The sequence below is a fragment of the Mesoflavibacter zeaxanthinifaciens DSM 18436 genome, from assembly GCF_000422365.1.
GTDB lineage: Bacteria > Bacteroidota > Bacteroidia > Flavobacteriales > Flavobacteriaceae > Mesoflavibacter > Mesoflavibacter zeaxanthinifaciens.
The window spans coordinates 1-115,343 of sequence record NZ_AULQ01000008.1 but is presented as its reverse complement, the minus strand read 5'-3'; the positions used below and the strand labels follow the sequence as shown (position 1 = coordinate 115,343).

General features: G+C 32.1%; 115 protein-coding genes (1 of these 115 running past the window's edge). 68 read left to right on the top strand and 47 right to left on the bottom strand.

Annotation, left to right across the window (positions count from 1 at the left end):
• From gap to H574_RS0108965, 9 genes are all read right to left on the bottom strand, one after another.
• Positions 1-342: the 5' end (the start) of a type I glyceraldehyde-3-phosphate dehydrogenase gene (gene gap / locus H574_RS0109005; protein WP_027880263.1), read on the bottom strand. The gene continues 654 nt to the left of window position 1, outside the view; the window shows 342 of its 996 coding nt (coding positions 1-342); its start codon is at positions 340-342; the stop codon falls past the left edge of the window.
• The gene (gene lipA, locus H574_RS0109000; protein WP_027880262.1) at positions 342-1,220 is read right to left on the bottom strand and encodes a lipoyl synthase; all 879 of its coding nucleotides are present in this window, start codon (positions 1,218-1,220) and stop codon (positions 342-344) included. Before lipA ends, gap begins: the two co-directional genes overlap by 1 nt.
• Positions 1,221-1,323: 103 nt before the next feature.
• Positions 1,324-1,869, bottom strand: coding sequence for an RNA polymerase sigma factor (locus tag H574_RS0108995; RefSeq protein ID WP_027880261.1), 546 nt, complete (start codon positions 1,867-1,869; stop codon positions 1,324-1,326).
• Positions 1,860-2,975 (bottom strand): glycosyltransferase, encoded by a 1,116-nt coding sequence (locus H574_RS0108990; RefSeq protein WP_027880260.1) that lies wholly within the window; start codon positions 2,973-2,975, stop codon positions 1,860-1,862. The genes H574_RS0108995 and H574_RS0108990 overlap by 10 nt, the downstream gene beginning before the upstream one ends.
• Before the next feature lie 6 nt (positions 2,976-2,981).
• Positions 2,982-3,185: a hypothetical protein gene (locus tag H574_RS0108985; RefSeq protein WP_027880259.1), complete on the bottom strand. Its 204-nt coding sequence runs from the start codon at positions 3,183-3,185 to the stop codon at positions 2,982-2,984.
• A gap of 109 nt (positions 3,186-3,294) precedes the next feature.
• Positions 3,295-4,101, bottom strand: a complete 807-nt coding sequence (locus tag H574_RS0108980; RefSeq protein WP_027880258.1) for an anti-sigma factor — start codon at positions 4,099-4,101, stop codon at positions 3,295-3,297.
• A gap of 12 nt (positions 4,102-4,113) precedes the next feature.
• Entirely contained in the window at positions 4,114-4,644 is a 531-nt protein-coding gene (locus tag H574_RS0108975) for an RNA polymerase sigma factor (protein ID WP_027880257.1), read from the bottom strand.
• Positions 4,645-4,690: 46 nt separating this feature from the next.
• Positions 4,691-5,704, bottom strand: a complete 1,014-nt coding sequence (gene murB / locus H574_RS0108970) for a UDP-N-acetylmuramate dehydrogenase (RefSeq protein ID WP_027880256.1) — start codon at positions 5,702-5,704, stop codon at positions 4,691-4,693.
• The gene (locus tag H574_RS0108965; RefSeq protein ID WP_027880255.1) at positions 5,704-6,894 is read right to left on the bottom strand and encodes a pyridoxal phosphate-dependent aminotransferase; all 1,191 of its coding nucleotides are present in this window, start codon (positions 6,892-6,894) and stop codon (positions 5,704-5,706) included. Before H574_RS0108965 ends, murB begins: the two co-directional genes overlap by 1 nt.
• A 127-nt stretch (positions 6,895-7,021) precedes the next feature.
• On the opposite strand from H574_RS0108965, the gene H574_RS0108960 reads away from it, so the two are divergent.
• Complete coding sequence (locus H574_RS0108960) at positions 7,022-8,359, top strand: aspartyl protease family protein (protein WP_036227443.1); 1,338 nt, start codon at positions 7,022-7,024, stop codon at positions 8,357-8,359.
• 49 nt (positions 8,360-8,408) lie between these two features.
• Here the strand turns inward: H574_RS0108960 and H574_RS0108955 are convergent, their stop codons facing one another.
• Entirely contained in the window at positions 8,409-8,834 is a 426-nt protein-coding gene (locus H574_RS0108955; RefSeq protein ID WP_027880253.1) for a DUF1573 domain-containing protein, read from the bottom strand.
• 184 nt (positions 8,835-9,018) lie between these two features.
• On the opposite strand from H574_RS0108955, the gene H574_RS0108950 reads away from it, so the two are divergent.
• The 3 genes from H574_RS0108950 to H574_RS0108940 all read left to right on the top strand — a co-directional run bounded on the left by H574_RS0108950 (position 9,019) and on the right by H574_RS0108940 (position 13,504).
• Positions 9,019-11,655, top strand: coding sequence for a valine--tRNA ligase (locus tag H574_RS0108950; RefSeq protein WP_027880252.1), 2,637 nt, complete (start codon positions 9,019-9,021; stop codon positions 11,653-11,655).
• Between the two features lie 236 nt (positions 11,656-11,891).
• Positions 11,892-12,596, top strand: a complete 705-nt coding sequence (locus H574_RS0108945; RefSeq protein ID WP_027880251.1) for a hypothetical protein — start codon at positions 11,892-11,894, stop codon at positions 12,594-12,596.
• A 95-nt stretch (positions 12,597-12,691) separates the two neighbouring features.
• A complete protein-coding gene (locus H574_RS0108940; protein ID WP_027880250.1) occupies positions 12,692-13,504 on the top strand; it encodes a DNA/RNA non-specific endonuclease in 813 nt (270 codons plus the stop codon).
• On the opposite strand, the gene H574_RS0108935 is transcribed toward H574_RS0108940, so the two are convergent.
• The 4 genes from H574_RS0108935 to gcvP all read right to left on the bottom strand — a co-directional run bounded on the left by H574_RS0108935 (position 13,501) and on the right by gcvP (position 18,918).
• Positions 13,501-14,349 carry a glycosyltransferase family 2 protein gene (locus tag H574_RS0108935; RefSeq protein ID WP_027880249.1) on the bottom strand — a complete coding sequence of 283 codons (849 nt, stop codon included), beginning with the start codon at positions 14,347-14,349 and terminating at the stop codon, positions 13,501-13,503. The two genes, H574_RS0108940 and H574_RS0108935, sit on opposite strands and share 4 nt — an antisense overlap.
• Positions 14,350-14,356: 7 nt before the next feature.
• Positions 14,357-14,884 (bottom strand): class I SAM-dependent methyltransferase, encoded by a 528-nt coding sequence (locus tag H574_RS0108930; protein WP_027880248.1) that lies wholly within the window; start codon positions 14,882-14,884, stop codon positions 14,357-14,359.
• Positions 14,885-14,907: 23 nt separating this feature from the next.
• Complete coding sequence (locus tag H574_RS0108925) at positions 14,908-15,966, bottom strand: 3-oxoacyl-ACP synthase III family protein (protein WP_027880247.1); 1,059 nt, start codon at positions 15,964-15,966, stop codon at positions 14,908-14,910.
• 102 nt (positions 15,967-16,068) lie between these two features.
• Positions 16,069-18,918: an aminomethyl-transferring glycine dehydrogenase gene (gcvP, locus tag H574_RS0108920; RefSeq protein WP_027880246.1), complete on the bottom strand. Its 2,850-nt coding sequence runs from the start codon at positions 18,916-18,918 to the stop codon at positions 16,069-16,071.
• A gap of 174 nt (positions 18,919-19,092) precedes the next feature.
• On the opposite strand from gcvP, the gene H574_RS0108915 reads away from it, so the two are divergent.
• Complete coding sequence (locus tag H574_RS0108915; protein ID WP_027880245.1) at positions 19,093-19,920, top strand: UbiA prenyltransferase family protein; 828 nt, start codon at positions 19,093-19,095, stop codon at positions 19,918-19,920.
• Here H574_RS0108915 and H574_RS0108910 read toward each other — a convergent pair.
• The 8 genes from H574_RS0108910 to H574_RS0108870 form a co-directional block, all read right to left on the bottom strand.
• Positions 19,900-20,154, bottom strand: coding sequence for a hypothetical protein (locus H574_RS0108910; protein WP_027880244.1), 255 nt, complete (start codon positions 20,152-20,154; stop codon positions 19,900-19,902). The two genes, H574_RS0108915 and H574_RS0108910, sit on opposite strands and share 21 nt — an antisense overlap.
• A 3-nt stretch (positions 20,155-20,157) precedes the next feature.
• Positions 20,158-20,709, bottom strand: coding sequence for a sigma-70 family RNA polymerase sigma factor (locus H574_RS0108905; protein WP_027880243.1), 552 nt, complete (start codon positions 20,707-20,709; stop codon positions 20,158-20,160).
• A 124-nt stretch (positions 20,710-20,833) separates the two neighbouring features.
• The gene (locus H574_RS0108900) at positions 20,834-21,232 is read right to left on the bottom strand and encodes a hypothetical protein (protein WP_036227442.1); all 399 of its coding nucleotides are present in this window, start codon (positions 21,230-21,232) and stop codon (positions 20,834-20,836) included.
• A 3-nt stretch (positions 21,233-21,235) separates the two neighbouring features.
• Positions 21,236-21,586, bottom strand: coding sequence for a hypothetical protein (locus H574_RS0108895; RefSeq protein ID WP_027880241.1), 351 nt, complete (start codon positions 21,584-21,586; stop codon positions 21,236-21,238).
• Positions 21,587-21,990: 404 nt separating this feature from the next.
• A complete protein-coding gene (locus tag H574_RS0108885) occupies positions 21,991-22,494 on the bottom strand; it encodes a GbsR/MarR family transcriptional regulator (protein WP_027880239.1) in 504 nt (167 codons plus the stop codon).
• Positions 22,495-22,622: 128 nt separating this feature from the next.
• The gene (locus H574_RS0108880; protein ID WP_027880238.1) at positions 22,623-24,653 is read right to left on the bottom strand and encodes a M3 family metallopeptidase; all 2,031 of its coding nucleotides are present in this window, start codon (positions 24,651-24,653) and stop codon (positions 22,623-22,625) included.
• Positions 24,654-25,018: 365 nt separating this feature from the next.
• Complete coding sequence (purE, locus tag H574_RS0108875) at positions 25,019-25,504, bottom strand: 5-(carboxyamino)imidazole ribonucleotide mutase (RefSeq protein WP_027880237.1); 486 nt, start codon at positions 25,502-25,504, stop codon at positions 25,019-25,021.
• A 1-nt stretch (position 25,505) separates the two neighbouring features.
• A complete protein-coding gene (locus H574_RS0108870) occupies positions 25,506-26,660 on the bottom strand; it encodes a 5-(carboxyamino)imidazole ribonucleotide synthase (RefSeq protein WP_027880236.1) in 1,155 nt (384 codons plus the stop codon).
• A 119-nt stretch (positions 26,661-26,779) separates the two neighbouring features.
• Here H574_RS0108870 and H574_RS14575 point away from each other — a divergent pair, with 119 nt between their 5' ends.
• The 3 genes from H574_RS14575 to H574_RS0108855 all read left to right on the top strand — a co-directional run bounded on the left by H574_RS14575 (position 26,780) and on the right by H574_RS0108855 (position 29,924).
• Positions 26,780-27,895: an adenylate kinase gene (locus tag H574_RS14575; RefSeq protein ID WP_081653198.1), complete on the top strand. Its 1,116-nt coding sequence runs from the start codon at positions 26,780-26,782 to the stop codon at positions 27,893-27,895.
• Positions 27,896-27,980: 85 nt separating this feature from the next.
• A complete protein-coding gene (gene obgE / locus H574_RS0108860) occupies positions 27,981-28,976 on the top strand; it encodes a GTPase ObgE (protein ID WP_027880234.1) in 996 nt (331 codons plus the stop codon).
• Between the two features lie 225 nt (positions 28,977-29,201).
• Positions 29,202-29,924: an SDR family oxidoreductase gene (locus H574_RS0108855; RefSeq protein ID WP_027880233.1), complete on the top strand. Its 723-nt coding sequence runs from the start codon at positions 29,202-29,204 to the stop codon at positions 29,922-29,924.
• Positions 29,925-29,985: 61 nt separating this feature from the next.
• On the opposite strand, the gene H574_RS0108850 is transcribed toward H574_RS0108855, so the two are convergent.
• A complete protein-coding gene (locus H574_RS0108850; RefSeq protein ID WP_027880232.1) occupies positions 29,986-36,105 on the bottom strand; it encodes an alpha-2-macroglobulin family protein in 6,120 nt (2,039 codons plus the stop codon).
• Positions 36,106-36,282: 177 nt separating this feature from the next.
• Here H574_RS0108850 and H574_RS0108845 point away from each other — a divergent pair, with 177 nt between their 5' ends.
• A complete protein-coding gene (locus H574_RS0108845) occupies positions 36,283-37,230 on the top strand; it encodes a tetratricopeptide repeat protein (RefSeq protein ID WP_027880231.1) in 948 nt (315 codons plus the stop codon).
• 301 nt (positions 37,231-37,531) lie between these two features.
• Positions 37,532-38,887: a UDP-N-acetylmuramate--L-alanine ligase gene (locus H574_RS0108840; RefSeq protein WP_027880230.1), complete on the top strand. Its 1,356-nt coding sequence runs from the start codon at positions 37,532-37,534 to the stop codon at positions 38,885-38,887.
• Between the two features lie 18 nt (positions 38,888-38,905).
• On the opposite strand, the gene H574_RS0108835 is transcribed toward H574_RS0108840, so the two are convergent.
• The 4 genes from H574_RS0108835 to H574_RS0108820 form a co-directional block, all read right to left on the bottom strand.
• Positions 38,906-40,258 (bottom strand): TrkH family potassium uptake protein, encoded by a 1,353-nt coding sequence (locus H574_RS0108835; protein WP_027880229.1) that lies wholly within the window; start codon positions 40,256-40,258, stop codon positions 38,906-38,908.
• 47 nt (positions 40,259-40,305) lie between these two features.
• Positions 40,306-40,665 carry a DUF1304 domain-containing protein gene (locus tag H574_RS0108830; protein ID WP_027880228.1) on the bottom strand — a complete coding sequence of 120 codons (360 nt, stop codon included), beginning with the start codon at positions 40,663-40,665 and terminating at the stop codon, positions 40,306-40,308.
• A gap of 4 nt (positions 40,666-40,669) precedes the next feature.
• Positions 40,670-41,269, bottom strand: coding sequence for an FMN-binding negative transcriptional regulator (locus tag H574_RS0108825; protein WP_027880227.1), 600 nt, complete (start codon positions 41,267-41,269; stop codon positions 40,670-40,672).
• A gap of 107 nt (positions 41,270-41,376) precedes the next feature.
• Entirely contained in the window at positions 41,377-41,829 is a 453-nt protein-coding gene (locus H574_RS0108820) for a DUF1569 domain-containing protein (protein ID WP_027880226.1), read from the bottom strand.
• A gap of 63 nt (positions 41,830-41,892) precedes the next feature.
• On the opposite strand from H574_RS0108820, the gene radC reads away from it, so the two are divergent.
• From radC to H574_RS14425, 4 genes are all read left to right on the top strand, one after another.
• Positions 41,893-42,591, top strand: coding sequence for a RadC family protein (gene radC / locus H574_RS0108815; protein WP_027880225.1), 699 nt, complete (start codon positions 41,893-41,895; stop codon positions 42,589-42,591).
• Positions 42,592-42,681: 90 nt separating this feature from the next.
• On the top strand, positions 42,682-43,983 hold the full coding sequence (locus H574_RS0108805) for a polysaccharide deacetylase family protein (RefSeq protein WP_027880224.1): 1,302 nt from the start codon (positions 42,682-42,684) through the stop codon (positions 43,981-43,983).
• The gene (locus H574_RS0108800) at positions 43,973-44,659 is read left to right on the top strand and encodes a YjjG family noncanonical pyrimidine nucleotidase (RefSeq protein WP_027880223.1); all 687 of its coding nucleotides are present in this window, start codon (positions 43,973-43,975) and stop codon (positions 44,657-44,659) included. The genes H574_RS0108805 and H574_RS0108800 overlap by 11 nt, the downstream gene beginning before the upstream one ends.
• Before the next feature lie 2 nt (positions 44,660-44,661).
• Positions 44,662-45,456 carry a hypothetical protein gene (locus H574_RS14425; RefSeq protein ID WP_051169866.1) on the top strand — a complete coding sequence of 265 codons (795 nt, stop codon included), beginning with the start codon at positions 44,662-44,664 and terminating at the stop codon, positions 45,454-45,456.
• A 144-nt stretch (positions 45,457-45,600) separates the two neighbouring features.
• On the opposite strand, the gene H574_RS0108790 is transcribed toward H574_RS14425, so the two are convergent.
• Positions 45,601-46,878, bottom strand: a complete 1,278-nt coding sequence (locus H574_RS0108790; RefSeq protein WP_027880222.1) for a replication-associated recombination protein A — start codon at positions 46,876-46,878, stop codon at positions 45,601-45,603.
• 224 nt (positions 46,879-47,102) lie between these two features.
• On the opposite strand from H574_RS0108790, the gene H574_RS0108785 reads away from it, so the two are divergent.
• Positions 47,103-47,852, top strand: coding sequence for a rhomboid family intramembrane serine protease (locus tag H574_RS0108785; RefSeq protein ID WP_027880221.1), 750 nt, complete (start codon positions 47,103-47,105; stop codon positions 47,850-47,852).
• Here the strand turns inward: H574_RS0108785 and rlmB are convergent.
• The 5 genes from rlmB to H574_RS0108760 form a co-directional block, all read right to left on the bottom strand.
• Positions 47,849-48,583, bottom strand: coding sequence for a 23S rRNA (guanosine(2251)-2'-O)-methyltransferase RlmB (gene rlmB, locus H574_RS0108780; protein WP_027880220.1), 735 nt, complete (start codon positions 48,581-48,583; stop codon positions 47,849-47,851). The genes H574_RS0108785 and rlmB overlap by 4 nt on opposite strands.
• Before the next feature lie 65 nt (positions 48,584-48,648).
• Entirely contained in the window at positions 48,649-49,392 is a 744-nt protein-coding gene (locus tag H574_RS0108775) for a DUF1735 domain-containing protein (RefSeq protein WP_027880219.1), read from the bottom strand.
• A 57-nt stretch (positions 49,393-49,449) separates the two neighbouring features.
• Positions 49,450-50,985, bottom strand: a complete 1,536-nt coding sequence (locus tag H574_RS0108770) for a RagB/SusD family nutrient uptake outer membrane protein (protein WP_027880218.1) — start codon at positions 50,983-50,985, stop codon at positions 49,450-49,452.
• Between the two features lie 17 nt (positions 50,986-51,002).
• Entirely contained in the window at positions 51,003-54,305 is a 3,303-nt protein-coding gene (locus H574_RS0108765; RefSeq protein WP_027880217.1) for a SusC/RagA family TonB-linked outer membrane protein, read from the bottom strand.
• Positions 54,306-54,423: 118 nt separating this feature from the next.
• Entirely contained in the window at positions 54,424-56,073 is a 1,650-nt protein-coding gene (locus H574_RS0108760; protein ID WP_051169865.1) for a BamA/TamA family outer membrane protein, read from the bottom strand.
• A 220-nt stretch (positions 56,074-56,293) separates the two neighbouring features.
• Between H574_RS0108760 and rpsL the strand changes: the two genes are divergently transcribed.
• The 37 genes from rpsL to H574_RS0108580 all read left to right on the top strand — a co-directional run bounded on the left by rpsL (position 56,294) and on the right by H574_RS0108580 (position 80,017).
• On the top strand, positions 56,294-56,668 hold the full coding sequence (gene rpsL / locus H574_RS0108755) for a 30S ribosomal protein S12 (RefSeq protein ID WP_008269190.1): 375 nt from the start codon (positions 56,294-56,296) through the stop codon (positions 56,666-56,668).
• A gap of 22 nt (positions 56,669-56,690) precedes the next feature.
• A complete protein-coding gene (rpsG, locus tag H574_RS0108750) occupies positions 56,691-57,167 on the top strand; it encodes a 30S ribosomal protein S7 (RefSeq protein WP_027880215.1) in 477 nt (158 codons plus the stop codon).
• A gap of 6 nt (positions 57,168-57,173) precedes the next feature.
• Positions 57,174-59,300, top strand: a complete 2,127-nt coding sequence (gene fusA, locus H574_RS0108745; RefSeq protein WP_027880214.1) for an elongation factor G — start codon at positions 57,174-57,176, stop codon at positions 59,298-59,300.
• An 11-nt stretch (positions 59,301-59,311) separates the two neighbouring features.
• Entirely contained in the window at positions 59,312-59,617 is a 306-nt protein-coding gene (gene rpsJ / locus H574_RS0108740; protein ID WP_010181931.1) for a 30S ribosomal protein S10, read from the top strand.
• A gap of 147 nt (positions 59,618-59,764) precedes the next feature.
• On the top strand, positions 59,765-60,382 hold the full coding sequence (gene rplC / locus H574_RS0108735) for a 50S ribosomal protein L3 (RefSeq protein ID WP_027880213.1): 618 nt from the start codon (positions 59,765-59,767) through the stop codon (positions 60,380-60,382).
• Positions 60,382-61,011: a 50S ribosomal protein L4 gene (gene rplD / locus H574_RS0108730; protein WP_027880212.1), complete on the top strand. Its 630-nt coding sequence runs from the start codon at positions 60,382-60,384 to the stop codon at positions 61,009-61,011. Before rplC ends, rplD begins: the two co-directional genes overlap by 1 nt.
• A gap of 8 nt (positions 61,012-61,019) precedes the next feature.
• On the top strand, positions 61,020-61,310 hold the full coding sequence (gene rplW / locus H574_RS0108725; RefSeq protein WP_027880211.1) for a 50S ribosomal protein L23: 291 nt from the start codon (positions 61,020-61,022) through the stop codon (positions 61,308-61,310).
• A gap of 10 nt (positions 61,311-61,320) precedes the next feature.
• Entirely contained in the window at positions 61,321-62,145 is an 825-nt protein-coding gene (rplB, locus tag H574_RS0108720; protein ID WP_027880210.1) for a 50S ribosomal protein L2, read from the top strand.
• A 6-nt stretch (positions 62,146-62,151) separates the two neighbouring features.
• Positions 62,152-62,430: a 30S ribosomal protein S19 gene (gene rpsS / locus H574_RS0108715; protein ID WP_027880209.1), complete on the top strand. Its 279-nt coding sequence runs from the start codon at positions 62,152-62,154 to the stop codon at positions 62,428-62,430.
• A 3-nt stretch (positions 62,431-62,433) separates the two neighbouring features.
• Positions 62,434-62,841 (top strand): 50S ribosomal protein L22, encoded by a 408-nt coding sequence (gene rplV / locus H574_RS0108710; protein ID WP_027880208.1) that lies wholly within the window; start codon positions 62,434-62,436, stop codon positions 62,839-62,841.
• Positions 62,842-62,848: 7 nt separating this feature from the next.
• Complete coding sequence (rpsC, locus tag H574_RS0108705; protein ID WP_027880207.1) at positions 62,849-63,568, top strand: 30S ribosomal protein S3; 720 nt, start codon at positions 62,849-62,851, stop codon at positions 63,566-63,568.
• 20 nt (positions 63,569-63,588) lie between these two features.
• Positions 63,589-64,008 carry a 50S ribosomal protein L16 gene (gene rplP, locus H574_RS0108700; protein WP_027880206.1) on the top strand — a complete coding sequence of 140 codons (420 nt, stop codon included), beginning with the start codon at positions 63,589-63,591 and terminating at the stop codon, positions 64,006-64,008.
• 12 nt (positions 64,009-64,020) lie between these two features.
• Complete coding sequence (rpmC, locus tag H574_RS0108695; protein WP_027880205.1) at positions 64,021-64,212, top strand: 50S ribosomal protein L29; 192 nt, start codon at positions 64,021-64,023, stop codon at positions 64,210-64,212.
• A 12-nt stretch (positions 64,213-64,224) separates the two neighbouring features.
• On the top strand, positions 64,225-64,482 hold the full coding sequence (rpsQ, locus tag H574_RS0108690; RefSeq protein WP_027880204.1) for a 30S ribosomal protein S17: 258 nt from the start codon (positions 64,225-64,227) through the stop codon (positions 64,480-64,482).
• 2 nt (positions 64,483-64,484) lie between these two features.
• Positions 64,485-64,853, top strand: coding sequence for a 50S ribosomal protein L14 (gene rplN / locus H574_RS0108685; protein WP_027880203.1), 369 nt, complete (start codon positions 64,485-64,487; stop codon positions 64,851-64,853).
• A gap of 12 nt (positions 64,854-64,865) precedes the next feature.
• Positions 64,866-65,177, top strand: coding sequence for a 50S ribosomal protein L24 (gene rplX / locus H574_RS0108680; protein WP_027880202.1), 312 nt, complete (start codon positions 64,866-64,868; stop codon positions 65,175-65,177).
• Between the two features lie 2 nt (positions 65,178-65,179).
• Positions 65,180-65,731 carry a 50S ribosomal protein L5 gene (gene rplE, locus H574_RS0108675; protein WP_027880201.1) on the top strand — a complete coding sequence of 184 codons (552 nt, stop codon included), beginning with the start codon at positions 65,180-65,182 and terminating at the stop codon, positions 65,729-65,731.
• 3 nt (positions 65,732-65,734) lie between these two features.
• The gene (gene rpsN, locus H574_RS0108670; RefSeq protein ID WP_027880200.1) at positions 65,735-66,004 is read left to right on the top strand and encodes a 30S ribosomal protein S14; all 270 of its coding nucleotides are present in this window, start codon (positions 65,735-65,737) and stop codon (positions 66,002-66,004) included.
• A 63-nt stretch (positions 66,005-66,067) separates the two neighbouring features.
• On the top strand, positions 66,068-66,466 hold the full coding sequence (rpsH, locus tag H574_RS0108665) for a 30S ribosomal protein S8 (RefSeq protein ID WP_027880199.1): 399 nt from the start codon (positions 66,068-66,070) through the stop codon (positions 66,464-66,466).
• Positions 66,467-66,485: 19 nt separating this feature from the next.
• Positions 66,486-67,028, top strand: a complete 543-nt coding sequence (gene rplF / locus H574_RS0108660) for a 50S ribosomal protein L6 (RefSeq protein ID WP_027880198.1) — start codon at positions 66,486-66,488, stop codon at positions 67,026-67,028.
• A gap of 10 nt (positions 67,029-67,038) precedes the next feature.
• Entirely contained in the window at positions 67,039-67,395 is a 357-nt protein-coding gene (gene rplR, locus H574_RS0108655) for a 50S ribosomal protein L18 (protein WP_027880197.1), read from the top strand.
• Positions 67,396-67,401: 6 nt separating this feature from the next.
• Positions 67,402-67,926, top strand: a complete 525-nt coding sequence (gene rpsE, locus H574_RS0108650; RefSeq protein WP_027880196.1) for a 30S ribosomal protein S5 — start codon at positions 67,402-67,404, stop codon at positions 67,924-67,926.
• 11 nt (positions 67,927-67,937) lie between these two features.
• Positions 67,938-68,120 carry a 50S ribosomal protein L30 gene (gene rpmD / locus H574_RS0108645; protein WP_027880195.1) on the top strand — a complete coding sequence of 61 codons (183 nt, stop codon included), beginning with the start codon at positions 67,938-67,940 and terminating at the stop codon, positions 68,118-68,120.
• Between the two features lie 12 nt (positions 68,121-68,132).
• The gene (gene rplO, locus H574_RS0108640) at positions 68,133-68,585 is read left to right on the top strand and encodes a 50S ribosomal protein L15 (RefSeq protein WP_027880194.1); all 453 of its coding nucleotides are present in this window, start codon (positions 68,133-68,135) and stop codon (positions 68,583-68,585) included.
• Positions 68,586-68,598: 13 nt separating this feature from the next.
• A complete protein-coding gene (gene secY / locus H574_RS0108635) occupies positions 68,599-69,948 on the top strand; it encodes a preprotein translocase subunit SecY (protein ID WP_027880193.1) in 1,350 nt (449 codons plus the stop codon).
• Positions 69,949-69,958: 10 nt separating this feature from the next.
• Positions 69,959-70,174, top strand: a complete 216-nt coding sequence (gene infA, locus H574_RS0108630; RefSeq protein ID WP_007094967.1) for a translation initiation factor IF-1 — start codon at positions 69,959-69,961, stop codon at positions 70,172-70,174.
• Positions 70,175-70,178: 4 nt separating this feature from the next.
• The gene (ykgO, locus tag H574_RS14570) at positions 70,179-70,295 is read left to right on the top strand and encodes a type B 50S ribosomal protein L36 (RefSeq protein WP_010519235.1); all 117 of its coding nucleotides are present in this window, start codon (positions 70,179-70,181) and stop codon (positions 70,293-70,295) included.
• A 2-nt stretch (positions 70,296-70,297) separates the two neighbouring features.
• Positions 70,298-70,669, top strand: a complete 372-nt coding sequence (gene rpsM, locus H574_RS0108625; RefSeq protein ID WP_027880192.1) for a 30S ribosomal protein S13 — start codon at positions 70,298-70,300, stop codon at positions 70,667-70,669.
• Positions 70,670-70,776: 107 nt separating this feature from the next.
• Positions 70,777-71,169 (top strand): 30S ribosomal protein S11, encoded by a 393-nt coding sequence (rpsK, locus tag H574_RS0108620; protein WP_027880191.1) that lies wholly within the window; start codon positions 70,777-70,779, stop codon positions 71,167-71,169.
• Between the two features lie 189 nt (positions 71,170-71,358).
• Positions 71,359-71,964 (top strand): 30S ribosomal protein S4, encoded by a 606-nt coding sequence (gene rpsD / locus H574_RS0108615; RefSeq protein WP_027880190.1) that lies wholly within the window; start codon positions 71,359-71,361, stop codon positions 71,962-71,964.
• A 93-nt stretch (positions 71,965-72,057) separates the two neighbouring features.
• Entirely contained in the window at positions 72,058-73,050 is a 993-nt protein-coding gene (locus tag H574_RS0108610; protein ID WP_027880189.1) for a DNA-directed RNA polymerase subunit alpha, read from the top strand.
• A 60-nt stretch (positions 73,051-73,110) separates the two neighbouring features.
• Positions 73,111-73,581 carry a 50S ribosomal protein L17 gene (gene rplQ / locus H574_RS0108605; protein ID WP_027880188.1) on the top strand — a complete coding sequence of 157 codons (471 nt, stop codon included), beginning with the start codon at positions 73,111-73,113 and terminating at the stop codon, positions 73,579-73,581.
• 87 nt (positions 73,582-73,668) lie between these two features.
• The gene (carA, locus tag H574_RS0108600) at positions 73,669-74,775 is read left to right on the top strand and encodes a glutamine-hydrolyzing carbamoyl-phosphate synthase small subunit (protein ID WP_027880187.1); all 1,107 of its coding nucleotides are present in this window, start codon (positions 73,669-73,671) and stop codon (positions 74,773-74,775) included.
• Between the two features lie 146 nt (positions 74,776-74,921).
• Complete coding sequence (gene eno / locus H574_RS0108595; protein WP_027880186.1) at positions 74,922-76,214, top strand: phosphopyruvate hydratase; 1,293 nt, start codon at positions 74,922-74,924, stop codon at positions 76,212-76,214.
• A gap of 174 nt (positions 76,215-76,388) precedes the next feature.
• On the top strand, positions 76,389-77,675 hold the full coding sequence (locus H574_RS0108590) for a citrate synthase (RefSeq protein ID WP_027880185.1): 1,287 nt from the start codon (positions 76,389-76,391) through the stop codon (positions 77,673-77,675).
• Between the two features lie 64 nt (positions 77,676-77,739).
• Positions 77,740-78,654 carry a dimethylarginine dimethylaminohydrolase family protein gene (locus tag H574_RS0108585; protein ID WP_027880184.1) on the top strand — a complete coding sequence of 305 codons (915 nt, stop codon included), beginning with the start codon at positions 77,740-77,742 and terminating at the stop codon, positions 78,652-78,654.
• 61 nt (positions 78,655-78,715) lie between these two features.
• Positions 78,716-80,017: a hypothetical protein gene (locus H574_RS0108580; protein ID WP_027880183.1), complete on the top strand. Its 1,302-nt coding sequence runs from the start codon at positions 78,716-78,718 to the stop codon at positions 80,015-80,017.
• A gap of 63 nt (positions 80,018-80,080) precedes the next feature.
• Here the strand turns inward: H574_RS0108580 and H574_RS0108575 are convergent, their stop codons facing one another.
• The 3 genes from H574_RS0108575 to H574_RS0108565 form a co-directional block, all read right to left on the bottom strand.
• Positions 80,081-82,366 (bottom strand): TonB-dependent receptor plug domain-containing protein, encoded by a 2,286-nt coding sequence (locus H574_RS0108575; protein ID WP_027880182.1) that lies wholly within the window; start codon positions 82,364-82,366, stop codon positions 80,081-80,083.
• Positions 82,359-83,252: a FecR family protein gene (locus tag H574_RS0108570; RefSeq protein ID WP_027880181.1), complete on the bottom strand. Its 894-nt coding sequence runs from the start codon at positions 83,250-83,252 to the stop codon at positions 82,359-82,361. The genes H574_RS0108575 and H574_RS0108570 overlap by 8 nt, the downstream gene beginning before the upstream one ends.
• A 75-nt stretch (positions 83,253-83,327) precedes the next feature.
• Positions 83,328-83,843: an RNA polymerase sigma factor gene (locus tag H574_RS0108565; RefSeq protein ID WP_027880180.1), complete on the bottom strand. Its 516-nt coding sequence runs from the start codon at positions 83,841-83,843 to the stop codon at positions 83,328-83,330.
• 143 nt (positions 83,844-83,986) lie between these two features.
• On the opposite strand from H574_RS0108565, the gene H574_RS14420 reads away from it, so the two are divergent.
• The 4 genes from H574_RS14420 (at position 83,987) to H574_RS0108545 (ending at position 89,547) form a co-directional block, all read left to right on the top strand.
• Positions 83,987-86,386, top strand: coding sequence for a hypothetical protein (locus H574_RS14420; protein ID WP_051169864.1), 2,400 nt, complete (start codon positions 83,987-83,989; stop codon positions 86,384-86,386).
• Between the two features lie 132 nt (positions 86,387-86,518).
• Complete coding sequence (gene ffh / locus H574_RS0108555) at positions 86,519-87,847, top strand: signal recognition particle protein (RefSeq protein WP_027880179.1); 1,329 nt, start codon at positions 86,519-86,521, stop codon at positions 87,845-87,847.
• Between the two features lie 72 nt (positions 87,848-87,919).
• Positions 87,920-88,810 (top strand): bifunctional 5,10-methylenetetrahydrofolate dehydrogenase/5,10-methenyltetrahydrofolate cyclohydrolase, encoded by an 891-nt coding sequence (locus H574_RS0108550; protein WP_027880178.1) that lies wholly within the window; start codon positions 87,920-87,922, stop codon positions 88,808-88,810.
• A 41-nt stretch (positions 88,811-88,851) separates the two neighbouring features.
• Positions 88,852-89,547: a YwaF family protein gene (locus H574_RS0108545; protein WP_027880177.1), complete on the top strand. Its 696-nt coding sequence runs from the start codon at positions 88,852-88,854 to the stop codon at positions 89,545-89,547.
• Between the two features lies 1 nt (position 89,548).
• Here the strand turns inward: H574_RS0108545 and rluF are convergent, their stop codons facing one another.
• The 8 genes from rluF to H574_RS14410 all read right to left on the bottom strand — a co-directional run bounded on the left by rluF (position 89,549) and on the right by H574_RS14410 (position 96,008).
• Complete coding sequence (gene rluF, locus H574_RS0108540) at positions 89,549-90,316, bottom strand: 23S rRNA pseudouridine(2604) synthase RluF (RefSeq protein WP_027880176.1); 768 nt, start codon at positions 90,314-90,316, stop codon at positions 89,549-89,551.
• A gap of 2 nt (positions 90,317-90,318) precedes the next feature.
• Positions 90,319-91,158, bottom strand: coding sequence for an alpha/beta hydrolase (locus H574_RS0108535; RefSeq protein WP_027880175.1), 840 nt, complete (start codon positions 91,156-91,158; stop codon positions 90,319-90,321).
• Between the two features lie 3 nt (positions 91,159-91,161).
• Entirely contained in the window at positions 91,162-91,536 is a 375-nt protein-coding gene (locus tag H574_RS0108530) for a cupin domain-containing protein (RefSeq protein ID WP_027880174.1), read from the bottom strand.
• Between the two features lie 55 nt (positions 91,537-91,591).
• Complete coding sequence (locus H574_RS0108525; protein WP_027880173.1) at positions 91,592-92,143, bottom strand: hypothetical protein; 552 nt, start codon at positions 92,141-92,143, stop codon at positions 91,592-91,594.
• A gap of 15 nt (positions 92,144-92,158) precedes the next feature.
• A complete protein-coding gene (locus tag H574_RS0108520; RefSeq protein WP_027880172.1) occupies positions 92,159-93,676 on the bottom strand; it encodes a helicase HerA-like domain-containing protein in 1,518 nt (505 codons plus the stop codon).
• A gap of 86 nt (positions 93,677-93,762) precedes the next feature.
• On the bottom strand, positions 93,763-94,455 hold the full coding sequence (locus H574_RS0108515) for a hypothetical protein (RefSeq protein ID WP_027880171.1): 693 nt from the start codon (positions 94,453-94,455) through the stop codon (positions 93,763-93,765).
• Positions 94,456-94,483: 28 nt separating this feature from the next.
• A complete protein-coding gene (locus tag H574_RS14415) occupies positions 94,484-95,224 on the bottom strand; it encodes a hypothetical protein (protein WP_051169863.1) in 741 nt (246 codons plus the stop codon).
• A 7-nt stretch (positions 95,225-95,231) separates the two neighbouring features.
• Positions 95,232-96,008 (bottom strand): hypothetical protein, encoded by a 777-nt coding sequence (locus H574_RS14410; RefSeq protein WP_051169862.1) that lies wholly within the window; start codon positions 96,006-96,008, stop codon positions 95,232-95,234.
• A gap of 166 nt (positions 96,009-96,174) precedes the next feature.
• On the opposite strand from H574_RS14410, the gene H574_RS0108500 reads away from it, so the two are divergent.
• The 10 genes from H574_RS0108500 to H574_RS0108450 all read left to right on the top strand — a co-directional run bounded on the left by H574_RS0108500 (position 96,175) and on the right by H574_RS0108450 (position 109,059).
• Positions 96,175-96,804: a 7-carboxy-7-deazaguanine synthase QueE gene (locus H574_RS0108500; protein WP_027880170.1), complete on the top strand. Its 630-nt coding sequence runs from the start codon at positions 96,175-96,177 to the stop codon at positions 96,802-96,804.
• Between the two features lie 67 nt (positions 96,805-96,871).
• Positions 96,872-97,420, top strand: a complete 549-nt coding sequence (locus tag H574_RS0108495) for an HNH endonuclease (protein WP_027880169.1) — start codon at positions 96,872-96,874, stop codon at positions 97,418-97,420.
• A gap of 186 nt (positions 97,421-97,606) precedes the next feature.
• A complete protein-coding gene (gene asnB / locus H574_RS0108490; protein WP_027880168.1) occupies positions 97,607-99,271 on the top strand; it encodes an asparagine synthase B in 1,665 nt (554 codons plus the stop codon).
• A 316-nt stretch (positions 99,272-99,587) separates the two neighbouring features.
• The gene (gene gyrB, locus H574_RS0108485) at positions 99,588-101,525 is read left to right on the top strand and encodes a DNA topoisomerase (ATP-hydrolyzing) subunit B (protein ID WP_027880167.1); all 1,938 of its coding nucleotides are present in this window, start codon (positions 99,588-99,590) and stop codon (positions 101,523-101,525) included.
• A 206-nt stretch (positions 101,526-101,731) separates the two neighbouring features.
• Positions 101,732-102,658, top strand: a complete 927-nt coding sequence (gene mdh, locus H574_RS0108480; RefSeq protein ID WP_027880166.1) for a malate dehydrogenase — start codon at positions 101,732-101,734, stop codon at positions 102,656-102,658.
• A gap of 129 nt (positions 102,659-102,787) precedes the next feature.
• The gene (locus H574_RS0108475; RefSeq protein ID WP_027880165.1) at positions 102,788-103,441 is read left to right on the top strand and encodes a DUF4412 domain-containing protein; all 654 of its coding nucleotides are present in this window, start codon (positions 102,788-102,790) and stop codon (positions 103,439-103,441) included.
• A gap of 115 nt (positions 103,442-103,556) precedes the next feature.
• Complete coding sequence (locus tag H574_RS0108470; RefSeq protein WP_027880164.1) at positions 103,557-104,183, top strand: hypothetical protein; 627 nt, start codon at positions 103,557-103,559, stop codon at positions 104,181-104,183.
• Positions 104,184-104,312: 129 nt separating this feature from the next.
• Positions 104,313-107,321, top strand: a complete 3,009-nt coding sequence (gene secDF / locus H574_RS0108465) for a protein translocase subunit SecDF (protein ID WP_027880163.1) — start codon at positions 104,313-104,315, stop codon at positions 107,319-107,321.
• Between the two features lie 296 nt (positions 107,322-107,617).
• Positions 107,618-108,544 carry a prolipoprotein diacylglyceryl transferase gene (lgt, locus tag H574_RS0108455; RefSeq protein ID WP_027880162.1) on the top strand — a complete coding sequence of 309 codons (927 nt, stop codon included), beginning with the start codon at positions 107,618-107,620 and terminating at the stop codon, positions 108,542-108,544.
• On the top strand, positions 108,544-109,059 hold the full coding sequence (locus H574_RS0108450) for a DUF192 domain-containing protein (protein ID WP_027880161.1): 516 nt from the start codon (positions 108,544-108,546) through the stop codon (positions 109,057-109,059). The genes lgt and H574_RS0108450 overlap by 1 nt, the downstream gene beginning before the upstream one ends.
• 23 nt (positions 109,060-109,082) lie before the next feature.
• On the opposite strand, the gene yidD is transcribed toward H574_RS0108450, so the two are convergent.
• The 3 genes from yidD to folE are packed head-to-tail and all read right to left on the bottom strand — an operon-like array spanning position 109,083 to position 111,544.
• Positions 109,083-109,322, bottom strand: coding sequence for a membrane protein insertion efficiency factor YidD (gene yidD, locus H574_RS0108445; protein WP_027880160.1), 240 nt, complete (start codon positions 109,320-109,322; stop codon positions 109,083-109,085).
• A 42-nt stretch (positions 109,323-109,364) separates the two neighbouring features.
• Positions 109,365-110,849, bottom strand: a complete 1,485-nt coding sequence (cysS, locus tag H574_RS0108440) for a cysteine--tRNA ligase (RefSeq protein ID WP_027880159.1) — start codon at positions 110,847-110,849, stop codon at positions 109,365-109,367.
• Positions 110,850-110,857: 8 nt separating this feature from the next.
• The gene (gene folE, locus H574_RS0108435) at positions 110,858-111,544 is read right to left on the bottom strand and encodes a GTP cyclohydrolase I FolE (protein ID WP_027880158.1); all 687 of its coding nucleotides are present in this window, start codon (positions 111,542-111,544) and stop codon (positions 110,858-110,860) included.
• A gap of 195 nt (positions 111,545-111,739) precedes the next feature.
• Here folE and H574_RS0108430 point away from each other — a divergent pair, with 195 nt between their 5' ends.
• Positions 111,740-112,213, top strand: coding sequence for a hypothetical protein (locus H574_RS0108430; RefSeq protein ID WP_027880157.1), 474 nt, complete (start codon positions 111,740-111,742; stop codon positions 112,211-112,213).
• Between the two features lie 35 nt (positions 112,214-112,248).
• A partial coding sequence (locus H574_RS14095; RefSeq protein ID WP_155912627.1) for a PKD domain-containing protein occupies positions 112,249-115,343 on the top strand: 3,095 nt, incomplete at its 3' end.

Sequence of the window (115,343 nt, the reverse complement as noted above, 5' to 3'; positions counted from 1 at the left end):
TTTAGCTCCGTTCTTTAAATGAAATTCTAAATCTTCAGACGTTTTAAATTTTCCTGTAGACTCAATTACAAAATCAGGATTAACTAAAGACCAATCGGTTTCTTTAGGGTGCTTTTTGTTAAATAATGGGATTGATTTATTATTAACTATTATTGTATTTTCTGTTGAAGAAATTTCAGCAGGAAAAACACCATGTATACTATCATATTTTAATAAATGAGCTAATGTTTTAGCATCTGCCAAATCGTTTATAGCAACAACCTTTATGGATGGATGATTATGTAATAATCTAAAAACACGTCTACCAATACGACCAAAACCGTTAATAGCAACCGTTATCATTAATTAATATGTTTTTGAGCTTTGTAAGATGAACGAACTAAAGCGCTACTTTCTACATGTCTAAAACCTAATTTAAGTCCTATTTCTTCGTATTCTTTAAACTCATCAGGCATAATAAAACGCTTTACCGGTAAGTGTTTTTTACTTGGTTGTAGGTATTGTCCAATAGTTACAACATCTACGTCGTTTTCTTTAAGATCGTGAAGTGTTTCAATAACTTCTTCTCTAGTTTCGCCTAAACCTAACATTATACCAGATTTTGTACGGCGTTGTCCTTGCTGTTTTAAATATTTTAAAACTTGCATACTACGGTCGTATTTTGCTTGTATACGTACTTCTCTAGTTAAGCGTCTTACGGTTTCTATGTTGTGCGAAATAACTTCTGGAGCAACATTAATAAGTCTATCAATATGCATTTCGATACCTTGAAAGTCTGGAATTAAAGTCTCCATTGTTGTTTCAGGATTCATGCGTCGTACAGCTTTAACAGTTTCTGCCCACATGATACTTCCCATGTCTTTTAAATCGTCTCTATCAACACTAGTTAAAACGGCATGTTTAATTTTCATTATTTTGATAGAACGAGCAACTTTTTCAGGTTCGTCCCAATCTACATCTTCTGGTCTACCTGTTTTTACACCACAAAAACCACAAGATCTTGTGCAAACGTTACCTAAAATCATAAAAGTAGCAGTTCCTTCTCCCCAACATTCGCCCATATTTGGACAACTTCCAGAAGTACAAATGGTATTTAAATTGTACTTGTCTACTAAGCCTCTTAATTCGGTATACTTTTTACCAGTTGGTAATTTAACTCGTAACCATTTTGGTTTAGGTTTTCTTTCTGGTAATATATTTGAAACGTTCTCTGTATTCATAGTTTATTTTTCTACTTGCAAAGATACGAGTTATAAGTGTGATTTAAAACTTTAGCTTGGTTAACTAATTTTAGCAAATTGTATGAGAATTTAATTGTGAAATTTATTTTTTCTGAATAATCTCTGCAAGCAATTTTTTTGCTCGTAATAATTTAACTTTTACGTTGTTTATAGGTTCGTTAAGCTCTTCAGAAATTTCTTTATAACTGTATTCTTGAAAATATCTTAAGTTAATTACTTCTTGGTAATGAGGCTTTAACTTTTTTATATCTCTAAGTAGTTTAGCTAGGTTTTGTTCTGTAATTAGTTTGTCTTCAACAGAAGGTGTTTCGTCTAAAACATTATATACTTCTTCATCTGTCCTAGATAGTGCATGTTTGATCGAGTTTTTTTCTTTTCTTACAATGTCAATATGTATATTTTTAGAAATGGTAATTAACCAAGTGCTAAATGTATATTTTTCGTCAAAAGTCTCAATCTTATCAAATGCTTTAGAGAAGGTTTGTATGGTTATATCTTCTGCGTCATTTTCGTTTTCAACACGTTTTAATTGAAAACCATATACTTGGTCCCAATAAGTGTTTAGTAACTGTTTAAACGCTTTTTGGTCGTTGTTTTTAGCTTTTTTTATAGCGTCTTTTATTTCCAATAATTAGGTTTTGAAATTTTATTATTTATAAAGATACAGAATTGTATGACAAGTAAAGAAGTCTCTAAAAAAGGAAGTAAAAAAACTATGTCAAATTCTTTTAATTTTTTTGCTGAAAATCCGATACTTAAAAATTGTAGGATAAACCTTAAAATAATAATTCCTAACACAAATGGCCATAAATAAAGTGTTGAAATAAGTACTATTCCTAAAAGCCAAAACAAAACCTGACTAATATAAAATAGCGCTAACAAAAATTTGTGTTTAAATTTATAAAGATTTGCAGTAGACACATGTCTGCGTTTTTGTCTATACCAATCTTTAAAATTAGTTTTAGGTAGAGATATGGTAAAACTTTGAGGATTTACACAAATAGTTGTGTTTTTTTCGGTGGCGACTTCATTAATAAATAAATCATCATCACCAGATCTTATTTTTATATGGTTTATAAAACCGTTAGCGTTAAAAAACTCATCACTATGATAAGCGAGGTTTCTACCTACGCCCATATATGGTATGCCTATTTTAGCAAAAGAAAAATATTGTGTTGCAGTAAGTAAGGTTTCGTATCTAATAAGTTTGTTTAAAAATGAGTTTTTAATTTTTTGATAAGCGCCATAACCTAAAACAATAGTTTTTTGTTCTGTAAAATGTGAAATGATTTCAAAAATCCATTGATTAGAAACAGGTTTACAATCTGCATCTGTAAATAGTAAATGTTTGTGTTTTGCTGCTTTAATACCTAATGTAAGGGCATATTTTTTATTGCCCCAAAACGCTTCGTTATTTTCTACGTTTACAATTTTTATGTTATTATGTTTTTCAGCGAAAGCTTCAAAAACATCTAAAGTATCATCAATAGAAGCATCGTTAATTAAAACAACTTCAAAGTTTGGATAATCTTGATTTAAAATTGAAGGTAAAAAACGTTTGATGTTTTCGGCTTCATTTTTAGCACAAATAATGACCGAAATAGGTAAGTTACTTTTAGTAGCTTTTGATTCTGTTTTTGAAAAAGAAAAACTACCAAAAAGTACAGCATAGTATAATACTTGAATGATAACTACAATTATAAAACTGTAGAACAGTATATCAAGTATTATCATGTTTTATTAAGAGTGTTGAGGCTCGTTACACGAATCGAATTGATCTGGAGTTTTTCCGCAAAAACCACAAGCATCACCATCTTTGTTAAGCATTGGGTTTTGGCTAGCGCAAGTGCCTGCAAATTTACCATCTTTTTTTGCCCAAATTTTTATAGCAATACCAGCAATACCTAATCCTAGAAGTAATAATGTTATTAATAAAAGTTTCAAAATAAAGTATCTTTTTGTTACTGCAAAGATATTAATTTTAATACAAATTAAACCAAAAAGAAAGCCATACTTTTTGGTATGGCTTTTTACTTTTATTAATTGAAATGTTTTAGTCGTTAAGCTTTAAAGAGATTTCTGCAACAGGTGTATCGCTAGATCGTTCTAAGCTTCCGCCTTTTGGTTCTACAGATATGCTTAAACCTAAAGCATCTTCTGTATAAGGTATTTCTTGAAGTTTTCTATCGGCTTCTGTTAAAATACCTAAACTAACCATTTTTCCTTGGATATCTGCCCAGATTTGATAGACTTGATCATCCGGTAATTGAGGTAAAGACACTACATCTATCATAGATTTTTTTTCTTTTGGATTGATGTAAGCTACGGTTTTTAAGTCTTTTGCACTTCGGTTACCTTTTAATACGTACTTTTCTGTTTCTGGGTTGTTAAGTTGTTTAAATTGCTCTAATACATCAGTTAAACGACTGTTGTTTTTTGCAATATCACTTCTAAGGTCAAAAATCTCGTCTACGATAACTTGATTTTCGTTAGATAGATTTGAGTTTTGTACGAATAAATATGCAGAACTACCAGCAAAAAGTAAAGCTGCTACACTTGCAGCAATTGCTAGACTAAACCATTTTCTTTTTGGTTTATTAGGCTGCATTGGTACAACAGGTGTGTCTTCTTCTAATGTATTTAAAATGTTATCTAATGCATTTTTAGGGGCGTTTACAGCATTTATTTGAGCTGAAAGTTCTAGCTTGTCCTGTAGTTTTTCGTAAACTTTTTTAACTTCTGGATAGGTGTTTATATAATGTTCTACCTCTTCAGTTTCTGAAGCTGTAGTTTGACCTATCAAGTATTTATCTAATAAATTAGATTTTAAAAAAGTAGTTATTTGTTCATTTACATTCATCACTTTTTACAATTAAGGGTTGTAAATTTTTTTCAATTCACGTAACGCAATTTTCAATCTAGATTTGATGGTTCCTAAAGGTATATTTAACTCTTCACTAGCTTCTTGTTGTGTCATACCTTCAAAAAACAATGCGTTAATGACTTCTTGATATTTAAATTCTAAGGTGTGAATGTGTTTTTTTATATCCATCACATCTTCGTTTAAACTTTTGGTAGTCAGTTTATATACGTTTGAATTTTCAATTTGGATTTCCTTTGTTGCTTTATTATTTACAGATCTAACTTTATCTATTGCAGAGTTGTATGCAATACGGTATAACCAAGTAAATAATTTGGCTTTTTCTGGGTCATAGCTTTTGCCTTTTTTCCAGACTTTAATTAAGGTTATTTGTAATACATCTTGTGCTAAATCGTCGTCACTAATTACTTTTTTTATAACACCAAAAAGCGCATCTGCATAGTTTTCATACAGAAGAGTAATGGCTTTTTTGTTGCCATTTTTTAGGTGCTCTATTATACTATCTTCAATCGAAAAGTCCAAATATGCAGTTTTAAGAGTTAGTTAGTTTTATCTTTTGAAGTGATTATTAAAAAATATTTACTTCGGCTTCAATAGAAATATTAAATATACGATAAATTGTTTTTTGTATCAATTTTGAAAGTTGAAGAATGTCTTCGCCTTTGGCGCCACCATAATTAACCAACACTAGTGCTTGTTTTTTATGTACGCCGTAATTGTCAAAAGTTTTTCCTTTAAATCCAGCAGTTTCTATTAGCCAACCAGCAGGTACTTTTACCTCAGTTTCTGAAATTACATAATGAGGTGCATTAGGAAAATTACGTTGTAGCTCTTTAAATTGTTCAGTTGAAATAATTGGATTTTTAAAAAAACTACCAGAATTACCAATCTCTTTTGGATCTGGTAATTTACTTTGTCTTATAGCAATTACAGCTTTAGAAACATCTTGAATGCTTGGATTTGTAACATTCATTGTTTCTAATTGAGAAAGTATTGCACCATAATTAGTGTGTAAATTATGGTTGTTTTTGGTTAGCTTAAAAGTTACGTTTAAAATAATGTATTTGCCTTTAGCTTCGTTTTTAAAAATCGAGTTACGGTACCCAAATTGACAGTCTTTTTTTGATAAGGTTTCAATGGTTAAAGTGTCTAAATTTAAGACTTCGCAAGACTCAAAAACATCCTTAAGTTCTACACCGTAAGCACCAATATTTTGTATGGGCGATGTACCAACATTACCAGGTATTAAAGACATATTTTCTAAACCGCCATAATTTTGTTTTAAAGTCCAAAGTACAAAATCGTGCCAGTTTTCTCCAGCTTCAGCTTTTATAAAAACATGGTTGTCGTTTGTAGAAACTGTTTTCTTTCCTTTTAAATTTAAATGAATGACAAGTGCATCAACATCTTTTGTTAATAGCATATTGCTGCCGCCACCAATAATAAATTTATTAGGAAATTTTTCAGTAGAAAATATAGTTTTTAAATCGTCTATATTTTCTACTGAAATAAAATGCTTTGCCTTAACATCAATACCAAAAGTATTGTAGGGTTTTAATGATATGTTATGCTGTACTTGCACTAATCTTTGTAAACTTTAAGCGCTTCTTTTAAAATGTTAACGGCTTTTACCAGACTTTCTTTATTTAATACGTAAGCAATTCTTATTTGGTTTAAACCTACATTTGGTGTGCTGTAAAAGCCAGCTGCAGGAGCAACCATAATGGTTTCTTTGTCAACATCAAAAGACTCTAATAACCACTGTGCAAATTTATCTGCATTTTTAATTGGTAACTCAGCAATACAATAAAAAGCACCTTTAGGTTTTGCTACTTTTACACCTTCAATTTTGCTTAATTCTTCTATTAAAACGTTACGACGCTCTACATATTCTTTATTTACTTCATCAAAGTAACTTTGTGGTGTTTGTAAGGCGGCTTCACTTGCAATTTGCGCTAATGTTGGCGGACTTAATCGCGCTTGAGCAAATTTTAATGCTGTAGCTATAACATCTTTACTTTTAGAAACTAAGCATCCAATACGTGCGCCACACATGCTATATCTTTTAGATACAGAATCTATAACTATAGCGTAGTCTTCTAAGCCTTCTTCTTGTAAGATTGAGTAATGTTTTGCACCGTCGTAAGCAAACTCGCGATATACTTCATCAGCTATTAAAAATAGATCGTGTTTTTTAACGATTTCTGCTAGCTTTTTAATTTCTTCTTTAGAATATAAATAACCTGTTGGATTACCTGGGTTACAAATTAATATTGCTTTTGTTTTTGGCGTGATTAATTTTTCAAATTCTTCTATAGCAGGTAAAGCAAAGTTGTCTTCAATTTTTGAAATTACAGGTACAACTTTAACACCAGAAGCGGTAGAAAATCCGTTGTAATTAGCATAAAAAGGTTCTGGTATAATTACCTCGTCATCAACATCCATAATACTACCAAAAGCAAACAATAAAGCTTCACTACCACCAGTAGTTACAATTATGTCATCATGCTTTACATGGATATCATTTTTAGCATAGTAATCTGCTATTTTTTTACGGTAACCTTCAGAGCCTTCAGACCTTGTGTAAGCTAAAATGTCTAAAGAGTGAACTTTAACAGCGTCTAAAGCAACTTGAGGAGTTTTTATATCTGGTTGTCCTATGTTTAAATGGTAAACCGTTTTACCTTCTTTATAGGCTTGTTCTGCGTAAGGAACTAACTTTCTTATAGGTGATTGAGGCATTGATTGCCCCTTTTTTGAAATTACTGGCATACTAATTAATATTTGTCCTGCAAATTTGCAAAAATTATTAGAGAATAATTCAAATAATACCAACTAAAAAGTATCAAGTAATTAAAGATTTGTAAATTTAAGAGGACATATTTTTTATTATTTACTAATGCAAAGTGCTAAAATCACATTATTATTAATATTTGCGTTATTTCAAAGTCTTTATTCACAGAGTATATATAAGCTTCCAGAAGGTAAAACGTCTGATAAAATTAGATTTGAATTAATAAATAACGTCATATTAATTCCTGTTGAAGTTAATGGCTTAGAATTAACTTTTTTATTGGATACAGGTGTTAGTAAGCCTATAGTTTTTAATTTTTTAAAAGCTGCAGATTCTTTACAAATTTTAAATGCAGAAAAAATAAAAGTAAGAGGATTAGGTAACGGAAATGATTTAGAAGCTTTACGCTCTAGTCATAATACTTTTAAAATTGGTGAAGCAGTAAATAGCGACCAAGCTTTTTATGCCGTTTTTGATCCAGAACTAAATTTTGCGCCAAAAATAGGAATACCTATAGATGGCATTATTGGTTATGATTTTTTTAAAGATTTTATTATAGAAATTAATTATAATCGAAAGTTTATTAAAATTAAAAGACCATCAGAATACAAATTAAGAATGTGTAGAAGGTGCCAAGTATTAGATTTAAACTTAGAAAATAATAGACCCTATGTTTTGTCTTATGTAGATATTGGTGCAAATAAAAATATACCAGTTAATTTACTATTAGATTCAGGTAATAGTGATGCACTTTGGTTATTTGAAGACAAGGTTAATAATATACAACTAAAACAAAAGTCATTTATAGATTATCTTGGTACGGGACTTAATGGTAGTGTTTATGGTAGGCGCTCTAAAATTAAAAAAATAACATTAGGAGTGTTTGATATAGAACAACCAACAGTTGCATTTCCTGATACTTTATCTGTTAATTTTATGAGATCTTATGAGGGTAGAAATGGCTCTTTAGGAGGAGAGATATTAAAACGGTTTAATTCTGTGTTTGATTACTCAAATTCACGGTTAATGTTAAAACCTAATAGCTATTATAAGGATAAGTTTAGTTATAATAAAAGCGGGATTTTAGTTGAAAATAGTGGCGTTAGAATGGTTATGGAACTTAATGCAAAACAAAACTCAGCGGTAAGTTTTAGAGATGAAAAATCTATAAACATTAACAGCATTATAAAACCTAATTATAAATATAATCTTAAGCCAGTTTATACTATTTATGAAGTTTTACCTAATTCTCCAGCAGAAAAAGCAGGATTATTAAGAGGTGATGAGATTGTTTACATAAATAATAGAAGTACTCAAGATATGACTTTAGAAAAACTAACAGGATATTTCTATAAAGATTCAGGAGAAGAGTTAAAGTTTGTTGTGATCAGAAACGGAATAGAGCGTAAGTTTGCTATTACATTAAAATCTCCTTTAGAATAAAAAAAGCCGAAAACATTAGTTTTCGGCTTTAATAAAATTTTTTTAAATGTTATTTTTCCATAACACTCTTTTCTTTTTTAGCTAACACACTTGTCTTTGAAGGGTCAATAACGTTTCCTTTAATTTTTAAAGAAACTGTTGGCGTATCCGCATTAGATAAAACAGTAATTGTTTTTCTAATTGGCATTACTCTATTTGTGTCATATTTTACCTCTATTTCACCTTTTTCACCAGGCATAATTGGTTTTTCAGGTTTTTTTGGGACTGTACATCCGCAACTAGAACTTACTTTAGATATAATTAAAGGAGCATCACCTGTATTAGTAAATTCAAAAGTTCTTAAACCATTAGCTCCTTTTTCTATTGTACCGTAGTCAATTGTAGTTTCTTTAAATTCAATTTTTGCTACTTTTTCTTGAGCATTAACTGTTAAACTAATCAAGCCAACAAATAATAATGTCATTAATTTTTTCATTGTATATAAATTTTAATGATTTGTAAATTTAATCACTTTTTACTCCTCTAGCAAAAATATTAGATGTAATACACTCAAACAAATACTTTTGAATAATTTAACGGTGCATTAATCTGCTATATAATTTCACAAAAACAGAATAATAAGTATTTTTGTCAACTATAATTCAAAAACTATTCCAAAGATGAGTATCCCATCAAAATATGATGCAAAATCCGTAGAAAATAAGTGGTATGACTATTGGATGAAACATAATTATTTTCATTCAGAACCTGACGAAAGAGAACCATACACCATAGTTATTCCGCCTCCAAACGTAACAGGAGTATTACATATGGGACATATGTTAAATAATACCATTCAAGATGTATTAATACGTCGTGCGCGCTTACAAGGTAAAAACGCCTGTTGGGTACCAGGTACAGATCATGCATCTATTGCTACAGAAGCAAAAGTTGTAGCAAAATTAAAAGCACAAGGAATAGATAAAAATGATTTAACTAGAGACGAGTTTTTAAAACATGCTTGGGATTGGACGCACGAATATGGTGGCGTAATCCTTGAGCAATTAAAAAAGCTAGGTTGCTCTTGCGATTGGGATCGTACTAAGTTTACTATGGATGACGATATGAGCGAAGCCGTAATTAAAGTCTTTGTAGATTTATACAATAAAGGCTTAATTTATCGCGGTTATCGTATGGTAAATTGGGATCCAGAAGCAAAAACAACACTTTCGGATGAAGAAGTTATCTACGAAGAAAAGCAAGGAAATCTATACTATTTAAAGTATAAAATTGAAGGTAGCGACGATACGCTAACTATTGCTACAACACGTCCTGAAACCATTTTTGGTGATACAGCAATTTGTATTAATCCTAATGACGAGCGTTTTGTTCACTTACGTGGAAAAAAAGCAATTGTACCAATCTGCAACCGTGTAATCCCTATTATTGAAGATGACTATGTAGATTTAGAATTTGGTACAGGTTGTTTAAAAGTAACACCAGCGCATGACGAAAACGACAAGATGCTAGGAGATAAGCATAATCTTGAAGTAGTAGATATTTTTAATGAAGATGCAACTTTAAACAGCTACGGTTTACACTATGAAGGTCAAGATCGTTTTGCTGTACGTAAAGCTATAGCTAAAGAGTTAGAAGAAAATGGTGTTTTAGTTAAAACTGAAACACATATTAACAAGGTAGGTACGTCAGAACGTACCAAAGCAGTTATAGAGCCAAGGTTAAGCGACCAATGGTTCTTAAAAATGGAAGACTTGGTAAAACCAGCAATAGAAGCAGTTTTAGGTGAAGATGCCGATATAAAACTATTCCCAAAAAAGTTCGAAAACACCTATCGTCACTGGATGGAAAACATCCGCGATTGGAATATTTCGCGTCAATTACTTTGGGGACAACAAATTCCTGCGTTTTATTATGGTGACGGAAAAGAAGATTTTGTAGTTGCTGAAACTATTGAAGATGCAGTAAAACTTGCTCAAGATAAAACAGGAAATTCTTCACTTAAAGCTGAAGATTTACGTCAAGAAACCGATGCATTAGATACTTGGTTCTCATCATGGTTGTGGCCAATGTCGGTTTTTGATGGTATTCGCAATCCAGAAAACAAAGACATTAAATACTATTACCCAACAAACGACTTAGTAACTGGTCCAGATATTTTATTCTTTTGGGTAGCACGTATGATAATTGCTGGTTACGAGTATAAAGATGAAAAACCTTTTCAGAATGTATACTTAACAGGATTGGTACGTGATAAGCAACGTCGTAAAATGAGTAAATCTTTAGGAAACTCACCAGACGCATTAAAACTTATTGAAGAATACAGCGCCGATGGTGTTCGTGTTGGTTTACTATTAAGCAGCGCAGCAGGAAACGATTTATTGTTTGACGAATCATTGTGCCAACAAGGAAAAGGTTTTGGTAACAAAATCTGGAATGCCTATCGTTTAGTTGATGGTTGGGAAGTTTCAGAAAGCATTGAGCAACCAGAAGCAAGTAAGATTGCAATAGAATGGTACGAATCTAAATTCCAAAAAGCATTAATCGAGATTGAAGATCACTTTAGTAAATACCGTTTAAGCGATGCGTTAATGGCTATTTACAAGTTAATTTACGACGATTTTTGCGGTTGGTTACTAGAAATGGTAAAACCAGCATACCAACAACCAATAGATGCTAAAACGTATAATGCAATTATCTCGATTTTTGAAGATAACTTAAAAATTGTACATCCGTTTATGCCATTTTTAACTGAAGATTTATGGCATTACATAAAAGATCGTACGCCAGAAGAAGCTCTAATTGTAGCGAGTTGGCCAACAACAAAAGCAATAAACGAAACCTTGATTTCAGAATTTGATTTTGCTTCAGAAGTGATTTCGGGTATTCGTACTATTAGAAAAGAAAAGAACATTGCGTTTAAGGATGCGATTGGATTTTCGGTAATAAATAACGAAAAAGCATCTACTACGTTTGATGCGATTATCCAAAAAATGGGTAATCTTGAAGCGATTGAGTATGTAGATGAAGCTGTTGAAGGTGCTTTAACCTTTAGAGTAAAATCTAACGAATATTTTGTACCAATGGTTGGTGCTATAGACGTTGAAGCCGAAATTAAAAAGTTAACCGAAGAGTTAAATTATACTGAAGGTTTCTTAAAATCGGTACAGAAAAAACTATCCAACGACCGTTTTGTAAATAATGCACCAGAACAAGTTGTAGCTAGTGAGAAAAAGAAAGAAGCAGATGCGTTAGCTAAGATTGAAACAATTAAAGCAAGTTTAGCTAGCATGCAATAGACTTAATAAATATACTTTACTAAAAGCTCTAAAAAGTTAATTTTTAGAGCTTTTTTATTTGACTGACATTTGAATATAATTTATGTATTAACATAATATTTTCAGAAAAAGTTAAAGGTTAGTTTGTTTCTGTTAATTTTCAATAAATTTTTAGGATTAGTTTATGTTTTAAAATTTCTACTACATAAAAGTTACCATTAGTTTTGGAGGTATATAAACCAAAAAAACTAAAAACTATGAAATCAATTAAGTTAGTAACAACAACATTAGTAGTATCTGGTTTAGCATTTATGTCTTGTAAAAATGATTATAAGACAAAAGATACAGAAGTAGATACTGTAGAAGAACAAGTAGAAGATTTAGAAAACGAAATGGACAACGCTTCAGATAGTAAATCAGAAAATGATTATATCATGCAATCAGATCAAGTCATGTCTAAAGAGTATGCTATGAATGATGGTAGAAATATTAACTACCAAACTACCGAAGCTGGAATTGTAGGTTTTGACGGATGGCAACAATTTAATATTCTAACATATGAGTTAGAAGAAATGAAAAAAGCCAATATTTACACTAAAGAACGTGTAGGAAATTTAAGAGGAGTCATAGCAACTTTAGATAATAGTATTCCCGACTGGTTAAAAACAGAAGAGGTTATGGAAGATGTTGCAGATATTCAAAAAGAATATAATGAGTTAATGACAGAGACCAATGTTTCAGAAAAAGAATATAAAGAAAACATAGAGGAAGTTTCTGAAAAGTATGCCGATTTACAAGAAGAGTTAACCGAAACAGTTGAAGAATACATGAAAGTTAATGAAAGAGCAATAAAAAAATACAATAAACAAATAGAAAAAGGAAACTTCGAAAAGGCTAATAGAAAATATAAAAGAGAGATAGAAAAACTGAATAAAATTGCAGATTACGAAGAAGAGAAATAGTATTGTCTATTTGTGTTAGTTAGAAGACCTTTTCAAAACGAAAAGGTCTTTTTTTTATTTATTACTATTTTTGATTTTTTTAAATGTAGATTTAAATGACTTATAAAACCAAAGTTTCTTTACTAACAGCAATTGCTTTAATAGCAATATATTCTTATAATTTTTATTTAGACAATCAAGAAAAGAATACTAAAGTTGAAATTGGTAAGAAAGTCAAAAATAATACAAATGAATATTTTTTACCAAGCAGTACGACAGGTCAAATAATCCACCATAATGGTTACAGTTTAAGTTATAGTGAATTACATGAACAAGCAGAATGGGTTGCCTACGAGCTTAAAAAATCTCATCTTAGTAGCAAGCAACACAAAAGACCATATTTTGAAATTGATAAAGCGGTAAAAACAGGCGCAGCACATTGGCGCAACTATAAGCAATCCGGTTACGATCGTGGTCACTTATGTCCTGCAGGAGATAGAAGGTATAGTAAACAAGTACACGATGAAACATTTTTAACCAGTAATATTTCACCACAAAATCACGATTTTAATGCAGGAATCTGGAATCGTTTAGAACAAAAAACACGTTATTGGGCAAAAAAATATGATGGTGTATTTGTAGTAACAGGAGGAATTTTAAAAGATAATCTTAAGACTATTGGTGAAGAAGATGTTGCTGTGCCTGACCAGTTTTATAAAATAATATTAGATAATAATACAGGAAAAACGAAAGTAATTGCATTTTTATTACCACATCAAGAATCTAATCAACCTCTATACAAATTTGTAACTTCAGTAGATAAAATAGAGTCTTTGACTGGCATAGATTTCTTTCATGAATTAGACGATGAAGTTGAAAATAAAATAGAAGCTTTAAGTGATTATAAAATTTGGAGCTTAAGAGATTAAAAAAGTTTTTCTTTAATGCCTTTCCAGCGTAAGTTTCTAATAAATTTACCTTGATCTTTAGTAATTAAACGCTCAGGTTTATTAAAAGTAGCTTTTAAATAACCAACTAAATAATTATAAAAGTAAGGCCAACTTTTTTTCTTTAAACTCATTTTTACAGCTGTCAAAAGAGTAAGTGTAATACCATATCGCATTTTGTACATAGCTTCACCTTGTAGGTGTTTTGCAGCTTTATTGTAGCTTGCGCCAGTCGGTTTTAAGTGTTTAACATGAAGATTATCATCTAAAACTAATTTGTAACCAAAATACTTTGCTAATAACTCATCGATAGTATCCCAACCCATAGATGTTTTAAGTTGCCCAATAGCTTCAAAACATGATTTTGTGTACGTTTTTAAAGCACCTCTTATATGATCTTTACCAGTAATAGACTCTAAAATCCATTGATTATTTTTTTCGATATAACAATATCCGGCAACCATTCCTATAGTTACATCTTTATTAAAATGAAATGCTAACTGTTCTAAATAATTAAGCGGAAAAATTAAATCGGCATCAAACTTACAAATCACATCATAATCTTTGTTTGCAATATCATAACCTTTATAAAAAGCATTAATGATTTTTGTACCAGGTAAATGTTGATTTGATGAGGTATTATTAACTAGTTTTATAAAGTTGAATTGTTGCTGAAAACCTTCAACAATCTTTTTAGTTTTATCTGTAGAATTATCATTTACCACAATAATTTCCTGCGGAAGTAAGGATTGTTTAACCAAAGAATCTAACGTTAATCCAATAGAGTCTTCTTCGTTATGCGCTGGTATGATAATGCAGAATTTCATTTTTAAATTATTTTGAAATTCGTTCTGCATAAACAATATAATATCTTGGCGTAAAACATCTTAAAATTGGTCTAATACCTAGTTTTTTGGTTGGATTAGTCCATTTTTGTCGGTCAATAATCTTCCAACCAGTTTTTTCTAGTAGCCAGTCTAATTGCCAATCTTCAAACTCGTGATAATGTCTGTCCCACATATCGGTTTTACTTCTGTAAGCAGAAGAAAACCATAAACGCAATGGTACGCTAATTACTAATTTATTGGCTTTTATACTTTTTAAAACGGTAAAAGGGGAGAGTAGATGTTCAAAAATTTCAAAAGCTGTGACTACGGTAGCATCAGAATTTTCTATAGTTGAGGTGTCTAAATCTAAATCTTCACCTTTAGTGTTTTTAACAGAAAATCCGTTAGCCTTTAGTATTTTGGTAAACGGATTTTCTACACCTAAATCCAAAATGGTTTCGGATTTAGAAATATGTTTTTCTAAAAATTGAAACGTAAGCTTATATCTTTTATGCGGAAATGTGTTTTCGTACATTAGTTATTTTCCGCAACAGCGGATTAATATTTATAAACAATAGCGTTGATGTGCATTCCTGCACCAACGCTAGCAAATATAATAACATCTCCTTTTTCTATCTGCTGATTTTCTAATTTATTATTTCTAATTAAGTCAAAAAGTGTTGGTACGGTTGCAACCGAACTGTTACCAAGTTTATGAATACTCATTGGCATAATGCCTTCTGGAACAGGAGTTTTGTAAAGTCTGTAAAAACGTTTTATGATAGCTTCGTCCATTTTTTCGTTAGCTTGATGGATCAATATTTTTTTAACGTCTTTTATATCTACACCACTTTCGTCTAAGCATTCTTTCATAGCTAGTGGTACGTTTGTTAATGCAAATTCGTAAATTTTACGACCGTGCATTTTAATGTACCTAGTATCTTTGTCTAATTCTGGATTGTTAGAATTTCCGAAGAATAAATAATAGGCTTCATCGTATGTAAAACTAGCGGTATTGTGTGCTAAAATTCCACCTTCTTCATCTGTGGCTTCAATGATTGTTGCGCCAGCGCCATCACTGTAAATCATGCTATCACGATCGTGTTTATCTACCACTCTAGATAATGTTTCGGCGCCAATTACTAAACATTTTTTTGCCATTCCAGCTTTTATAAATGCTTGTGCTTGGATGGTACCTTCAATCCAACCAGGACAACCAAATAATATGTCATAAGCAACACATTTAGGGTTTTTAATGCGGAGTTTATGTTTTACTCTGGTTGCTAAACAAGGTAAAATATCACTTTGGATCGCATCTTTTTTAACGTCTCCAAAATTGTGTGCTACGATAATGTAATCTATATCTTCCCTATCAATTTTAGCGTCTTCTATAGCTTTTTCTGCAGCAAGAAAACCTAAATCGGAAGCTATTAACTTATCGTCTGCGTAGCGTCTTTCAACAATACCTGTTATTGCTTTAAATTTTTCAACAATAACTTCGTTCGGGGAATTGATTTGGGAACCGTCTACATTTAAAAACTCATGTTTATGAAAGTCTTCGTTCTTTTCAATATTTTCTGGAATATAACTTCCAGTTCCAGTAATTTTTATAGTCATAAAAAAAATCTGTCTTTTTATTTTTTACTAATATACAAATATACTAGCTACTAAATAAAAAGACAGATTTGAATTTATATTATATACGATGCCCAAAAGCTATTATGCTTCCATATATTCTTCTATTGGCGCACAAGTACAGATTAAATTACGATCTCCATAAGCATCATTTACACGACGTACAGAAGGCCAAAATTTATTTTCTTTAACATACTCTAAAGGATATGCTGCTTTTTCACGAGAGTATGGTAGTAACCATTCGTCACTTGTTAGCATATCTAAAGTATGAGGTGCATTTTTTAGCGGGTTATTTTCGTCTTCTTTAGTTACAGCATCAATTTCTTTTCTAATAGAAATCATGGCGTCACAAAAACGATCCATTTCGGCTTTACTTTCACTTTCTGTTGGTTCAATCATCATTGTTCCTGCAACAGGGAATGATACAGTAGGCGAGTGGAAACCGTAATCCATTAAACGTTTTGCGATATCTGTTACTTCTATACCGTTAGTTTTAAATGGTCTACAGTCTATAATCATTTCGTGAGCTGCGCGACCTCTTTCACCAGAATATAAAGTTTCAAAAGCGCCTTGTAAACGATGTTTGATGTAATTAGCGTTTAAGATAGCAATCTCTGTAGATGCTCTTAAACCTTCAGTACCTAACATTTTAATATATCCATAAGAAATTAAACAGACTAAAGAACTTCCAAAAGGAGCTGCAGATATTGCTGTAATAGCATTATCACCACCAGTTTTTATAATTGGATTACCAGGTAAAAACGGAGCTAATTGCTTAGCTACACAAATTGGGCCAACACCAGGTCCGCCACCACCATGAGGAATAGCAAACGTTTTATGTAAGTTTAAGTGACATACATCTGCGCCAATATTACCAGGATTTGTTAATCCTACTTGGGCATTCATGTTTGCACCATCCATGTAAACTTGTCCGCCATTATCATGGATAATTTTTGTAATGTCTTTAATAGCAGACTCATACACACCGTGTGTAGATGGGTAAGTTACCATTAAAGCAGCAAGATTATCTGAGTGCAACTCAGCTTTATTACGTAAGTCTTCTACATCAATGTTTCCATTATCGTCTGCTTTTGTAACAACCACTTTCATACCAGCCATTACGGCACTAGCAGGGTTTGTTCCGTGAGCAGAACTAGGAATTAAACAGATGTTACGGTGATGATCACCACGAGATTCGTGATACGCTTTAATTACCATTAATCCTGCATATTCACCTTGCGCGCCAGAGTTAGGTTGTAAAGATGTTGCTGCAAAACCAGTAATTTCTGTTAATTGATCTTCTAATGCTTTTAATACTTTTTGATAACCTTCTGTTTGGTCTATCGGTGCAAATGGATGAATGCTTCCCCAATTGGTTTGACTTAAAGGTAACATTTCTGAAGCTGCATTTAACTTCATTGTACAAGATCCTAAAGAAATCATAGAATGGTTTAATGCTAAATCTTTGCGCTCTAATTTTTTGATGTAACGCATTAATTCGGTTTCAGAATGGTAGCTATTAAATACGTCAAGTGTTAAGAAATCACTTGTTCTGTTTAAGGTTGTATCTATATTGTTTGTTTCTGATAATTCAGAAATTTCTATTGCTTTTTTGTTTTCCGCTTCAGCGAAAATTTTAACAATTTCATTTAAATCAGAAATTGAAGTTGTTTCGTTAATAGAAATTAAAACGGTGTTATCATCTTGATAGTAGAAGTTAACTTCATTGTTTTCTGCTACTTCTTTTACTTTAGCAGCATTAGCTTTGACTTGTAAAGTGTCAAAGAAAGATGTGTTTGTTTGTTCTAATCCCATTTTTGAAAGGGTAGACGCTAAGGTAGAAGCACTATTATGAACTTTATTTGCTATAAAAGTTAAGCCTTTTGGACCATGGTAAACAGCATACATACCTGCCATTACCGCTAGTAAAACTTGTGCTGTGCAAATGTTAGATGTTGCTCTATCACGCTTAATGTGCTGCTCTCTTGTTTGAAGCGCCATACGTAATGCACGGTTGTCGTTAGCGTCTTTGGTAACGCCTATAATACGACCAGGAATATCACGTTTATAAGCTTCTTTTGTTGCAAAATAAGCAGCATGAGGACCACCGTAACCCATTGGTATACCAAAACGTTGTGTTGTACCAACAACAACATCGGCACCAAATTGTCCTGGAGCTTCAAGCTTAATTAAGCTTAAAATATCTGCTGCTACTGCAACTTTTATATTGTTTTCATTTGCTTTAGCAATAAATGTTTTAATGTCTGTAATTTGTCCGTTTTTACCAGGATACTGAACAATAGCACCGAAGTATTCTGATGAAAAATCAAATGTGTTTTCGTCACCGATTACTAAATCAATTCCGATAGGAAGCGCACGTGTCTTTAAAACCGAAATGGTTTGAGGTAAAACAGCATCTGAAACAAAAAACTTATTTACATTTTCTTTTTTTTGTGCTCTTTCTCTAACAGCAAATAAAAGACTCATAGCTTCTGCAGCAGCAGTACTTTCGTCAAGTAAAGAGGCGTTTGCAAGTTCCATACCGGTAAGATCGGTAATCATGGTTTGGAAGTTTAATAAGGCTTCTAAACGACCTTGTGCAATCTCTGCTTGGTAAGGTGTGTAAGCAGTATACCAACCTGGATTTTCTAAAATATTACGCTGTATAACAGCCGGTAAAATTGTTGGATGATAGCCTAAACCAATGTAAGTCTTGTACGTTTTGTTAAGTTTAGATAAATTATTAATGTGTGTAGAATACTCATATTCCGTCATAGCTTCATCTAAACCTAAATCTTTTTCAAGACGAATGTTAGAAGGAATGGTTTCGTAAATTAGTTGTTCAATACTTTCTGCACCTATTGTTTGTAACATTTCTTTAATGTCATTTTCTCTTGGACCAATATGGCGCAAAGCAAAAGCGTTTGTGTTCATTAGTGTTGTGTTGTTAGGCTCTCATTTTCATGAGAATGACAAATTAATTTAGCGTTTTAAAACGCATTTTTATGCGATTGCAAAATTAATGAAATCTTATAGCATTTTTTAGTTAAAATTTGAAAGTTTTTAACCATTTAATAGCTTTATTAACAGATTGATTATTTTTGTGTGATGAAGATAGTCAAACAGCTTTTAGATTTTTATATAAATAGCAGTATACATGTGGCTTTAGCAGTATATGCTTTAAGTTGGATTACGCTTCTTGTTTTTAACTTGCCTTACGACGAAAACATCCTATATTTTAATTTTTACGCTACAATTACAGGTTATAATTTTGTTAAGTATTTTGGTATTGCTAAGTGGCATCATCGTAGCTTGGCAAAATGGTTAAAAGTGATTCAGGTCTTTTCGTTTTTTAGTTTTTTGTTAATGCTTTTTTATGCTTTTAGATTAGAGCCTAAAGTTATATTTGTTTTAATAGGGTTAGGGCTTATAACTTTTTTATATGCTATACCCTTTTGGCCAAAACAAATGTATTTGGATGAACACCAAAATTTAAGACAAATAAGTGGATTAAAGGTGTATATAATAGCAGCTGTTTGGGCATTTACTACAGTTGTTTTACCTATATTAAACAACAATCAAGAGTTAGAAACTAAAGTCTGGATTACTGTATTACAAAATTTTGTATTTGTGTTAGCTTTAATGATTCCTTTTGAAATAAGGGATCTAAAATATGATAGTATAAAACTAGCAACAATCCCACAACAAATTGGTGTAAAAAAGACCAAAATACTTGGTGTTTTACTACTTTTATTTTTTTTAGGTCTAAATGTTTTTAAAGAAGAAATCCTAATTCACTTTCTTTATAAAGAAGTAATTGTGGCTTTTGTTTTAATGCTATTTATTTTGTTTTCTACAAAACACAGAAATAAATATTACGCTTCTTTTTGGGTTGAAGCTTTGCCTATTTTATGGCTACTGTTGATGCTTTTTTAATTCTTTTTCAAAAGACTTTTTTATATTATCTTTTTCTTCAGAAGATAAGAACTGAAATTTAATTTTATTTAATAACTGACTTAATTTTTTGTTTGATGCAGAGTGTTTTCTGCAAGCAGAACAATACATTAAATGAATTTTAAGTTTTATTTTTTCAGTTATTGAAGCTTCTTCATATTGATATTTATCACAAACATGACCAGCTTCTTTGCATTTAATAAAAAATAATCCCATGATTTAAAACCAATTTTTTTCTAAGCAACTTGCAAGAGCAACTCTAGCTCTGTGAACAATTACCCATAGGTTAGACGCTGTAATGTTTAGTTCCTTACTAATTGTTTCTGTTTCTTGATTTAAGATGGTTTTCTTCTTAAAGACTTCAGCTTGTTTTTTAGGTAGTTTAGCAATACAGCTTTGTATTGCGTCTGCTAATTCTTCGTTTTCAATGCTATCTTCTGCTGTTTTGTCAAAAGGATCTGCAATACGCTCTTCTAACCAATCGCCTTCAGATTCAGAATCATTGTAAGTCATTCTAACTTCGGCTTTTCCTTTATTAGAATTGATCTTACGATAGTAATCAATAATTTTTCGCTTTAAAATTGAAATAAGCCAAGTACGTTCGGCTGCTTCACCTTTAAAGTTTTTCATAGCGTTTAACCCAGCCAAAAAAGTTTCGGACACTAAATCTTGAGCAATAACACGATCATTTACACGCGTTATTGTGTAATTAAATAGGTAGTCACTATATAGATCAACCCAATTGTTAGGATTTAAAGTGTGTTTTGGCATTAGTTGGTTTTTCTTTTTCTATTTTCAAAAGTAACTAAAATACAAAAGATTTTAGCTAATTTAACAATATGCTAAGAGTTTAAAAAGTAAGCGGAAATTAAATATTTTCCGCTTATTATTTGTTTTAACTATTTATTTGAGGATTATAAACCGTTTTAGTAGTAGTTCTAGATTTTTTTCTTCCTCTAAAAAATAGGAACAGATTAAAAAATAGCATGATGCCTAAATAGATGGTAAATCCGCCTAATTTTTTACTTAAAATTTCTATTAGTGTTTGAGAACTCATGGGATTATTCCCGTAGTGAAAAATCTTCATTGTATACAGTGCAAAACCAATATTAATAAGGTAAAAACCTATCTCAAATAGTTTGTTGGTTGCTAAAGCGATATCCTCTTTTCCCTTAAAAATATCTATCATAAAAAGCTTTCCGTTTTTAAAGAGCATTTTAGAAACAAATATTGTTAGTGCAATAACTATTGGTAGGTAAATAAAGTAACCGATAATGATTTTTGAATGTTCCATAATTTATTGTTTTAAAAATTTATGTTTATGTGTTAATTGAAGCAAAAAAATATTGTTGTAATGTAATGCGGCAAGTATTAGTATGATTTTTCCTAAAGTAAAGGTTAGGCTGCTTATTACTTCGACTACATTATGTATAGTTTCCCAATAAGAAATGGTAATTATAGCATAGCCTATATTAGTTAGGTAATATCCTAAAAGTAATAAGTTATTAATTGATTTTACTATTGCTTTGTCTTTGAATAAATTTTTTAAAAATAATTCTCCATTTTTATAGCATATCCATCCAATTCTTACCGTAATAAATATTATTACTGGTAGGTAAATGCAGTATGTGATAATGTTTAAGTTCATGTCTTTTTGATTAGGTAATTAATATAGATATGATATAACCCTATAATCATTGGAATAATTACTAAACATACATTTATAAAGTTTTTTTCATTATTTAATAGTGAAGAAAATATTGGTAGAGTAATAAAATATGTAATTACAGTTGTCCAATAGTAGCCTAAATTGTTAGATACTTTTTTAGGTCTTTTAAGTGATAAGAAATATACACCTAAAATTAATTGAAATATGCCCAGGTAAAATTGATAAAATAGACCACTAATAATATTTTTTTCATAAATCGGTATAACTAACACGATGAGATAGAATACTAGATTTATTAGAAATAGAATTTTATTAAACGTATTTTTCATTATTTTATTATTTTGAAACTTTCAGAAAATATTGAAAGTTTGGTTTAAATTTTTTTATTTGATTAATTTTAATAACGACTTAGTAATCCAGTTTTGTTTTTGGTCTACAAGTTTGTTCATTAAAACGTCTAAATTATCAGTAAGTTCTTTTAAAGCTTTTGTTTGTTTAATTAATTCTTTAGTTTTTTCTGTGCCATCATCTTTAATAGAAGAAACATCGCTTAATACTTTAATAACTGGTTTTATTTCACGTCGGCTACGTTCTTTAGCTACAATTCTAGCTAATTCTTCAACGTCTTTTTCTGTAGTGAAAAAGTCTTTACGTTCACCCGGAATAAGCTCTTTTGTAACAATTCCCCAATCCATTAATTGTCTAAGATTCATGCTTGTGTTACCTCTAGAAATCTGAAGTTCTTCCATGATTTCTTCCATAGATAATGGTTTTGTCGAAATAAAAAGCAATGCCTGTATTTGAGCCATAGCTTTGTTAATTCCCCAAAGCGTGCCTAAACTTCCCCAAGTGTTTATAAATTTATCTTTTGCTTCTTGATATTCCATGACACAAATATATTAATAATTTTAAAACTTTCAATAAATTTTGAAAGTTTATTGAAAAAAATATCATTCTGAAGAAGTAATACAATTAATGTTTTAATTATTTACTACCTTCAGAATGACATAAAATATTACTTAATCAACCCAGCACGTTTTAATAAAGCTTCTGGTTTTGGGTCTTGACCTCTAAAGCGTTTGTATAAAATTAGTGGATTTTCTGTACCGCCTTTTGTAAGTACATTGTCTTTAAATTTTAAAGCAATATCACGATTAAAGATGCCGTTTTGTTTAAAATAATCAAAAGCATCTGCATCTAAAACTTCTGCCCATTTATAGCTATAATACCCAGAAGAATATCCGCCTTGAAAAATATGAGAAAATGCTGTGCTCATACAATTTTCTTCTACATCAGGATATAATTGTGTGTCTTTAAAAGCTTCATTTTCGTGTGCTTTTACATCTGTAACTTCGGTTGGGTCAATACCATGCCAATGCATGTCTAATAAACCAAAACTTATTTGACGTAAGGTTTGCATACCTTCGTTAAAAGTGGCACTTTCTTTAATTTTTTCTACTAAATCCATTGGGATAAGTTCGCCGGTTTCGTAGTGAGTTGCAAATAATTCTAACGCTTCTTTTTCGTAACACCAATTTTCTAACACTTGACTTGGTAATTCTACAAAATCCCAATATACGCTTGTTCCTGAAAGACTAGGGTAAGTGGTGTTTGCTAGCATACCGTGTAATGCATGACCAAACTCGTGAAACAACGTGGTAACTTCATTAAAAGTTAGTAAAGACGGTTTTGTTTTAGTAGGTTTAGTAAAGTTGCAAACAATAGATACATGTGGTCTTTCATTAGAGTCGTTTTGCACAAATTGAGGTTTGTAAGACGTCATCCAAGCTCCATTACGTTTTCCTGAACGTGGGAAAAAGTCTGCATAAAAGATTGAAACTAAGTCGCCATTTTCATCTAAAACCTCGTAAGTCAATACATCTGGATGATACTTGTCAATAGTATCAATTTCTTTAAAAGTCAATCCAAATAATTTATTAGCTACTTTAAAAGCGCCATCAATAACGTTTTCTAATTTGAAGTATGGTTTAAGTTTTTCGTCATCTAAATTGAAAAGCTTTTGTTTTAGCTTTTCACTATAATAAGCACTATCCCATTTTTCAAGATGGTCAATACCGTCTAGTTCTTTTGCAAAATTTTGTAGGTTAGCAAACTCACGTTCTGCAGCAGGTTTGGCTTTGTCTAATAAGTCGTTTAAAAAGCTCTCTACTTTTGCTGGTGTTTCTGCCATACGCTCTTCTAAAACAAAATGAGCATGTGTTTTATAGCCTAATAAATTGGCGCGTTGGTGTCTTAGTTTGGCAATTTCTAAAACATTATTTTGATTATCTAATTTGTTGTTATTAAATCCTTTATTACCAAAAGCAATGGACAGTTTTTTGCGTAATGCTCTGTTTTTTGCATAGGTCATAAAAGGAATGTAGCTTGGGTAGTCTAAAGTGATTAACCAACCATCCTTACCTTTGCTTTCGGCTAATTGTTGTGCTGCTTCAATTGCGCCTTCTGGTAAACCGTCTAGATCTGCTTTATTGGTAATATGCATTTCAAAAGCATTAGTTTCTGCTAATACATTTTCGCCAAATTTTAATTTAAGTGAAGCTAATTTTTTATCAATAGCTCTTAACTGTTCTTTTTTGTCTTCAGATAGATTGGCACCATTTCTAGCAAAGCTTTTATATTTTTTGTCTAATAAGGTTATTTGTTCTTCGGTAAGATCTAGTTGATCTTTTTGATTGTAAACTTCCTTGATGCGAGCAAAGAGTTTTTCATTTAAAGTTATATCGTTGCTAAACTCTGATAAAAGAGGGGAAATATCTTGAGCTATCTTTTGAATCTCTTCATTTGTTTCTGCAGAATTTAAATTGAAGAATATACTCGTAACTCTATCTAATTGCTGACCAGCATATTCTAATGCTTCAATAGTGTTTTTGAATGTAGGAATATTCTTAGATCCTGCTATTGATTCTATTTCTGCTTTAGTTTCTTTAATCAATGTTTCAATTGCAGGCTTAAAATGTTCGTTTTTAATGGCTTGAAACGGTGCCGAATTGTATTTTGTGTTAAATTTATTTAGAAGTACATTCATTACGAAAACGTTTTAGGTGAAATTTTTATTAAAAAAATAACTTTTTTTTTAAATGATACAGTTTTGTTCTTATCTTTGACTCGATTTTTTCCCGTGAGCTGGTTACTCACATAAAAATTATTGATTAATAGCGATAAAAAGCCTCAAATTAATTTTTGAGGCTTTTTTTCTGTCTTATACTCAGTAGGTTTGTTTTTGAACGATAAAAAATGCATTTTATCTAAAAATAAAATAATTTTTGCCTCAATTCTTTCATTTTCAACAAAACTAAGACCTTTGACTTAAGTTTTTTTGATGTGAGTAAAACTCATATAGAAAGATTAATAGCGATGTAAAGCCTTGACTTCTCAGTCAAGGCTTTTTTTCTAAGCTTTAATATCTTTTGCAGCTTGTTCTACTTTTAGTTTTAAGCCTTCTTTGTAAGTAATTATTTTATCTAGAACACATTGATCTGAAGCGCCTATAATTTGAGCTGCTAATATTCCAGCATTTTTAGCGCCATTTAAGGCTACAGTAGCTACAGGTACACCACCTGGCATTTGTAAAATAGATAGTACCGAGTCCCAACCATCTATAGAGTTACTGCTTTTTACAGGTACACCAATTACTGGTAATGGGCTCATAGACGCAACCATACCTGGTAAATGAGCTGCTCCGCCAGCACCTGCAATTATTACATTAATTCCTCTTTTGTGTGCATTATTACTAAAATCGAATAATTTTTCTGGTGTACGATGTGCAGATACAATATCTACTTCTATTTCTATGTCAAAACCTTTTAAAATATCAATAGCGTCTTGCATTACTGGCATATCGCTATTACTTCCCATTACTATGGCAACTTTACTCATCTTATTCGCTTATTACTTGTATTGTGTTTTTTACTTTTTCGGCAATTTGTCTTGCCTTGCTTAAATCTTCATTAACTATGGTTACGTGTCCCATTTTTCTAAATGGACGTGTTTGTTTTTTGCCATAAATATGAGGTGTAACACCTTCAAGATTCATTATGCTTTCTATGTTTTTGTATAAAACATTTCCTGTATGTCCTTCTGCACCGACAAGATTTACCATAATACCACCAACTTTACTTTTAGTTTCACCTAAAGGTAAATCTAAAATGGCACGTAAATGCTGTTCAAACTGACTAGTAAAGCTAGCTTCTATGGTTTGATGTCCAGAATTATGAGGTCTTGGCGCAACTTCATTTATTAAAATTTGGTCCTCTTGTGTCTGAAACATTTCTACTGCTAATAATCCAACATGATTAAAAGCCTCAGCTGTTTTTAAAGCCACATCTTGTGCTTTTTTTGCAACGTCGTCATGAATACGCGCAGGACATATTACATATTCTACTTGGTTGGCTTCAGGATGAAATTCCATTTCTACAACGGGATACGTTTTAATGTCTCCTGAAACGTTTCTTGCCACAATTACTGCAAGTTCGTTTTTAAAAGGTATCATCTCTTCTGCAATGCATTCACCAGCAGGTAAACCTTCTAAATCACTTAATTGTCTTACAATTTTTACTCCATTACCATCGTATCCAAATCTAGCAGCTTTCCAAACAAAAGGTAATTCTAAACCACCATTTTTAATAGCATCTTCTATTTCAGATAAATAAGCAAATCTGCTAAAAGGTGCTGTTGGTAAGTTATGGTCTACGTAAAATAGTTTTTGATTGGCTTTGTTTTGTATTTGACGCAAAGTTTTTGAAGACGGATATACTTTTATGTTTTCGTTTTCTAGTTGTTCTAAAGCGTCTACATTTACATTTTCAATTTCGATAGTTAGTACATCAACTTGTTTTCCAAAGTTGTAAACCGTATCAAAATCTAACAAATCGCCTTTTACAAATTTATCACAAGCAATTTTACTTGGTGCTTGATCACTATTATCTAAAACAAAGGTTTGAATATCAAATTTTCGGGTATTGTAAAGTAGCATTTTACCTAGTTGTCCGCCACCAAGAATACCTAATTTAAAGTTTGAAGAAAAATAATTCATTTTTAATATTAGTTGTGTGCAACAAAAATACATTTTAAATGTAAAATAGCCTTTAAAAATCTAAATCAAATATCGTTAAGCTGCTACAAATCCTTATATTTGCTTTTTAATTTTTTACAATGAAAACTATAAAGCTTCACGACAAAGAATTTAAACCTTTTATTTCTGAACAACAAATAGATGCTGCTGTAACAAAAATGGCACAAGATGTTGCAAATGACTTAGGAGACGAAGTACCTGTTTTTATAGGGATATTAAACGGATCGTTTATGTTAGTAAGTGATTTTGTAAAAAAATATCCAAAACCTTGTGAAGTTACCTTTATAAAATTAGCGTCTTATGAAGGCGTTAAATCTACAGAAGATATTCAAAGGTTAATTGGTTTAACCCAAGATTTAACAGGAAGAACTGTAGTTATTTTAGAAGACATAATAGATACAGGTAATACATTACATGAAATTCATCGTATTTTTAAAAACGAAAATGTAAAGCAACTAGTTATTGCTACACTGTTTTATAAACCAGAAGCTTATAAAAAAGACTTTAAACTTCATTATGTTGGTATAGAAATACCTAACAAATTTATTGTAGGATATGGATTAGACTATGATGGATTAGGTAGAGACTTGCCAGCAGTATATCAACTAAAAACAACACAACACATGACTAATTTAGTATTATTTGGTCCTCCAGGAGCAGGTAAAGGCACACAAGCAAACTTTTTAAAAGAAAAATATAACTTAGTACATATTTCTACTGGCGATGTATTTAGATTTAATATCAAAAACGAAACAGCATTAGGTATGTTGGCTAAGTCATACATGGATAAAGGCGAGCTTGTACCAGACCAAGTAACTATTGACATGCTAAATGCAGAAGTTGAAAAAAATGCAGACGCTAACGGATTTATATTTGATGGTTTTCCGCGTACTAACGCGCAAGCAGAAGCATTAAGTAAATTAATGGATACTAAAGATTCTCAAATTAATGCGATGATCGCTTTAGAAGTAGACGACGAAGTGTTAGTACAACGTCTTTTAGAACGTGGTAAATCTAGTGGTAGAGCAGATGATGCAGACGAGTCTATTATTAGAAATAGAATTAAAGAATACTACAACAAAACCGCTATCTTAAAAGATTACTACTCAGCTCAAGATAAATACTTTGGAGTAGATGGTGTTGGTAGTATAGAAGAGATTACAGAACGTCTTTGTACTGTAATCGATAAACTTTAAAATGAGTTTATTCGTTTTTTGGTTAATTTGAAATAATTAAAACCTTCATAAAACGAATTCATAAATTCGCAAATAAATTAAATAAATGACCGAAGGTAACTTTGTAGATTACGTAAAAATGCATGTCTCTTCAGGAAAAGGAGGGAAAGGATCTGCGCATCTTAACCGCGAAAAATATAACGCAAAAGGTGGACCAGATGGAGGCGATGGTGGACGTGGAGGACACGTAATTATTAGAGGTAACGAAAACCTTTGGACGTTACTACATTTAAAATTTCAACGTCATATCCGTGCAGGTCATGGTGGCGATGGTAGTAGTAATCGTAGTACAGGATCTGATGGAGAAGATTACATTATCGAAGTCCCATTAGGAACCGTAGTAAGAGATACAGAAACTAACGATATCCTTTTTGAGATTACAGAACAAGGTGAAGAAAAAATTGTTGCCGAAGGAGGAAAAGGTGGATTAGGTAACTGGCACTTTAAAAGCAGTACCAACCAAACACCACGTTACGCGCAACCAGGTATTCCGTTAGAAGAAAAAGACATAACATTAGAGCTTAAAGTCTTAGCAGATGTAGGTTTAGTAGGTTTTCCTAACGCAGGAAAATCTACTTTACTATCTGTAATGACCGCTGCAAAACCAAAAATAGCAGATTACGAGTTTACAACTTTAAAGCCAAATCTAGGTATCGTAAAATATCGCGATTATCAAACTTTTGTGATGGCAGATATACCAGGGATTATAGAAGGAGCTGCCGAAGGTAAAGGATTAGGCTATTACTTTTTACGTCACATAGAGCGTAATTCGGTATTGCTATTTTTAATTCCAGCAGATGCGCCAGATATTAACAAACAATACGAGATTTTGTTAGACGAGCTTAGACGTTACAATCCAGAAATGTTGGATAAAGACCGTATGATAGCCATCTCAAAATGTGATATGTTGGATGACGAGCTTAAAGCCGAATTAAAGCAAGAGTTAGACAAAACCTTACCAATTCCATATCAATTTATCTCAAGTGTAGCTCAACAAGGCATTACAACGCTTAAAGATAAATTATGGGACATGCTTAATTAATTTTATTTTGGCGTTACCCTAAAAGGGTCAGGCTTTCATTACTCGCTTCCCAACTAAAAAGTTGGGAGAGCTCAAACATGCCATTCAATCCTTAACGCGGTATGTTTGCTGTCCTAGTGTTCAAGTCAGAGATTATTTCAATTTTATAAATATCCTAACATTTTAAAATTCGACTTGCGTTGTAGGTTTTGTAACTTTGGGTTTCAACCAAAAAAATAAAATTCTATGAGCAATTTAAATAATAAAGTCGCTTTAATAACAGGCGGATCAAAAGGCATTGGATATGGTATTGCCTATGCATTAATGCAACAAGGTGTTAACGTAGCTATAACCAGTAGAAGTGCAGAATCTGCTCAAAAAGCAGCAGGACAACTAAACGCAGATGTATCTACAGCAAAAGCAATCGGACTAGAAGCAGATGTAAGACAATTAGAAAGTCAGCAACAAGCTGTTAAAACAACTGTTGAGACCTTTGGACAGTTAGACATTGTTATTGCTAATGCAGGATTAGGACATTTTGGTAGTATAGAAGATTTAACTTCACAACAATGGAACGAAGTTATAGATACCAATCTAACCGGCGTTTTTAATTCGATTAAAGCAAGTGTAGATGCACTTAAAGTAAGTAAAGGGTATTATATTACTATTTCTAGTTTAGCAGGAACTAACTTTTTTGCTGGAGGATCTGCTTACAATGCTAGTAAATTTGGTGTTACAGGATTTACCCAAGCGGTAATGTTAGATTTACGTAAATATGGTATAAAAGTAAGTACGATTATGCCAGGATCTGTTTCGACTTACTTTAATGGTAACGAGCCAAGTGATGAAGGCGCATGGAAAATACAAATTGAAGATATTGGCGAGTTAGTGGTTGATTTATTAAAAATGCATCCACGTACATTACCAAGTAAAATTGAAGTACGACCAACAACGCCGCCAAGTAAATAACTATAGATACAAAAAAGGCTTCCAAATTTGGAAGCCTTTTTTGTATTCAATAATTACATTATTATTCAACATCAATTCTTACGCCTTCACTGTGACTACTAAATTCTGGTGCATACATGCTTTGTATAGTAGTTATACCATTACTCATGTTACCAGCATTATTTACGCGTAAATCATATTCAAACACATAAACACCTTTTGGTAGGTAATCAAAAAAGAAGTTTGTACTTGCGTCTTTTGTGCTTTGATAAAAGCCTAAACCGTCTTGCCATTTGTATTGACTAATCACATTGGTTGGCTCTAAACCTGCTGCACGCATATCTTTCATGTGGATAAATTCCATGTTTCTGTCGCTTCTTAATTCGATTCTTACGGTTACTAAATCGCCAACTTTAAGTTTGGTTTCTTTATTAATTTCGGTAAGTGTTTCACCAGTATCTGTATTAGTTTTTAAGAATAATTTTTTCTTTAGTTGAAGTGGCGTTTTCGCAGAGGTAATTTTATCTAAGTCTTCAAAGTACTGCCAGTATAAACTTCCCCAAGCAATTCCTTCTCCTTTTTTAGAGATTTTTACTTCTGCCATTTTAGACGAAATTTCATTAGCAGACCAAGACGTTTTAAAATAGCCAGTTCCAGCTTCAACTTTAACGTCTTCCATAGTATTAGGATCTATTTTTTGATTACCTAAAACAATGTCTACCATATCCGTTACACTTAACCAATCGCTACCTTGAAGTAATAATGCGTACACAGCTTCGGTAGTAGCTTTGGTTGTTTTCCAACGGTTGGTTTGCTTGTTTTTAAGTAACCAGATTTTAAGATTATCTATGGTTTCAAGATTCTTCGTTTCATTTTGAATGACATTACCAGCTTCAGAAAATGTTTCAATTAGTAACGCTTGTGTTTCAATTGGTGCTTGATACCAATACCAAGAGTTTTCGTTAGATTTCCAATACATACCTAATTCTTCACTAGTTATACTGGTTTCTTTTAATGAATTTAAAATTTTAGAAGTGGTATTAGTGTCATTATTTCTATAAGAAATTAATGCCATCAATCCTTTGTTATACAGACTTCTGTTTAACCAATAGTTTTGAATTTGAGACTGATAATAATCCATTATCGTTTTTACTTCTTTAGACGTTTTAATTTCTGGGAAAAAGCTACGCATGTACAAATAATGTATTTGCATATGACTTAAATGGTCTTTGCTTAAATCTACATCTTTGTTGTATTTAGTTAAGTTGTTGTATTCTTCTACAAATTCTGAATCTAAATACTGGATTGCTTTTTTGATCATAGATTCTTCGCTGTCGCTCTGAATGACATTAAGTTGTTTTAAATGTCCAAAACCAGTTATAATGTGTTGCGTGATAAAACGGTTTGGTCGTCCGCCATTAAACCAAGCCCAAGCGCCATTAGACATTTGGTTTTGTTTTAATTTGTTTTTAGCGTTTTGCAATTCGTTATTCATTTTATTTAAATCGAAAAGCAATGCAATACGTTTTTTCTGTTCGGTTTCGCTTTGCGCATCGCGTAACCAAGGTGTTTCTTGAATTAAAATAGATTTAAGTTCTTGGTTTTTCTCTAAATTACTAATCAACGCATCGGTATTTTTCCATTGATTAAATACCTCTTGAATTCGCGGATTACTATTTGCAATATGACTAGCCAACGCATTAGCGTAATATCTACTAAAGGTTTGCTCGTTGCAATCGTAAGGATATTCCATTAAATAAGGTAAAGCTTGTACCGCATACCAAGCAGGATTGCTAGTCATTTCTAACGTTAATTTATGATGTTTTAAAGTGCTTGATGAGGTGTTTTTAAGCTTATCTAGTGTAAATGTTCTAGTTTGGTTACTTCTAATCCACATTGGTAATGTTTCGGTAACTAACATTCTGTTGGTTAAAACTGGTAACGCATTTTGTTCACCATCACTAAAATCTCCTGCTTTTGCCACAATTTTATATTGAACAGCATTTACCGTATCTGTAATAGATAGTTGCCAAGAGACTTGTGTATTGTTGTCTTTGTCTATGGTGAAATTCTCGACTGAGTTTGAGCTGACAAGCAAAGACGTAATATCTTCAGCAGAAACTGCATCAGTCAATATTAATTTAGCTTGTCCTGATAAAGCTTTATCAGATAAGTTGGCAATTTTAGTGCTAATGGTTATTTGGTCACCTTGACGTAAAAAACGAGGTGCGTTTGGTATAACCATAAGCTCTTTTTGCGTCACCGTTTCTAAAGTTGAAACTGAGCTTTTCAGAGTTTTTGTATGTGCTAATAATTGTAGTTTCCATTTGGTTAATGTTTCTGGTGTTGTGAAATTGAAACTGACGTTACCATCTTTATCTGTTTGTAACTGCGGAAAGAAAAACGCTGTTTCTTGTAAGTTTTTACGAATTGTAACAGTGCTGAAATCTATTTCTTGTTTATCAATAATTTTTCCTTTTTTCATTAAGAAATAATATTCTTTTTTGTCTTTTAGTTTAAGAGCTTCATTAGGTATATAATAGGCTGTATCTAGATTTGAATTTTTATAATCACTTTCATTTGATGAAACTACAGAAATATCTGACACAATAACTTCTTCTTCATCTTCAACAACTTCAATAGATTCTGGAGCAGGAACAGATACGCCTGCAGCTCTTCCTTGTAAAGCATCATATCTATAATTATTACCAAAACTCAACCCAAACCAATTAATTTGATCGTATTGTTGTGTTGGATAGTTATAGTAATTCTTGTTATTATTTATGACTCTAAATCCGCGTTGTCCAAAACTGTTTCCGTTGTTTTTGTTATGATTTGGATTGTATGTAGGTTGATACAACGGATTAAATTCCCAACTATGTGATTTAAATTGGTCTAAAGAGGCATCATACATGCTGGCTAATAATTCGGCTGAGATTTTTTCACCTTTTGGTCCTTTAATTTTGAAGCTCCAAGTCTCATCTGTTCCTGGTTGTATTTTGTCTCTAAAGGTTGTGGTTTCTATTTCTAAATCGGTTTTTGGATATGGCACAGAAATAGCTAAAGTGTTAGCGGTATAGCTATTAAAAGCAGCAAAACTATAATGTACTGCAAAACCACCAAGATCTTTATCTGTAACAGGAATACGAATGGTTTTTTTCTCGTTGTTTATTACGTATTTATTACTATTGATAATACGGTTGTCTTTTTCTACATCAATAAAAACAGTAAGGTTTGTCGCTGCACTACCAAATGTGATTACTGCAGTGTCGTTAGGTTGGTAACTGTCTTTGTTTGTGGTAATGGTAAACAATTGGTTGTCTGAAACAGTGTTATCTTTTTCACTGTAAAGTGTTGTTCTGGTTTCATCTTTCACTAATTGTCCAAACTTATCTTTGCTTTCTAAAACAATAAGGTATTTACCAGAATCCCATTTTCTGATGTTACCAAGTTTAACGTCTTTAGTGTTTTCAGTATTGAATTCTTTAGTAAGCAAAATTTTACCTTTATCCCAAAATTGACTATCATCTTCGTTATTATAAGCATCGTGTGGAAATAGGTTTTTAAATTCAGTTTCACTTAAATTATGATAATCTGGTGCATCCCAAGGACGTTTTCTTAATACTTGATTTGGCGCTTTAAGTTTGTAAATTTTAATGGTGCCTTTTGCAGAAACAAATTCGCCATTTAAATTTTTAGTATCGATTTGGATTGCATGCGCTTTATTGGTTTTATCTAATTCACTTTTTACAGACATAGTTGCTGTTAAAGCATGATAGCCAACGTTGACGATAGTCGTTGCACTTCTAGTTTCACCATTAATATCGGTGATGTCTGCAGTGACTTCGTAATTAAAAATAGGTTGTGATTTTTGATCAACACTTTGGTCTGGTATGGCTTTAAATGTAATATCAAATTCACCTTTATCATTTGTTGTGGTTTCACCGTGAGTTATTTCTTGAGGTTCGCTGTTAAAATACGGTCTGCGCCAGTACCACCAAGTTGGATATTGTACTTTGCGTTTTACGGTGTAAGTGACTTTAGTATCGCTAATATTACTACCAGCGTAGGCTTTTGCGTTACCTTTTATGGTAATACTATCGTTAATTTTGAAGGTTTCGGTGATTGGATTAAAATTTGCTTCAAATTTTGGACGTTTGTATTCTTCAACTGAAAAATAATGTCTACCATTATCAAAGGTGTGATTTTTTCCTAAAATTTGAATTTTGTATCGTCCGTTTAAACCTGAATTTGGTAAAATAAACTCGCCAGCAACCGATCCAAAATCATTGGTTTTTAATTCTAAACGACCAACTTCTTCATTGTTTACATTATAAAGAATAGCGTAAACTGCTTCGTTTTGTAATACTTCAGATTTTTGTTTAAATGTTTTAATGGCGATTGCCTTAAAATAAACAGTTTGGCTAGGTCTGTAAATACTTCTGTCTGTAAAAACAAATGTGTTGTAACGTGTTTCTTCTTTGTTAGTATTATCGTATGTTCTGCCAACGTAATAATTGCCAAAATAAGCAGTTTGGTTGTTGTGATTAACTTCTGCACTAACGTCTGAAAGATAGGTTGACGCTTTTTTTAAGGTAGCTTTACCAAATACGTCGGTTTTTAATGTCGAGTTATGGTATTTGTTTTTGTAATTTTTACGGTACGTAATATCTAAAGTTGCATTTTGAATAGGTTGCCCGTTATTTCTGTCTATTAATTGAAAAATAACTTCGTTATTGGTTTCCATTTCGGTTAACGCAAAATCGGTAATTTGAAAGGTTTGCGTAGCGTACAAATCGCTATTGGCTCTAGCAAGAATTAGATAGCTTCCATTAGATAATTTTGGTACAACAACTTCTGTTGTGTGCGATTGGTAGTCGTTTTCGTTTTTTAAATTATTGTTCCAATTCGTGTGTTGTTTTAAAGTTTTTATGAACTTTAAACGCTCGTCTTCACGATAGGTTTTGTTGTATGTTTCTAACTGATTTTTTGATAAGTTGTATAGTGTAAATTCAAGATTTTCTACATTTTTATAACGTACCAGAAATCTGCTATTTTGCTGAATTGGAATATACGTTTCGGTAGTAATTTGTAGTTCTTTATTTAAAATTTGTTGTTTTAAAATTGTACTGTTTTTAGCGGCTTTACTATCAGGAAAACGTTTGATAATATTGTTTACAATCGCTAAAGCTTCTTGTATTAACCAACGATTTTCGGTACTGGTTTTAGAATCGTATTGTAAGCCATTTTGATAGGTTTTTTCGGCAATTTCAAACTCGTAAAGCGCAGCTGTTTCATCTGTTTTTATACTAAAAATTTCATCTTTTAACGTTTGAAGGTAAATTTCATCTTTATTATTAAACGTCGCATGTTGTAAGACATAGTCAAGACGCTGAATATTAACATCAACTAACGCTTTATAATTTTTGTTTTGTTGATGAAATTGAATCAGTTTTTGATACACTTTTAAAGCCTGTAGTTGTAAAGATGTACTGTCTTTAGCTTCAAGTTTTAGGGTAGAAAATTTTGATGAAGTACTTAAATAGGTTGCGTTATCAATTTCAAATTTATATGCTGGCTTTGTAATGCTGTTTTCGTCTGTTTTAAAAAAGTCTAAAGCATTGTGACTTAAAATATCAAATAACGTTGGTCTGTATGTTTCTGAATTTTTAGCCTTATTAATTATCGCATCAAATTGATGGATTGATGTCGATTTTAAAACGCTTTCATTTTCTAAAGATTGATTAAAAAGCGTTTGTATTTCGGTAAATAAAGTGTTTAAATCCCAAGTTCTAAAATCTTCATCATCAACTTTACTTTCGGTTTTTGTACGATTGTAAAATTTATATCTATTTTGATTAAAATACTGCCAATATAAGTTAGCCAACAAGTTTTGTAATACGTTTTTGGTAGGCGATTGGCTGTTGTTTATTTCAGTTTTAAAATCTCTGATAATGCTTAATTGCGCATCTTCTTCTAGGGTTAGTGTATACTTACTTTTAAAAATAAGCGTTTTAATAACTTGTGGACTGTTTTGCTCCTTTTTAGCTAATATTTCAATTTGCTTAACAACATCCAAAGCGCTTTTAGGCAAACCATCTTTTTCATGGGTTTTGACTTGCTTCCAAAGCTTGGAATAGTCATCTTGAGCGTAAGTAGTAGCAAAAAGTAAAATCATTATTAAGGTTGAAATTTGTTTCATAAAATTATTTTTAATAGCAAGATAAGTTTAGACATTTTGACTTAAAACTAAAAATACGTGAATCTATCGTTTTGTTGAGTAAAACGATAGAAATTTAAAGTTAACAATTATTAACGCAACAGAATCAAAAACAATACCAACAGAATGTTATTTTTGTATAAATTGAAAATACTAAATATGCGATTAATCATTTTTATATGTTGCTTTCCGCTTTTTTTAATGGGGCAAACCTCTATTGAAAAAGGAAAAGCTTTTATTCAACAAAAATTGTTTAGCAAAGCAGAAGCAGAGCTAAAACCTTTTGTTGATCATAATGAAAATGATTTAGAAGCAATAGAATTATTAGGCGATGCTTACGGACATCAAAAAAAATGGGATGAAGCCGCAAAACAATATAAAAAGTTGACCGAAGCCAAACCAACCGAAGCTAATTACCATTACAAATATGGAGGCGCTTTAGGGATGAAAGCCTTGTCTGTAAGTAAAATTAGAGCATTAACCATTATAGATGACGTTAAAGCAGCGTTTTTAAAAGCAGCCGAATTAGATCCAAATCATATAGACACACGTTGGGCTTTAGTAGAGTTATACATGCAGTTACCAGGTATTATTGGTGGTAGTAAAAGTAAATCTTTAAAATATGCTAACGAGCTTGAAAAACTTTCTAAAGTAGATGGTTATTTAGCTAAAGGTTATATTTACGAATATGATGACGAGCCAGAACTTGCCGAAGATTATTACCTAAAAGCTATTAAAGTTGGTGGCTCTATTACTTGTTACGACAAGCTAACAGCGTTATATGAAAAGGAAAACCTACCAGAAAAAGCCATAAGTAATATTGAAGCATCACAGGTAAAACATAAAAGAAACGCTTTACACTATCAAATAGGGAAAGTGTGTGCAGATTATAATGTACAATTAGATAAAGGTCTAACATGTTTAAAAGTGTATTTGCATAACTACTCAGCAAAAGATGGTGTGCCAAAAGCTTGGGCAAATTACCGTATAGCACAAATCTACAAACACAAAAAAGACATTAAGCAAGCTTTAGCACATATAGATCTAGCTTTAAAAGAACTACCAAAAATTGAAGTCTTTAAAGAATTTAAGGAAAGTTTGCAGTAAGCAGTAAGCAGTAGGTATTAGGTAGTAGGCAGTGAGCAGTCTTTAGTCACAGTCACAGAAACAAAGCAAACTCTGTAAAATATTTAAATAATAATTAGTGAACATTCGTGAAATTCGTGTCAAGCAACACCTCGCAAAGTCACAAAGCATCAAAAACTAAAAATCTCTACGAGTCTCTGTATCTCAGAGAAACTCTGTGTAATAACTAGATAAACTCTGCACATAAATTAGTGAAAATTTGTGAAATTAGTGTCAAAATAAATTCCAATATGTATCTTTGAAACATCTTCAAAAATAAATCATGAACGTACATTTTATAGCTATTGGCGGAAGCGCAATGCACAACCTTGCATTAGCATTACATAACAAAGGATATCAAGTAACAGGAAGTGACGACACGATTTTTGAACCTTCAAAATCACGTCTTGAAGCTAAAGGATTATTGCCAGAACAATTTGGATGGTTTCCTGAGAAAATTACTGATAAATTAGATGCTATCGTTTTAGGTATGCACGCTAAAGCAGATAATCCGGAGTTATTAAAAGCTCAAGAATTAGGCTTAAAAATATACAGTTATCCAGAGTTTTTATACGAGCAATCTAAAGATAAAACTAGAGTTGTTATTGGCGGTAGTCATGGAAAAACCACAATAACATCTATGATTTTACACGTCATGCATTACCATGACCGCGATGTAGATTTTATGGTTGGCGCACAATTAGAAGGTTTTGACGTGATGGTAAAATTAACCAAGGATAATGATTTTATAGTTTTAGAAGGTGATGAGTATTTAAGTAGTCCGATAGACAGACGACCAAAATTCCATCTATACAAACCCAATATTGCATTGTTAAGTGGTATTGCTTGGGATCATATTAATGTCTTCCCAACCTATGAAAATTATGAAGAGCAGTTTAAAATCTTTGTAGATAGTATTGTACGAGGTGGAAGTATAAATTATAACGAAGAAGACGAAGCGGTTAAACGCATTGTAGAAGCTAGCGAAAACCCAATTAGAAAATTACCATATCACACACCAGAATACACTGTTGAAGATGGCGAAACATTGTTAGAAACTCCAGAAGGACCAATGCCAATAGAAGTGTTTGGTAAACACAACTTAAATAATTTGGCTGGTGCAAAATGGATTTGTCAACATATGGGAATAGATGAGGATGATTTTTACGAAGCTATTTCAACATTTAAAGGTGCAAGCAAGCGTTTAGAAAAAATTGCCGAAACCAATAATAGCGTTGCTTATAAAGATTTTGCACATTCGCCAAGTAAAGTAAGTGCAACTACAAAAGCTGTTAAAGAACAATATGCAGATCGTACTTTGGTAGCGTGTTTAGAATTACATACCTATAGCAGTTTAAATGCCGAATTTTTAAAAGAATATAAAGGCGCTTTAGATGCAGCTAATGTCGCAGTAGTGTTTTACAGTCCGCATGCGGTAGAAATTAAAAAACTAGACGCGGTAACACACCAACAAATAGCAGATGCTTTTGAGCGTGATGATTTAATTATTTATACCAATCCAGACTATTTTAAAAATTATCTCTTTTCTCAAAATTTTGATAACAAAGCCTTATTGTTAATGAGTAGCGGTAATTATGGCGGACTGGATTTTGATGAGGTGAAAGGATTGATAAAATAAACTGTTTTTTTAGAAGAATTAAACAGCTAAATCATCTTCTTTTATTTTGTTTAAATAGTTATGCTTCTGTTTTAGTAGAGCAAATCCAAAAGTTAAAACACCTACGCGACCAATAAACATAATCATTATTATTAAAATTTTCCCTAAGCTGGAGAGATCACCTGTTATACCTGTACTTAATCCAACAGTTCCTAAAGCAGAAGCTGCTTCGAATAAAATTTTATCAAATGAAAAATTTTCTGTGTAGGATAATAAAAAGGAAAATAAAAAAATCAAACTTGTATAAAGCATAAAAGTAGAAGTAGCTACATAAATCCTCTCAAAAGGAATTAATCTATTTAAGAAAGTGATTTTTTTCTGACCTAGCAATCTACTTTTTAATATAGCTAACATCGCTGTAAGAGTTGTTATTTTCATACCACCAGCAGTACCAGAAGGAGATGCTCCTATATACATTAAGAATGTTAATAATAATAAAATCGGTAGAGAAAAGTCACCAATAGGTACTGTGTTAAAACCGACTGTTGTCATTGCAGACATGGCTTGGAAAAATGATATCATTAAAGGACTATCATGACCAGTTATAGTTGCGCTTTCTGTGGTGTAAATAATAGAAGTACCTATTGCTAATAGAACAATAAACCCATAAATAATAATTTTTGTTGTAAAAGAAACTTCTTTTGATCTGCCTGTCATTCTGTACCATAGATCTGTAATAACGATAAAACCTAATGATCCAGCTATAGCTAAGCAAGATATAATTGTGTTAATAAAAACATTGTCTTTAAAGCCTTCAAAACCATCATTAAATAACCCAAAGCCAGCTGTGCAAAAAGAAGAAATACTATGAAATATAGAAAACCAAATTGCTTGAATGTTTTCCATCCCAGAATTTGTAAAAGCAATGTAGAACAATACAGCTCCAATACTTTCCATTACTAGTGTGAATATAATTACACTTTTAATAAAATCTTTAATTTTAATTGTATTAGGTAAAGTAAATTCTGCGCCAATTAATTTACTATGCCAGCGTGTTAATCTTTTTGTAGTAAAAATTAAATAATAAGTAGTTAGTGTCATATATCCTATTCCTCCAATTTGAATAAGACACATGATTACAAATTGACCTAAGTAATTATATGAGTCAAAAATACTAATAGTAACAAGACCTGTTGTAGAAATGGCTGATGTAGAAATAAATAAGTTGTCTAAAAGAGATACATCAGTTTTATGAAAAAATGGAATACTCAATAAGAAAAATCCAATAATAGTGTATAAAAAGAAACCCCAAACTAAATTCATTTGAGGTGATTTACTAATTTGAAATTTTCTATACCAATTTTTTACTTGTTTAAGTAATTTAGATCTCATAGCTTAAATTTTAAACAAAGATACGATATAAATGATTTTCTATTGAACTATATTAACACCAACAAAATCCCAATCAAAGCCGGTAAGGCTTGAACAAAAAATATCTTTTTAGATGCTGTTAGTCCGCCATAAATACCAGCAACAGCAACGCAACCTAAAAAGAATAATGCAATGTTAGATTGCCACGTTGGGTTAGTGATAAAAAACGTCCAAATTAATCCAGCTGCTAAAAAACCATTATATAAACCTTGGTTTGCTGCCAACGTTTTGGTTGGTGTAAATAAATCTTTAGGAAACTGCCTAAAAATTTTTGGTCCTTTGGTTTCCCAAGTAAACATTTCAAAATATAAAAAATAGAGGTGAAGCAAGGCTACTAAGGCTATGATAATGTTGGTTAGTATATTCATGATTTTAATTTTTAAATACCTTGTCTAAAAAAGCCTTAATACTATCTTGACTGCTTTTAATTAATTGTTGTCTGGCGTTTTCTTTGTCTTTTGGTAGTTTGTCTTGAGAGAGTTTAAACTTGCCTTCCCAAGTTTTAATATCTATTTCAAACAGTTTAATATAGTCTAAATTTTTATCTAATCTTGGGTTGTCAGGCTCTAAAACGTAGTTGTGTTCTGGCGCTTCTAAAAACTCGGTCATCGTAATTAAAGACTGTTTTAAAGCAGCTTTGTCTTCAATTCTGGTAACAGTTCCGGTAAGGTGTACTTTAATGTAATTCCACGTTGGTAATTGTGTTGTGGTATAAATACTTGGCGAAATGTAACATTGTGGACCAGAAAATATTATGGTCACTTCATTTTCATGCTGAAGCAAGTCCGTTTGCGGATTATAAATATCTATATGACCAATAAGTTTACCATCGGTTTCGCGATAAATTAATGGCAAATGCGTTATTAAAGGGTGATTATCTTTTACCGAAATTAATGTAGCTAACGGATACGTTTTTATCACTTCAATATGATGAAGCTGGTTATTATCTTGATGTTTTTTTGGAGGATACACTTTTTAAGTTGAAAGTATTTAGAATTGAAAAGTATTTAAAGTTTTAAGCTAATAACACTCGTTTGGTAGTTTAGCGAAGTTTTTTTGGTAGCTGAGCGTAGTCGAAGCTACACACCAAATTGTCTAAAATGATGATCTAAATGTTTATAAGCACTTTTTCCCCATTGGTCTGCGGTAAACGTCCCGAAATAAGGATGTTTCTTTTTAGGTTCAAAATAATTTTTAGACGTGCTCATGATTTCAATTTTAGACTTTAATTTATCTTTTTCGGTATTAAAACCGTCACTATTTACAATTATAAATTCTTTAGCAGTTGGCAAACCTTCTTTCCAGGGTTTATCGTTGTAAAGGCTTGACGCAACAAGTTTCATCATCATACCTATTAAAAAATTAGGTTTTTTAATAGTGCTTTCGCCTAAAGCTAATTCAATAGGTTTTGTACAGTGTACCAGCATTTGATTTACGTTCATTTTTCCCCATTTAGCCGACGATTCAGCATCAAGATTTTCTAAACGGTTTAATAGTTCAGCTTTAGCTTCGGTTTCAAAAATAGATTTCATATTTAGATAATTAGTTGGTTTTTTGGAGTTTAAAAATTACAAAATATTGTGTAGTTTTATCAAATGTCTGAAAAAAAGCCATCTTTTTCAATAAAAAACTGGTCGGAAGATGATCAACCACGCGAAAAGCTTCTAAAAAAAGGAAAAGCAGCATTAAGTGATGCAGAACTAGTTGCTATCTTAATTGGATCTGGAAACCGCGAAGAAAGCGCTGTAGATTTGTGTAAACGCATCTTATCTAGCGTAGACAATAATTTAAACCAGTTAGGAAAATTAAGCATCAAACAGTTAATGCAATTTAAAGGCATTGGCGAAGCTAAAGCTATAAGCATTGCGGCTGCATTAGAATTAGGAAGACGCAGACGAGCAGAAGAAGCTTTGCAACAATTTAAAATTACATCTAGTAAATCGGTTTTTGAGTTAATGCAACCCATGATTGGTGAGTTACCTCATGAAGAGTTTTGGATTATTTATCTTAATAATTCTAACAAAGTAATTGATAAATTACAGCTTAGTAAAGGCGGAATTACAGGCACTTTAGTAGATACACGTTTAGTCTTAAAACAAGCGCTACAAGTAGGTGCAGTTGCAATAATTATGGCACATAATCATCCTTCAGGCACCTTAAAACCTAGTCAAGCCGATAAGGATATTACCCAAAAATTAAAATTAGCTGCTCAAAGTTTAGATATACGTGTTTTAGATCATTTAATTATTACAGAATCGGCTTATTTCAGTTTTGCAGACGAGGCTTTGCTGTAATATGATGTTAATTTCTTTAAAACTGATCTTAAAAAATACACTTTTAAATCAGGAATTTGGTACTTTTAAACCTTATAATTTCAATCGTTAATGTTACTAGTTTACACACACAAAATTACACCACGTGTTAAATACACTTTTAAACAAGTGTGTACTAGAATACTTGGGATTCCTGTAGAATTTACAACAACTATAGAAGATTTTATTGCTCACGATAGCCTTAAAATATCTTATGCAAAACAACCTTTAAGTAACGAGGTTTTTATTAGATCTAACGATTTGTTATTTGAGCAAGGCTTATCAGATATAGATATAAATATTTATGATTGGGAAGAGACTAAATGCTTTTTTCCTGCAGGAGATAAAAGTGCTTTGCCCTACGATATTTTTGCGGCAACATTTTATTTAATTAGTAGATATGAAGAGTATTTACCACATGTAAAGGACAATTATGGTCGTTTTCCAGCAGAAGAAAGTTTAGCCTTTAATAATCAGTTTTTAACACAACCAGTAGTAGATATTTGGGCATATAAGTTTAAAACCATATTAAAAGAACAATTTCCTAATTATATATTTCCTGATAAAAAATATACAGTAACACCAGTTATAGATGTACCTATAGCTTATAGGTATAAATTGGTAGGAGTAATGCGTACATTTGGCGGGACCTTTAAAGATTTTTTTGCATTTAGATTTAAAGATGTTTATGAGCGTTTTGGCGTATTATTAGGAGCAAGAAAAGACCCGTTTGATACATATAAATACATTGTTAATCGACAAAAAAAACGAAATTTTAAATTTATATTTTTCTTCTTAGTTGGCGATTTTTCTACATACGATAAAAACATAAATAGTCAAAAACAAAAGTTTAAATCTTTAATAAAACACGTTGCAGATTATTGTAAAGTAGGTATAAAATCTTCATTTTTTGCTCTAAATGATATTGAATTGTTAAAGATTGAAAAGAGTAGAATGGAAGCTATCATTAATACAAATATAGCAGGTTCTAGACATTCTTTTTCTAAAGTAAATTTACCAGAATCTTATCGTAATTTAGTCGAATTAGAAATACCTGAAGATTATACAATGGGCTACGTTAATCATTTAGGCTTTAGAGCAGGAACTTGTACTCCGTTTTTGTTTTATGATTTAGATTACGAGGTGCAAACACCACTAAAAATAGTACCATATCATGCTTTAGATTTTGCATTTTTAAAGTATAATTCGTTATTAGACAAACAAGAAGCTTTAGATAAATTAATTAAACAAGTTAAAGCTGTAAACGGTAATTTTGTACCTGTTTTTCATAATTATACATTTAGTAATATACCACGTTGGCAACATTTTAAAACACTATTTAATACAATTTTAGACTCAGTAGATGAACAATAATATAGAGCATATTTTTTTTGATTTAGATCACACACTTTGGGATTTTGATAAGAACTCGGCATTAACTTTTGATTTTATTTTTAAAAAGAATAATCTACAACTTAGTTTACCTGAGTTTTTGAGCGTTTACGAACCGCTAAATTTGCAATATTGGAAGCTTTATAGAGAAGAAAAAGTAAGCAAAGAACATTTAAGATTTTATAGATTAAAAGATACCTTTGATACTTTAAATATAGAAGTAGAGGCAGAAGTAATTAATAAACTGTCAGAGGATTATATAGATAACTTAAGTAATCAAAACCATTTATTTGATGGTACTTTTGAAATTTTAGATTATCTAAAACCAAAATATCAATTACATATTATAACCAATGGATTTGAAGCAGTACAGTATCATAAGATGAAAAAATCAAACATATTTCATTTTTTTGAAACTATCACAAATTCAGAAATGGTTGGTGTAAAAAAGCCAAATCCTAAAATATTTAATCACGCTTTAGATTTAGCCAATGCAACAACTAAAAACAGTATTATGATTGGCGATAATTATGAAGCCGATATTTTAGGCGCATTAAATATTGGGTTAGATGCTATTTGCTTTAATTATCATAAAGAAACTATAGCTCCAGATATAAAAATTATCAATCATTTATTAGACTTAAAAAAATATTTATAAAGATGAAATTACATAAAATATTAAGCGTTTTTATTCTTTTATTTTGTACAACATTATTAGCGCAAAATCAGCTAAACAACTATAAATATATTGTTGTTCCAAACCAGTTTAAATTTCAAAAAGAACCAGGTCAATACCGTGTAAATGGTTTAGCTAAGTTTTTGTTAGAAAAACAAAATTTTACCGTTTTATTAGAAGAAGATACCTTACCAGAAGATGCGATACAAAATAACTGTTTAGTTTTAAAAACTGCAGCAATAGACGATTCTTCTATGTTTAAAACTAAAATAAAATTTCAGTTTAAAGATTGTCAAGGTAAAGTGGTTTATACCACAGAAGAAGGCGAATCTAGGGAGAAAAAATATATAGTTGCATACAATGAAGCTGTAAGACAAGCTTTTAGTAGTTTGTCAAATTTCACTCATAAATATGAAGTGAAAGAAACTAAAAATAAAGTAGAAGAAGTTATTGTTACTCCATTACCTAATGTAACAGAAGCACCATTGGTTGAAGAAGTTGATGAAGAAGAAATAGATGAAGAAATTGAAATACCAGTAAAAGAAGGTTATAAAAACTCTTCAAATAATGCGCTTACCGCCGAAGCATTTGGAGTTATTAATTACAAATTAAAAAATAGTCAAGGTCAAACGGTATACACTATATTATATTCTGGTAAAGAAGACTTTTACATTGTAAAAGGTAAAGATGCTGTTATTTATAAAATAAATGGTAGTTGGGTTATTGCAACCAACGACAATGGTACTTTACAGATTAAATCTATTGATATTAAGTTTTAATGTATTAATCTTTTAATTGATTAGTACTTAGTTTATTTCGCGTTAGGGATTAAGGTATTGTTGGAGCACATCTTTGATTGCGACTACCGAAAGCCCGACGCACTTTTGCTATTAAAATCAAAAGTGGGTAACGCCCAAAATATTTTAATATCCATATTTATCTTTCCAGCGCTGTTTTAAAAATTCACGTTGCGCGTTTTCTCTAGCATTATTACCAGGTTGGTATAATGGTGTATTTGCAATTTCTTTGGGTAAAAACTCTTGTGCAGCAAAATTATTAGCGTAATTATGACTGTATTTGTAGTCTTCGCCATAACCAATGTCTTTCATAAGTTTTGTTGGCGCATTACGTATGTTAAGTGGTATACTTAAATCTCCTGTTTGTTTGACTAATTGTTGCGCATTATTTATTGCCATATATGCCGCATTACTTTTTGGAGAACACGCTAAATATGTAGCACATTGGCTAAGTATAATTCTAGATTCTGGATAACCAATTGTTGATACTGCTTGAAATGTACTATTTGCAATAACCAAAGCAGTTGGATTAGCATTACCAATATCTTCACTAGCTAAAATTAACATACGTCTAGCTATAAATTTTACATCTTCGCCGCCTTCAACCATACGTGCTAAATAATAAACTGCTGCGTTGGGATCACTACCACGTATAGATTTTATGAATGCAGAAATAATATCATAATGCTGCTCGCCAGTTTTATCGTAACGTACCGTATTACTTTCTACTTTATCCATTACCATTTTATCGGTAACAATAATCTTGTCACTATCTTCTGCGTTAATAATGAGTTCAAAAATATTAAGTAGTTTTCTAGCATCACCACCAGAAAGACGTAATAAAGCGTTGGTTTCTTTAAGCTTTATATTTTTTTTGGATAAAATCTCATCTTTTTCAATTGCACGGTTTAAAAGCGCCTCTAAATCGGTTTTTTCAAACTCTTTTAAAATATAAACCTGACAACGTGACAATAATGCCGAGATGACTTCAAAACTTGGGTTTTCTGTAGTAGCACCAATTAAAGTTACCCAACCTTTTTCTACAGCTTGTAATAAACTATCTTGTTGTGATTTGCTAAAACGATGTATTTCATCAATAAATAAAATTGGGTTTTTAGCCGTAAACAATCCGCCGCTTTCCTTCGCTTTATTAATTACATCTCTAACATCTTTCACTCCAGATGCAATTGCGCTTAATTGATAAAACGGACGATTGGATGTGTTTGCAATGATATTTGCTAATGTAGTTTTTCCAATTCCTGGTGGTCCCCAAAGTATCATCGACGGGATTAATCCTTGTTGGATGTGTCTAGTTAACGTTCCGTTTTTGCCCACTAAATGTTGCTGACTTATGTAATCATCCAACGTTTGTGGTCTTAATCTTTCGGCTAAAGGCGTATTCATCTTGTAAAATTAAATCAAACTTTTTTAAAACAATAATTACAACCAAACAACTTATTAACTTTGTTATGGCGTGCCTTTTTTTGAGAAAAGTTCAAAAAAAAGTCGGGCTTTCGCAAGTCGCAATCAAAGATGTGCTCCAACAATTGCTTAATCCCTCACGCACTTACTAGCTGACAATTTAACATCACTTCAAAGTTGGTTAACTATTTGCTATATTCACTATAATGAAACAAAAAGAACCATTTAAATACAGTCCAGAAGTATTACTTTATCCGCTAGGATTTGTAATGCTAATTTGGCTTATCTTTGCTATCGAAATTCGTTTTGGTTTCAGTTTAAATAAATTAGGTATTTATCCTCAAAAATTTTTAGGTTTAAAAGGTGTTTTGTTTAGTCCTTTTATACATGGCGGAATTAGTCATCTTTATCATAATTCAATTCCTTTGTTTATTCTTTCAGCAGCGTTATTCTATTTTTATAGACCGATAGCATTTAAAGTTTTAGGATACGGTATATTACTTTCGGGTTTTTTAACTTGGTGTATTGGACGACCATCTTACCATATTGGAGCTAGCGGATTAATATATGTTTTAGCTAGTTTCATTTTTTTTAAAGGTGTTTTTGCAAAACATTATAGACTAGTAGCTTTATCTATGCTTGTTGTTTTTCTTTACGGAAGCATGGTTTGGGATGTCTTACCATTAAAAGAAGGTGTTTCTTGGGAAGGACATCTATCAGGTTTAATAACAGGTTTGTTTTTTGCTTTAGTTTTTAGAAAGCAAATAGCAAAACCAAAACGATATGTTTGGGAAAAACCAAATTATAACGAAGAAGAAGATGAGTTTTTAAAACACTTTGATGAAAACGGTAATTTTATTGAAAGTAAAGAAGAAGATATAGAGGAAGAAGAGAAGCCTTCAGCTCAAAATTCAATACAAATAAAATATACTTTCAGAGAAAATAAAGACGATTAACGTCTTTGTCTTACAGCTTCATATAAAAATGCACCACAAGCAACAGAAACGTTTAACGATTCTATTTCACCAAGTAAGGGTAGTTTAGCTTTATAATCTGCAACTTTAATAACAGAAGGATTAATGCCTCTTCCTTCAGATCCCATAATAATGGCACAAGCATCTTTAAAGTTGATATCGTAAAGCGTGTCTTCTGTTTTTTCGGTAGCAGCAATGACTTTAACACCAGATGCTTGTAAAAAAAACACAGCATCTTTAATGTGTGATACTCTACAAATAGGTACTTTAAATACAGCACCAGCACTTGTTTTAATAGTATCTCCGTTAACAGGAGCAGCACCTTTAGATTGAATAATGATTCCATTAACACCAGTACATTCTGCTGTTCTTATAATAGCACCAAAATTGCGTACATCACTTAATTGATCAAGTAGTAAATAGAGTGGAGTAGAAGTTTTTTCTAAAACTTGCTCATGCAACTCTTCAATATCATAAAACTTAATAGGAGATATTTGTGCCACTGCACCTTGGTGATTATTTTGTGTTAATTTATTTAGTTTTTCAATAGGTACATACGAAGCGTTAATTTTATTATGATTTATTAAAGACTCTAATTCTTTAAATAAATCACCTTTTAAACCTTTTTGTAAAAAGACTTTATCAATGTTTTTATCAGCTTTTATAGCTTCTATAATAGCTCTTAAACCAAAAATTTGTGTTGTTCTTTGCATGATGTAAAGGTATAAAAAAACAGCCTGATTTCTCAGGCTGTTTTTTTTATTCTTAATTGTTTTTCTTATAAAGAAAAATCAAAATCAAAACCGGCACCATAGTCTCCATCAGAGTAGTATAGTGTTGATTTGTTTCCATCTAGTAAATAAATTTCTCCAGCACCATCACCATATTGATCAAAAACTTGAAGTCTATAGTCTCCATCGCTTAAACAAATAGGTAAGTTAGTAAATCCTGTTCTGCCAGCATAACCACCAAAACCAGGAGAAGAATTGTTTGAAGCAACAATAACACCAGCATTAAGGTCTACAATTCTCCAGTAAACTTCTTCTGGGTAATCGTCAAAAACAGTGTAATAGAATAATCTGTTTTCTAAACACTCTCTAAAAACGTTAATAGTAGCAGGCTCACCAATTGATGATCCGTCTCCATTAGGTTCTGTAACGTTTAATACTAAAGTTACAGGCTCTCCATCTAATCCAGCGTAATCATTAATAGAAACAGCTAAGTCTCCTTTATTAGATCCTGCAGGTATAGTAACAGTTGAAGGTACTGTAATATAAGTTTGGTCTATTGTAGATGCAGACATAACTTCAACATTATATGTCCTGTCATTACCAGCTACGTTTGCTGAATAAAGTGATACATTTTGAGTACTAGAACCGCTAATTTCAACTTCTAAATCTATAGCTTGTCCTGAGAAAGCTACATAGTTTGTTCCTGGAGCTTCAACTTCTTCTTTTTCACAACTTGAAAAAAAGAATGCTGCCCCAATAGCTAAACATGTAAATAATCTTAATTTTTTCATGATTTGTATTTTTAACACACTTCTATGAAATATATTTCATAGAAGTGTGAAATTATATTATTGATTTTGGTTACTTAAAAATGGATTGTTCTGAATTTCATCTTGTGGAATTTCGAACTGCATTCTTTCGTCATTATAAGGAATTGGTTGTCCTACAAAAGATAAATGGTTAGAACCTCTAGTTACAGTAGCTTGGTTACGCTTCATAGCTAAATAACTCTTACCTTCACCCCATAACTCGATACGAGTTTGTAAGTAAATTTCATCTAAAAGTGCTTGACCTGTTAAAGTATCTACATAAGCAGAACTAGGTACTCTTAAATCTAATAAAGCTTTTAAGCTTGTTCTAGCAGCAGCTTCGTTTGGTATTCTAGCGTTAGCCTCAGCATTTAATAGGTAAGCTTCTTCAATTCTCATGTAAACGTAATCTGCAGTTACAGTTTGAGAAGCACCTCCAATTGTACCAGAAGCAGCAAACTTAAATAAAGGTTGTAAGTGTCTTCCGTTAGCAGGATTGTTTAAGAATTGACCTTTACGTGCATCATTTGCAGGGATTGCAGCGAATAAACTTGCGTCTATAGCTTTGTAATCTCCAGCCCATGCATAACTATATGAGAAAGCATCAATCTGACCCCACCAAGATACTAAATCTAAACCATTGTTTTCAGTAATGTCTATTCCCCACATCCAGTTGTCTGTAAAATTAACATCATTAAAAGCATTACTAGTACCATCTGCAGGTACAACAGTTACTTGAGCAGGCTGTAACATTGTGTGACTTGTAGTTGTGATAACATCATTTGTCAAGTCAGCTACGTCTTGCCATCTTCCACCTTTTGCACCTAAAACGTAAGCATAAATCATTCTAGCTACGTTTTGGTCAACTTGGTTTTTAGCTGTTCTGTTAAAACCATCTAAAAGAGTCACTGCATCCATTAAGTCCGCTTCCATTTGGTTGTAAACTTGCTCAGCTGTAGACTTTGGTAAGTTTTCAATTTCAGGCTCTATATAAAGAGGTAAAATAGCTTCGTTTGGTACATACTCTTTTTGAAAATATTGTGTTAAGTAAAAATAAGAATGAGCTCTTAACGCCTTAGCTTGTCCCATTGCATATTTGTTCTCATCTAACTCAGGTACTGCGTCATTACCTCCTAAAGAAGCAATTACGTTGTTTGCAGATCTTACAATTCTGTAGTAGTATCTCCATACCATTCTGTTACGACCTCTTGTGAAATCCTGAGGAGCTTGGAATTCAGTAATATCTGCTCTGTACCATCCATATGTACTAACACTAAGTGCCATATCACCACAAAGCATATCACCATATACATCATAACCTTTTTGACCAAAGTCATCATGGTTAAGATCTGTTCCTCCTGATCCAGTTTGGATCATTTGAGCGTAAATACCATTTACGAATGCTGCAGGTATATTTGTGTTTGTTTCTGCAGCCTGTTCTGCATCAGCAGAAGTAAAAGATGCTGTTGGTTGGCTTTCACCAGCAACACCTGTGTTGTCTAAGAACTCTTCACTACAGCTGAAAGACAAAGCAATCACTGCTATAGCTAAAGTTTGTTTAAATAAATTTTTCATAATTTCTTTTTTTTTGTTTAAAATTTAATTCTTGCACCAAAAGTTATAGTTGTTGCAGGTGCATAAATTTGTCTTCCTGAGTTTCCGTTTTCTCTAATAGATGGATTAAACCCTTCTCTCTTGGTCTTAATCATTAAGTTATCTCCAGAAACCCACAGGTTTAATGCATCAATACCTGATTTTGATATTAATTTGTTAGGTACAGTATATCCTATTCTAGCATTGTTAAGTGCTATGTAATCTGTACTAATGATAAATCTTGATGAAGTTGAAGTACCATTAACAACAGCATTGTCAGCTAATAAAGGAACATCAGTTATGTCTCCTGGTTGTTGCCATCTATTAAGGATATCTGTGTGGTAGTTGTTACCAGCTGCACCAAAACGATCACTCATTAATTCAGCATATTGAGAGTCATAAGCATAACCACCTAAACTATAAGTGAATTGTGCAGAGAAATCAAAGTTTTTGAACGCTCCAGATAATCTAAACGCACCTCTTAAATCAGGTATAAAAGATTTGTCTAAATATACTTCTGTTGCATTAGCGTATGTTTTAGTAACAGTTCTTTTGATGTTAGCATTACCTACTTTTTGTTGATATTCAAAAAGAGATCCTGTTCCATTTAAAGATTCTTCAGTACCATTTCCAATGTAGAAGTTATCAGTTGATGTAGGTTCACCTGCATCTAAGACACCATTGTTATTTAAATCATCATAGTATTGGTACCATAATGGAGAACCATCTCCTGGATCAACACCAGCCCATTCTCTCATGTAGAAATCATAGATAGAACTTCCTTTAGACCAAGCATATAAACCTTGAACATCAAGAATTTTTTCTTGACCAGTAGATACATCTATTGGCATTTTCTTAAATTCATTACTGATAATTTCTCCATTAGCAGAAATGTCTAATTGGAAATCTTTATTCTTGATTATGTGTGCAGTTACATCAAATTCAAGACCACTGTTAGAAATTTCTCCATCATTAACTAAGATAGAAGCAAACCCGATAGAAGGACCTCTTCTTTGAGGGAAAAATAAGTTATCTGTATACTTATTATAATAATCAATATTAACATCTAAGAATCTAGATCTACCAATTGTAGATTCTATTCCAAACTGAGTCATTTTTGAAGTTTCCCAAGTTAAGTCAGGATTTCCAGGTCTAGTTTCTGGTAATGAAATTGCACCACCAACAAATTCTCTACTGTAGATTGTATAACCAGATACGTTAGAAACACCATCTTGGTCACCAGTAATACCGTAAGAACCTTTAAGCTTTAAGTAAGATATGTAACTATCTGCCATAAAGTCTTCAGCACTCATTACCCATGCTCCACCAATAGAACCGAATACACCCCATTTGTCATTTACAAATCGAGAAGATCCATCTGTTCTTAAAGAACCTGTTACATAGTACTTACCATTGTAGTTATAGTTAACTTGACCAAAGTAAGATTCGATTGCCGAACCAGTTGTGGTACCAATTGCAGGAGAAGTACTTTCTGCATAGTTAGACAGATTGTAGATGCCTGGTTGGTATACATTTTGCTTAAACTGTTGAGAAACATCAGATCTTTGCTCGTTAGATTCGTGTGCTACTAAAGCTTCTATAGAGTGATTTCCAAAAGTCTTGTTATATCTTAATAACTGTAAGAAACTTGTGTTCCAAAGTTGAGAGTCAGTAACCGTTAACGTACCGTTAGAGTTAGCTGCTATCGTATAATTATTGTTACCTACGTTGTAGAATCTTTGGAACCTGTACTGAGCACCATATCTAATTTCAGCTTTTAAATCTTTAGTTATGTTTATATCAGTAGTGAAATTACCATTTAAAGCGTGATTATCACCTCCGTTAAAATCTAAAATAGCTGATCCTACAGGGTTTAATAAGTTTGCATTAGGACGAGCTCTATCAAATCCATTAGCTAAAGCGGTAGGTGAACCAAAATCAAATTGAGCACCTCCATAAATTGGGTCTGGAATTAATTCTCCAGTACCAGGATATCTTGCATAAACAGGATATATTGGCGCCATTTTATCAGCAAATTCAAATATGTTTTCAGATCCATCTGTTTGACCATTGTTAGTACTTTCAGAGTATGCATAGTTTACATTAGCTCCTACTTTTAACCAATCTTTGATATCTGTACTTAAGTTAATTAAACCAGTATATCTTTTGTAATCAGAATTTATGATATAACCTTCGTCATTAAGGTATCCTAAAGATACATAGTATCTTGATTTGTCGCTTCCACCACCCATTCTCAGGTTAGCTTCAGTTCTAATACCAGTACCAAACGATTCGTCTGCATATGATTCTGGAGTAAATAATCTGTTTACACCAGGTCTAACTGAACGTGTAACAGGGTCAATTAATTCTGCTCCTGTAGCAACATCCCACATGTTGTAACCAGCACCTATACCGTTATCTCCTAATAAGCGGTTGTTTGCAAATCCAACAGGATCTGGGTTACCATCTACAACACCTCTGTTGTACAGTCCTTCCCATACAAGACCAACGTATTGTTCTGGAGAATCGATTACATCGTATCTAGGTATAATTTGGTTGTTGATACCTGTTTTTAAGTCAACTTCAATATAAGATTTATCAGTAGAAGTTCCGCTTTTGGTAGTAATAATTACAACACCATTAGCACCTCTAGAACCGTAGATTGCAGTTGCTGTAGCATCTTTTAAAACCGTAGTACTTTTAATATCAGAAGGGTTTATAGTGTTAAGAGCAAAAGTACCTTGTAAAGGAACTCCGTCTACAACATATAAAGGCGCTCTGTTTCCGTTAGGAGAACCAAAACCTCTAATTCTTATTGTACCAACAGTACCTGGCTGACCAGATGTGTTAATTACGTTAACACCAGCTACCTCACCAGTTAGAGCTTGAGTTACATTGGCAAAGTTTTTTGCTTCTAAAACTTCACTTTTTACAACTTTAGCTGTACCAGTGTTTGCTCTTTCTGTTGTAGTACCGTAACCAACTACGATAACTTCATCAAGAGTGTTGTCTGGTTCAAGAGTAACATCAATTTTGTTACTAGCTCCAACAGTTACTTCTTTGGTGCTATATCCAACATAACTGTATGTTAACACATCACCTGTACTTGTGCTGATAGAGTAATTACCATCAAAATCTGTTGTAGTTCCGTTAGATGTTCCTTTCACAGCTACTGTTGCCGATGGTAACGGTAAGCCATTTTCGTCAGAAACAACTCCTGAAACTGTTTTTTCTTGTGCAAAAGATAGTTGCACAACAAACGCTAGGAATAGCGTTAAAATTCCACTAAACTTTGTTTTCATTTTATAATTTATTTGAATTAGTCTACGCCAAAAATCATAATAAAAACTTAATTAAACAATAATTATGGGTTAAAATTTTGATTTTTTTATAAATATTTCCTAAAATCTTAATATTCGATTAGAATATTGCGGATAATTTAAGGTGTATCTTCGAATTATTTAATTTGAATGGTAATTCTTCATTTTTACCATTTGCATATACAAAACTTAATATTCCTGATTTAGTTAATATTCCAAAACCAAAACCAAATCCGTACAGGTTTTGATTTTGGTTTATAGTTTCGTTTTTAAATGTAGCTATATCAACAACGCTGTTAATATAAATGTTTGAGCTTAGATTATATCTGTATTCAGTATTTAAAAGGTAGTAATTAGAGGCAATTATACTATTTTCAGAAAATCCTCTTATTGAGTTTATACCTCCAAACCGATATAATTCATTTTCTAAGTAATTGCTAGAGGATAGTATTTCAGCTTTTCCTCTTAAATATAAACTATTTCTATCATTTAGATTAAAAATATGATTGGCGTCAATGCTTATTTTGTTCTGTTTTGTTTTATTGTTGTTGTCCCTAAAACCAGTTCCGTAAATTAATGTAATATCAGTCTTGATTGGGAATAGGACATTGCTTTGCCTTTTTAGATATTGATAACCAAAATTGGTAAATGTAGCGTTGTAGTTATCAATCAATAAATTATTAATCGTATTGTTAGAGGATAAGTTTGAGGAGTTGCTAGATTCTATGCCTCCAAAAAATAAATTCTCGCTATTAAACTGAAATGTGATATTCGCTTTTTGGGTTGTATTTGAAAAGGTCGAATCTACTCTAACTATTTTTAATGCTGTATTTAAGCCAATTGGAGAATTGAATAAATAGGGTAGGTTGGCTTCAATGTTGAAATTTGTTTGATCAGACTCATCGCTTTTATAATTGATTAATAAGCTTTCTCCGTAATTAAGGTTGTTGGTTAGTTTGATGTCTAAGTATCCATTAAATTTAATTTTATTTGTCTCTTCATTAGTTGTAAAACCAATAAAACCATCAAAAGCGTTGCTTTTAATTTTTTCTATATAAAGATAGAGTTGTGTTGAGTCTTTGCTAAATAAAATTTCTGGTTCTTTAATTTGATTAGAAAAGCTTAGATTGTTTAAGGCTTTTGTTTTTTTCTTTATTTCGGTTATACTAAAGTTGGTATTCTGTTTTAATTTTAAGTAATGTTTTAAATATGACTTAGGAAAACTCTCATACCCTTTAACTATTATTTTATTAAGTTTTCTTTTCGAACCTTCAATGTTTATTTTTAAATCTGCTCTTAAACTGTTTTGATTTATGTTTGAAATATTTGAAAGTTTGATTGATAAGAAAGGGTATCCTTCAGAAGATAATTTTTCAGTTAGATTTTCTAAGGTTTTTTCTAAATTTTTGTACTTTATAATAAGAGTGTCATTTGAGATTTTTTCTTTTAAACTCTTTTTAAGCTTTTCATTAAAAATGTTATTAGTGTATATGTGAATGGTTTCAATTTTACTTTTAAGATGAAATTTTGCAATAAATAAGTTTTTAGAAATTGAATCCAAGCTAATTAGTTCTGTGTTGATATAGCCATCATTGATAATATTGGTTCTAACTTTTTTTATTTCTTTTTCTATCGATGTAATATCAGTATGTTGAATGTTGTATCCAATCTTATTGATAATTGAGGTCTCTGTACTATCAACACCAATAATATTAAGTTTCTTGTCTTGTGAATAGCTTTGTGAAATCACAAGAGAAAATATGTAGAGAAAAATAAGTTTTAAACGCAAATTATTATGATGTTTTATTTGGTGAGTAAAACTAACCTAAAAAGTTAATCATTTATAACTGAATTTTATGAAAAAGTAAATTCTATTGAAAATTAATGGTTTAAGATTTGAATTATTGATTTTAATTTCTACCTTTGCAGCCCTCTAAGAAGAGGTAACGAAAAAATTATATATAAATTATATGCCAACAATTTCACAATTAGTACGAAAAGGAAGAGCCAAAATAACCAAGAAGAGTAAATCGGCTGCTTTAGATTCGTGTCCTCAAAGACGTGGTGTATGTACTCGTGTTTATACAACGACACCAAAAAAACCTAACTCAGCAATGCGTAAGGTAGCAAGGGTTCGTTTAACAAACGGAAACGAGGTTAATGCATATATCGGTGGTGAAGGTCACAATTTACAAGAGCACTCGATAGTATTGGTTAGAGGTGGAAGGGTAAAAGATTTACCAGGAGTTAGATATCACATCGTTCGTGGTGCTTTAGACACAGCAGGTGTTGCAGGTAGAACACAACGTAGATCTAAGTATGGTGCAAAACGCCCTAAGAAGTAATTTAAAACTTTAAGAAGAAGACATGAGAAAAAGACAAGCGAAAAAAAGACCTCTTTTACCGGATCCTCGTTTTAATGATCAGTTAGTAACTAGATTTGTTAATATGATGATGTGGGACGGGAAAAAGTCTGTTGCTTTTAAGGTGTTTTATGATGCAATAGATATCGTAGACTCAAAAAAGACAGATGAAGAAAAAACAGCTTTAGAGATTTGGAAAGATGCTTTATCTAACGTTATGCCTCACGTAGAAGTACGTAGTCGTCGTGTAGGAGGAGCAACATTTCAAATTCCTAATCCAATACGTGCAGATCGTAAAGTATCAACTGCAATGAAGTGGTTAATAAGCTACGCACGTAAAAGAAATGAAAAATCTATGGCTTTAAAACTAGCTTCAGAAATTTTAGCAGCTGCTAAAGAAGAAGGAGCAGCGGTTAAGAAGCGTATAGATACGCACAAAATGGCAGAAGCAAACAAAGCATTCTCTCACTTTAGATTTTAATAAGAAATGGCAAGAGATTTAAAATATACAAGAAACATAGGAATTGCAGCTCATATTGATGCAGGTAAAACTACAACAACAGAGCGTATTCTTTATTATACAGGAGTTTCTCATAAGATAGGAGAGGTACATGATGGTGCTGCTACTATGGACTGGATGGAGCAAGAGCAAGAAAGAGGTATAACAATTACTTCAGCTGCTACAACTTGTACGTGGAAGTTTCCAATGGAAAACGCACAACCATTACCAGAAACTAAAGATTATCACTTTAACATCATTGATACTCCTGGTCACGTTGATTTTACAGTAGAGGTAAACCGTTCTTTACGTGTATTAGACGGTTTAGTATTCTTATTTAGTGCAGTAGATGGTGTTGAGCCGCAATCTGAAACTAACTGGAGACTTGCTGATAATTATAAAGTACCACGTATCGGATTTGTTAACAAAATGGACCGTCAAGGATCTAATTTCTTAGCGGTATGTCAGCAAGTAAAAGATATGTTAAAGTCTAACGCTGTGCCAATCGTTTTAAATATTGGTGATGAGGCAGACTTTAAAGGTATCATAGACTTAGTAAAAAACAGAGCTATCGTATGGCATGACGAAACTCAAGGGGCTACTTTTGATGTTATCGATATTCCAGAAGATATGAAAGAAGAAGCGCGTAAGTACCGTGCACTTTTAATTGAAGAAGTTGCAACTTACGACGAGAATTTATTAGAGAAATTCATGGAAGATGAAGATTCTATTACAGAAGAAGAAGTGCATGCTGCGCTTAGAGCTGCTGTAATGGATATGGCTATTATACCAATGGTATGTGGTTCTTCTTTCAAAAATAAAGGTGTGCAGTTTTTATTAGATGCTGTATGTCGTTATTTACCTTCTCCATTAGATAGAGATAATATTGTAGGAACAGATCCTAATACAGGAGATTCTGTTGTTCGTAAGCCAGATGCTAAAGATCCATTTTCAGCTTTAGCGTTTAAGATTGCTACAGATCCGTTCGTAGGACGTTTAGCATTCTTCCGTGCTTATTCTGGACGTTTAGATGCAGGTTCTTATGTATTAAACAATCGTTCAGGTAAAAAAGAACGTATCTCTCGTATTTACCAAATGCACTCTAATAAACAAAATGCAATCGATTTTATCGAAGCAGGAGATATTGGAGCAGCTGTAGGTTTTAAAGATATTAAAACAGGAGATACTTTATCTTCAGAAAATGCACCAATCGTTTTAGAATCTATGGAATTCCCAGATCCAGTAATCGGTATCGCGGTAGAACCAAAGACTAAAGCAGATGTTGATAAATTAGGTATGGCTTTAGCTAAATTAGCTGAAGAAGATCCAACATTTACAGCTAGAACTGATGAAGCTTCTGGTCAAACAATTATATCTGGAATGGGTGAGCTTCACTTAGATATTATTGTAGATCGTTTAAAGCGTGAATTTAAAGTTGAAGTAAGTCAAGGTCAACCTCAAGTAGAGTACAAAGAAGCAGTTACACAACGTGCAGAACACAGAGAAGTTTATAAAAAGCAATCTGGTGGACGTGGTAAATTCGCAGACATTGTATTTACTTTAGAGCCAGCTGAAGAAGGAAAAGATGGTTTAGAATTTGTCTCTGAAATTAAAGGAGGTAACGTACCAAAAGAATTTGTTCCTTCAGTAGAAAAAGGATTTAAAGAGGCTATGAAAAATGGTCCATTAGCAGGATACGAAGTAGACGCTATGAAAGTGACTTTAACAGATGGATCTTACCACGATGTGGATTCTGATCAGTTATCGTTCGAATTAGCTGCTAAATTAGGTTTCAAAGCTGCTGCAAAAGCTGCAAAAGCTGTAATAATGGAACCAATAATGAAGTTAGAAGTTATCACTCCAGAAGAAAACATGGGTGATATCGTAGGAGACTTAAACCGTCGTAGAGGACAAGTTAGTGATATGGGTGACAGAGCAGGAGCTAAAACAGTAAAAGCAACTGTACCATTATCAGAAATGTTTGGATATGTAACTACATTAAGAACATTATCTTCAGGACGTGCAACTTCTACAATGGAATTTTCTCATTATGCAGAAACTCCATCTAACATTTCAGAAGAAGTAATAAAAGCTGCTAAAGGCGCTGAATCGTAAATCTTAAGAAAATGAGTCAAAAAATCAGAATAAAATTAAAGTCTTACGATCACAATTTAGTAGACAAGTCTGCTGAAAAGATTGTAAAAACAGTAAAAAGTACTGGTGCTGTAGTAACTGGACCAATTCCATTACCAACACACAAAAAGATTTTCACTGTATTACGTTCACCACACGTAAATAAGAAGTCTAGAGAACAATTTCAATTAAGCTCTTACAAGAGATTATTAGATATATACTCTTCATCTTCTAAGACAATTGATGCTTTAATGAAGCTTGAATTACCAAGTGGAGTTGAAGTTGAAATCAAAGTGTAAGTAAGATTAAAATTCGTTTAAGGAATTTAAACGAAACATGTCCGGAGCTGCGAGCGAAGGAAAAACGGTAAAAAATACAATTCAAGGCTGAAACGTATTTTTCAGCCTTGAATTTTAATAAATAAATTAATAACTAAATAAATAAATATGTCTGGGTTAATTGGAAAAAAGATCGGTATGACCAGCATCTTTGATGAAAATGGAAAAAACATTCCATGTACAGTAATCGAAGCTGGACCATGTATCGTTACCCAAGTCAGAACTGAAGAAGTTGATGGCTACAATGCTGTACAATTAGGTTTCGATGACGCGACAGAAAAAAGTGCTACAAAAGCAGACTTAGGTCACGCTAAAAAAGCAGGTACTTCTGTAAAACGCAAACTTGTCGAATTTAAAGGTTTTGAGGAGGAGTACAAATTAGGTGATGCAATCACTGTAGATCACTTCGCTGAAGGTGAGTTTGTTGATGTTTCAGGGACATCAAAAGGAAAAGGATTTCAAGGAGTTGTTAAACGTCATGGTTTTGGCGGAGTAGGACAAGCTACTCATGGTCAACATAACCGTTTAAGAGCACCAGGATCTATTGGTGCTGCATCTTATCCTGCAAGAGTATTCAAAGGAATGCGTATGGCAGGTCGTATGGGTGGAGACTCAATTAAAGTTGAAAATTTAAGAGTTTTAAAAGTAGTTCCAGAAAAGAACTTACTTGTTGTTAAAGGTTGTGTACCTGGACACAAAAACGCTTATGTAATTATCAGAAAGTAATGAAAGTAGCAGTTTTAGATATAAACGGAAAAGAAACAGGAAGAAAGGCAGACCTTTCTGATGGTGTTTTTGCTATAGAGCCTAACAATCATGCTGTATATTTAGATGTAAAGCAATACCTAGCAAATCAAAGACAAGGTACGCATAAGTCTAAAGAAAGAGCAGAAATTGCAGGAAGTACTCGTAAAATTAAAAAGCAAAAGGGTACTGGTACTGCCAGAGCTGGTAGTATCAAATCAGGAGTGTTTAAAGGAGGAGGACGTATGTTCGGACCAAGACCAAGAAACTACTCTTTTAAATTAAATAAAAACTTAAAGCGTTTAGCGCGTAAGTCTGCATTAAGTATTAAGGCAAACGAGAAATCAATTATAGTTTTAGAAGACTTTAATTTTGACACTCCAAAGACTAAAAACTTTACAGCAATTTTAAACGCATTAAACCTACAAGATAAAAAATCATTGTTTGTCTTGGGTGCGTCAAATAATAACGTATATTTGTCGTCACGTAATTTAAAAGGGTCTGAAGTTGTAACTTCTTCAGAATTAAACACTTATAAAATACTAAATGCAAATCAAGTTGTCCTTTTAGAGGGTTCTTTAGAAGGAATTGAGTCGAACTTAAGTAAATAAGAAACAAAATGAGTATCTTAATTAAACCTATAATCACAGAAAAAGCAACTGCAAACAGTGAATTAAATAACTGTTACAGTTTCTTCGTGAACACAAAGGCGAACAAGGTAGAAATTAAAAAAGCAGTAGAAGCTGCTTATGGCGTTTCTGTAGAAAAAGTTCGTACTATAAATGTCCGTCCAGATAGAAATACTAAGTATACAAAAACTGGTATTCAACATGGTAAAACAAATGCAATGAAAAAAGCAATTGTACAACTGGCGGAAGGTGAAATGATTGATTTATACACTAACATGTAATTAAAGACAAATGTCAGTAAGAAAATTAAAACCAATCACACCAGGTCAGCGATTTAGAGTAGTAAACGGGTTTGACGCCGTTACTACTGACAAGCCGGAGAAAAGTTTATTAGCTCCGAAAAAAAGATCAGGTGGTAGAAACAGTCAAGGACGTATGACTATGCGCTACAAAGGTGGTGGTCATAAAAGAAGGTATCGTATTATCGATTTTAAAAGAACTAAAGTAGGTGTTCCTGCTGAAGTTGCTTCGATTCAATACGATCCAAACAGAACAGCGTTTATTGCTTTATTAAACTATCAAGATGGTGAAAAAGCATATATTATTGCTCAAAATGGATTAAAAGTTGGGCAAACTGTTGTTTCTGGTGAAACTGCATCTCCTGAAATTGGAAATGCTATGCCATTAGCTAATATACCATTAGGTACAATTATTTCTTGTGTAGAGTTAAGACCTGGTCAAGGTGCTGTTATGGCACGTAGTGCTGGTGCTTTTGCACAATTAATGGCAAAGGATGGTAAATTTGTTACGATCAAATTACCTTCAGGAGAAACTAGATTAATCTTGTCTACATGTATGGCTACAATTGGAGCTGTATCTAACTCAGATCATCAATTGTTAGTTTCTGGTAAAGCAGGACGTAGTAGATGGTTAGGAAGACGTCCAAGAACAAGACCTGTAGTTATGAACCCAGTTGATCATCCAATGGGAGGTGGTGAAGGTAAGTCTGCAGGTGGACATCCACGTTCTAGAAACGGTGTACCTGCTAAAGGTTACAGAACCCGTTCTAAAACAAAAGCAAGTAACAAGTACATTGTAGAACGTAGAAAGAAATAATAAGACATGGCAAGATCATTAAAAAAAGGACCTTACGTTCATTATAAATTAGAAAAGAAAGTAGCTGCTAATGTAGAAGCTAACAAAAAAACAGTAATCAAAACATGGTCAAGAGCTAGTATGATTACACCTGATTTTGTTGGTCAAACAATCGCAGTACACAACGGTCGTCAGTTTGTTCCAGTTTATGTTACAGAAAACATGGTTGGACATAAATTAGGAGAATTTTCACCAACAAGATCTTTTAGAGGACATGCTGGTGCTAAAAATAAAGGAAAAAAGTAAGCTATGGGAAGTCGTAAAAAACAAATGGCAGACGCTATTAAGGATGCAAAAAAGCAAGTAGCTTTTGCAAAGCTTAATAACTGTCCTACGTCACCAAGAAAAATGCGTTTAGTTGCTGATTTAGTTAGAGGTGAACGCGTAGAAAAAGCACTTAATATTTTAAAGTTTAGCCAAAAAGAAGCTTCAAATCGTTTAGAAAAATTATTATTATCTGCGATAGCTAACTGGCAAGCAAAAAATGAAGATGCTAGTATAGAAGATGCTGAACTTTTTGTTCAAGAGATAAGAGTTGATGGTGGATCTATGTTAAAAAGATTAAGACCAGCTCCTCAAGGACGTGCACACAGAATAAGAAAACGCTCAAACCACGTAACAATCGTAGTAGGAGCTAACAATAATACACAAAGCTAAGATAGATATGGGACAAAAAACAAATCCAATCGGAAATCGCTTAGGAATTATCAGAGGATGGGAATCTAACTGGTACGGAGGAAACGATTATGGTGATAAACTTGCCGAAGACGATAAGATAAGAAAGTATGTTTATGCTCGTTTATCTAAAGCTAGTGTATCAAGAGTAATTATCGAAAGAACTCTTAAACTTGTAACCGTTACTATCACTACTGCTAGACCTGGTATTATTATCGGTAAAGGTGGCCAAGAGGTAGACAAGTTAAAAGAAGAGCTTAAGAAAATTACTGGTAAAGAAGTTCAGATTAATATTTTTGAAATAAAAAGACCTGAACTAGATGCGTTTTTAGTTGCATCAAGTATTGCTCGCCAAATAGAAAATCGTATTTCTTACAGAAGAGCAATTAAAATGGCTATTGCTGCAACAATGCGTATGAATGCAGAAGGAATTAAAGTTCAAATTAGTGGTCGTTTAAACGGTGCTGAAATGGCACGTTCAGAACATTACAAAGAAGGACGTATTCCTTTATCAACTTTTAGAGCCGATATTGACTATGCTTTAGTTGAAGCACACACTACTTATGGTAGACTAGGTGTTAAGGTATGGATCATGAAAGGTGAAGTATATGGAAAAAGAGAGCTTTCTCCTCTTGTTGGATTATCTAAGAAGCAAGGAAAAGGTGGTCGTGGTGGAAAGAGAGATAATAAATCACGTCGTAGAAAGTAATTTTTTAAAGCACAGAAAAAATGTTACAGCCTAAAAGAACAAAATTTAGAAAACAACAAAAGGGACGTATGAAAGGTAACTCTGGAAGAGGTCACCAATTATCTTACGGAACTTTTGGAATAAAATCATTAGATTCTAACTTTCTAACTTCACGTCAAATTGAAGCAGCTCGTATTGCAGCTACTCGTTACATGAAAAGAGAAGGGCAATTATGGATTAAAATATTTCCAGACAAGCCTATTACAAAGAAACCTCTTGAAGTACGTATGGGTAAAGGTAAAGGTGCTGTAGAATATTGGGCAGCTGTTGTTAAACCAGGAAGAATCTTATTTGAAGTTGGAGGTGTGCCTTTAGACGTTGCTAAAGAAGCATTAAGACTTGCAGCTCAAAAATTACCAGTAAAAACTAAGTTTGTAATCGCTAGAGATTACGAAGCATAATTAATTAATATTATGAAACAGTCAGAAATTAAAGAATTATCTGTAGCTGAGTTACAAGAGAAACTTAGTGAAACAAAAAAGAGCTATGTAGATTTAAAAATGGCTCATGCAGTCTCTCCTTTAGAGAATCCTATTCAATTACGTTCAGTAAGACGTGATGTTGCTAGAATAGCTACGGAATTAACTAAAAGAGATTTAAAATAATTCTGCTTAAAGATGGAAAATAGAAATTTAAGAAAAGAGCGTATAGGTGTAGTTACTAGTAACAAAATGCAGAAGTCAATTGTGGTTTCTGAGGTTAAAAAAGTAAAACACCCAATGTACGGAAAGTTCGTATTAAAGACTAAAAAATACGTAGCACACGACGAGACAAATGATTGTAACATTGGTGATACTGTAAAGATCATGGAAACAAGACCTTTAAGTAAATCTAAATGTTGGAGATTAGTTGAAATAATTGAAAGAGCGAAGTAATTATGGTACAACAAGAATCAAGATTAAAAGTAGCAGACAACACTGGAGCAAAAGAAGTATTAACTATTCGTGTTCTAGGTGGTACTAAAAGAAGATATGCTTCTGTAGGAGACAAAATTGTCGTTTCAGTAAAAGATGCAACTCCTAACGGAAACGTTAAAAAAGGAGCTGTTTCTACTGCAGTAGTTGTTCGTACCAAAAAAGAAGTTAGACGTCCAGATGGATCTTATATTAGATTTGACGATAACGCATGTGTTTTATTAAATCCAACAGGAGAAATGAGAGGAACACGTGTATTTGGACCTGTAGCTAGAGAACTTCGTGATAAACAATTCATGAAAATTGTATCATTAGCACCAGAGGTGCTTTAATTGATAAATAAGATGGCAAAGCTTAAAATAAAAACAGGAGATACCGTAAAAGTTATAGCAGGTGATCATAAAGGATCTGAAGGTACAGTACAAAAAGTGCTTATCGAAAAAAACAAAGCTATAGTAGAAGGCGTGAACATGGTTAAGAAACATACTAAACCAAGTGCACAAAACCCTCAAGGTGGTATTGTAGAAAAAGAAGCACCAATTAACATTTCAAACTTATCATTGTTAACTTCTAAAGGAGAAACAACTAGAGTAGGTTATAGAATGGAAGGTGATAAAAAAGTAAGATTTTCTAAAAAATCTAATGAAGTATTATAGTTATGGGATATTCACCGAGACTAAAAGAAGAGTATAAAAGCAAAGTAATTGCAGCTCTTACAGAAGAATTTGGATATAGTAACGTTATGCAAGTACCAAAGCTAGAAAAAATAGTGCTTTCTAGAGGTGTTGGTGCTGCAGTAGCAGATAAAAAATTAGTAGACCACGCAGTAGAAGAATTAACAACTATTACTGGTCAAAAGGCTGTTGCTACTATGTCTAAAAAGGATGTTGCGTCTTTCAAATTACGTAAAGGAATGCCAATCGGAGCAAAAGTTACTTTACGTGGAGAAAGAATGTATGAGTTTTTAGATCGTTTAATCACTACTGCGTTACCACGTGTAAGAGATTTTAACGGAATTAAAGCTACAGGTTTTGACGGAAGAGGTAACTACAACCTAGGAGTTACTGAACAAATTATATTTCCAGAAATAAATATCGATAAAGTTAATAAAATTGACGGAATGGATATTACATTTGTAACTTCTGCTGAAACTGATAAAGAAGCAAAATCATTATTAACAGAATTAGGATTGCCTTTTCAAAAAAACTAAATTATGGCTAAAGAATCAATGAAAGCCCGTGAGGTTAAAAGAGCAAAAACAGTAGCTAAATATGCTGAGAAACGTAAAGCTTTAAAAGAAGCTGGAGATTACGAAGCATTACAAAAGTTACCAAAAAATGCATCTCCGGTTCGTATGCACAATAGATGTAAACTAACAGGAAGACCAAAAGGATATATGCGTACTTTTGGTATCTCTCGTGTAATGTTTAGAGAAATGGCAAACAAAGGTTTAATACCAGGTGTTAAAAAAGCAAGTTGGTAAAATTATTATAAATTGGATTAAGGTTTGCAATAGTGCAAAAACCAAGTCCGCAAATTAATACATATGTATACAGATCCAATAGCAGATTATTTAACTAGAATTAGAAACGCTGTGCGTGCTAATCATAGAGTAGTTGAAATCCCTGCTTCAAATTTAAAAAAGGATATAACTAAAATATTATTCGATCAAGGATATATTTTAAGTTATAAATTTGATGACTCTTCAGTACAAGGAACTATCAAGATAGCTCTTAAGTACAATAAAGAGACAAAAGAGCCAGTAATTAGAAAAATTCAAAGAATTAGTAAACCTGGTTTACGTAAGTACTCAGGTTCTAAAGAAATGCCAAGAATTCTTAACGGTTTAGGTATTGCAATTGTTTCTACTTCTCACGGAGTAATGACAGGTAAACAAGCCCAAAGAGAGAATGTAGGTGGCGAAGTTTTATGTTACGTTTACTAATTAAAAATCCAGAAAGAAAATGTCAAGAATAGGAAATAATCCAGTTGCCATTCCAGAAGGAGTAACTGTAACAGTAAAAGATAATACAATTACGGTAAAAGGAAAATTAGGGGAATTAACTCAAGATTTTGATACTGTAGAAGTAAAAGTAGAAGAAGGAAACGTATTAGTAACACGTTCTGCAGAAACTAAACAACATAAAGCTAAGCACGGTTTATACCGTTCTTTGATCAATAATATGATTGAAGGAGTATCTAAAGGATGGACTAAAGAACTAGAGTTAGTCGGAGTAGGATACAGAGCAAGTAACCAAGGTAATGTTTTAGAATTAGCCTTAGGTTTTTCTCACAATATAGTGATGAGTTTAGCACCAGAAATTAAAGTTGAAACAGTTTCTGAAAAAGGTAAAAATCCAATTATTAAACTTTCATCTTTTGATAAGCAATTAGTAGGTCAAGTAGCTGCTAAGATCAGAGGATTTAGAAAGCCTGAACCATACAAAGGAAAAGGTATTAAGTTTGTTGGAGAAGAATTAAGAAGAAAAGCTGGTAAATCAGCATAATAATTTAGTTATGGCGTTAACAAAATCACAAAGAAGATCAAGAATAAAAAGCAGAATTCGTAAGATTGTTTCTGGTACAGAAGCAAGACCGAGATTATCTGTTTTCAGAAGTAATAAAGAAATTTATGCTCAAATAGTAGATGACGTTACAGGTAAAACACTAGTAGCTGCATCTTCAAGAGATAAAGATATTAGTTCTTCAAAAGGTAATAAAGTAGAAATAGCTGCATTAGTAGGTAAGTCTATCGCTGAAAAAGCCTTAAAGGCTGGTGTTGAAACTATTTCTTTTGATAGAGGTGGTTATTTATATCACGGAAGAGTAAAATCATTAGCTGAAGGAGCTAGAGAAGGAGGACTTAAATTCTAAGAAATTATGTATCAAAAATACAAAAGCGCAGAGTTAGTAAAACCAAGTGGATTAGATCTTAAAGATCGTTTAGTTGGAGTGCAAAGAGTTACTAAAGTAACTAAAGGAGGTAGAGCATTTGGATTTTCAGCAATCGTTGTGGTTGGTGATGAAGCAGGTGTTGTAGGACATGGTCTAGGTAAATCAAAAGATGTTGCTAGTGCAATAGCAAAAGCAATAGAAGATGCTAAGAAAAATTTAGTACGTATACCTATATCAAAAGGAACATTACCTCACGAACAAAAAGGTAAATATGGTGGTGCAAGAGTAAACATCATACCTGCAGCTCCTGGTACAGGAGTAATTGCTGGAGGAGCTGTTAGAACAGTTTTAGAAGCAGTAGGTGTACACGATGTATTATCTAAGTCTCAAGGATCATCAAACCCACACAATGTAGTAAAAGCTACTTTTGATGCTTTATTACAATTAAGAGACCCACAATCGATTGCTCGTGAAAGAGGAATCTCTTTAGAAAAAGTTTTTAACGGTTAATCAAAACAGAAATGTCTAAGATAAAAGTAAAAAAAGTTAAAAGCGCAATCAATAGAACTCAAAGACAAAAGAGAACTTTAGAAGCTCTTGGTCTTAAAAAGATTGGGCAAGTTGTAGAGCACGAGGCTACTCCTAATATCTTAGGAATGGTAGCAAAAGTAAATCACTTAGTTTCTGTAGAAGAAATTAAATAATAATACTGAAAAATGGATTTAAGTAATTTAAAACCTGCAGAAGGTTCAGTTAAAGGTCAAGGAAAAAGAGTAGGTAGAGGTCAAGGTTCTGGTAAAGGTGGTACTGCAACACGTGGACACAAAGGAGCTAAATCTAGATCAGGATACTCTAAAAAAGTAGGTTTCGAAGGAGGGCAAATGCCAATCCAACGTAGAGTGCCTAAGTTTGGCTTTACTAACATAAATCGTAAAGAGTATCAAGGAGTTAACCTTGACACTATCCAACAATTAGTTGACGATAAGAAAATTAATGATACTTTAGATTTTGAAACACTTGTAAGTTTAGGACTAGTTGGTAAAAACGAATTAGTTAAAATCTTAGGAAGAGGTGAATTAAAATCAAAGTTAAACGTAACAGCTCATAAATTTACTGCTACTGCTAAAGCTGCTATCGAAGCTGCAGGAGGAGAAGCTGTAACTTTATAAGAATTATAGACGCATGAAATTTATAGAGACATTAAAAAATGTTTGGAAAATCGAAGAACTAAGAAACAGAATCATCGTTACTGTTGGTTTGTTATTAGTTTATAGATTTGGAGCACAAGTGGTATTACCAGGTATTGATGCTGCCCAGTTATCTAACTTACAAACTGAAACTAGTGAAGGTTTATTTGGATTATTAAATGCCTTTACTGGTGGAGCTTTTGCAAATGCATCAGTTTTTGCTCTAGGAATCATGCCTTACATTTCAGCCTCTATTGTAGTTCAATTAATGGGAATAGCTATTCCTTACTTACAAAAACTACAAAAAGAAGGTGCAAGCGGACAAAAGAAAATAACACAAATAACAAGATGGTTAACTATAGCAATATGCTTAGTACAAGCACCAGGTTATTTAGCTAGTTTAGGTCCAGTGTTTGGTATTCCAAATTCAGCATTTTTATTAGGACAAGGAGGAATGTTTTATGTTTCTTCTATAGTAATCTTAGTTACAGGTACAATTTTTGCTATGTGGTTAGGTGAAAAAATTACTGACAAAGGAATTGGTAATGGTATATCGTTATTAATTATGGTTGGTATTATTGCTACCTTACCTAAAGCATTTTTACAAAATGCTGCTTCAAGATTACAAGATGGTAATAACGTAATGATGATTCTATTTGAAGTTGTTATTTGGTTTGCTATCATCTTATTATCAATCTTGCTAGTAATGGCAGTACGTAAAATAGCTGTGCAATACGCAAGAAGAACAGCATCTGGTGGTTATGAAAAGAATGTATTTGGGTCAAGACAATACATTCCATTAAAGCTTAACGCTTCAGGTGTAATGCCAATCATATTTGCTCAAGCAATTATGTTTGTTCCAGGACTTATTGGTAAATCTTCTTTCTTAGAAGATACATCGGCAGGATTATGGTTACAAACTAATTTCTCTGATATATTTGGTTTTTGGTACAATTTAGTATTTGCATTATTAATAATCATATTTACATATTTTTATACTGCAATTACAGTACCTACTAACAAAATGGCTGATGATTTAAAACGAAGCGGTGGTTTTATACCAGGTATTCGTCCAGGATCAGAAACATCAGAGTACCTAGACAAGATAATGTCTCAAATAACGTTACCAGGTTCAATATTCTTAGCTTTAATAGCTGTGTTCCCAGCATTTATAGTTAAGTTAATGGGTGTACAACAAGGATGGGCATTATTTTTTGGAGGTACATCATTATTAATTATGGTTGGAGTTGCAATCGATACTATGCAACAAGTAAACTCTTACTTGTTAAATAGACATTACGATGGCTTGATGAAAACAGGTAAAAACAGAAAAGCAGTAGCTTAATATTTTTAACATGGCAAAACAAGCAGCAATAGAACAAGACGGAACAATTATAGAAGCATTATCTAATGCTATGTTCCGAGTAGAATTAGAAAATGGTCACATTGTGACTGCGCATATTTCTGGTAAAATGCGTATGCATTACATTAAACTTTTACCAGGAGATAAAGTAAAATTAGAAATGAGTCCTTACGATTTAACTAAGGCTCGTATAACTTATAGATACTAATACGATGAAAGTAAGAGCATCAATTAAAAAAAGAAGCGCAGATTGTAAAATAGTGCGCAGAAAAGGTAGACTTTACGTCATTAATAAAAAGAATCCTAGATTCAAACAAAGACAAGGGTAATTATGGCAAGAATTGCAGGAGTAGACATACCAAAACAGAAAAGAGGAGTAATCTCTTTAACTTATATCTACGGAGTAGGTAAAAGTAGAGCAAAAGAAATTTTAGCAGCTGCTAAAGTAGACGAAAGCATCAAAGTACAAGACTGGACAGATGATCAAATCGGAGCAATCCGTGACGCTGTTGGTAACTATACTATTGAAGGTGAATTACGTTCTGAAACCCAATTAAACATTAAGCGATTAATGGATATAGGATGTTACAGAGGGATACGTCATAGAGCAGGTCTTCCATTAAGAGGACAACGTACTAAAAACAACTCTAGAACTAGAAAAGGTAGAAGAAAAACAGTTGCTAACAAGAAAAAAGCAAGCTAATAAACAATTTGGTCTTTAGTATTTAGACGTTGGAAGGAATCTGTTTGAAATTATAAAAGGTTTAGGATTCTAGCGACTATTAACTAAAAACAAAGAACAATAATAATATGGCAAAGAATAACGCTAAAAGTACAAAAAAACGTAAAGTTATTATTGATGCTGTAGGAGAAGCACACATCACAGCTTCTTTTAACAACATCATTATCTCACTTACAAACAAAAAAGGTGACGTAATTTCATGGTCATCTGCAGGTAAGATGGGCTTTAGAGGATCTAAAAAAAATACTCCTTATGCAGCGCAATTAGCAGCAGAAGATGCTTCAGGTGTAGCTAAAGAGGCTGGTTTAAAAAAGGTGAAAGTTTATGTGAAAGGTCCTGGTAATGGTAGAGAATCTGCTATCCGTTCTATTCACAATGCAGGTATCGAAGTAACAGAAATAATAGATGTTACTCCATTACCACACAACGGATGTCGTCCTCCTAAAAGAAGAAGAGTTTAATTACGTATAATAATTTACGTTATAAAACACATTATAAAATTAATATCATCTGTTTTTCAGATGGTATTAATTTTTTGCATAAATTTGCAAACTGAAAAAAATTAATAAACAAGTATAACAAGAGATTAACGATTATCGAAGGATAAGATTAAGACCTTAATTCATAATCACTCTTTAATTAATTTAAAAATGGCAAGATATACTGGTCCTAAAACTAAAATAGCTCGTAAATTTGGCGAGGCTATCTTCGGAGACGATAAAGCTTTCGAAAAAAGAAATTACCCTCCAGGACAACATGGAGCAAACAAAAGACGTGGTAAAAAATCTGAATATGCAATCCAATTAATGGAAAAGCAAAAAGCTAAATATACTTATGGTATTTTAGAAAAGCAATTCAGAAACATGTTTAAAAGAGCAACTGCAGCACCTGGAATTACAGGTGAAGTTTTATTACAATTGTGTGAGTCTAGACTAGATAACGTTGTATTTAGAATGGGTATCTCTCCTTCAAGAAGAGGAGCAAGACAATTAGTTTCTCACAGACATATTACTGTTAATGGTGAAGTAGTAAATATCCCTTCATACCAATTAAAAGCAGGAGATGTTGTTGCAGTAAGAGAAAAATCTAAATCACTTGAAGCTATAGAAAGATCACTTTCAAATTCAAGCAATGTATTTGAATGGATTACTTGGAATACAGAGAAAAAAGAAGGAACTTTTGTATCTGTACCAGCAAGAATTCAAATACCAGAAAATATTAACGAGCAATTCATCGTCGAATTATACTCTAAATAATAAATTAACATTGGTATTTAGCCAAAGGGTTTATTCGTATCTCTTCAAACTTATAAACCGCGCAACTAAATAACAATTAAAACGAAGAACAATATGGCAGTATTTAATTTTCAAAAACCTGATAAAGTAATCATGATTGATTCTACTGATTTCGAAGGTAAATTCGAATTCAGACCATTAGAACCAGGTTATGGTTTAACAGTTGGTAATGCTTTACGTAGAGTTTTACTTTCATCTTTAGAAGGTTTTGCAATAACATCAGTTAGAATAGAAGGTGTAGATCACGAATTTTCTACAATACCAGGTGTTGTTGAAGACGTAACAGAAATTATCTTAAACTTAAAACAAGTTCGTTTTAAGCGTCAAATAGAAGATGTAGATAATGAGTCTGTTTCAATTTCAATTTCTGGACAAGAACAAATCGTTGCTGGAGATTTTCAAAAATTTATTTCAGGATTTCAAGTATTAAACGCAGATCAAGTAATCTGTAACTTAGATCCAAAAGTAAATATTAACATGGAAATCACTATCGAAAAAGGTAGAGGTTATGTTCCTGCTGAAGAAAACAAAAAAGCTACAGCTCCTATAGGAACAATTTTTACAGATTCGATTTATACACCAATTAAAAATGTTAAATACAGCATTGAAAATTATCGTGTAGAGCAAAAAACTGATTATGAAAAGTTAGTTTTCGAGATTCAAACAGATGGTTCTATAAATCCACAAGATGCTTTAACAGAAGCAGCTAAAACGTTAATTCACCACTTTATGTTATTCTCAGATGAGAGAATTACTTTAGAAGCTGATGAGATAGCTCAAACTGAAACGTATGATGAAGAATCACTTCATATGAGACAGTTGCTTAAAACTAAGTTAGTAGATATGGATTTATCTGTTCGTGCTCTTAACTGTTTAAAAGCTGCAGAAGTAGATACTTTAGGTGACTTAGTATCTTTCAATAAAAATGATTTAATGAAGTTCCGTAACTTTGGTAAAAAATCTTTAACAGAGCTTGAAGAGCTAGTTAATGTTAAAGGTCTTAACTTCGGTATGGATCTTTCAAAATACAAATTAGATAAAGACTAACACTTCATATTTTGCTCCTCAAAAAGGGTAGAGCAAGATGATGGTTAAAACAAAAATGTCATGAGACACGGAAAAAAAATAAACCACTTAGGTAGAAAAACAGCACATAGAAAATCTATGTTAGCTAACATGGCTTGTTCTTTAATAGAGCACAAGCGTATCAACACTACTGTTGCTAAAGCAAAAGCTTTAAAAGTTTTTGTAGAGCCAATGATTACAAAAGCTAAAGAAGATACTACTCATAATAGACGTATCGTTTTTAGTCGATTAAGACAAAAAGAGGCTGTTACAGAATTATTTAGAGAAGTAGCAACTAAAGTAGGAGACAGACCAGGTGGATATACGCGTATTATCAAATTAGGTAATCGTTTAGGAGATAACGCTGATATGGCTATGATCGAGTTAGTAGATTATAACGAAATCTATAACGCTGGTAATAAGCCTAAAAAATCAACAAGAAGAAGTAGACGTGGTGGTTCTAAACCAGCTGCAGCTAAAGTTGATAACACAGCAACTAACGAAGAAGAATAAATGTTAATAAGCATTTAACATATAAAGGATAATCTATTTTAGATTATCCTTTTTTTTATGCAATTTTGTGAAACCTTTATTATTACAATGAAATATCAAAAACTTAAAAAAGCACTTATCTTATTAGAAGATGGAACAATTTTTCATGGAAAAGCAGTAGGCAAAGAAGGCACTGCTTTTGGAGAAGTATGTTTTAATACCGGCATGACTGGTTATCAAGAAATATTTACAGATCCGTCTTACTATGGACAATTAATGGTAACAACCAATGCGCATATTGGTAATTACGGAGTTAATGATGAAGAAGTTGAATCTGACTCAATTAAAATATCAGGATTAATTTGTCGTAACTTTAGTTATGATTTTTCCCGAGTAAAAGCAGATGGATCATTAGAAGATTTTTTAAACAAACATAATCTTTTAGCAATTTCTGATGTAGACACACGCGCATTAGTTACATACATACGTGAAAACGGAGCGATGAATGCAGTTATTTCTACAGAAGTTGATAATGTTGAAGGCTTAAAAGAGCAACTATCAAAAGTGCCTTCAATGAATGGTTTAGAACTTGCCTCTAAAGTATCAACTAAAGAAGCATATTATGTAGGAGATGAAAATGCTCCTATAAAGATAGCTGCATTAGATATAGGAATAAAAAAGAACATCCTTCGTAATTTAGCAACACGTGGCGCATATATAAAAGTCTTCCCTTTTGATAGTACTTTTAAAGATATGAGTGATTGGAATCCTGATGGCTATTTTTTATCAAATGGTCCTGGTGATCCAGAACCTTTAAAAGGAGCAATTGAAGTAGCAAAACAAATTATAGATAAAAATCTTCCTTTATTTGGAATTTGTTTAGGCCACCAAGTTATCGCTTTAGCTAACGGAATTTCTACTTACAAAATGCATCACGGTCATAGAGGTATAAATCACCCTATTATGAACCTAGAAACTGGTAAAGGAGAAATAACATCTCAAAACCATGGTTTTGCAGTAAATAGAGAAGAAGCAGAAGCGCATCCAGACTTAGAAATTACACATGTACATCTGAATGACAATACAGTAGCAGGTTTAAAAATGAAATCTAAAAATGTATTCTCTGTACAGTATCATCCAGAAGCTAGTCCAGGACCAAATGACTCTACATATCTTTTTGATCAATTCATAGAAAATATAAAATCAAACAAATAAAAAAAAGGCAACGAATATTAAATTTCGTTGCCTTATTTCTTTTACTAAAACGATATAGATTAAATTTTATGTATTTCTCACTTTAAAGCTGTTTATAGTGAGATTTTAAACTTAAATTTGAAGATAATTAACTAAAAATTAAATATATGAGTATTATAATTAATGTTCACGCAAGACAAATTTTTGATTCAAGAGGAAATCCAACAGTAGAGGTAGATGTTGAAACAGAAAACGGGTTTTTAGGTAGAGCAGCAGTTCCTTCTGGTGCTTCAACAGGAGAACATGAAGCGGTAGAGCTTAGAGATGGTGGCGATAAATATATGGGTAAAGGTGTAACTAAAGCAGTAGATAATGTTAATAATATTTTAGCAGAAGAACTGCTTGGTGTCAACGTTTTTGAACAAAACTATATTGACACATTAATGTGTAAAATAGATGGTACACCTAATAAATCTAAATTAGGTGCAAACGCTATTTTAGGTGTGTCTTTAGCAGTAGCAAAAGCAGCAGCAGCAGAATTAGGTATGCCTCTTTACAGATACGTAGGTGGTGTTAGTGCAAACACTTTACCTGTACCAATGATGAATATCATTAACGGTGGATCACACAGTGATGCTCCAATCGCATTTCAAGAGTTTATGGTTATGCCTGTAAAAGCAAAAAACTTTTCACATGCATTACAAATGGGAACAGAAATATTCCATAATCTTAAAAAAGTTTTACACGACAGAAACTTAAGTACAGCAGTAGGAGATGAAGGAGGTTTTGCTCCAACACTAGACGGTACAGAAGATGCATTAGACACAATTGCAAAAGCTGTTAAAAATGCAGGTTATAATTTAGGAGATGATGTAATGATTGCATTAGATTGTGCTGCTGCAGAATTTTATGTAGATGGAAAATACGATTACTCAAAATTTGAAGGCAAATCAGGAAAAGTAAGAACAAGCCAAGAGCAAGCAGATTACTTAGCAGAATTAGCAGGCAAATATCCAATTATTTCTATAGAAGATGGTATGGACGAAAATGATTGGGAAGGTTGGAAGTATTTAACTGAAAAAATTGGAGATAAAGTACAGTTAGTTGGTGACGATTTATATGTAACAAATGTAGAGCGTTTATCTAGAGGAATTGACCAAGATATAGCCAATTCAATTTTAATTAAAGTAAACCAAATTGGTACTTTAACCGAAACTATTGCAGCTGTAAATATGGCTCATAATGCTGGCTATACTTCAGTAATGTCTCATAGATCAGGAGAAACAGAAGATAACACAATTGCTGATTTAGCAGTTGCATTAAACTGTGGTCAAATTAAAACAGGATCAGCATCTCGTAGTGACCGTATGGCTAAATACAATCAATTACTTCGCATAGAAGAAGAGCTAGGAGATGTAGCTTATTATCCAAAAGAAAAGGCTTTTAAAGTAAACAGATAATTACTTTTTCTTATAAAAACTATAGAAAACTCTCATCTAAAATGATGAGAGTTTTTTTTTGATAATAAATAACTATATCAATATAGCAAAATCCATGTTAATACGCTTTAAAAAACGGCTTAGTTTTCGTACTTTTACAGCACTTATTTTAACTAAATTATACAAATATTATATATGTCAAATACAGCAATTCTAGAGATTAATGGTGAAAAACACGAATTTCCATTAATTGTAGGTACAGAAAATGAAATAGGAATAGATATTAAAACACTTAGAGGTGTAACCGGTGGCGTTACAACAATAGACCCAGGATACAAAAATACTGGTTCTTGCGAAAGTGCTATTACATTTCTAAATGGTGAAGAAGGTGTATTAAGATATAGAGGTTATGCTATAGAAGATCTTGCAGAAAAAGCAGACTTTTTAGAAGTTGCTTACTTACTAATTTTTGGTAATTTACCAACACAAGAGCAATTAGATAAATTTCATGCAGATATTAAGAAAGAATCTGTAGTAGATGATGATATAAAGAAAATATTAGATGCCTTTCCTAAGACGGCTCATCCAATGGGTGTTTTAGCATCTTTAACAAGTGCTTTAACAGCGTTTAATCCTTCTTCTGTAAATGTTGATTCAGAAGATGATATGTACAATGCTATTGTTAAAATCTTAGGTAAATTTCCTGTGCTTGTAGCATGGACAATGCGTAAAAAGCAAGGATTGCCATTAAATTATGGTAGTGAAGATTTAGGTTACGTAGAAAACATTTTAAAAATGATGTTTGAAAAACCTAACAAACCATATGAGCAAAATGATATTTTAATCAATGCATTAGATAAATTATTAATCTTGCACGCAGATCATGAGCAAAACTGTTCTACATCTACAGTTAGAATTGTAGGTTCTTCTCACGCAGGTTTATTTGCTTCGTTATCAGCTGGTATTTCTGCTCTTTGGGGACCACTTCACGGTGGAGCAAATCAAGCAGTTTTAGAAATGCTTGAAGGAATTAAAGAAGACGGTGGTGATACTAAAAAATATATGGCTAAGGCAAAAGACAAAGAAGATCCTTTCCGTTTAATGGGCTTTGGTCACCGTGTTTATAAAAACTTTGACCCAAGAGCAAAAATCATCAAAAAAGCTGCAGACGAAGTTTTAGGAGACTTAGGTGTAGAAGATCCTGTATTAGATATTGCAAAAGGATTAGCTGAAGAAGCATTAAGCGATGACTACTTTGTAAAACGTAAGTTATATCCAAACGTAGATTTTTATTCAGGAATTATCTATAGAGCAATGGGCATACCTGTAGAAATGTTTACAGTAATGTTTGCTTTAGGACGTTTACCAGGTTGGATTGCACAATGGAGAGAAATGCGTTTACGTAAAGAACCAATTGGACGTCCAAGACAAATTTACATTGGTGAAAACCATAGAGAATTTAAATCTATTAACGAAAGATAGAACTAATATAACTTTTAAAACAAGCTTCATAATTATTTATGAAGCTTTTTTATATATTTAATTTATGCTACAATTAAACGTAAAAAACGAAACATCTCGGCTTCGAGCTGTAGTTTTAGGCACCGCAAAAAATAATGGTCCAACACCAAAAATAGAAGAAGCTTACGACCCTAAATCTTTAGAACATATTAAAGCAGGAACATATCCAGTTGAAGAAGATATGGTAAAAGAAATGGAAGCTGTCGCTAAAGTTTTTGAAAAATATGATGTAAAAGTATTTAGACCAGAAATAATAGAAAATTGTAACCAAATATTTGCTAGAGATATAGCTTTTGTAATAGACGATGTGTTTGTTAAAGCAAATATTCTTCCTGACCGTGAAAACGAATTAGAAGCAGTACAATATGTAATAGAACAAATAGATCCAAATAAAGTAATACGTCCACCAGAAGAAGCTCATATAGAAGGTGGAGATGTCATGCTTTGGAATGACTATATTTTTATTGGCACTTACAGAGGAGAAGATTATTCAGATTATATAGTTGCTAGGACTAATGAAGCAGGTGTAAATTATATCAAAGAAAAATTTCCTCATAAAAAAGTAAAGAGTTTCGACTTAAATAAATCCCAAACTAATCCTTACGATAATGCGCTGCATTTAGACTGTTGTTTCCAACCTATAGGAACAGATAAAGCGATCTTACATAAAGAAGGGTTTAGAGATGAAACTGAATTTGAATGGTTACTAAATTTCTTCGGAAAAGAAAACTGCTTTATTATTTCTAAAGAAGAAATGTACAATATGAATAGCAACATTTTTTCAATTTCAGAAGATGTTATCATTTCAGAAAAAAACTTTACACGTTTAAATACTTGGCTTAGAGAAAAAGGTTTTACTGTGGAAGAAGTCCCTTACGCAGAAATTGCCAAACAAGAAGGCTTACTACGTTGTAGTACAATGCCATTAATAAGAGACTAATTTTATTTGTAACTGTAAGATATTTCTTTAATTTTGAATTTTTAATCAATAAATTCAAACCATGAAAAAACTTACATTATTATTATTTTTATTAACTGTATCCGTAAAAGCTCAAATTACTTATGAAAGAGGATATTTTATAGATGAAAATGATAATAAAACAGAATGTTTAATAAGAAACTTAGATTGGTCTAACAGTCCAGATAAGTTTATTTATAAATTAAACGAATCGTCAAATTCTCAACAAAAATCTATTAGTTCTGTAAAAGAATTTAGGGTTTATGATACAGACCAATATTATATTAAACATCTTTTAACTCAAGATTTAAAAGACCTTGAGAATAAAATTATTAAAAGAATAGATAATTATATTTTTTTAAAAGTACTATTGATCGGTAAAGCATCTCTTTATAAGTATCAAAACGAAGAAGATTATTTTTTTTATAGTATAGAAGGACAAGCTCCGGAATATTTAAGTCATACAAAATATTTAAAAGAAAAAAATAAGGTTGTAGAAACTCATGACTATAAAAAGAAACTTTATGAAGTTTTATTATGCGATAATTTTACAATGAAAACATTTACAAAGTTGAATTATAGAAATGATGCATTAGTAAATCTTTTCGAAAAATATAATAAATGTATAGATCAAGAATTTAATCAGATATATAAAAAAAGAACAAAAACTATCTATAGATTAAAAGCATTAGGAGGATTAAGTACATATTCAAAAATATCAAATAATTATACTTATAAATATGAATATGGATTAGCACCAAGTACAGGGCTTGATGAATACAGTGTAACAAAAACCTCTGAAAGAGATGTCAATTTCGAAGGAGGATCAAGTATTGCTTTTGGTGTTGAAGCAGAAATTGTCTTACCTATTCAAAGAAATAAATGGAGTGTTTTTATAGCACCTAACTATCAAAATATTTCTAATACAAAATTTGAAGAGTATTTTACACAAGAAGATGGATTAATAGATTTTTCGTACAGATCAAATATATCTTACTCTTTTATAGAGCTACCAATTGGTTTAAGAAATTATATTTTACTTAACGATAAACTAAACCTTTTCCTTCAAGTTGCTTATGTCAGAAATTTTATTTTAAGTTCAGAATATAATCAAGAATTAATACTAGAATCAACGTTTCTTCAAGATTACAATTACTCGATTCTTTCAAAAGAAAATGAAACCAAAAAAAATTCAAGCTTTTTTATTGGTATAGGATGTGAGTATAATAAAAAAATGTCATTGGCTATTAATTACTATCTTTCTAAAAAACATAAAGTAAATGATGAGTTCCAATCAGATATTAAAGGAGGTATTTCATTAATAGCGACTTACAACATATTATAATTTGTAATAAATTATAGTTATATAAAAAGATAAAAAACCACCTTTTTTAGGTGGTTTTTTAAACTAAAATCTAATCTTAAAACTTACATTAGGCGTTATTCCTAAAGATTGATTTTCAATTTTTGAAATTTCTCCGTCATTAATAGTATAGTAAGTATTTATAGTATTTTTTTTGTTTAAAATATTCCAGATAGAAGCACCTAAAATGGCTCTGTTGGTTCCTAAGTTAAACTGATATGTTGCCGAAAAATCTGCTCTTAAATAATCATCTAACCGACTATTGTTTGGAGAGTTATAAATGATAGTGTTATTGTTTGAGTCTTCGTAATTTGGTGTTGTAAAAGGTCTACCAGAATGCCAATTTAAACCTAAAGCTAATTTTAAATCATCAAGAGTAAAAGTACCTGCAAAATCAACAACATGAGTAATGTCAAAGTTGTTAGAGAAAGAAGCTCCTTCATTTAAATCCTCAAAAGTGTAATTGTTTTTAGAGTAGCTATAGCTTAACCAAGTACCAAACTTTTGAAATTGCTTATTTATTAAAAGATCAACACCTTTAATTTCATAATTACCAATTGCATTTACAAATTGATACTGATTTTGAAAACCTTGACTACGTGTAGTAATACCGTCTACGTGTTTAATAAATGCTTCTGCAGTGACTAGTAATTTATTTTTGTTATATGATAAACCAAAGCTTGCTTGTTTACTTTTTACAACCGGAATTGTTGTGTTGTTTGCTAGTACCCAACGACGTTTTTCTATACCTAAAAAGTCTTTTTGTAAATCTATAATTTGAGTGGTGCTTTGACTTTTATACTCAGCAGAAAGTTCTGCTCTAAAATGATTTAAAAACCTCTGGTTTATGTGTAATCTAGGTTCAACTAGATGTAAATTAAATTTTTTAAAATAGTTATCTCTAATTCCTAATCTAACCGAAGTATTTTTATTTTTAGATTGAAATTGAGCTTCTACAAAAACAGAATACGTCCTAATAACACGTTTAATATAACTTTTAAATACAGGGTTATTAACATCTTCTAGGTTACTTATTCCTACTTCTGTAAATTGGAAACCTCCATTAATATTAATACTTGGACTTAAGTTATAATTAACTTGTAACTTTAAACCTCCATCAACTACTTCATTTTCCTGAATCAGGCGTTGATTATTTAAAACATCAAAGTTAGTTGCATCCAAGTCGTAATTAGAATAATAGATTTGAGCAAAGGTATTAAGCCTCTTATTCCATTGTCGCTCGTAAGTTATTCCAGTAGCTATGTTATGCTGTTTTAATTGACTGTTAAAAGTTTCGTTGGTTGTATTAATTGTTGCTTCTTCATTATAATCTAAAGCATTATAAATATTTAAAAAGTTGAATCTTATTTTATCATTTTCAGTTAAATCATAAAGAAATTTTACAGCAGTATCATAAAAGTAGAAATGTTCATCTTTAGAAACTGCAGCATCTTCTGTATTAGTCAAATCGGTATCCTGAAAAACTCGATCAAAATAGTTGTTATAAGTTGGTGTATCTAAAACATCTGTTACAGATCGTCTTGCTGCAATTTGAATTTCAGTCTTTTTGCCTAACGGAATTTTAGCATATCCGTCTGCACTAATCAAATTAAGTCCCATACCAATATTGCTGTCAGAACTTATTTTGTCTGATAGTTGCATATCTACAATACTTGATATACCATCGCCATATTTGGCACTACTCCCGTTTTTAATCACAGAAATTTTATGTGTTAATTGCGGATTAAAAGCCGAAATCAATCCAAAAAAATGTCCAGATTGGTACATTTTAATTCCATCATAAAGAAATAGGTTTTGATCATGTGTGCCACCTCTAACATTAATGTTTGATACAGTTTCGTCTACGCTTAAAACACCAGGTAAAGCTTGAATAGTTTGTAACACATCGGCTTCTATTAAACCTGGTAAAATGCCAAATTGTTTTGGTTTTATATTTATGCTTCCGGTGTTGCTTTTAGATATACCAGACGTCAAATAATTTGTAATTGTAACTTCTTCTAACTGTTGGACAGATGTGTATTCTTCTTTATCATATTTAACTATGGTATAAAATTGTTGATCAATTTTGTTAAACTGAAGATTGGTTTTTAAAGAAATTTCATTTAAAATATGATCTAAAGATTTTTCTGTAGAAATGTATATTAATAGTTTTTTTAAATCTTTATCTGCGTAAGAAAAACTTACTTTATGTTTAGCTTCAATTAAGGATAAAACTTCTGTTAGTGGTCGTTTTTGGTTTTGAGAAAAACCATTAAACAAACACAAAAAATATATGATTATATATGAATAAGTTTTAAGCTTGTTACTCACGCTTTAATATTATGGTTTGATTAGATTTTTTGTAAGTAAGTTGTAAAGGTTGAGTTATTGATTTAAGAGCCAAGTCAAGATTATCATGCGTAAATCTACCTGTAAATAATAAGTCGGTATTAATGTTTTTAGCTTCAACTTTTACGTTGTACTGTCTTTCAAACTCGGCAATAACTTCTTTTAAGGGTAAACTTTTAAATGCACTTGTATTAGATAACCATTGTGGTTTGCTATAATCAGTTTTATTATTAATAACCAAATCGTTTAATACTAAAAACGATTCACCTGGTTTGATTTTGGTTTTGTTATTTTTATAAGTGACTTGCACTAAACCTTCGTAGCAGGTTACTTCAAAAAAGTTATTACGCTGTTTTACATTAAACTCAGTACCTAAAACTGTTACTGTTCCAGTTGTGGTGTTTACGTTAAATGAGCTTCCTTTTTCAACATCAAAAAAAGCTTCTCCTTTAAGGAATATATTTCTGTTGTTTTTCCAGTCACTTTTGTTAAATGTTATGCTTGATAAAGCATTTAAATTTACTTTGGAATTATCTGGTAAGTCTACAGTAATTTTTTCTGAAAAATCTGTAGTAAAAGTAGTATCCAATGTTGTAGTATAATAATATGCACCAAAACATAAAACTAAGATAGCAGCAATTTTTAATACAGGTTGTAACCAATTGGTGTTGCTCTGTTTTTTTGTTTCTATTTTATGTAGTACCTTTTTTAAGGCTTCATCTTCATTAAATTCAGTAGCTTTAAAACCTTTAGAATAGTTAGATAATTTGGTAAGTGCTTCGTAATCTTCAAGCGCTTTAAAAGCTTCTAACTCTTTAGGAGTTAAACTATTGTCTAGCCATTTTTTTATTAAATATTCTTTTTCCATAAATTTCACTTCAATAATATAACAAGTTGGATTTTAAAATTCCTACCTTCACTTTAATCTTTTTAATTAATCATCTTATAAACCTTCTATTTCTTTTCTTAGTTTTTTTAAAGCTCCATAAATACGTTTTTCTACTGCTTTTGTACTTATATCTAAAATTTCAGCAATCTCTTTAAAGCGCTTACCTTCTGTACGATTCATCAAGAAAGCAACACGTTCGGCTTCGGTAAGATTTGCAATAGCGTTTTCTAATTTTTTTCGGTATTGATTTTCTTCCATTAAAAATTCAGGACTTTCGTTGCTATGCTCTTTCGGTTTTATTTTTTGATGCTTTAAAACTACTTTTTGGTGTGCAACTTCGTTAAGCATTAAGTTATTAGCAATAGTGTAGACGTAACTTTTTGCTTTATTTGGCGGTACTTTTTTACAGTTTTCCCATAGTTTAATAAAAGCGTCTTGAACTTTATCTTGTGGGTTTAATCGTTCTCCAAACTTATAATATAAAAAGTCATGTAAATTTTTAGAATGCTTTTTAAAGAAGACTTTAAATAAATTTTGATTGCAAATATTTTTATGTAAATCTTCAGACATTAGATTGGTTATTAGTGATTTCTAAAAAAAAGAAAAATTTTTTAGAAACCCAAGGTAGGAATTTTTTAAACATATCTGTTTTATAATTGAAGCATGGGAAAAACAAGCTTTGAAAAGAAAATATCAATTAAAAAACTACAATTATGAAATCGACCATTAATTTTTTTAAACTAAAACACTTTGTTTACTTGTCGTTTTTAGCATTAATGCTAACAATGTCTTGTCAAAACGAAGAAACCGAAATTATCAATCCTTCAAATGAAGATATAATTGAAGGCGACTCAACAGCTGCTAACTTAATGTTAAGAATGGCTTCTAATGATGGGTCTGAAGATAATATAGTAGATTATGCCAACTGTTTAGAAGTTGTGTTGCCCGTAACTGTTACGGCAAATGGTGTTACAATTACAATACAAAGTGTAGCAGATTATAGTCAATTAGAAAATATTTTAGATGCTTTTACTAATGATGATGATCAGGTAAATATTACATTTCCAATTACTGTGACTTTAAACAATTATACAGAAATTCAAATTACTAGTCAGCAAGAATTAGAAGAGTTAATTGACGATTGTTTAGGAGAAAACGAAGATGATGATGATATAGAATGTATTGACTTTGTATATCCAGTATCCTTTTCAATTTATAATACAGATTTTCAGGTTATCAATACAGTGACAATAAATAACGACGAAGCTTTATATAACTTTTTAGAAGATTTAGACGGACCAATTTTAGCAAGTTTAGACTTTCCTGTAACATTAATAACCGCTTCAGGAAACACTGTAATTGTAAATAATAACCAAGAATTAGAAGTAGCTATAAGCGATGCAGATGGTACATGCGACGAAGATGATGATTACGATTGGAATGACGATGACAATAACTGTACAGACGAAAATGTAGAACTAAACCTAAAAGAATGTTTATGGGATATTTCAAACTATAACAATTCTAATGTGTTTAGCGATTATTACATAGATTTTAATACCAATTACGAATTTTCTGTTTTAAACGAAGCTGGTAATATAATTCATGATGGTAGCTGGTCAGTAACTCAGGACGGAGCAATCATAACTTTAAATTTTACAACAGATTGGGAAGACTTAGCAGGAGATTGGACAATTGTTAATTGTGATGATGAAGACGAGTACAATTTAGATAACGGTCAAATCACAATGCAAATAGAGCAAGACTGTACTGTTAGCAATAATCCATTAGGTTGTTTAGAAGCTAATGATATTGTAAAGTGCGACGAAAACAATGATGGACTAGAAACGTTCAATCTTTATGAAGGTTTAAGTGATATTGATGGTTGTACAATATCAAGTCCCGTACAAGTAAGCTTTCATGAAACTATAGTAGATGCAGAAACTAATGTTAATGCTATACCAAATGTAACCGCATATAGTAATATTTCAAGTCCTCAAACTATTTATGTAAGAATAGAAGTGCTAAATAATCCAAGTCAATTTGAAATTTTAGAACTAGGCTTAATCTTAGAAGATTGTAGTTTAAATTGCACAGCATCAGATGTAAACTCATATTTACAAACCTGTGTGTGGAATGTAGTAAACCTAAACGGAAGTGATAATCTACTCAATTTCAATTTAACTTTTGAAGATAATGCAGATATAGCAATTACAGATACAGATAATGCTAATTCTTACAATGGATATTGGAATGTTACAGAAGAAACTTCTGGCGAAATTATTTTAGAATTAGCCAATATTTCAGGTCCAAATATCCAAGCAATATCAGATTATTGGAGCTTGATTGAGTGTGATTCAGACAGATTAAAATTTGAAAATGCAAGCGGAGAATATCTAATTTTAGAACAATTACCATGTTACACAGAAGCAGATTTATTTAATACAATAACCGAGTGCGATTGGACAGTATATAGCTACATTAATACAGGTGTAGACCAAACTAGTACATATGCTGGGCAAACATTCACTTTTAATGAAAATGAATTTGTTTATGCAGTAGAAGGAGAAACTGTTAACTACGGAAGTTTGTCTGCAGAAAATACAGCTAGCGATCAATTAGTAGTGTTATTTGCAATGCAAGGAACATCTTCAGGATTAGGCGGTTATTACACCGTAACAAGTATAACAGAAGATTATATTATTTTTTCAGCAAATGGAACAACTTTAAAGCTAGAAAAAGAATGTAATAACACCACAGATGGAGATGTTGATCAGATACAAAACTGGTTATATGATGGTGTTTGGCAAATTACATACTCAACTATGGAAGGCGTAGATAACACATCAGATTACTCAGGGATAACTTTTAATTTTTCTGCAGAAGCAAACATTCAAGCAAACAATGCAGGTACTATAACAAATTTACAAGGCGAAGTGGTTAGAGACGAAAACAATAATCTAAGGTATGTAATTAACTACTTAGGGATTTTTCCTTACTGGCAAATGGATGACGATTGGTACATTACAGAAGTTAATAGTAATAGACTAGAATTACACCATGTTAACAATGATAATAACAACGAATTTGTTTTTGTTGTTGAAAAAATGTAAATCCAAATTAGAAATTATATTAAAGACTGTCTTAAAAAAGGCAGTCTTTTTTTATTCAATTAAATCACATTAAGACTTTACAAATACGCTACAAATTGCTATTTTTGTGCTTCTTAAAAAAATAGGAAAATTATGTTTAATAATTTAAGTGAAAAGTTAGATAAAGCATTACACGTATTAAAAGGTCACGGTAGTATTACAGAAGTAAACGTTGCAGAGACTTTAAAAGAAGTAAGACGTGCGCTTTTAGATGCCGATGTTAACTATAAAATTGCTAAAGATTTTACTAAAACAGTAAAAGAAAAAGCACTTGGTCAAGACGTATTAACAACGTTACAACCAGGACAGTTAATGGTTAAAATCGTTAAAGACGAGTTAACCGAACTTATGGGTGGTGATGCAGAAGGTATTAACATGTCTGGTGCGCCAACTGTAATTTTAATGTCAGGTTTACAAGGTTCTGGTAAAACAACCTTTTCGGGTAAACTAGCTAATTACTTAAAAAACAAAAAAACAAAAAAACCTTTATTAGTCGCTTGTGACGTGTATCGTCCAGCAGCGGTAGATCAGTTACACGTAGTTGGTGATCAAATAAAGGTAGATGTTTATAGTGATAAAGGTAATACAGATCCAGTAGCAATTGCTCAAGCAGGTATTGCGCATGCAAAAGCAAATGGACATAATGTGGTAATTATAGATACCGCAGGTCGTTTAGCTGTGGATGAAGCTATGATGACCGAAATCTCTAACATCCATAAAGCTATACAACCACAAGAAACACTATTTGTTGTAGACTCTATGACAGGTCAAGATGCTGTTAATACAGCAAAAGCCTTCAACGATGTATTAAATTTTGATGGTGTAATCTTAACCAAATTAGATGGTGATACACGTGGTGGAGCCGCAATTTCTATTAAATCTGTAGTAAACAAACCAATTAAGTTTATTGGTACAGGAGAGAAGATGGAAGCAATCGATGTCTTCTATCCTTCACGTATGGCAGATCGTATCCTTGGTATGGGTGATGTTGTGTCTTTAGTAGAAAGAGCTCAAGAGCAATTTGACGAGCAAGAAGCAAGAAAATTACAGAAGAAAATAGCTAAAAACCAATTTGGTTTTGACGATTTCTTAAAACAAATCCAGCAAATCAAAAAGATGGGTAACATGAAAGACCTTATCGGAATGATACCAGGAGCTGGAAAAATGATGAAAAATATAGATATAGATGACGATGCTTTTAAAGGTATAGAAGCAATAATTCATTCTATGACTCCAAAAGAACGCGCTAATCCTTCAATTATAAATGCAAGTAGAAAAAAACGTATCGGAAAAGGCTCTGGTACATCTGTTCAAGAAGTCAATCAGTTACTAAAACAGTTTGACCAAATGAGCAAAATGATGAAAATGATGCAAGGTGGCGGCGGAAAACGTATGATGCAAGCAATGAAAAACATGAGGTAACTCATGTTTTTTTGTTTTAAAACAAACAGTAAAATAAGTTAAATTACCAATATTAAATAACAACAACACAACATGACAATTCTTGACGGAAAAAAGGTAAGTAACGACATAAAAAACGAAATTAAAGCTGAAGTCGATAAGATGAAAGCAAATGGCGAAAAAGTGCCACATCTTGCAGCAGTTATTGTAGGTAATGACGGAGCAAGTTTAACCTACGTGGGAAGTAAAGTAAGAGCTTGCGAACGTGTAGGGTTTGAATCTACAATGGTACGTATGTCTAACACAACTAGCGAAATTGAATTACTTGATAAAATAGAAGAGTTAAATGAAAATGATGATATAGACGGATTTATCATTCAATTACCATTACCGCCGCAAATAGATACTCAAAAAGTTTTGATGGCTGTTCACCCAGATAAAGATGTAGATGGGTTTCATCCTATGAATTTTGGTAAAATGGCTTTAGATATGTCAACTTTTATTCCTGCAACTCCATTTGGAATACTAGAATTGTTAGACCGTTATCAAGTAGATACTAAAGGAAAACATACTGTAGTAATTGGTAGGTCGCATATTGTTGGAAGACCGATGAGTATTTTAATGGGACGTAAAGGCTTTCCTGGTAATTCAACCGTAACATTAACGCACAGTCATACTAAAAACATTACACAAATTACAAGTCAAGCAGATATTATTATTTCTGCATTAGGTGTACCAAATTTCTTAAAAGCCGAAATGGTAAAAGACGATGCTGTAATTATTGATGTTGGTATTACACGTGTTCCGGACGAAGAAGCTGCTAAGGGTTATGTTATTACAGGAGATGTAGACTATGAAAATGTAAGTAAAAAAGCAAGTTTTATTACGCCTGTTCCAGGTGGAGTAGGACCAATGACAATTGCCATGCTACTTAAAAACACTTTATTAGCAAGAGAACGACACAGAAAAATAAATAAAAAATAAATGTCTATTTTTAAAACCTGAATTTAATTCAGGTTTTTTTTATGCCTTTAACTCAACGTGTTTTATTTGGAAGTTTAGAACATATACTTCCTATTGTTATTGCTGTAATAGTAACAATTGTTTTAATTCGATTTGCCTTAAATCAAAATACAATAAACCAAAACAAAATATTTAAATATTTAGGTGTTTTTGTTTCTGGCTTTATAGCAGTGTTTCATTTATATCAGATTTGCTTTGGATATTATGATGTTACTTCAGATTTACCTTTGTTTCTGTGTAGTTTTATGGCATTATTCATCTTTATTTTTACTACATCAAGAAGGTTCTGGTTGTTTGAGATATTATTGTTTTGGATAATTTTAGGTACATCTCAAGGTGTTATTACACCAGATATAGAAGTTGGTTTTCCTTCTTTTGACTATTTTAGATATTGGATTGTTCACTTAGGGTTATTAACCATTATCAGTTATGCAATTGTAGTTTTAAAGATGAAACCTAAGTTAAAAAGTGTTTTTAAATCCTTTTTAGTATTACAACTGTATATGGTTGTTTTAATGGTTATAAATTACTTTTTAGAAGCTAATTATTCTTATTTAAATAAAAAACCAATCTCGGGATCTGTGTTAGATTATTTAGGAGGTTGGCCTTATTATATTATCAAAGTACAGTTAATCTTAGTACCTGCATTTATGTTAATTTATTTTCCTTTTTATATCGTAAGTAGAAAGAAAAACTAAATTAATTTTCACGTCTGTTTCTAGATTGCTTTGCTTGAAACGTTTTTGTCGAATCTTCTAAAAGAGTGTTTAAAGTTTTGATTTCATCCTTAGTAAATTCTCGATACTTTCCAACAGGTACGTCTAGTTTTATATTCATTATTCTAACACGTTTTAAGGTTTGTACTTCGTAACCTAAATACGTACACATACGTCTAATTTGACGGTTTAAACCTTGTGTTAAAATTATATTGAAAGTATGACTATCTAACTTTTTAACCTTGCATTTTTTTGTGGTTTTACCTAATTCTTCCAGAGGTATTCCGTTAGACATTCTATTTATAAATGTTTGAGAAATTGGTTTGTCTACGGTAACCACATATTCTTTTTCATGATTGTTGCTAGCACGAAGTATTTTGTTAACAATGTCTCCATCATCAGTCAAAAAAATTAATCCTTCACTAGGTTTGTCCAAACGACCAATAGGGAAGATGCGTTTTGGGTAATTAATAAAGTCTATAATATTGTCTTTTTCAACTTTAGTATCTGTAGTGCAAACAATACCAACAGGTTTATTAAAAGCTAAATAAACAAAACTGTCTTTGTTGTTTTTGATAATTTCTCCATCTACAGCAACAGTATCTTTTGGGGCTACTTTTGTACCCATTTCTGGGACAACTCCATTAATAGTTACACGACCAGCATCAATAAGTTTGTCTGCTTCACGACGTGAGCAGTAACCAGCTTCGCTAAGGTATTTATTAAGTCTTGTTAATTGTTGTTCTTCCAAAATTAGCTGTTTATAAAGTTTAAAATTTCGTCGTCTATACTATCATGTTTTAAACTGTGTCCTAGACCTTCGGTAGTTTTTAAAGTTGAATTTTTATAATGTTTTGCAATTAATTCAGCTTCATCATAATTTATAATTCTGTCTGATTTATCATGGATAATTAATCCTTCTGCTTTTATTTCTTTTGAAAAATTAGCAGAAGAGAAAAATGCAGGTTCTTTATCGTATCTATCAACTACCAAGCGGTTTAATCCATTTTCAATCTTTCTATTGTAGCTTAACATGTTTACATAGTTTTTGAAAATTTTTGTAAACTCTGATGGTGCGCCAAGTAATACCAATTTTTCGATGCTTTTTAATTGATATTTATATTGAAAAAATACTGTAGACATACCACCAACCGAGTGTCCAACAATAACTTTTGGTTGATAATGTGACGCCACAACATTTATAAACTCAGAATATAAAATAGCATTAAATTGAGTACCACTAGATTGTCCATGTGCAGGCGCATCTAAAGCAATAATATTGTGGCCATCCTTATGTAATTTAGTAATTAAAGATTTCCATCGGTAAGTGTTACTCTCCCAACCATGTGCCAATAAAATGGTTTGCTTTTCTCCTTTCCATTGATAGGTTTGTATGGTGTAATCTTCATATTTTAAAGTAGATTGATCTGCTTTTTCTAAAAAGTTTTTATGCGTCTCGTTTAAACGACCTTTACGTGGTGTGGCAAATATATTTAATGCTTTTGTACTAGCATATTTTGGCGCTATATAACTAATGGTGTTTAACGATGTACCAATTATTTTTGGAAGAGCTTTTTTTATTATTTTTTTCATTTTTTACAAGTCTTCTCTGTGTACTAAATCTATTGAAAACGCTGGTGTACAAATAGAAAGATACTCACAAGCTACTGTAAAAGGGTTAGAGTATTGTACTCTTGTGTTTCTTTCAATTTTAATAGATTGTCCAGCTTCTAAAACTACGGTTTCGTCTTCAATAATAAATTGCTTTTTACCTTTTATAATATACGTAAATTCATCGAATTCTGGAGTTTGAAAAGGTTCTGACCAACCAGCAGGTGCAATCATATGCGCAATGCTAATGTCTTTGTTACCATCTGTAGCATGTCCAAAATGCTCTTCTATTAACTTTCCATCAGTTGTAGGAACAATAAAGGGACTATTTTGTATGGTGTATTTTTTAGATGAAGACATTGAGATTTGTTTTATATAAGTTTTATTTTATTTCTATTGAAGGTGAAATACTGGTTTACCATCCAATCATAAAATGTTTGATTTTTGCTTTGCTAGGTATGTTAGCAGGTTCTATAGTTTTTGTGATGTCAAATTTAAATTCTGCAGGCAAATCGTTTTTATCAAATAAAAACATCATTTTACTTCCTTTTACAAAAACTGAAGCACTTTTAAACGAGTTTTGAATTTTAGAAATTGTATAATTTTTTTCTATATCTTCAAAAGTACTTAAGTTATTTACTCCTTTTTCTGTTTGATATCTTGGGTCTTTAAATTTTACTATTGAAATAGTTGAGGTACTATCTAAAACTTGTTTTGGAGTTATTGAAAGTAAATGTTTTCCGCCTGTTTCATAAACTTCTATTGTGTTTACAGAACCAGCAAACTCATCACCAGCTATTGGTTTTACAATTGAGTCTTTAGCAAAAATGATATCTAAATCTTTTATTTGAGTACTGTCGGTAAGCATTCCTATGTTTTGTTCTTTAACTAAAAACGGATCTGCTTCATTTTTACAAGAAGTTGCTAATATAGCAATGGTACTTAAGGCTAATATTGTTTTTTTCATATACATTTTAAATGTTTATTTGATAACTTTTTTTAGTATACCAAAAGCGGCTCTAATAAATGTAGCGCTAGTTAATACTTTTATAATTGGGTTTTGTCTTGTACTTTTTCTGGTTGAGGTTTTTCTAGATGCTTTTTCTTTTGCTTCTCTTTCTTCTTCTTTTGCTTTAGCTATTTCTGCTTTTTCAATTTTTTTGTTAAGCATTTCGTAAGCACTTTCTCTATCAATATTTTCGTTGTATTTTAAAACTAATTTAGAGTCGTCTAATAAATTTTGTAATTCGGTGTTAGTTAAAACGTCCATTCTACTCATTGGAGCACGCATCATAGTAGCGGCTAATGGTGTTGGCCTTCCTTTTTCGTTTAAAGCAGATACTAAAGCTTCTCCTGTTCCTAAAGCAGTTAAAACTTCTGCGGTATCATAATAATCGGTATCAGGATAATTTTGTGCTGTTAGCTTAATTGCTTTTCTGTCTTTTGCTGTAAATGCACGTAAAGCATGCTGAATTTTTAATCCTAATTGACCTAAAACGCCTTCAGGCACATCTGTTGGGTTTTGTGTGACAAAATAGATTCCAATACCTTTACTGCGTATTAGTTTTACAATGCTTTCTATTTGATTAAGTAAGGCTTTAGAGGCTTGGTCAAAAATTAAATGCGCCTCGTCTATAAACATGATTAATTCAGGTTTGTCTGCGTCACCCTTTTCTGGAAAAGTTTCGTAGATTTCTGCTAATAAGCTTAACATAAATGTAGAAAACAATTTGGGCCTATCTTGTATGTCTGTTAATCTAATAATATTTATATAACCACGACCATCTCGTGTTGTACGTACCAAATCTTCTACATCAAAACTTTTTTCTCCAAAAAATAGATCGCCGCCTTGTTGCTCTATTTCTATTATTTTTCTAAGAATTGCACCTGTAGACGCTGTACTTATTCTTCCATAAGCTTCTTTAAATTCTTCTTTACCTTCGTCGGTAGCGTATTGTAATATTTTTTTAAAATCTTTTAAGTCAAGTAAGGGTAATTTGTTATCATCGCAGTATTTAAAAATTACAGCAACGATACCAGCTTGGGTTTCTGTTAAATCTAAAATTCGTGAGATTAGAACAGGACCAAATTCACTAATGGTCGCACGAAGTCTTACACCATCTTGCTCCGAAAGACTCATAATTTCAACAGGAAAACTTTTTGGTTCAAAAGTTAATCCTATTTTTTCCATACGTTCGTCAATTTTAGGGTGACCAGGACTTGGTTGTGCAATACCGCTTAAGTCTCCTTTTATGTCCATTAGTAAAACAGGTACGCCTTTTTCGCTTAAATTTTCGGCTAAGACTTGAAGTGTTTTTGTTTTACCTGTCCCTGTTGCTCCTGCAATTAAACCATGTCTATTCATGGTTTTTAGAGGTACGTTTACATAAGCGTTTTGTAAAGTCTGTCCATTTAAGATAGCAGATCCTAATGTGATAAAATCACCTTTACAGGTGTTTCCGTTGACAATGTGATTAAAAAATTCTTCTTGATTACCCATAGTACTAAATTTGGATAAAAGTAAAGCAAAAAACAAGAAGAAAAAAATAAGCTAATAAGCAAATATTAACAGTTTGTAAGGCTTTATTAGTCCAGTTTGGTGATCCCTATATTAGCAAATTTAGCATTAATAGTATTGCCGTTATTATTAATTACATATCTAATAGTTACAACATCATTTGCGTTTACTGGATACATAATAGCGCCGCTTGTTCCCCAATAATCAGAGCTTTGTAATGTTGCAACACCTCTGTTTAAATAACCAACTAAAGTGTTGTTTACTTCTAGAGCTAAAATGTATTTAGTGTTTCCGTTAGGCATATTAGGTGAAGATAATGAAGCTGTAAATAAATAATTTCCAGCTTGAGAAATCTCTATTGTACCATTGCCAGTAACATTAAATACTTCTGAATTATTTGAGATAACATCTGCTGTACCTATTGGAAAGTTTACATAAGTGTTATTTGGTGTGGCTAAAGCATTATTGTTATTAGGAAAGTTTCTGTTAATAATCAATGTACGACTAGATTGTGGAGACCAGACATTATTTTTAAATACATAATAAGAACTTGTTGTTGTATTATATACCATAGCTCCTTCTAGAGGCGTAGGTATAGCGTTCATTTCTGTACTAGTCATTCTTGGTGGTACAAAAGCACCAGTCGTACTATCTATCTGCAAAACAGATCCATCATCAGGAGTAGAGGTGTTTATTCCTACTTGAGAAAAAGATAAAGTAAAATTAATTGAAAAAAATAATATTATAAGAAAAGGTTTCATTGCAATTAATTTATTTTGGGAGATTTATTTATAGTATTTTTTCTATATAAAAATTAGTGCTACCTGATGATCTTAGGTTAACAGCACCAGTGTTTCCTGTTCTTAAAATATCTATACTAATAACATCGCCAGCGTTAACTTGTATAACTTCATTCAGGTTTAAAGTCGTTTCTTCATGACCGTTAGCTCTTCTCATGTATCCAGTAGAAGAAAACGATCCAACTTGAGTGCCATTAACTGAAATATACATTTCTGGAGCTTTTCTTGCACTAGTACTTGTTGATATAATACTTGCATTAACTAGTATTTCATATCTTCCGGTTTCATTGACAGTTACTGTATGATTTACATTGTCTATAACGTAAAGCGAAGTATTATCGTTCCATTCTGCAAGCCCAAAAACAGGTAAATGTATAGCTGTATTGTTATTAATATTTGTTGTAATATCTACATTACTGTATTTGGTAGACTGTCCAGGAGATGCTGTTGACGTTGCTGTAATACTTAATGCTTCCCAATTAGGTGTTGCGGATGTATTAGTATTGATTTGTATTTCATCGCTATCCGTGTTATATATAATCAAACCATTTGCTGGGTTGATAATGGCATCTCTTTCGGCACTAGTCAACCTTGGTAAAAGAACACCTTTTTCATTACTGTCAATGTCTAAAATTGCAGATTGATCAGGGTTTGAAGTATTTATTCCTACTTGAGCAAATACAAAAGGTGATAAACAAATAAAGGCAATTTGAAAAAATATTTTTTTCATAATTTCTTTATTTGTAGGCTTCAAAAATAACAACTAAATTATCAGCATGTCGATCTACATTAATAGTGAAACCGTTAGCGTTAAAGCTTACAATTGAAGCAGAAGTTATACCTAAATTGTTTCCGTTATTATTAGTATATCTTACCCCAATACAATGAGATGAAGACGCGAATCTTGAGATGTTGTTTATAGAAGAACCTGATCCGCCTACAAAAATTAATTGTTCAGAGATTACTCCAGAATAATTTGTTGCAATACCAGTCATGCTTCCAAAAGTATTTGCTAGTGTGCCTGTGTTATTCCCAACTTGATTGTCATTATTTAAATCATAGGTTTCAACATTAGGATAAGCTGTAAATTTTACTTGAGAAGGCTCAAAAGGTAAACCAGAAATGGTAACATTACCTGTACCTGTAATTCTAAATTTACCAAAATGAGTTGTTCTTCCTAAATAAACACCATTGTCAGATCCACTAGTTAATTGGTTTCCTGCATCTGTGCTTACACTTGGGTTATTGTTTACAGATGTCCAAATAGGAGCAGTACTTATACCTATATTAAATTGAAGCTTGTTTTCATCAGTATTAAAGATAATAAGTCCGTTAGCAGGATTTGCAATTGCATCTCTTTCTACAGAAGTCATTCTAGGAAACAGTACACCTTTATCAGAACTTTCAATGTCTAAAATTGAAGAATTATCTGGATTTGAGGTGTTTATTCCAACTTGAGAGAAAGATAAAACTGAAGTTAGTAAAACTAAAACTAAGATGTTAATTTTTTTCATGACTATTAATTTACGCTTGTAAAAATAAACTTACATATTCCTTTTACGAAATTACAAGCCGCTTGGTTTCAGGTTTTTCGTTGATTTGTAAGAATAATTAGACGAAATGTTGATTAAGCAAAAATCTTCAAGCGATATTTAGCTATTTGTCTTACTTTTGTACGCTATGAAGCAAGAGATTCAAGATTTAGTAAACAAAGGTTTAATGCTTCCATTAATGGAAGAATTTTATACCATACAAGGAGAAGGATATCATAAAGGCACAGCAGCTTACTTTGTAAGAATAGGTGGTTGTGATGTTGGTTGTCACTGGTGTGATGTTAAAGAAAGTTGGATTGCAGATCTACATCCACCTACAAAAACTGAGACTATTGTTGCTAATGCAAAAAAATATAGCGATACAGTTGTTGTTACCGGAGGAGAACCTTTAACTTGGGACATGACAGAGCTTACAAAACAATTAAAAGAAGAAGGTTGTAAGATTCATATTGAAACATCAGGTGCTTATGAGCTAACAGGACAATGGGATTGGATATGTTTATCTCCAAAAAAGATGAAATTACCTACAAAAAAAGTTTACGAGAAAGCTGACGAGTTAAAAGTTATAATTTACAATAAAGATGACTTTAAATTTGCAGAAGAACAAGCCTCTAAAGTCAACGATAACTGCATTTTATACATGCAACCAGAATGGAGTAAAAGAGATAAAATGATACCATTAATTGTAGATTACGTAATGGCAAATCCTAAATGGAAAGTGTCATTACAAACACATAAGTATCTCAATATCCCTTAAAATTAGTAACTTAGCAGCAAGCTATTAATCATAATGTATATTATTAAGTGTGTAAATGTAATACAATATGATTAGAAATCACTACAACGAAAAATGGAAAGACATTGTTTTTGATAATGATATTTCCGAACAAATGACATTTAAAATATCTAACTACGGTAGACTAATAAAAGTAGTTAACGGTGAAGATGTTTTAATAGAAAAACAATATTCTATAAACGGCTATAATACAGTATCTGTTGTTAAAAAGAAAGGGACAAAAACAGCTAGATACATTCATAAAATTGTAGCTCAACATTTTTTAGAAAAACCTGAAGATGCTAAGTATGTTATTCATTTAGATTATAACAAAATGAATAATAAAGTAGAAAACCTAAAATGGGCAACTAAACGAGAAAAAGAACTTCACCAATTCAAAAATCCCGATTACATTGCAAAAAATAGTGTTATCAAATACTCTAAGCTAACAGAAACACAAGCTATGCGCTTAAAGAAAAAACTATTAGACCCTAATAGGCGTACACGTTTAAAAATTCTAGCTAAGCAGTTTGGTGTTTCAGAAATGCAATTGCATCGTATAAAAACTGGTGAAAATTGGGGACATCTAAAAGTTTAATTTATTTAAACTCACACATTTTAACTAAAAATTGAAATAGTCTATCTTAAAATTTCATTTTTTATAAATTTTTTAAATTAAAATTACACTTTGTAAGCATAATAAGTATTTGTGTTTTAATACTGAAACATAAAACTAATATTTGTTATATCAATTAGTAATTAACGAATTTAAAATATTAAGATTATGTGTGGAATAGTATGTGCTTTCGATTTAAAACAGAAAAGCGAAGATTTAAGACCTCAAATATTAGAAATGTCTAAAACCATTCGTCATCGTGGACCAGACTGGTCTGGTATATACAGTGACGATAAAGCTATATTGGCGCACGAACGTTTAGCTATTGTAGATCCAGCATCAGGAAAACAACCATTGTTTAGTCCTGATAAAAAACTGGTTTTGGCTGCTAATGGCGAAATCTACAACCATAGAGAGTTACGTAAGCAATTTGACGGTAAGTATAACTTTCAGACCGAAAGTGATTGCGAAGTCATCTTAGCACTTTACAAAGAAAAAGGTGTTGATTTTGTAGATGAAATGAACGGAATATTTGGTTTTGCAATTTATGATGTTGAAAAAGACGAATATTTTATAGCAAGAGACCATATGGGAATTATTCCATTGTATATAGGTTGGGATCAAAACGGAACCTTTTATGTGGCTTCAGAGTTAAAAGCTTTAGAAGGTATTTGTACTAAAATAGAATTATTTCCTCCTGGTCACTACATGTCAAGTAAAGATGGCGAGTTTGTTAAATGGTGGAATAGAGATTGGCGAGACTACGATAGCGTAAAAGATAATGAAACTAGTATAGCAAAAGTAAAAGACGCTCTAGAAGCAGCTGTAAAAAGACAGTTAATGAGCGATGTGCCTTATGGAGTTTTATTATCTGGTGGATTAGATAGTTCTGTAACTTCTGCAATTGCAAAAAAATATGCGCAATTACGTATAGAGAGTGATGATAAACAAGCAGCATGGTATCCGCAACTACATAGTTTTTCTGTTGGATTAGAAGGCTCTCCAGATTTAGCAGCAGCACAAAAAGTAGCAGATCATATTGGTACTGTTCATCATGAAATTAAATTTACAATTCAAGAAGGTTTAGATGCTATAAAAGATGTAATTTATAATATAGAAACCTACGATATTACCACTATTCGTTCTTCAACACCAATGTATTTAATGGCAAGAGTAATTAAATCTATGGGAATCAAAATGGTGCTTTCGGGTGAAGGAGCAGACGAGATTTTTGGAGGTTATCTATACTTTCATAAAGCGCCAAATGCTAAAGAGTTTCATGAAGAAACAGTTCGTAAAATAGATAAATTACATATGTATGATTGTTTACGAGCAAACAAAAGTTTAGCAGCTTGGGGAATTGAAGGTCGTGTTCCATTTTTAGATAAAGAATTTATGGATGTGGCAATGAGTTTAAATCCACAAGACAAAATGATTAATGGAGAACGTATGGAAAAATGGATTATCCGTAAAGCATTTGAAGATATGTTACCAGAAAGCGTTGCGTGGAGACAAAAAGAACAATTTAGTGACGGTGTTGGTTACAGCTGGATAGATACTTTAAAAGAAGTAGTAGAAAGAGAAGTTAGTGACGAGCAAATGGAAAATGCAAAATACCGTTTCCCAATCCAAACACCACAAAACAAAGAAGAGTTTTATTATCGTTCTATTTTTGAAGAACACTTCCCAAGTGATGCTGCAGCATTAAGTGTACCACAAGAGGCAAGCGTAGCATGTAGTACAGCAACAGCTTTAGAATGGGATGAAGCATTTAAAAAAATGAATGAACCATCAGGAAGAGCAATAGCAAACGTTCACAACTCAGCATATTAATAAATAAAAGTATAGAATATTAATTATTTTTAGCTCTAAAATCTCGCTTCTGCGGGATTTTGTGTTTTTTTGAAAAAAATGAAATAAAAAAAATGACTAAAATCCATTTTAAGACACTTTTTAGCGCTTTTAAGACGTTTTTAGGTTTTTAACAATTGTTGATAATTTTAAGGCTAAGTAGATAAAAAAGCTTGAAAAAGGGCTTTTATTTCGTATATTTGTTTGTACTCATAAGAGGCGCTAAAGCGTCTTTTTTTATGTGTATAACTTTCTTTCAAAAAGAAAATTAAAAAGCAAATAACTAATAATTCGATATATGAGCGAAGAAAATAAAAAACAGTATTCCGCAGACAGTATTCAGGCATTAGAAGGAATGGAGCACGTACGTATGCGTCCTTCAATGTATATTGGAGATGTTGGAGTACGAGGTTTACACCACCTAGTATACGAGGTTGTGGACAACTCGATTGATGAAGCTTTAGCAGGACACTGTAACAATATTACAGTAACTATTAACGAAGACAACTCGATTACAACAGAAGATGACGGACGTGGTATTCCTGTAGATATTCATAAAAAAGAAGGGATTTCTGCATTAGAAGTTGTAATGACCAAAATTGGAGCAGGTGGTAAGTTTGATAAAGACTCATACAAAGTATCAGGTGGTTTACATGGTGTAGGTGTAAGTTGTGTTAACGCGTTATCAGAACACTTAAAAGCAACAGTACATCGTGATGGTAAGATTTGGGAGCAAGAGTACGAAAGAGGAAAAACACTTTACCCTGTAAAAGCTGTTGGCGATACAGATAAAAGAGGTACAATTGTAACCTTTAAACCGGATCCAGAAATATTTAAGCAAACATTAGAGTATAGTTATGATACTTTAGCTAGCCGTTTACGTGAGTTGGCTTACTTAAATAAAGGAATAACTATTCATTTAATAGATAAACGTGCCAAAAAAGAAGATGGTAATTTTGAAGGAGAAACATTTCATTCAGAAGAAGGTCTTAAAGAGTTTATCAAGTTTTTAGATGGAAATAGAGAGCCTTTAATGCAAGAAGCTATTTCTTTTGAAGGAGAAAAAAATGGAGTGCCTGTTGAGGTTGCCATGATTTACAACACAAGTTATGCCGAGAATTTACACTCTTACGTAAATAATATTAATACACACGAAGGTGGTACACATTTATCAGGTTTTCGTCGTGGATTAACACATACCCTAAAAAAATATGCAGATGAATCTGGAATGTTAGATAAATTAAAATTTGACATTGCAGGAGACGATTTCCGTGAAGGACTTACAGCTATTGTTTCTGTTAAAGTAGCAGAACCACAATTTGAAGGTCAAACAAAAACAAAATTAGGTAACCGTGAAGTTTCTGCATCTGTAAGTCAAGCGGTTTCAGAAATGTTAACCGATTATCTAGAAGAACATCCAGATACAGCCAAGACCATAGTGCAAAAAGTGATTTTAGCAGCTCAAGCACGTCACGCTGCTCAAAAAGCGCGCGAAATGGTACAGCGTAAAACAGTGATGAGTATTGGTGGTTTACCTGGTAAATTATCAGACTGTTCAGAGCAAGATCCAGCTCAATGTGAAGTGTTTCTTGTTGAGGGAGATTCCGCAGGTGGTACTGCAAAACAAGGAAGAGATAGAAAGTTTCAAGCTATTCTACCATTAAGAGGTAAAATCTTAAACGTAGAAAAAGCAATGACACATAAAGTTTTTGAAAACGAAGAAATTAAAAACATTTTCACAGCTTTAGGTGTAACTATAGGTACAGAAGAAGATAGTAAAGCTTTAAACCTTTCTAAATTAAGATATCATAAGATTGTAATTATGTGTGATGCCGATATTGATGGTAGTCACATTGCAACATTAATCTTAACATTTTTCTTTAGATACATGAAAGAATTAATCGAAGCTGGTCACGTATACATAGCAACGCCGCCACTTTACTTAATTAAAAAAGGTGCTAAGAAACAATATGCTTGGAATGATAAAGAACGTGATGCAATCGTTAAAGAATTTGGAGAATCTTCAAAAATTCAAAGATATAAAGGTCTTGGAGAGATGAATGCAGAACAACTTTGGGATACAACAATGAATCCAGAATTTAGAACATTACGTCTAGTGCAAATAGATAATGGTACAGAAGCAGATCGAGTATTTTCTATGCTAATGGGAGATGAAGTTCCGCCACGTAGAGAATTTATAGAGAAGAATGCTATTTATGCAAATATAGATGCTTAATTAGATATTTAAAATGAATATTAAAAACACCTGAAAATTATATTTCAGGTGTTTTTTTTGTTTTATACAAAATAATTTTCTGTAAAAGTTAACAGATTAGTTTTAAGCTTAATTTAACCTAATATTTTGATGTTTTCGGTTAATTCTTTGGGTTAAATTGTTAAATTTGTAGGATAAATTAATTAACACAATTAAAAATATATAACATGAAAGTAACAGTAGTTGGTGCAGGTGCAGTTGGTGCAAGTTGTGCAGAGTATATTGCTATTAAAAACTTCGCTTCAGAAGTTGTTTTATTAGACATTAAAGAAGGTTTTGCAGAAGGTAAAGCAATGGATTTAATGCAAACAGCATCTTTAAATGGTTTTGATACAAAAATTACAGGTGTAACAAACGATTATTCTAAAACAGCAGATAGTGATATTTGTGTAATTACATCAGGTATACCTCGTAAGCCAGGTATGACTCGTGAAGAGTTAATAGGCATCAATGCTGGTATTGTTAAATCTGTATCTTCTAGTCTTATAGAGCAATCTCCTAATACGATCATAATTGTAGTTAGTAACCCAATGGATACTATGACTTACTTAGTGCACAAAACTACAGATTTACCAAAAAACAGAATTATCGGTATGGGTGGAGCTTTAGATTCTGCACGTTTCAAGTATAGACTAGCAGAAGCTTTAGAGTGTCCAATTAGCGATGTAGACGGTATGGTAATTGGAGGACATTCAGATAAAGGTATGGTGCCATTAACATCTCATGCTACAAGAAATAGTATTAAGGTTTCAGAATTTATTTCAGAAGAAAGATTAAATCAAGTAAAAGAAGATACTAAAGTAGGAGGAGCAACATTAACTAAGTTATTAGGGACTTCTGCATGGTATGCACCAGGAGCAGCTGTATCTGGATTAGTTCAAGCAATTGCTTGTGACCAAAAGAAAATGTTTCCATGTTCAACTTTATTAGATGGAGAATACGGATTAAATGACTTATGTATTGGTGTTCCAGTAATTTTAGGACGCAACGGAATTGAAAAAGTTGTAGAGATTGAACTTAGCGATGCAGAAAAAGCACACATGAAAGAAAGTGCAGAAGGTGTGTCTAAAACTAATGGTTTATTAGAATTATAAGATTTTATTAAATAATACAACTAAGCCTCATAAAGTTTTTACTTTATGAGGCTTTTTTATTTTATAAAACTTGTATTAATTAAAAACAATTTCAGTACATTACAACATTCAATAATTAAAAATAAAATAATGAAAAAATTAATTTTTATACTTCTAGCATCATTCAGTTTAGTAAGTGTTGCTCAAGAAGAATTAAAAGAAGGAGTAATCTCTTCAAAAATGACAATGTCTAGTGATAATGCAGAGATGAACTCGCAATTACAAATGATGGGCGAAACTAAAATTACGACATATTTTACAGAAGATAGAGTAAGAGCAGAAACTAGTAGCCCAATGTCTGGTGAGTCTATTACAATAGTAGATAAGGAAAAAGAAAAAGTTTTAACCTTAATAAGCTCTCCAATGTACGGTAAAAAATATACAATGACCGATTATGAAGCACCAGAAGACTTAGGCGATGATATTAAAATTACTAAAGGAGATCAAACAAAAACTATTTTAGGATATGATTGCCAACAATACAATGTAACAATGAAAGCTGATGGTGTAGATATGACTATGGAGATATTTGCTACAGATCAAATTAAAGCTCAAACTCAAGAAACGTCTCAGTTTGGAGACGAGTTAGATGGTTTTCCTTTATTTATGAAAATAAACGTACTTCAGCAAGGTATGAAAATGACCTTGTTGTACGATGTTACAGAAGTTAAAAGCGAGGCTGTTCCAAATGAGTTATTTAATTTAACTCCACCAGAAGGTTATTCTAAAATGGAGGATCAGTAAAGATTTGTTTTATAAAATTTAAATAAAAAAAGAGTAACATTCGTTGCTCTTTTTTATTTGTAAAAAACCTCAAAATCAGCCTTTTTAAAGACTTAATTTTTTATATTTGGCACTTATGAAAACAAAATGGTACATCAGTGCTCTAATTGTTGTTCTAGCTGTATTTGGAGTTTTACAAAACCAAGCTTCTTTACCAAATCAAGAAGTACATATTCGTTTTGAAGATCAAACAGTAACGTTAGAACAATCAGAACAAACAATTGCTTTAATACAAGAGCAATTGCAGGCTATTGATGTTACTAATATAGTTGTAGAAAAGGACGCTAATGACCAATTAAAAATAAGTTATCACAGTAACTTAGATGTTGTTGTTATTAAGTCTTTACTTTCAAAAGCATTACAGATAGAGATAGCATCAGGCTATTTAAATTTAGAAGAAAATCAAAGTAATCTACCTAAAAAAACTAGCAAAAAAGGATTTGATTTTGATGTTTATGAGATTAAAACGTCTTCAAAAAATCAAAATAATTCTGCTGGAAAAAGTATAATTGTAACTAAGCAAGATTATGATCGTTATTCTAATACAAATCTTCCGTTTTACTTAGATGCTTTTGTAGCAATCGATTTTCTTAATATTTCGGTTTTAAAACAAAATATTTCAAGTCAATACCATTTGACTTTTAGTAATAAAACTTACACTATACCAGAGGTTAGAGCTGGACCTTTTTCATTTCAATCTTAATAAAAAAAAGGAATTCAACCTTAAAAGCTTTTCAGCTTAATAAAATCATTTTAAACATTATAATTGTCAATTATTAAGGGAAAAATTATATTTGCCCGATTTATAAAATTGACCAAAAATTAACAAACAATGCAAAACAAAGGATTAATAAAACTATTTGCAGTTTTATTTGGATTGGTAAGTATTTACCAGCTGTCTTTCACATTTAAAAATAATGCGGTAGAGAGCGAAGCTACACAAGTAGCAGAACAAAAAATAGATGCGTCTGCAGAGGATCGTAGCGCAAAAGTAAACGAATATGCAGCAAGATATTTAGACTCTTTAGCAACATCTAAAGAAAGTGTTTTCTTAGGAAGCGATTACGCTGAAGTTAAAGAAAACTCAATGAAGTTAGGTCTTGACCTTAAAGGAGGTTTAGAAGCTATCTTACAAATCTCTGTAAAAGACATCTTAATTGGTCTTGCAGACGGAAGTACAGATCCAACTTTTAGAAAAGCATTAGATGATGCAGATGAAATTCAGAAAAATAGTCAAAATACATATTTAGAAGATTTTTTTGTTGCTTTTGACGCTATCAAAGGAGATAAAAAATTAGCATCTCCAGATATTTTTGCAACACGTTCTTTAGTAGGCGAGATTGATCTTAATATGTCTGATGACGAGACTAAAGTAGTTTTAGAAACAAAAATAGACGAGTCTATTGTTTCTGCTTTTGAAGTATTACGTAAGCGTATTGACGAGTTTGGTGTAACGTCTCCAAACATCCAACGTTTAGGTAACTCTGGTCGTGTATTATTAGAATTACCAGGTGTTAAAGATGTAGAAAGAGCTACAGATTTAATAACAACAACAGCGCAATTAGAGTTTTGGTATGGTTCAAACTCTCAATTATTTAGTCAATTTTTACTTGATGCTAATGAAGTATTAAAAGCAAAAGAAGGAGAAGCTAAAGCAGATCAAGCAACTGCAGATGAAGAAGAGATGACTGAAGAAGAGCAAGCTATTGCAGACTTAACAGGAGAAGAAGATGAAACAGTTGTAGAAAACAATCCTTTATTAGATCTTTTTGTTGGTCCTGGTTTTGGGGCAACTTTAGCACAAGTTAAAGTAGAAGATAAAGAGCAAGTAGCTAAACTTTTAGCTATGCCAGAGGTAAGAGCAAAATTACCTGCAGAGTTACGTTACACAAAATTTGTATTTGGTAAAGTAGCAGAAGATAGCGAAGTAGTAGATTTATATGTTTTACAAGGAAACAGAGATGGAGAGCCACCATTAAGTGGTGCAGTAGTTACAGACGCGCGTCAAACTTACAATCAAGCAAACAAAGTTGTTGTAAGTATGCAAATGAACAGTAAAGGCGCTAAGATTTGGGAAGAAATGACCGGAGAAGCTTACAAGACTCAAGGTCAAATTGCAGTAGTTTTAGATAACACAGTATACTCTGCGCCAACAGCTTCTAACGGAGCAATTGCTGGAGGTAGTACCGAAATTTCTGGAGACTTTACTTTAAGAGAAGCAACAGATTTAGCTAACGTTTTACGTGCTGGTAAATTACCTGCAAAAGCAGATATTATTCAAAGTAGTATAGTTGGTCCATCTTTAGGTCAAGAAGCTATTGATAGTGGTACAATGTCTTTTGGTATTGCTTTAGCTTTAGTGTTATTATGGATGGTTTTCTATTATGGTAAAGCTGGTATATTCTCAGACATCGCAATGTTATTCAATATCTTATTAATCTTCGGGATTTTATCGGGTATTGGTGCAGTGTTAACATTACCTGGTATTGCTGGTATCGTATTAACAATAGGTATGTCGGTAGATGCTAACGTACTTATTTTTGAACGTATTAGAGAAGAATTAAGTAAAGGTAAAGATCAAAAATCTGCAATTAATGACGGATTTAGTAACGCTTTATCATCAATCTTAGATGCTAACATAACTACAGGTTTAACAGCATTAATCTTATTTGTGTTTGGTACAGGACCAATTAAAGGTTTTGCAACTACATTATTAATCGGTATTGGTACATCTTTATTTACAGCAATTTTTATTACAAGATTATTAATTGACTGGTATGTAAATAAAGGAGGGAAATTAGATTTCTCTACAGGTGTAACTAAAAACTTGTTCAGAAACATTAATATCGAATTCCTTAAAAAGCGTAAAGTAGCTTACATTATTTCAGGAGCTTTATTAATAGTAAGTTTAGGGTCTTTATTTACTAATGGGTTAGATCAAGGTATTGACTTTGTTGGAGGACGTACTACGCAAGTGCGTTTTGCAGAGCCAGTTAGCGCTGTTGAGGTAGAAGAAGCTTTAGCTACACCAGAAGTATTTGGAAGTGCATCTGTAAAAACTGTAGGAGACGAGAATAACTTAAAAATCTCTACAAAATACAAGATTAACGAAACTGCTAACGAAGTAGACGAAGAAGTAAGAGAAAAACTATACAACGCGTTACAGCCATATTTAAACGGTCAATCTTTTGAAGAGTTTAAAGACCTTTCTAAAGCAGACAAACAAGTAGGTATTATGGATCAATACAAAGTAAGTCCATCAATCGCAGATGATATTAAACAAGCATCTTTCTGGGCTGTATTAGGATCTTTAGTAGTGGTATTCTTATATATCTTATTCCGTTTTAAAAGATGGCAATTCTCTCTTGGTGCAGTAGCGGCTGTTTTCCATGATGTTATTATTGTATTAGGTGTATTCTCATTAACATACAAGTTTATGCCATTCTCAATGGAAATTGATCAAGCATTTATTGCAGCAATTCTTACCGTAATCGGTTACTCGTTAAACGATACCGTGGTTGTATTTGACCGTATTCGTGAGTTCTTTAACGAGCATACCAATTGGCCATTTACAGAAGTAATTGACAAATCATTAAGCAGCACATTAAGCCGTACATTAAACACCTCTTTAACAACATTAGTAGTGTTATTAGCTATCTTTATTTTTGGTGGCGAATCTATTAGAGGATTTATGTTTGCCTTAATCGTAGGTGTAATTGTAGGTACATATTCATCATTATTTATCGCAACACCAATCATGTTTGATACTGCTAAAAAAGGAGGCGCAGCAGACGCTTTAAAAAAGAAAGAAGAAGTAATTGATGAGACTGTTGTAAAATAGTTCTTCAAACTCCAAATAATAAAAAAGCCTTTTTGCACTTGTAAAAAGGCTTTTTTTATGCAATTATTTTGGGCGTTACCCACTTTTGCTTTAGGGCAAAAGTGCGTCGGGCTTTCGCTAGTCGCAATCAAAGATGTGCTCCAACAATAGCTCAATCCCTAACGCAACTACTTATAAAATATAAATTGATTTAATATTTTTTCTTATTAAAATACTTTAAGTAATTAATAAACCTGCGTTAATTTCATTTATAACTAAAGCATAAATACTATATTTACAATCGCAAAAAAAATAGTATGTACGCATTAAAATTTGACTGGAATCCAATAACAGGAATAGATATAGCAGGGAACTTCAAAATTCATTTTTATAGTTTAATGTGGATTATAGCATTTGTTTTAGGACATAAAATAATGAGCTATATCTTTAAGCGCGAAAAAATAAAATTAGAATATCTTGATCCTTTATTTATTTACACAGTTTTAGCTACTATGTTAGGTGCAAGATTAGGTCATGTAATATTTTACCAACCAGAACTATTTAGTCAAGACTTTTTAAGCATTTTTCTACCAATACGCACCAAACCAGAATTCGAGTTTACAGGTTTTCAGGGATTAGCAAGTCACGGTGCAGCAATAGGTATTATTATAGGTATGTATTTATACCGTAAAAAATATAATTACAAATCATTAATGTGGATTTTAGATCGTATTGTAATACCTGTAGCTTCTGGAGCTATATTTATTAGAATTGGTAATTTTATAAATTCAGAAATTATTGGTAAAGTAACAGACTCTAGCTTAGGTGTACGCTTTGTGCAAGACTATTATCACAAGTCAGAAATTGTAAAGCTAACAGGTATTCAAGACGTAAAAAAAGCTTACGCAGCAGTAACAGATAACCCAAAATTTGCCACTCTTTTAGAAGCAGTACCGTATCGTCACGCCGCACAGTTGTATGAGTCTTTTAGTTATATTTTTGTGTTTTTAATTCTGTTATATTTTTATTTAAAAACAAATAAAGGAGAACAACGTGGTTTCTTATTTGGTCTGTTTTTAGTATTGCTTTGGACAGTAAGATTTTTTGTAGAGTTTGTAAAAGAAGCCCAAAATCCAGAACGTGCAGATTGGTTGTTAAATACAGGACAATTATTAAGTATTCCGTTTATACTTATAGGCTTATATTTTATGTTCACTTTTAAACCAAAAAAAACTAATATCTAATGAGATTTTACAAGCCACTAATTGTAATTATAGTTTTTGCTATTTGCATTACTTCATGTAAAGAAGAAACGAAAACAATAGAGCAAATTAAAGTTGAATTTAAAAAAGAAGGAGAACTAACTTTCTTTAAAGGTACAACAGATACCATAATTAAAATCTTTGATATAGAGATAGCAAAAACTCCTTACCAAATCCAAACAGGCTTAATGTATCGTGATGGTATGGAAGATAATCAAGGTATGTTATTTGTGTTTCCAGACGTGAGAGAACGTAGTTTTTATATGAAAAACACACGTTTTCCTTTAGATTTAATTTTTATAGATCACAATAAGCGTATTGTTAGTTTTCAAGAAAATGCTCAACCTTTTGATGAGTCATCTTTACCGTCACAAACAAAAGCTCAATTTGTATTAGAGGTTAATGCTGGTGTTGCAGAAAAATTATTGCTAGAAGTTGGTGATAAAATGGACTATTACGAATATAGAATTGTAAAAGATACTATACCTGTTAAGTAATAGCTTAATTTTATATAGAGTTGTTATTCTTTTTCTTTTTTTGGAGGTACTGGATCAAAACCTTTACCACCAAAAGGATGACAGCTAAAAATTCTTTTTATACTTAACCAGCCACCTTTTATTAACCCATGTGTTATCAAAGCTTCTTTAGTGTAATGTGAGCATGTTGGTTGATATCTACATGTATTTGGTGTAAATGGAGATATAAAAGTTTGATAGACTTTTATAAGAAATAAAAAAGGTTTGATAATCAGTTTTTTCATTGTTAAAAATGAAAAATCCTCTCATGTAGAGAGGATTTAATATTAATTTGTAGTAAAGGTTGTACCGTCTTTACCGTCTTTAAGTTTTATGCCTACTTCGGCTAATTCGTCTCTAATTTTATCACTTAAAGCAAAGTCTTTATTAGCTCTTGCTTCTTGACGTAATTTTATTAAAAGCTCTACTGTGCCAGATAATTTGTCAGTACCTGTATTAGTTTGAATAGTATCATCTTTTAATCCTAAAATATCAAAAGTGAAATCGTTAATGGTTTTTGTAAGCGTCTCTAAATCTTCTTTAGTTATTGTTACTGTACCATCTTTTATTTGATTGATATATTTTACAGCTTCAAAAAGGTTGGCTATTAAAATAGGTGAATTAAAATCGTCATTCATAGCTTCAAAACACTTTTGTTTCCAAGCATTAATATCGATGCTACTTTTATCAGAAATTTTTAATTCTGATAAAGACTTAACAGCTTCCATTAATCTGTTATATCCTTTTTCTGCAGCTAATAAACCATCGTTTGTAAAATCTAAAACACTTCTATAATGTGCTTGTAGCATGAAGAAACGAGCAACGCTTGGTGTAAATGCTTTAGTAATATGTGGGTTGTCTCCTGTAAAAATTTCGTTTGGTAAAATAAAATTACCGGTTGACTTTGCCATTTTTTTACCATTCATGATTAGCATGTTAGCATGCATCCAATAGTTAACTGGAGATTTTCCTTTTGCTGCTTGGTTTTGAGCAATTTCGCACTCGTGGTGTGGGAATTTTAAATCCATTCCGCCACCATGTATATCAAAATGTTCACCTAAATATTTAGTGCTCATTGCTGTACACTCTAAGTGCCAACCAGGAAAACCATCACTCCAAGGAGATGGCCAACGCATAATGTGAGCAGGTTCTGCTTTTTTCCAAAGCGCAAAATCTTGAGGGTTTTTCTTATCAGATTGCCCATCAAGTTCACGTGTGTTGTGTATTAGGTCTTCAAGTTTACGCTTACTTAAAATTCCATATTCATTACTTTCGTTGTACTTGTGTACATCAAAATAAACAGAGCCATTTACTTCATAAGCAAAACCATTGTCAATTATTGTTTTAATAAGTTCTATTTGCTCAATAATATGACCTGTTGCAGTTGGTTCTATACTTGGTGGTAAAAAATTAAAAGTATTTAGAATATTATGAAAATCTACAGTGTAACGTTGTACGACCTCCATAGGTTCTATTTCTTCTAAACGTGCTTTTTTAGCAATACGGTCTTCACCTACATCTGCATCATTCTCTAAATGTCCAGCATCTGTAATATTACGTACATATCTTACTTTGTAACCTAAATATTTTAAATATCTAAAAATAACATCAAAAGACATAAATGTTCTAACGTTACCTAGGTGTACATTACTGTAAACAGTTGGTCCACAAACGTACATACCAACGCTACCTTCATGTATTGATTTAAATTGTTCTTTTTCTCCTGTTAAAGAGTTGTATATTTTAATATTTTGGTTTTGGTAAAGTTGCATGATTGATACTAAAATTTAGTCTCTAATTTGATGTAATCTAAAAATTCGCGTTTAGTTTCTTTGTTTTTAAAAGCGCCTCCAAACTCAGAAGTTACGGTGCTACTTTCAATATCTCTAATGCCTCTAGAGTTTACGCATAAATGCTTAGCATCAATAACACATGCTACGTCTTCAGTACCTAAAACATCTTGTAATTCTTTTACTATTTGAATGGTTAAACGTTCTTGTACCTGTGGTCGTTTTGCGTAATAATCTACAATACGATTCATTTTAGAAAGCCCAACTACACTTCCATTAGAAATGTAAGCGACATGAGCGCGTCCTACTATTGGTAACAAATGATGCTCGCAAGTAGAGTATACAGTGATGTTTTTTTCAACCAACATTTCTCCATATTGATATTTGTTATCAAATGTTGACGCGTTAGGTTTTTTATCTGGGTTTAACCCACCAAAAATTTCGTTTACAAACATTTTTGCTACTCGGTTAGGTGTCCCTTTTAGACTGTCGTCTGTTAGGTCTAAACCTAGGGTATTCATTATGTTTGTTACGTCTTTTTTTATACTTTCTATTTTTTCTTTGTCAGAAATTGCAAAAGCATCAGGTCTAAGCGGTGTGTCATGACTTGTGCCTATATGGTTTTCGCCAATAGGATCATTATTGTCTATGTTTTCTACAGAGTTATCAATCTTCATTTATATAAAAAATGTGATGTTTAAAATAGTTTGCAAAGATAATCAATTATTAAAATCTAATAGTTTAATTAAAGTTAATAATTAGCAAGTTTTAAACTTAATAGCATTGAAAAGTAAATTACATTCTTTAATTAACATAATGTTTATTAAAAATTTCTTAATTTTCCGTCTTAATTTATTATTTCAGAAAATACTATGAGACGTATATTATTGCTAATATCTTTTTTTGCGATTGTTTTTACTGTGCAAAACGTTAATGCTCAAAACAATAGAAAATTAAAAACGCAGCCAGTTAAATATGGAGATAATTTAGAAGCTCCTTTTACTGCAAAAGAATTAGGGATGCTTAAAGAAGTTTATCAAGACAAATTAGAAAAATATGTTTTGAGTAGACCACAAAAAATTAAGGATTTAAAACATTTATTAAGAAATAGATTATTAATTACAAAGCTACCTCATTATAACTCAAAAAGTAAAGTGACTTTACTTTCAACAGTTGGTTTGTTCAATAATTATAATAAAGAGCTTAAAAGAGATCAGGTTTTTGATATAAACACATTTAATCCTTTAAAATATAATTTAGAATTTTTTAAAGTTGGTTCTGCGATATACAGAATTGATAATACACAATATTATATTGTTATAAAGGCTCAAAATTTAAAAAAATAACTAGTCGCTAGATTTTACTTTCAAATTATTACAAAATGAAAAAGTTTTTACTTACTATAACTCTATTACTAAACGTTTTTTTTGTGTTTTCTCAAGACATAACTATGCAAACCACAACTGTAAGTCAATGTGGAGGCGTATTTTATGATTCAGGTGGAAGTGCAGGTAACTACGCTAATGATGAAAGTTTTATATTAACTATATGTCCAGATACTCCTGGACAGCAGGTACAATTAGACTTTGTTGCTTTTAGCACCCAAAATGGTACTGATGAAATGACTATTTATGATGGTGATAGTACAGCAGCAAATGCTTTTGGAACATTCTCTGGTGGTGGAGCTTCAGCAAACCCAGGTTTTGTTTCTGCTACACCAAACAATCCAACAGGATGTCTTACTATCGAATTCACATCAGATGCTTCTGCTAATACAACTGGTTGGGAAGCAAATGTATCTTGTTATGAACCATGTCAAACTATTGTTTCGCAATTAGATTCATCTTCACCAGCTCCAAATGGAGATGGATATATAAGAGTTTGTCCAGGAGATCCTATAACATTAAACGGAAGTGCTAACTTTTCTGTAGATGGTACTGGAGCAACGTACGAATGGGATTTAGGAGATGGAAATACAGTTTCTGGTCAAACAGCAACTTTTTCTTACCCTAATCCAGGTGTGTATATTGTGAATTTAAATGTTACAGATACAAATACAGATCCTGATCCATCAGGTTGTAGTAATACCAATTTAATCAATCAAGTTATACAAGTAAGTACAGAGCCTGACTTTACAGGTACTACTGCATCTGCTTCAACAGCATGTTTTGGAGAACAGGTAACCTTAACGGGAGTAGCAAATCAAGTAGAATTTATTAATGATTGTACTCCGCCAGTAAGTGGTACTACATTTTTACCTGATGGTTCTGGAGCCACATACCAAACATGTGTAACAGTTGATTGTTACGAATCTTCATTAACATTAACGGATGTAAATCAAATTGTTGCAATTTGTGTTAATATGGAGCATTCTTATATGGGAGATTTAGATATTAATATTATAAGTCCAAATGGTCAAACAGCTGTGCTTAAAGGTTACCCAGGAGGTAATGGTACATACCTAGGAGGAGCAAATGACGATGGAACTAATACGCCAGGTACAGGCGCAGATTACTGTTTCTCTAGTACAGGGACAGTAACTATAGAAAATGGACCAACAATTACTGCTGGTTCTAATCCTCCAAATAATTCTATTACACCAGGAACTTATCTTCCTGAAGGAAATCTATCTGATTTGTTAGGAAGCCCTTTAAATGGAGATTGGTGTATAGAAATAATAGATAATTTATCAATTGATAATGGTTATATTTTTTCATGGAGTATAGAGTTTGATCCTACATTACAACCTCCAGAATATTCTTTTACACCAGTAACAACATCAGAAGCTTGGGATTCAGACCCTTCTATTGTTAGTACGTCAGGAAACGATATTACTGTTCAGCCTTCTACGCCTGGTCAACATTGTTATACTTACAGAGTTTTAAATGATTTTGGATGTGAATATACAGAGACAGTTTGTATTGATGTTTATCCAGAAGTAGATAATGGAGAACCAGATGATTTATTTATGTGTAATCCAGGAGCGCCACCTTATATTTTTGATTTAACAGAAAATGACACTCCGATATTAGCACCATCAGCAATTCCTTCAGATTTAGTTATAACTTATCATGAAAGTCAGGCAGACGCAGATGCTGATACTAATCCAATACCAACACCAGATACTTACACGACAACAGCTACTTTAGGTAATCCTCAAACTATTTATGTTAGAGTAGAGTATCTAAATACAGGTTGTTATGAGTCTGAAACATTTACTTTAAATATTACAGCTCAACCTACAATCAATCCAGCGTCAGATATGGTAGTTTGTGATAATCCGAGTAATGATGGTGTAGAGCCATTTGATTTAGAGAGTCAGACGCTATTAGTATTAGGGACACAGCCAGCTTCAGATTATGTAGTGACGTATCATAATAGTTTTGCAGAAGCAGATTCAGACACAAACGCATTAACGAGTCCTTATGTAGGTGGACCAAACGAGCCAATCTATGTAAGAATAGAGGCAGCGGGAGATGCGACGTGTTATAGTGCAACTGTGATGCCATTATTTAATTTAATAGTAAATGCCAATGACGATTCAAGTTTTACAGCGACACCAACGTGTGATGGTGCAGTAATGAGTAATGTCGTAACGCCAGGCGGAACCTTTGCATTAACAACCACAGGAGCAACGATAGATTCAGCAACAGGCACAGTAACAGGAGCCGCATCCGGATCGACCCATACCGTAACCTATACAACAACAGGTACATGTCCAACGACAACTACGGTAAACTTTACAGTATTAACAACAGATGATCCAACTTTCACGATGCAACCAACGTGTGATGGAGCTGTAGTAGATAGTTCAGTATCATCAGGCGGAACCTATGCTTTTAATCCATTACCAGGCGACGGAGCGCTAATAGATTCAGGTACAGGAACGATTACAAACGGTACATCAGGCGCAACCTATACAGTAGAACATACTACAAACGGTACTTGTCCAGCATCGACAACAGTAGATGTAACAGTATATCCATTAGAAGACCCAAGTTTTACGGCAACAGCGACTTGTGATGGCGCAACAGTAGCAATAACAGGAGATGTAGGCGGAACGTTTGTGTTAAATCCAGATCCAGGCGCTGGGGTGGTAATAGATGCATCAACAGGAGAAGTAACAGGTGGCGATTACGGTACAACATATACGATAGAATATACCACCGCAGGACCATGTCCAGAAGTAAGCACGCAAACTGTTACAACGTTAACAGAAGATGATCCAAGCTTTACAATGATACCGAATTGTGATGGAGGAACTGTAGATACAGTAGCGATGCCAGGCGGGACGTATACGTTTAACCCAGCAGCACCAGCAGGCGATACTGTACAAATCAATCCATCAACAGGAGAAGTAACGATGGCAACTCCAGGAACAAGTTATACGGTAGAGTACACTACAGCAACCCAATGTCCAGCAACAAGCACATTTGTATTAAATGTATTACCAGCAGACGATTCAAGCTTTACGTT

Coding starts and splice junctions, on each gene's coding strand:
- lipA (WP_027880262.1), bottom strand. CDS start 1,220: ATGAATACAGAGAACGTTTCAAATATATTACCAGAAAGAAAACCTAAA.
- H574_RS0108990 (WP_027880260.1), bottom strand. CDS start 2,975: ATGATAATACTTGATATACTGTTCTACAGTTTTATAATTGTAGTTATC.
- H574_RS0108980 (WP_027880258.1), bottom strand. CDS start 4,101: ATGAATGTAAATGAACAAATAACTACTTTTTTAAAATCTAATTTATTA.
- H574_RS0108965 (WP_027880255.1), bottom strand. CDS start 6,894: ATGCCAGTAATTTCAAAAAAGGGGCAATCAATGCCTCAATCACCTATA.
- H574_RS0108960 (WP_036227443.1), top strand. CDS start 7,022: ATGCAAAGTGCTAAAATCACATTATTATTAATATTTGCGTTATTTCAA.
- H574_RS0108955 (WP_027880253.1), bottom strand. CDS start 8,834: ATGAAAAAATTAATGACATTATTATTTGTTGGCTTGATTAGTTTAACA.
- H574_RS0108950 (WP_027880252.1), top strand. CDS start 9,019: ATGAGTATCCCATCAAAATATGATGCAAAATCCGTAGAAAATAAGTGG.
- H574_RS0108945 (WP_027880251.1), top strand. CDS start 11,892: ATGAAATCAATTAAGTTAGTAACAACAACATTAGTAGTATCTGGTTTA.
- H574_RS0108940 (WP_027880250.1), top strand. CDS start 12,692: ATGACTTATAAAACCAAAGTTTCTTTACTAACAGCAATTGCTTTAATA.
- H574_RS0108935 (WP_027880249.1), bottom strand. CDS start 14,349: ATGAAATTCTGCATTATCATACCAGCGCATAACGAAGAAGACTCTATT.
- H574_RS0108930 (WP_027880248.1), bottom strand. CDS start 14,884: ATGTACGAAAACACATTTCCGCATAAAAGATATAAGCTTACGTTTCAA.
- H574_RS0108925 (WP_027880247.1), bottom strand. CDS start 15,966: ATGACTATAAAAATTACTGGAACTGGAAGTTATATTCCAGAAAATATT.
- gcvP (WP_027880246.1), bottom strand. CDS start 18,918: ATGAACACAAACGCTTTTGCTTTGCGCCATATTGGTCCAAGAGAAAAT.
- H574_RS0108915 (WP_027880245.1), top strand. CDS start 19,093: ATGAAGATAGTCAAACAGCTTTTAGATTTTTATATAAATAGCAGTATA.
- H574_RS0108910 (WP_027880244.1), bottom strand. CDS start 20,154: ATGGGATTATTTTTTATTAAATGCAAAGAAGCTGGTCATGTTTGTGAT.
- H574_RS0108905 (WP_027880243.1), bottom strand. CDS start 20,709: ATGCCAAAACACACTTTAAATCCTAACAATTGGGTTGATCTATATAGT.
- H574_RS0108900 (WP_036227442.1), bottom strand. CDS start 21,232: ATGGAACATTCAAAAATCATTATCGGTTACTTTATTTACCTACCAATA.
- H574_RS0108895 (WP_027880241.1), bottom strand. CDS start 21,586: ATGAACTTAAACATTATCACATACTGCATTTACCTACCAGTAATAATA.
- H574_RS0108885 (WP_027880239.1), bottom strand. CDS start 22,494: ATGGAATATCAAGAAGCAAAAGATAAATTTATAAACACTTGGGGAAGT.
- H574_RS0108880 (WP_027880238.1), bottom strand. CDS start 24,653: ATGAATGTACTTCTAAATAAATTTAACACAAAATACAATTCGGCACCG.
- purE (WP_027880237.1), bottom strand. CDS start 25,504: ATGAGTAAAGTTGCCATAGTAATGGGAAGTAATAGCGATATGCCAGTA.
- H574_RS0108870 (WP_027880236.1), bottom strand. CDS start 26,660: ATGAATTATTTTTCTTCAAACTTTAAATTAGGTATTCTTGGTGGCGGA.
- H574_RS14575 (WP_081653198.1), top strand. CDS start 26,780: ATGAAAACTATAAAGCTTCACGACAAAGAATTTAAACCTTTTATTTCT.
- obgE (WP_027880234.1), top strand. CDS start 27,981: ATGACCGAAGGTAACTTTGTAGATTACGTAAAAATGCATGTCTCTTCA.
- H574_RS0108855 (WP_027880233.1), top strand. CDS start 29,202: ATGAGCAATTTAAATAATAAAGTCGCTTTAATAACAGGCGGATCAAAA.
- H574_RS0108850 (WP_027880232.1), bottom strand. CDS start 36,105: ATGAAACAAATTTCAACCTTAATAATGATTTTACTTTTTGCTACTACT.
- H574_RS0108845 (WP_027880231.1), top strand. CDS start 36,283: ATGCGATTAATCATTTTTATATGTTGCTTTCCGCTTTTTTTAATGGGG.
- H574_RS0108840 (WP_027880230.1), top strand. CDS start 37,532: ATGAACGTACATTTTATAGCTATTGGCGGAAGCGCAATGCACAACCTT.
- H574_RS0108835 (WP_027880229.1), bottom strand. CDS start 40,258: ATGAGATCTAAATTACTTAAACAAGTAAAAAATTGGTATAGAAAATTT.
- H574_RS0108830 (WP_027880228.1), bottom strand. CDS start 40,665: ATGAATATACTAACCAACATTATCATAGCCTTAGTAGCCTTGCTTCAC.
- H574_RS0108820 (WP_027880226.1), bottom strand. CDS start 41,829: ATGAAATCTATTTTTGAAACCGAAGCTAAAGCTGAACTATTAAACCGT.
- radC (WP_027880225.1), top strand. CDS start 41,893: ATGTCTGAAAAAAAGCCATCTTTTTCAATAAAAAACTGGTCGGAAGAT.
- H574_RS0108805 (WP_027880224.1), top strand. CDS start 42,682: ATGTTACTAGTTTACACACACAAAATTACACCACGTGTTAAATACACT.
- H574_RS0108800 (WP_027880223.1), top strand. CDS start 43,973: ATGAACAATAATATAGAGCATATTTTTTTTGATTTAGATCACACACTT.
- H574_RS14425 (WP_051169866.1), top strand. CDS start 44,662: ATGAAATTACATAAAATATTAAGCGTTTTTATTCTTTTATTTTGTACA.
- H574_RS0108790 (WP_027880222.1), bottom strand. CDS start 46,878: ATGAATACGCCTTTAGCCGAAAGATTAAGACCACAAACGTTGGATGAT.
- H574_RS0108785 (WP_027880221.1), top strand. CDS start 47,103: ATGAAACAAAAAGAACCATTTAAATACAGTCCAGAAGTATTACTTTAT.
- rlmB (WP_027880220.1), bottom strand. CDS start 48,583: ATGCAAAGAACAACACAAATTTTTGGTTTAAGAGCTATTATAGAAGCT.
- H574_RS0108775 (WP_027880219.1), bottom strand. CDS start 49,392: ATGAAAAAATTAAGATTATTTACATGTTTAGCTATTGGGGCAGCATTC.
- H574_RS0108770 (WP_027880218.1), bottom strand. CDS start 50,985: ATGAAAAATTTATTTAAACAAACTTTAGCTATAGCAGTGATTGCTTTG.
- H574_RS0108765 (WP_027880217.1), bottom strand. CDS start 54,305: ATGAAAACAAAGTTTAGTGGAATTTTAACGCTATTCCTAGCGTTTGTT.
- rpsL (WP_008269190.1), top strand. CDS start 56,294: ATGCCAACAATTTCACAATTAGTACGAAAAGGAAGAGCCAAAATAACC.
- rpsG (WP_027880215.1), top strand. CDS start 56,691: ATGAGAAAAAGACAAGCGAAAAAAAGACCTCTTTTACCGGATCCTCGT.
- fusA (WP_027880214.1), top strand. CDS start 57,174: ATGGCAAGAGATTTAAAATATACAAGAAACATAGGAATTGCAGCTCAT.
- rpsJ (WP_010181931.1), top strand. CDS start 59,312: ATGAGTCAAAAAATCAGAATAAAATTAAAGTCTTACGATCACAATTTA.
- rplC (WP_027880213.1), top strand. CDS start 59,765: ATGTCTGGGTTAATTGGAAAAAAGATCGGTATGACCAGCATCTTTGAT.
- rplD (WP_027880212.1), top strand. CDS start 60,382: ATGAAAGTAGCAGTTTTAGATATAAACGGAAAAGAAACAGGAAGAAAG.
- rplW (WP_027880211.1), top strand. CDS start 61,020: ATGAGTATCTTAATTAAACCTATAATCACAGAAAAAGCAACTGCAAAC.
- rplB (WP_027880210.1), top strand. CDS start 61,321: ATGTCAGTAAGAAAATTAAAACCAATCACACCAGGTCAGCGATTTAGA.
- rpsS (WP_027880209.1), top strand. CDS start 62,152: ATGGCAAGATCATTAAAAAAAGGACCTTACGTTCATTATAAATTAGAA.
- rplV (WP_027880208.1), top strand. CDS start 62,434: ATGGGAAGTCGTAAAAAACAAATGGCAGACGCTATTAAGGATGCAAAA.
- rpsC (WP_027880207.1), top strand. CDS start 62,849: ATGGGACAAAAAACAAATCCAATCGGAAATCGCTTAGGAATTATCAGA.
- rplP (WP_027880206.1), top strand. CDS start 63,589: ATGTTACAGCCTAAAAGAACAAAATTTAGAAAACAACAAAAGGGACGT.
- rpmC (WP_027880205.1), top strand. CDS start 64,021: ATGAAACAGTCAGAAATTAAAGAATTATCTGTAGCTGAGTTACAAGAG.
- rpsQ (WP_027880204.1), top strand. CDS start 64,225: ATGGAAAATAGAAATTTAAGAAAAGAGCGTATAGGTGTAGTTACTAGT.
- rplN (WP_027880203.1), top strand. CDS start 64,485: ATGGTACAACAAGAATCAAGATTAAAAGTAGCAGACAACACTGGAGCA.
- rplX (WP_027880202.1), top strand. CDS start 64,866: ATGGCAAAGCTTAAAATAAAAACAGGAGATACCGTAAAAGTTATAGCA.
- rplE (WP_027880201.1), top strand. CDS start 65,180: ATGGGATATTCACCGAGACTAAAAGAAGAGTATAAAAGCAAAGTAATT.
- rpsN (WP_027880200.1), top strand. CDS start 65,735: ATGGCTAAAGAATCAATGAAAGCCCGTGAGGTTAAAAGAGCAAAAACA.
- rpsH (WP_027880199.1), top strand. CDS start 66,068: ATGTATACAGATCCAATAGCAGATTATTTAACTAGAATTAGAAACGCT.
- rplF (WP_027880198.1), top strand. CDS start 66,486: ATGTCAAGAATAGGAAATAATCCAGTTGCCATTCCAGAAGGAGTAACT.
- rplR (WP_027880197.1), top strand. CDS start 67,039: ATGGCGTTAACAAAATCACAAAGAAGATCAAGAATAAAAAGCAGAATT.
- rpsE (WP_027880196.1), top strand. CDS start 67,402: ATGTATCAAAAATACAAAAGCGCAGAGTTAGTAAAACCAAGTGGATTA.
- rpmD (WP_027880195.1), top strand. CDS start 67,938: ATGTCTAAGATAAAAGTAAAAAAAGTTAAAAGCGCAATCAATAGAACT.
- rplO (WP_027880194.1), top strand. CDS start 68,133: ATGGATTTAAGTAATTTAAAACCTGCAGAAGGTTCAGTTAAAGGTCAA.
- secY (WP_027880193.1), top strand. CDS start 68,599: ATGAAATTTATAGAGACATTAAAAAATGTTTGGAAAATCGAAGAACTA.
- infA (WP_007094967.1), top strand. CDS start 69,959: ATGGCAAAACAAGCAGCAATAGAACAAGACGGAACAATTATAGAAGCA.
- ykgO (WP_010519235.1), top strand. CDS start 70,179: ATGAAAGTAAGAGCATCAATTAAAAAAAGAAGCGCAGATTGTAAAATA.
- rpsM (WP_027880192.1), top strand. CDS start 70,298: ATGGCAAGAATTGCAGGAGTAGACATACCAAAACAGAAAAGAGGAGTA.
- rpsK (WP_027880191.1), top strand. CDS start 70,777: ATGGCAAAGAATAACGCTAAAAGTACAAAAAAACGTAAAGTTATTATT.
- rpsD (WP_027880190.1), top strand. CDS start 71,359: ATGGCAAGATATACTGGTCCTAAAACTAAAATAGCTCGTAAATTTGGC.
- H574_RS0108610 (WP_027880189.1), top strand. CDS start 72,058: ATGGCAGTATTTAATTTTCAAAAACCTGATAAAGTAATCATGATTGAT.
- rplQ (WP_027880188.1), top strand. CDS start 73,111: ATGAGACACGGAAAAAAAATAAACCACTTAGGTAGAAAAACAGCACAT.
- carA (WP_027880187.1), top strand. CDS start 73,669: ATGAAATATCAAAAACTTAAAAAAGCACTTATCTTATTAGAAGATGGA.
- eno (WP_027880186.1), top strand. CDS start 74,922: ATGAGTATTATAATTAATGTTCACGCAAGACAAATTTTTGATTCAAGA.
- H574_RS0108590 (WP_027880185.1), top strand. CDS start 76,389: ATGTCAAATACAGCAATTCTAGAGATTAATGGTGAAAAACACGAATTT.
- H574_RS0108585 (WP_027880184.1), top strand. CDS start 77,740: ATGCTACAATTAAACGTAAAAAACGAAACATCTCGGCTTCGAGCTGTA.
- H574_RS0108580 (WP_027880183.1), top strand. CDS start 78,716: ATGAAAAAACTTACATTATTATTATTTTTATTAACTGTATCCGTAAAA.
- H574_RS0108570 (WP_027880181.1), bottom strand. CDS start 83,252: ATGGAAAAAGAATATTTAATAAAAAAATGGCTAGACAATAGTTTAACT.
- H574_RS0108565 (WP_027880180.1), bottom strand. CDS start 83,843: ATGTCTGAAGATTTACATAAAAATATTTGCAATCAAAATTTATTTAAA.
- H574_RS14420 (WP_051169864.1), top strand. CDS start 83,987: ATGAAATCGACCATTAATTTTTTTAAACTAAAACACTTTGTTTACTTG.
- ffh (WP_027880179.1), top strand. CDS start 86,519: ATGTTTAATAATTTAAGTGAAAAGTTAGATAAAGCATTACACGTATTA.
- H574_RS0108550 (WP_027880178.1), top strand. CDS start 87,920: ATGACAATTCTTGACGGAAAAAAGGTAAGTAACGACATAAAAAACGAA.
- H574_RS0108545 (WP_027880177.1), top strand. CDS start 88,852: ATGCCTTTAACTCAACGTGTTTTATTTGGAAGTTTAGAACATATACTT.
- H574_RS0108535 (WP_027880175.1), bottom strand. CDS start 91,158: ATGAAAAAAATAATAAAAAAAGCTCTTCCAAAAATAATTGGTACATCG.
- H574_RS0108530 (WP_027880174.1), bottom strand. CDS start 91,536: ATGTCTTCATCTAAAAAATACACCATACAAAATAGTCCCTTTATTGTT.
- H574_RS0108525 (WP_027880173.1), bottom strand. CDS start 92,143: ATGAAAAAAACAATATTAGCCTTAAGTACCATTGCTATATTAGCAACT.
- H574_RS0108520 (WP_027880172.1), bottom strand. CDS start 93,676: ATGGGTAATCAAGAAGAATTTTTTAATCACATTGTCAACGGAAACACC.
- H574_RS0108515 (WP_027880171.1), bottom strand. CDS start 94,455: ATGAAACCTTTTCTTATAATATTATTTTTTTCAATTAATTTTACTTTA.
- H574_RS14415 (WP_051169863.1), bottom strand. CDS start 95,224: ATGAAAAAAATATTTTTTCAAATTGCCTTTATTTGTTTATCACCTTTT.
- H574_RS14410 (WP_051169862.1), bottom strand. CDS start 96,008: ATGAAAAAAATTAACATCTTAGTTTTAGTTTTACTAACTTCAGTTTTA.
- H574_RS0108500 (WP_027880170.1), top strand. CDS start 96,175: ATGAAGCAAGAGATTCAAGATTTAGTAAACAAAGGTTTAATGCTTCCA.
- H574_RS0108495 (WP_027880169.1), top strand. CDS start 96,872: ATGATTAGAAATCACTACAACGAAAAATGGAAAGACATTGTTTTTGAT.
- asnB (WP_027880168.1), top strand. CDS start 97,607: ATGTGTGGAATAGTATGTGCTTTCGATTTAAAACAGAAAAGCGAAGAT.
- gyrB (WP_027880167.1), top strand. CDS start 99,588: ATGAGCGAAGAAAATAAAAAACAGTATTCCGCAGACAGTATTCAGGCA.
- mdh (WP_027880166.1), top strand. CDS start 101,732: ATGAAAGTAACAGTAGTTGGTGCAGGTGCAGTTGGTGCAAGTTGTGCA.
- H574_RS0108475 (WP_027880165.1), top strand. CDS start 102,788: ATGAAAAAATTAATTTTTATACTTCTAGCATCATTCAGTTTAGTAAGT.
- H574_RS0108470 (WP_027880164.1), top strand. CDS start 103,557: ATGAAAACAAAATGGTACATCAGTGCTCTAATTGTTGTTCTAGCTGTA.
- secDF (WP_027880163.1), top strand. CDS start 104,313: ATGCAAAACAAAGGATTAATAAAACTATTTGCAGTTTTATTTGGATTG.
- lgt (WP_027880162.1), top strand. CDS start 107,618: ATGTACGCATTAAAATTTGACTGGAATCCAATAACAGGAATAGATATA.
- H574_RS0108450 (WP_027880161.1), top strand. CDS start 108,544: ATGAGATTTTACAAGCCACTAATTGTAATTATAGTTTTTGCTATTTGC.
- yidD (WP_027880160.1), bottom strand. CDS start 109,322: ATGAAAAAACTGATTATCAAACCTTTTTTATTTCTTATAAAAGTCTAT.
- cysS (WP_027880159.1), bottom strand. CDS start 110,849: ATGCAACTTTACCAAAACCAAAATATTAAAATATACAACTCTTTAACA.
- folE (WP_027880158.1), bottom strand. CDS start 111,544: ATGAAGATTGATAACTCTGTAGAAAACATAGACAATAATGATCCTATT.
- H574_RS0108430 (WP_027880157.1), top strand. CDS start 111,740: ATGAGACGTATATTATTGCTAATATCTTTTTTTGCGATTGTTTTTACT.